Annotated in this window: 88 protein-coding genes and 5 tRNA genes (2 of these 93 only partly in view); 47 read left to right on the top strand and 46 right to left on the bottom strand. The window is 63.4% G+C overall.

From position 1 onward, the window contains the following. Positions 1 to 1425, top strand: partial view of a polyphosphate kinase 1 gene (gene ppk1 / locus D0T11_RS11330; protein ID WP_119655905.1) — the 3' portion only. 897 nt of this gene lie to the left of the window's left edge; the window shows 1425 of its 2322 coding nt (coding positions 898-2322); the start codon falls outside the window, past its left edge; its stop codon occupies positions 1423 to 1425. Positions 1426 to 1529: 104 nt separating this feature from the next. Here ppk1 and D0T11_RS11335 read toward each other — a convergent pair whose 3' ends face one another. The 7 genes from D0T11_RS11335 to D0T11_RS11365 form a co-directional block, all read right to left on the bottom strand. Continuing rightward, complete coding sequence (locus D0T11_RS11335) at positions 1530 to 2525, bottom strand: Ppx/GppA phosphatase family protein (protein ID WP_119655906.1); 996 nt, start codon at positions 2523 to 2525, stop codon at positions 1530 to 1532. A 67-nt stretch (positions 2526 to 2592) separates the two neighbouring features. After that, the gene (locus D0T11_RS11340; RefSeq protein ID WP_119655907.1) at positions 2593 to 3135 is read right to left on the bottom strand and encodes a hypothetical protein; all 543 of its coding nucleotides are present in this window, start codon (positions 3133 to 3135) and stop codon (positions 2593 to 2595) included. A 42-nt stretch (positions 3136 to 3177) separates the two neighbouring features. Next, positions 3178 to 3705 (bottom strand): hypothetical protein, encoded by a 528-nt coding sequence (locus tag D0T11_RS11345; RefSeq protein WP_119655908.1) that lies wholly within the window; start codon positions 3703 to 3705, stop codon positions 3178 to 3180. Between the two features lie 328 nt (positions 3706 to 4033). Beyond that, positions 4034 to 7759: a BamA/TamA family outer membrane protein gene (locus D0T11_RS11350; RefSeq protein ID WP_147374622.1), complete on the bottom strand. Its 3726-nt coding sequence runs from the start codon at positions 7757 to 7759 to the stop codon at positions 4034 to 4036. A gap of 83 nt (positions 7760 to 7842) precedes the next feature. After that, complete coding sequence (locus tag D0T11_RS11355) at positions 7843 to 8382, bottom strand: metal-dependent hydrolase (RefSeq protein WP_119655910.1); 540 nt, start codon at positions 8380 to 8382, stop codon at positions 7843 to 7845. A 207-nt stretch (positions 8383 to 8589) separates the two neighbouring features. Continuing rightward, positions 8590 to 9288 carry an alpha/beta fold hydrolase gene (locus D0T11_RS11360; protein ID WP_119655911.1) on the bottom strand — a complete coding sequence of 233 codons (699 nt, stop codon included), beginning with the start codon at positions 9286 to 9288 and terminating at the stop codon, positions 8590 to 8592. A gap of 8 nt (positions 9289 to 9296) precedes the next feature. Further along, positions 9297 to 10682 (bottom strand): UDP-N-acetylmuramate--L-alanine ligase, encoded by a 1386-nt coding sequence (locus D0T11_RS11365; RefSeq protein ID WP_119655912.1) that lies wholly within the window; start codon positions 10680 to 10682, stop codon positions 9297 to 9299. Between the two features lie 332 nt (positions 10683 to 11014). On the opposite strand from D0T11_RS11365, the gene dnaB reads away from it, so the two are divergent. Next, positions 11015 to 13576: a replicative DNA helicase gene (gene dnaB / locus D0T11_RS11370; protein WP_119655913.1), complete on the top strand. Its 2562-nt coding sequence runs from the start codon at positions 11015 to 11017 to the stop codon at positions 13574 to 13576. A gap of 119 nt (positions 13577 to 13695) precedes the next feature. Here the strand turns inward: dnaB and D0T11_RS11375 are convergent, their stop codons facing one another. Beyond that, entirely contained in the window at positions 13696 to 14673 is a 978-nt protein-coding gene (locus tag D0T11_RS11375) for a tetratricopeptide repeat protein (protein ID WP_119655914.1), read from the bottom strand. Further along, positions 14670 to 15662, bottom strand: a complete 993-nt coding sequence (locus D0T11_RS11380) for a VWA domain-containing protein (RefSeq protein WP_119655915.1) — start codon at positions 15660 to 15662, stop codon at positions 14670 to 14672. Before D0T11_RS11380 ends, D0T11_RS11375 begins: the two co-directional genes overlap by 4 nt. Before the next feature lie 189 nt (positions 15663 to 15851). Between D0T11_RS11380 and D0T11_RS11385 the strand changes: the two genes are divergently transcribed. The 3 genes from D0T11_RS11385 (at position 15852) to D0T11_RS11395 (ending at position 16243) form a co-directional block, all read left to right on the top strand. Further along, positions 15852 to 15939 (top strand) — tRNA-Ser (locus D0T11_RS11385). Between the two features lie 105 nt (positions 15940 to 16044). After that, positions 16045 to 16121, top strand: a tRNA-Pro gene (locus D0T11_RS11390). A 48-nt stretch (positions 16122 to 16169) separates the two neighbouring features. Further along, positions 16170 to 16243 (top strand) — tRNA-Arg (locus tag D0T11_RS11395). 90 nt (positions 16244 to 16333) lie between these two features. Here the strand turns inward: D0T11_RS11395 and D0T11_RS11400 are convergent. Next, positions 16334 to 18382, bottom strand: coding sequence for a HelD family protein (locus D0T11_RS11400; RefSeq protein WP_119655916.1), 2049 nt, complete (start codon positions 18380 to 18382; stop codon positions 16334 to 16336). A gap of 141 nt (positions 18383 to 18523) precedes the next feature. Here D0T11_RS11400 and D0T11_RS11405 point away from each other — a divergent pair, with 141 nt between their 5' ends. The 6 genes from D0T11_RS11405 to D0T11_RS11430 all read left to right on the top strand — a co-directional run bounded on the left by D0T11_RS11405 (position 18524) and on the right by D0T11_RS11430 (position 26459). Then, positions 18524 to 18817: a hypothetical protein gene (locus tag D0T11_RS11405; protein WP_147374623.1), complete on the top strand. Its 294-nt coding sequence runs from the start codon at positions 18524 to 18526 to the stop codon at positions 18815 to 18817. 57 nt (positions 18818 to 18874) lie between these two features. Beyond that, on the top strand, positions 18875 to 21532 hold the full coding sequence (locus tag D0T11_RS11410; RefSeq protein ID WP_220473723.1) for a TonB-dependent receptor: 2658 nt from the start codon (positions 18875 to 18877) through the stop codon (positions 21530 to 21532). A gap of 183 nt (positions 21533 to 21715) precedes the next feature. After that, positions 21716 to 22015: a putative quinol monooxygenase gene (locus D0T11_RS11415; protein ID WP_119655918.1), complete on the top strand. Its 300-nt coding sequence runs from the start codon at positions 21716 to 21718 to the stop codon at positions 22013 to 22015. Between the two features lie 259 nt (positions 22016 to 22274). Beyond that, complete coding sequence (locus tag D0T11_RS11420; RefSeq protein ID WP_182888362.1) at positions 22275 to 22808, top strand: (2Fe-2S)-binding protein; 534 nt, start codon at positions 22275 to 22277, stop codon at positions 22806 to 22808. Between the two features lie 114 nt (positions 22809 to 22922). After that, positions 22923 to 23942: an FAD binding domain-containing protein gene (locus tag D0T11_RS11425; RefSeq protein ID WP_119655919.1), complete on the top strand. Its 1020-nt coding sequence runs from the start codon at positions 22923 to 22925 to the stop codon at positions 23940 to 23942. 285 nt (positions 23943 to 24227) lie between these two features. Next, positions 24228 to 26459, top strand: a complete 2232-nt coding sequence (locus D0T11_RS11430) for a xanthine dehydrogenase family protein molybdopterin-binding subunit (protein ID WP_119655920.1) — start codon at positions 24228 to 24230, stop codon at positions 26457 to 26459. 131 nt (positions 26460 to 26590) lie between these two features. Here the strand turns inward: D0T11_RS11430 and D0T11_RS23560 are convergent, their stop codons facing one another. After that, positions 26591 to 27049, bottom strand: coding sequence for an MBOAT family O-acyltransferase (locus D0T11_RS23560; RefSeq protein WP_119655921.1), 459 nt, complete (start codon positions 27047 to 27049; stop codon positions 26591 to 26593). Positions 27050 to 27061: 12 nt separating this feature from the next. Further along, positions 27062 to 27175, bottom strand: coding sequence for a DUF433 domain-containing protein (locus D0T11_RS11440; protein ID WP_119655922.1), 114 nt, complete (start codon positions 27173 to 27175; stop codon positions 27062 to 27064). 336 nt (positions 27176 to 27511) lie between these two features. Between D0T11_RS11440 and D0T11_RS11445 the strand changes: the two genes are divergently transcribed. After that, positions 27512 to 27853, top strand: a complete 342-nt coding sequence (locus D0T11_RS11445) for a hypothetical protein (RefSeq protein ID WP_147374624.1) — start codon at positions 27512 to 27514, stop codon at positions 27851 to 27853. 230 nt (positions 27854 to 28083) lie between these two features. Here the strand turns inward: D0T11_RS11445 and D0T11_RS11450 are convergent, their stop codons facing one another. The 5 genes from D0T11_RS11450 to D0T11_RS11470 form a co-directional block, all read right to left on the bottom strand. Further along, positions 28084 to 28413, bottom strand: a complete 330-nt coding sequence (locus D0T11_RS11450) for a DUF5615 family PIN-like protein (RefSeq protein ID WP_119655924.1) — start codon at positions 28411 to 28413, stop codon at positions 28084 to 28086. Then, on the bottom strand, positions 28397 to 28636 hold the full coding sequence (locus D0T11_RS11455; RefSeq protein WP_119655925.1) for a DUF433 domain-containing protein: 240 nt from the start codon (positions 28634 to 28636) through the stop codon (positions 28397 to 28399). Before D0T11_RS11455 ends, D0T11_RS11450 begins: the two co-directional genes overlap by 17 nt. 61 nt (positions 28637 to 28697) lie before the next feature. Continuing rightward, positions 28698 to 29849, bottom strand: coding sequence for a hypothetical protein (locus D0T11_RS11460; RefSeq protein ID WP_119655926.1), 1152 nt, complete (start codon positions 29847 to 29849; stop codon positions 28698 to 28700). A 111-nt stretch (positions 29850 to 29960) separates the two neighbouring features. After that, on the bottom strand, positions 29961 to 31160 hold the full coding sequence (locus D0T11_RS11465; RefSeq protein WP_119655927.1) for an MFS transporter: 1200 nt from the start codon (positions 31158 to 31160) through the stop codon (positions 29961 to 29963). A 198-nt stretch (positions 31161 to 31358) separates the two neighbouring features. Then, complete coding sequence (locus D0T11_RS11470) at positions 31359 to 31931, bottom strand: hypothetical protein (RefSeq protein ID WP_147374625.1); 573 nt, start codon at positions 31929 to 31931, stop codon at positions 31359 to 31361. Positions 31932 to 32296: 365 nt separating this feature from the next. Here D0T11_RS11470 and D0T11_RS11475 point away from each other — a divergent pair, with 365 nt between their 5' ends. Further along, a complete protein-coding gene (locus tag D0T11_RS11475) occupies positions 32297 to 33358 on the top strand; it encodes an acetamidase/formamidase family protein (protein ID WP_119655929.1) in 1062 nt (353 codons plus the stop codon). 210 nt (positions 33359 to 33568) lie between these two features. Beyond that, a complete protein-coding gene (locus D0T11_RS11480) occupies positions 33569 to 35011 on the top strand; it encodes a dihydrolipoyl dehydrogenase family protein (protein ID WP_119655930.1) in 1443 nt (480 codons plus the stop codon). 224 nt (positions 35012 to 35235) lie between these two features. Here D0T11_RS11480 and D0T11_RS11485 read toward each other — a convergent pair whose 3' ends face one another. The 3 genes from D0T11_RS11485 to D0T11_RS11495 all read right to left on the bottom strand — a co-directional run bounded on the left by D0T11_RS11485 (position 35236) and on the right by D0T11_RS11495 (position 37825). Further along, positions 35236 to 35913, bottom strand: coding sequence for a haloacid dehalogenase type II (locus D0T11_RS11485; protein ID WP_119655931.1), 678 nt, complete (start codon positions 35911 to 35913; stop codon positions 35236 to 35238). Positions 35914 to 36059: 146 nt separating this feature from the next. After that, complete coding sequence (locus tag D0T11_RS11490; RefSeq protein WP_119655932.1) at positions 36060 to 36656, bottom strand: DUF6134 family protein; 597 nt, start codon at positions 36654 to 36656, stop codon at positions 36060 to 36062. A gap of 173 nt (positions 36657 to 36829) precedes the next feature. Continuing rightward, the gene (locus D0T11_RS11495) at positions 36830 to 37825 is read right to left on the bottom strand and encodes a DUF547 domain-containing protein (protein WP_317127264.1); all 996 of its coding nucleotides are present in this window, start codon (positions 37823 to 37825) and stop codon (positions 36830 to 36832) included. 195 nt (positions 37826 to 38020) lie between these two features. On the opposite strand from D0T11_RS11495, the gene D0T11_RS11500 reads away from it, so the two are divergent. The 12 genes from D0T11_RS11500 (at position 38021) to D0T11_RS11555 (ending at position 51814) form a co-directional block, all read left to right on the top strand. After that, positions 38021 to 38713 carry a TIGR04283 family arsenosugar biosynthesis glycosyltransferase gene (locus D0T11_RS11500; protein WP_119655933.1) on the top strand — a complete coding sequence of 231 codons (693 nt, stop codon included), beginning with the start codon at positions 38021 to 38023 and terminating at the stop codon, positions 38711 to 38713. 111 nt (positions 38714 to 38824) lie between these two features. Further along, a complete protein-coding gene (locus D0T11_RS11505; protein ID WP_245990772.1) occupies positions 38825 to 39850 on the top strand; it encodes an NAD-dependent epimerase/dehydratase family protein in 1026 nt (341 codons plus the stop codon). Positions 39851 to 39900: 50 nt separating this feature from the next. Further along, positions 39901 to 40827, top strand: coding sequence for an SDR family oxidoreductase (locus D0T11_RS11510; protein WP_245990775.1), 927 nt, complete (start codon positions 39901 to 39903; stop codon positions 40825 to 40827). A 294-nt stretch (positions 40828 to 41121) separates the two neighbouring features. Beyond that, entirely contained in the window at positions 41122 to 41817 is a 696-nt protein-coding gene (locus tag D0T11_RS11515; protein ID WP_119655934.1) for a TIGR04282 family arsenosugar biosynthesis glycosyltransferase, read from the top strand. Between the two features lie 103 nt (positions 41818 to 41920). After that, complete coding sequence (locus D0T11_RS11520) at positions 41921 to 44965, top strand: TonB-dependent receptor plug domain-containing protein (protein ID WP_119655935.1); 3045 nt, start codon at positions 41921 to 41923, stop codon at positions 44963 to 44965. A gap of 171 nt (positions 44966 to 45136) precedes the next feature. After that, entirely contained in the window at positions 45137 to 46351 is a 1215-nt protein-coding gene (locus D0T11_RS11525; RefSeq protein WP_119655936.1) for an ABC transporter substrate-binding protein, read from the top strand. Positions 46352 to 46555: 204 nt separating this feature from the next. Next, positions 46556 to 47407: an ABC transporter permease subunit gene (locus D0T11_RS11530; protein ID WP_119655937.1), complete on the top strand. Its 852-nt coding sequence runs from the start codon at positions 46556 to 46558 to the stop codon at positions 47405 to 47407. A 245-nt stretch (positions 47408 to 47652) separates the two neighbouring features. Further along, positions 47653 to 48414 (top strand): ABC transporter permease, encoded by a 762-nt coding sequence (locus D0T11_RS11535; protein ID WP_119655938.1) that lies wholly within the window; start codon positions 47653 to 47655, stop codon positions 48412 to 48414. Positions 48415 to 48528: 114 nt separating this feature from the next. Further along, a complete protein-coding gene (locus D0T11_RS11540; protein WP_182888363.1) occupies positions 48529 to 49149 on the top strand; it encodes a hypothetical protein in 621 nt (206 codons plus the stop codon). Next, positions 49142 to 49795 carry a hypothetical protein gene (locus tag D0T11_RS11545; protein WP_119655940.1) on the top strand — a complete coding sequence of 218 codons (654 nt, stop codon included), beginning with the start codon at positions 49142 to 49144 and terminating at the stop codon, positions 49793 to 49795. The genes D0T11_RS11540 and D0T11_RS11545 overlap by 8 nt, the downstream gene beginning before the upstream one ends. Before the next feature lie 214 nt (positions 49796 to 50009). Then, positions 50010 to 50801 carry an ABC transporter ATP-binding protein gene (locus D0T11_RS11550; RefSeq protein ID WP_119655941.1) on the top strand — a complete coding sequence of 264 codons (792 nt, stop codon included), beginning with the start codon at positions 50010 to 50012 and terminating at the stop codon, positions 50799 to 50801. A 65-nt stretch (positions 50802 to 50866) separates the two neighbouring features. Next, positions 50867 to 51814 carry a radical SAM protein gene (locus D0T11_RS11555; protein WP_119655942.1) on the top strand — a complete coding sequence of 316 codons (948 nt, stop codon included), beginning with the start codon at positions 50867 to 50869 and terminating at the stop codon, positions 51812 to 51814. A gap of 203 nt (positions 51815 to 52017) precedes the next feature. On the opposite strand, the gene D0T11_RS11560 is transcribed toward D0T11_RS11555, so the two are convergent. Continuing rightward, on the bottom strand, positions 52018 to 53562 hold the full coding sequence (locus D0T11_RS11560; RefSeq protein ID WP_119655943.1) for a SulP family inorganic anion transporter: 1545 nt from the start codon (positions 53560 to 53562) through the stop codon (positions 52018 to 52020). A 361-nt stretch (positions 53563 to 53923) separates the two neighbouring features. Here D0T11_RS11560 and D0T11_RS11565 point away from each other — a divergent pair, with 361 nt between their 5' ends. Then, positions 53924 to 54799 carry a sterol desaturase family protein gene (locus D0T11_RS11565; protein WP_119655944.1) on the top strand — a complete coding sequence of 292 codons (876 nt, stop codon included), beginning with the start codon at positions 53924 to 53926 and terminating at the stop codon, positions 54797 to 54799. 181 nt (positions 54800 to 54980) lie between these two features. Further along, the gene (locus D0T11_RS11570) at positions 54981 to 57635 is read left to right on the top strand and encodes an MGH1-like glycoside hydrolase domain-containing protein (protein ID WP_119655945.1); all 2655 of its coding nucleotides are present in this window, start codon (positions 54981 to 54983) and stop codon (positions 57633 to 57635) included. A 128-nt stretch (positions 57636 to 57763) separates the two neighbouring features. Here the strand turns inward: D0T11_RS11570 and D0T11_RS11575 are convergent, their stop codons facing one another. The 7 genes from D0T11_RS11575 to D0T11_RS11605 all read right to left on the bottom strand — a co-directional run bounded on the left by D0T11_RS11575 (position 57764) and on the right by D0T11_RS11605 (position 67046). Further along, complete coding sequence (locus tag D0T11_RS11575; RefSeq protein WP_182888364.1) at positions 57764 to 58216, bottom strand: ankyrin repeat domain-containing protein; 453 nt, start codon at positions 58214 to 58216, stop codon at positions 57764 to 57766. A gap of 129 nt (positions 58217 to 58345) precedes the next feature. Further along, positions 58346 to 59413, bottom strand: a complete 1068-nt coding sequence (locus D0T11_RS11580; RefSeq protein ID WP_119655947.1) for a bile acid:sodium symporter family protein — start codon at positions 59411 to 59413, stop codon at positions 58346 to 58348. A gap of 171 nt (positions 59414 to 59584) precedes the next feature. Continuing rightward, a complete protein-coding gene (locus tag D0T11_RS11585; RefSeq protein ID WP_119655948.1) occupies positions 59585 to 60808 on the bottom strand; it encodes a PepSY-associated TM helix domain-containing protein in 1224 nt (407 codons plus the stop codon). Between the two features lie 116 nt (positions 60809 to 60924). Continuing rightward, complete coding sequence (locus D0T11_RS11590; protein WP_119655949.1) at positions 60925 to 63378, bottom strand: TonB-dependent receptor; 2454 nt, start codon at positions 63376 to 63378, stop codon at positions 60925 to 60927. 238 nt (positions 63379 to 63616) lie between these two features. After that, a complete protein-coding gene (locus D0T11_RS11595; protein ID WP_119655950.1) occupies positions 63617 to 64672 on the bottom strand; it encodes an LLM class flavin-dependent oxidoreductase in 1056 nt (351 codons plus the stop codon). Between the two features lie 97 nt (positions 64673 to 64769). Then, positions 64770 to 65411, bottom strand: coding sequence for a CatB-related O-acetyltransferase (locus D0T11_RS11600; RefSeq protein ID WP_119655951.1), 642 nt, complete (start codon positions 65409 to 65411; stop codon positions 64770 to 64772). A 42-nt stretch (positions 65412 to 65453) separates the two neighbouring features. Further along, on the bottom strand, positions 65454 to 67046 hold the full coding sequence (locus D0T11_RS11605; RefSeq protein ID WP_245990779.1) for an MDR family MFS transporter: 1593 nt from the start codon (positions 67044 to 67046) through the stop codon (positions 65454 to 65456). A gap of 259 nt (positions 67047 to 67305) precedes the next feature. On the opposite strand from D0T11_RS11605, the gene D0T11_RS11610 reads away from it, so the two are divergent. Next, the gene (locus tag D0T11_RS11610) at positions 67306 to 68076 is read left to right on the top strand and encodes a sulfite exporter TauE/SafE family protein (RefSeq protein WP_119655952.1); all 771 of its coding nucleotides are present in this window, start codon (positions 67306 to 67308) and stop codon (positions 68074 to 68076) included. A 52-nt stretch (positions 68077 to 68128) separates the two neighbouring features. Here the strand turns inward: D0T11_RS11610 and D0T11_RS11615 are convergent, their stop codons facing one another. Continuing rightward, a complete protein-coding gene (locus tag D0T11_RS11615; RefSeq protein ID WP_119655953.1) occupies positions 68129 to 68581 on the bottom strand; it encodes a hypothetical protein in 453 nt (150 codons plus the stop codon). Between the two features lie 224 nt (positions 68582 to 68805). On the opposite strand from D0T11_RS11615, the gene D0T11_RS11620 reads away from it, so the two are divergent. After that, positions 68806 to 69831, top strand: a complete 1026-nt coding sequence (locus tag D0T11_RS11620; RefSeq protein WP_119655954.1) for an SDR family NAD(P)-dependent oxidoreductase — start codon at positions 68806 to 68808, stop codon at positions 69829 to 69831. Positions 69832 to 69935: 104 nt separating this feature from the next. On the opposite strand, the gene D0T11_RS11625 is transcribed toward D0T11_RS11620, so the two are convergent. The 4 genes from D0T11_RS11625 to D0T11_RS11640 all read right to left on the bottom strand — a co-directional run bounded on the left by D0T11_RS11625 (position 69936) and on the right by D0T11_RS11640 (position 73717). Then, positions 69936 to 70430, bottom strand: coding sequence for a DUF5004 domain-containing protein (locus D0T11_RS11625; protein WP_119655955.1), 495 nt, complete (start codon positions 70428 to 70430; stop codon positions 69936 to 69938). Positions 70431 to 70743: 313 nt separating this feature from the next. Next, entirely contained in the window at positions 70744 to 71565 is an 822-nt protein-coding gene (mutM, locus tag D0T11_RS11630; protein WP_119655956.1) for a DNA-formamidopyrimidine glycosylase, read from the bottom strand. Between the two features lie 252 nt (positions 71566 to 71817). Further along, positions 71818 to 72717, bottom strand: a complete 900-nt coding sequence (locus D0T11_RS11635; protein ID WP_119655957.1) for a PhzF family phenazine biosynthesis protein — start codon at positions 72715 to 72717, stop codon at positions 71818 to 71820. 166 nt (positions 72718 to 72883) lie between these two features. Next, the gene (locus tag D0T11_RS11640) at positions 72884 to 73717 is read right to left on the bottom strand and encodes a M48 family metalloprotease (RefSeq protein ID WP_119655958.1); all 834 of its coding nucleotides are present in this window, start codon (positions 73715 to 73717) and stop codon (positions 72884 to 72886) included. A 281-nt stretch (positions 73718 to 73998) separates the two neighbouring features. Between D0T11_RS11640 and D0T11_RS11645 the strand changes: the two genes are divergently transcribed. Beyond that, entirely contained in the window at positions 73999 to 76041 is a 2043-nt protein-coding gene (locus D0T11_RS11645; protein ID WP_119655959.1) for a matrixin family metalloprotease, read from the top strand. Between the two features lie 245 nt (positions 76042 to 76286). On the opposite strand, the gene D0T11_RS11650 is transcribed toward D0T11_RS11645, so the two are convergent. From D0T11_RS11650 to D0T11_RS11665, 4 genes are all read right to left on the bottom strand, one after another. Further along, positions 76287 to 78062: an ABC transporter ATP-binding protein gene (locus D0T11_RS11650; RefSeq protein WP_119655960.1), complete on the bottom strand. Its 1776-nt coding sequence runs from the start codon at positions 78060 to 78062 to the stop codon at positions 76287 to 76289. A gap of 232 nt (positions 78063 to 78294) precedes the next feature. Continuing rightward, positions 78295 to 80466: a hypothetical protein gene (locus D0T11_RS11655; protein WP_147374626.1), complete on the bottom strand. Its 2172-nt coding sequence runs from the start codon at positions 80464 to 80466 to the stop codon at positions 78295 to 78297. Positions 80467 to 80836: 370 nt separating this feature from the next. Further along, the gene (locus tag D0T11_RS11660) at positions 80837 to 81337 is read right to left on the bottom strand and encodes a hypothetical protein (protein WP_147374627.1); all 501 of its coding nucleotides are present in this window, start codon (positions 81335 to 81337) and stop codon (positions 80837 to 80839) included. Positions 81338 to 81342: 5 nt separating this feature from the next. Further along, entirely contained in the window at positions 81343 to 82587 is a 1245-nt protein-coding gene (locus D0T11_RS11665; RefSeq protein WP_119655963.1) for an ATP-binding protein, read from the bottom strand. A gap of 419 nt (positions 82588 to 83006) precedes the next feature. Here D0T11_RS11665 and D0T11_RS11670 point away from each other — a divergent pair, with 419 nt between their 5' ends. Both D0T11_RS11670 and D0T11_RS11675 read left to right on the top strand, forming a co-directional pair. Continuing rightward, positions 83007 to 83612: a helix-turn-helix domain-containing protein gene (locus D0T11_RS11670; RefSeq protein ID WP_119655964.1), complete on the top strand. Its 606-nt coding sequence runs from the start codon at positions 83007 to 83009 to the stop codon at positions 83610 to 83612. A 124-nt stretch (positions 83613 to 83736) separates the two neighbouring features. Then, on the top strand, positions 83737 to 84156 hold the full coding sequence (locus D0T11_RS11675; RefSeq protein ID WP_119655965.1) for a hypothetical protein: 420 nt from the start codon (positions 83737 to 83739) through the stop codon (positions 84154 to 84156). 302 nt (positions 84157 to 84458) lie between these two features. Here the strand turns inward: D0T11_RS11675 and D0T11_RS11680 are convergent. Next, positions 84459 to 84530 (bottom strand) — tRNA-Glu (locus D0T11_RS11680). Between the two features lie 334 nt (positions 84531 to 84864). Here D0T11_RS11680 and D0T11_RS11685 point away from each other — a divergent pair. The 3 genes from D0T11_RS11685 (at position 84865) to D0T11_RS11695 (ending at position 91172) form a co-directional block, all read left to right on the top strand. Then, a complete protein-coding gene (locus D0T11_RS11685) occupies positions 84865 to 86649 on the top strand; it encodes a glycoside hydrolase family 15 protein (protein ID WP_119655966.1) in 1785 nt (594 codons plus the stop codon). Positions 86650 to 87390: 741 nt separating this feature from the next. Further along, positions 87391 to 88833 carry an AMP-binding protein gene (locus D0T11_RS11690; protein ID WP_182888365.1) on the top strand — a complete coding sequence of 481 codons (1443 nt, stop codon included), beginning with the start codon at positions 87391 to 87393 and terminating at the stop codon, positions 88831 to 88833. A 2-nt stretch (positions 88834 to 88835) separates the two neighbouring features. Continuing rightward, positions 88836 to 91172: a DUF3419 family protein gene (locus D0T11_RS11695; protein WP_119655968.1), complete on the top strand. Its 2337-nt coding sequence runs from the start codon at positions 88836 to 88838 to the stop codon at positions 91170 to 91172. 59 nt (positions 91173 to 91231) lie between these two features. Here D0T11_RS11695 and D0T11_RS11700 read toward each other — a convergent pair whose 3' ends face one another. The 3 genes from D0T11_RS11700 to D0T11_RS11710 form a co-directional block, all read right to left on the bottom strand. After that, positions 91232 to 92296 carry a hypothetical protein gene (locus tag D0T11_RS11700; protein ID WP_119655969.1) on the bottom strand — a complete coding sequence of 355 codons (1065 nt, stop codon included), beginning with the start codon at positions 92294 to 92296 and terminating at the stop codon, positions 91232 to 91234. A gap of 196 nt (positions 92297 to 92492) precedes the next feature. Continuing rightward, entirely contained in the window at positions 92493 to 95030 is a 2538-nt protein-coding gene (locus D0T11_RS11705) for a PEP/pyruvate-binding domain-containing protein (RefSeq protein WP_119655970.1), read from the bottom strand. A gap of 79 nt (positions 95031 to 95109) precedes the next feature. Continuing rightward, on the bottom strand, positions 95110 to 96009 hold the full coding sequence (locus tag D0T11_RS11710; protein ID WP_119655971.1) for a UbiA prenyltransferase family protein: 900 nt from the start codon (positions 96007 to 96009) through the stop codon (positions 95110 to 95112). A 433-nt stretch (positions 96010 to 96442) separates the two neighbouring features. On the opposite strand from D0T11_RS11710, the gene D0T11_RS11715 reads away from it, so the two are divergent. The 3 genes from D0T11_RS11715 (at position 96443) to D0T11_RS11725 (ending at position 102555) form a co-directional block, all read left to right on the top strand. Continuing rightward, positions 96443 to 97153 carry a spondin domain-containing protein gene (locus tag D0T11_RS11715; protein WP_119655972.1) on the top strand — a complete coding sequence of 237 codons (711 nt, stop codon included), beginning with the start codon at positions 96443 to 96445 and terminating at the stop codon, positions 97151 to 97153. 364 nt (positions 97154 to 97517) lie between these two features. Further along, entirely contained in the window at positions 97518 to 100088 is a 2571-nt protein-coding gene (locus D0T11_RS11720) for a hybrid sensor histidine kinase/response regulator (protein WP_119656009.1), read from the top strand. Positions 100089 to 100326: 238 nt separating this feature from the next. Further along, the gene (locus tag D0T11_RS11725; RefSeq protein WP_182888366.1) at positions 100327 to 102555 is read left to right on the top strand and encodes an efflux RND transporter permease subunit; all 2229 of its coding nucleotides are present in this window, start codon (positions 100327 to 100329) and stop codon (positions 102553 to 102555) included. Positions 102556 to 102769: 214 nt separating this feature from the next. Here the strand turns inward: D0T11_RS11725 and D0T11_RS11730 are convergent, their stop codons facing one another. From D0T11_RS11730 to D0T11_RS11740, 3 genes are all read right to left on the bottom strand, one after another. Then, entirely contained in the window at positions 102770 to 104947 is a 2178-nt protein-coding gene (locus D0T11_RS11730) for a bifunctional alpha,alpha-trehalose-phosphate synthase (UDP-forming)/trehalose-phosphatase (RefSeq protein WP_119655974.1), read from the bottom strand. Positions 104948 to 105026: 79 nt separating this feature from the next. Beyond that, positions 105027 to 105407: a DUF4260 family protein gene (locus D0T11_RS11735; protein ID WP_119655975.1), complete on the bottom strand. Its 381-nt coding sequence runs from the start codon at positions 105405 to 105407 to the stop codon at positions 105027 to 105029. A gap of 71 nt (positions 105408 to 105478) precedes the next feature. After that, complete coding sequence (locus D0T11_RS11740; protein ID WP_119655976.1) at positions 105479 to 106072, bottom strand: Crp/Fnr family transcriptional regulator; 594 nt, start codon at positions 106070 to 106072, stop codon at positions 105479 to 105481. A gap of 614 nt (positions 106073 to 106686) precedes the next feature. On the opposite strand from D0T11_RS11740, the gene D0T11_RS11745 reads away from it, so the two are divergent. Further along, on the top strand, positions 106687 to 108279 hold the full coding sequence (locus tag D0T11_RS11745; protein WP_119655977.1) for an oleate hydratase: 1593 nt from the start codon (positions 106687 to 106689) through the stop codon (positions 108277 to 108279). 554 nt (positions 108280 to 108833) lie between these two features. Here the strand turns inward: D0T11_RS11745 and D0T11_RS11755 are convergent. Continuing rightward, a tRNA-Glu gene (locus tag D0T11_RS11755) sits at positions 108834 to 108905 on the bottom strand. 298 nt (positions 108906 to 109203) lie between these two features. Between D0T11_RS11755 and gap the strand changes: the two genes are divergently transcribed. The 7 genes from gap to D0T11_RS11785 all read left to right on the top strand — a co-directional run bounded on the left by gap (position 109204) and on the right by D0T11_RS11785 (position 115011). Beyond that, positions 109204 to 110205 (top strand): type I glyceraldehyde-3-phosphate dehydrogenase, encoded by a 1002-nt coding sequence (gene gap, locus D0T11_RS11760; protein WP_119655979.1) that lies wholly within the window; start codon positions 109204 to 109206, stop codon positions 110203 to 110205. Between the two features lie 236 nt (positions 110206 to 110441). Then, a complete protein-coding gene (locus D0T11_RS11765) occupies positions 110442 to 111311 on the top strand; it encodes a diacylglycerol/lipid kinase family protein (protein WP_119655980.1) in 870 nt (289 codons plus the stop codon). Between the two features lie 86 nt (positions 111312 to 111397). Beyond that, on the top strand, positions 111398 to 111733 hold the full coding sequence (locus tag D0T11_RS11770; protein ID WP_119655981.1) for a translation initiation factor: 336 nt from the start codon (positions 111398 to 111400) through the stop codon (positions 111731 to 111733). A gap of 46 nt (positions 111734 to 111779) precedes the next feature. Then, positions 111780 to 111947 (top strand): hypothetical protein, encoded by a 168-nt coding sequence (locus D0T11_RS23135; RefSeq protein ID WP_245990787.1) that lies wholly within the window; start codon positions 111780 to 111782, stop codon positions 111945 to 111947. 74 nt (positions 111948 to 112021) lie between these two features. After that, on the top strand, positions 112022 to 112261 hold the full coding sequence (locus D0T11_RS23140) for a hypothetical protein (RefSeq protein ID WP_245990794.1): 240 nt from the start codon (positions 112022 to 112024) through the stop codon (positions 112259 to 112261). Next, complete coding sequence (locus D0T11_RS11780) at positions 112254 to 112697, top strand: DUF1622 domain-containing protein (RefSeq protein ID WP_220473724.1); 444 nt, start codon at positions 112254 to 112256, stop codon at positions 112695 to 112697. The genes D0T11_RS23140 and D0T11_RS11780 overlap by 8 nt, the downstream gene beginning before the upstream one ends. A 178-nt stretch (positions 112698 to 112875) precedes the next feature. After that, positions 112876 to 115011 (top strand): glycoside hydrolase family 97 protein, encoded by a 2136-nt coding sequence (locus tag D0T11_RS11785; RefSeq protein ID WP_119655983.1) that lies wholly within the window; start codon positions 112876 to 112878, stop codon positions 115009 to 115011. 114 nt (positions 115012 to 115125) lie between these two features. Here D0T11_RS11785 and kdsB read toward each other — a convergent pair whose 3' ends face one another. Next, a protein-coding gene (gene kdsB / locus D0T11_RS11790; protein WP_119655984.1) for a 3-deoxy-manno-octulosonate cytidylyltransferase crosses the window boundary here: on the bottom strand, positions 115126 to 115343 show its final stretch. It continues 541 nt past the right edge of the window; only the last 218 of its 759 coding nucleotides appear in the window; its start codon lies off the right edge, out of view — the gene reads right to left on this strand; it ends in the stop codon at positions 115126 to 115128.

Below are 115343 nucleotides of genomic sequence, written 5' to 3' on the forward strand. Positions count from 1 at the left end.
GTGTTCGTCATCAACTCGCTCATCGATATGAAGGGCCTGTTGCAGATTCTCAAGCACCCGAATTTCCGGGGCAAGGGCTTCAAGCAGCCGGCGCCGGTAGCGCCCCTGAGCTTGCCCGAGGAAATGGAAGACGGCAACATGTTCGAGTATCTCAAGCACCACGACGTGCTGTTGCACCACCCCTACAACAGCATCGACCCGGTGGTGCGGCTGCTGGAGCAGGCCGCCGAAGACCCCCACGTGCTGGGCATCAAGCAAACTATTTACCGGCTCGCCGACGACTCACGCGTAACGGCGGCCCTGCTCAAGGCGGCCGAAAACGGCAAGCACGTGTCGGTGCTGTTCGAGGTGAAGGCCCGCTTCGATGAGGAGCGCAACATCCGGGAAGGGGCACGGCTGGAAAAGGCCGGCTGCTTCGTGATTTACGGGGTGAGCAAGTTCAAGACCCACACCAAAATGCTCATGATCATCCGCAAGGAGGGCGAAAAGGTGACGCGCTACGTGCACCTGGGTACCGGCAACTACAACGAGCAGACCTCCCGCATTTACACCGACGTGAGTTTGCTGACCACCAACGACGTGTACGGCCACGACGTGTCGGAATTTTTCAACGTAATTACCGGCCATAGCCAGCCCGACGAGTACGAATACCTCATTACGGCTCCCAAAGACATGCGCCAGCAACTGGTGCACCTGATTCGGGAGGAGGTCCGGAATGCTAAAAAGGGCCTGCCCAGCGGCATCGTGATGAAGATGAACTCGTTGGAAGACAAGGAGATGGTGGACGAGTTCTACAAGGCCAGTAAGGCCGGCGTGCCCATCCGCTTCATTGTGCGGGGTATCTGCTGCCTGCGGCCGGGCCGGGCCGGACTGAGCGAGAACATTGAGGTGCGCAGCATCGTGGGCGACTACCTGGAACACGCCCGCCTGTTCTACTTCCACCAGGCCGGCACGCCCTGCGTGTACGCCGGCTCCGCCGACCTGATGGTGCGCTCCTTCGAGCGGCGGCTGGAGGCGCTGTTCCTGATCGTGAATCCTCAGCTCAAGCGCGAGGCCATCAACATCCTCTACTACAACCTCCAGGACAACCAGAACACCTACGTGATGCGCGAGGACGGGGCCTACGTGCGCCGTACGCCGGCCGAAGACGAGCCCATTTCCAATCTGCACAAGGAGTTCTACAGCAAGAATTTCGTGTTGGTGCCCGAAACGTCGCTCTACGACGACTGGCTGTCAGTGGCCAATATCCGCGCCTCCTCCGAAGACGCCAACGGCCAGCCCACCCACGCCGTGGTGGTCGTAACGTCCGATATTCTGCCCAAAGGCCAGTGCGAGCCCGAAGCTGAACCCGAAAGCTTCCAGCAGGAGGTGCCCATGAGCTCCGGCCCCGGCTTCGACGCCAGCGAGGAAGCCGACCTGGCGTAGCGGTAAGGGGAGGATCTGTCATTCCGACGAAGGAGGAATCTGGAGCAACGACATCGGACTATGTCGTTGACCCAGATTCCTCCTTCGTCGGAATGACAAATAGGCTATTCTACCTCCGGGGAGCGGCTGGGGACGGTGGTTTTGGGGCAGCCGGGGCGGTGGTCGTCGGTGGCGCGGAACTCGTCGAAGTGCTCCTCGAACAGGGTTTGCAGCATGCCGTCCTTGAGGCCGATGTCGGGCACCTGCATCTGGGTGATGTCGGCCCACTCCATGGCCGAAACGTAGATGTGGCCGGCCGGCACGATAACGTCGGCGCGGTCGGGGTTGAGCAGGGCCACGTTCACGCGCTCGTCCATGCTCATGTTGGTGATGCGCTCCAGGATGGCGGCAATGCGCTTACGGGTCACGGGCTGGTCCATGGCCCCGGCCTGGGCCATACTGTAGAGCTTGTTGATGTTGCCGCCCGTACCGATGGCCCGCGACACGTGGTAGCGGCGGGCGTTTTCGGTCACCCAGTCTTCCATCCGCTGCCAGGTGGCGCGCATGGCCTCGGTGCTCAGGCCGGCTTCTTCCTGCTGCATGCGCCGGATGCTGCCCACCTCAAACGACTGGGAAGCCACTTTGCGACGGTTGTGGTAGATGTTGAACTCGGTGCTGCCCCCGCCCACGTCGATGTGCAGGTAGTGTTTCTTGTCTTCGAGCAGGTGCTCAATTACCCGGTTGATGTAGAGGGCCTCGTCCTGGCCATCGATGATGCGGATGCTCATGCCCAGCTCCCGCTGAATGCGCTCGGCTACTTCGGGGCCGTTTTCGGCGGTGCGCATGGCCGAGGTGGCGCACACCAGGTAGTGGTTCGGGGCCACGTCGTGCACCTCCATCAGCAGGCGCAGCGCGTGCATGAACTTGAGGAACTTGTCCTGCTTCTTCTCCGAAATATGGCCGGTGGCAAACACGTCCTCACCCAGGCGCAAGGGGTAGCGCACGTATTCCACTCGCTTGAGCCGGTACCGGTCGTTGTGGTGGAGCACCGCCGAAATCTGGCAGCGCACGGCGTTGGACCCAATATCAATAGCGGCTAGTTTGAGTAAGGGGAAATCCATGCAGTACGGAAACAGGAAAAAAGTTGCGCAAATATAGCCGCTAACCAGCCCAAGTCGCGGGTTTGGGCTAGAAACTCACCCGCCGGATATCGGCCAGCGCCACCGTGTGGCCCTGCTGCCGCAACAAGTCGGCGATACTTTGGATGTTGGTGGTTAGTACATCGGCCGCAACATGCTGGTCGCAGCGGCGCGAGGAGCCCGAGGTGAGGCGCAGGTGCTTGGCGTTTTTCCCGAAGCTGAACTCGACATCGATGATGCCCAACACGGTGGTGGGCGTGGCGGCTACGTAGCGCCAGTTCGCCGGCCGGGGCGAATACGTGAGCTGGTAAGGGCCGAGAACCTCGGGCAGGAGCGGGGCCAGGTGCTGCCCGATGAACCCGGCATCGAAGGCTCGTACGGCGGCCACCGAATCCAGCTGCTCGTGGGCAAAGGCAACTAATCCCAACGGAACAGCCACCAGCAGCGACTCGTCGGGGGGAGTGCCTTCGGGGGGCGTGGCGGGCTCGAAGCCCGTCACGACCACCTGCCCCGCTGGGAGAGCATCGTAGTAGAATACCAACTCGGCCAGCTTACGGCCGCTGGGCTTCCATACTTCGAGAATTCGGTCCATGCGCGCGAAGGTAGGAGGGTTTGGCAGAACAGGCGCGGGGCGTTACGCCGGTGCCCCGGGGGCCAGCAGCCGGCCGGCGGCTTCGGCTTCGGCGGTCAGCCCCGCCAGCTGAATGCGCCGCAGGGCCTGGGTGGTGGTGCCGCTGCGCTGCAACTCGGCCCGGGCCTCCGCCTCGAAGTGCGTCAGCCAGGCGGGGCGGGGTGCGGCGGCTGGGGCCAGCGCCGCCACCAGAATGGGCAGGGCAGCCAGCCGGCGGCGCGCCCAGGCAGCCCGGGCCACTTGGGCGTCCAGCTCGAAGGCCAGCTGGGCGGCCCGGAGCTGGCAGGCCCGCTGATGCGCCCGCAACCGGTCCGCGTCCGGTGGTTCCGGGGCGGGGTTAGCTGGGGTGGTGGTCAGGGCCAGCGTGAGGGCCGCCTGGGGCAGGGCGGCGGGCAGGGGCAGGCTGCGGTGGCCCGTGTGCACCTGCCACATCATGGCCCGGCTCAGCCCCAGGCACTGGCCCAGGCGGGTTTGACTCAGGCCAAACCACTCCATCAGGCGGGTCGTCAGGCGGGGAAGGGGTTCTGGCATGGATCCGTTTGCTATACATTTCCAGGCAAGCTAAAAAATGGATAGCAAACGTGCGCCTGGGTTTGCTAGCCACTTTTTCCGCTCGGTAAAAATGGATAGCAAAGGGAGGAGGGCGTAGCGAAGTGTATCCTCGGCTATGGAGCGTACCGCCAGAACCAATGCTACCGGGTAACAGCCCTCAACGAACATAGAAATTGGTGGTGGCTACCTGGGGAGAGGTAGAGACGCGACACTTCGCGGCTTATCGTCCGTGCTGTTTCAACGATTGCCGTTCAACGGGGAGACGCGAAGTGTGGCGTCTCTACATCGTGCACCCAGGCGTAGCGGCCTATTGGTCAATGCGAAAGCCCAAACCGAACTGAATCAGGTTGTTTTCCACCGATTTCTGGTAGGAAACCGAGAAGGCCAACTGCTCGGAAACCGGGGCGATGTAGAAGCCCGCGCCGTAGCCCTGGTGCCAGCCCCCGGGCGAGTTGCCCTGGAAGTAGACCCGGCCCCGGTCGTAGAAGCCGAATACGCCGTAGGAAAAGGGCAGGAAGGAAGTCTGGACGCGGCCCAGGGCCAGGCGCAGCTCCGAGTTGACGTACAGGCTGGCGTCGCCGCTGAAGCGGTTGCGGTAGAAGCCGCGCAGGCCCTCACGCAGGCCCAGGTTGGCGAATTTGTAGAACGGGATGTCGTCGTCGTTGCCGTAGTTTTTGGCCCCGCCACCTTTGAGCACCAGCGTTACCGGCACCAGCAAACGGGCGGTGCCGTAGTAGGCGGCCGAGCCCTGGGTGAGGCCGAAGAAGCCTTTATTGCCACTGAGCTGCTTATAGGAATCGTGGCGGGCCAGCAGGCGGATGCCGCGGCGAGCGAAGCTCTGCCGGTCGCGCAAGTCCAGGTCGAGCAGGGCGTTCAATCCGACCAAACGCTGGAAATCGGCGTTGGGCCGGATGTCGCCGGGCGCGGGCGTCTGCGTGACGGTTCCCAGGTAGCTGTCGTTGGTGAAATCGGTGTTGTAGTATTCGTAGGTTGGCCCCACGCGCAGGGTGCTGCGCTGGAAAAACGTGCGCTCCAGGAAGGCGTTCAGCAGAATGCCCTTGTAGCGCGCCCGGTAGAACCGGTCGTCGTAGCGGTTCTGGTCGAGGGGGGCGTTGTTGCCCAGGCCGAAGAAGTTGTAGAACGGGAAGTAGCTGCCGTAGCTGAACGAAGCGCCAGCATCGACTTTGCCGATGGCGTAGCGGTGGCGGGTGGTGGCCGTAAACTGGCGCTGGCCGCCGGTGCTGCCTTCGACCAGGAAGCTGTACTGGTTCTTGTAGCCGGGCTTGCGGAAGCCCTGGCGCAGAAACGTGACGCCCGCGCTGGCCGTGAACCCGTCGTTGCGGTTGTAGCCCAGCCCGATAGTAGGCCGGTAGGAGTTGAACTCGAACTGCTCCCGGTCGTAGGCATTCACGCCGGGCCGGCTGGACGTGCGGTTGTCCGACTCGGACCCCAGCGCGAGGTCGGTGCCGGGCACGTCGTACACTTTGGTGAGGGCGCGCAGGCCGCTCACCCGCGAGTCGTCGGCCACGCGGTCCTTGCCGTCGCCGCCAATCACGCGCACCAGCACGCTTTTTTTGGCCGTGCCCGTGATGGTGAACACGTCCTTGCCATCAAGGCCGTAGAGGCTGATTTCCTCGGTTTCCCGGGGCGAAAACGTGCGGTCGAAGATGGCAGGGCCGCCGGGGCCGTTGCCGTCCTTGGCCTTATCGAACATCTGCACCCGTACCTGGCCATCGGGCTGGCGGGTCACCTGAAATACCTCGGCCTTGTTGGAGCCCACCACGTCTACGCGCCGGGCCAGCAGCAGGTAGTAGCGGTCCAGGGCCCGGGGCAGCTCCTGAATCCGGGCCTTGAGCTTGCGGTTGAGCTCGTTGGCCGACAGCGTTTTGAGCTCCGGGGGCAGGGTGGCGGTGGCCTCGTCGATGGCGGCCGGGGTGATCTGGGCCTGGAGGTACCTGGCAATTTGCTGCCACTGCTCCCGGTTCAGGCTTTGCAGCAGGAACCGGTCGAGGTGGCGGGCGGGCCAGTTCAGGCTCTTCATGTCCCGGAACTCGTCCTGGAAGCCCTCAATGCTGGGTAGGGCCCACTCGCGGTTGACCAGGGAGGTCAGCGCCCCGTTCCAGAGCGTAAAGGCCTGGTCCCGGTCGCGGGGAATCGGTTTGTAGAGCGTCTTTTTGCCGTCCTCGTAGGCAGCCCACTTCCAGTTGTCCTCGTGCTTGCCGAAGTCGGCCACCAGCATATCAAAGGCCCGGGCGCGGCCCAGGGCCACGGCGTCGATGCGGTTGTCGTTGTCCTGGTACAGCTGGCGGAAGAAGCTGAACGAGCGGCGGATATTATCGGCCTGCGCGAAGCCGGGCAGGTTGGGCTTGGGGTCCTGGGGCCGGTCTTCGAGGGTGCCGAGCAGGCCGGCATAATCGGCCCGGTAGGGGCCGAGCTGCTGGTTGTCGGGCAGCACGAACAGGCGGGGCCGGGCGTGCAGGATGTCGGTTTTATCGAGCAGGGAGCTGATAACCAGGGCCGAGTAGGGGTGGGACGTGGGCGTGATGTCGCGCAGCACATCGGCGGCGAAGGAGTTGCGCAGCTCGGGCGGCAGAATCTTGGTCACATCCTTGTCTACCGACCGGAACACGTACTCCGAGGAGTCGGCGGCAATGAGCTTGAGCGAAGTCGTCTGGCGTCCGCCGCCCCGTCCGAAGGGGCGCAGGCCCCCCAGCTCAGTCGTCAGGTCCAGGGTGCGCACCGCCACCGGCTGGATCCAGGAAGTGCGGTAGGCCGGCCCCAGCCAGAAGCGCGACGAGCGGGTGCCGCCGTACTGGGCTCCGGCCGGCAGCTGCTGCGTTGCCAGAAACGGTACGTCGGGCTTGATTTCCACCACGCCTTTCGGAGCCGAGGGGCATTCGGGCAGAAAGCTGTTCACGGCCACGCCGGCCAGGCGCGGCTCCTGGCAGGCGCTCTGGAACAGGGTGCCGGAGTAGGCCGGCCGGACCACGCTGGCTGCCGCCCCCTCATCAAACGTGAAAAACGTCGTTTTTACCGTGCCATCGGCGTAGTAGTCCAGCTCCGAAAACCCCTCGGCGGAGGCGTTGAACCGGGATTGGGCGTTCGTCGCCACGTAGCGGGCTTCGGCGAAGGAGCCGGCCACCAGGTGGAAGCTGCCCTGTTGGGGCGTGAGCTGGAGGCTATAGTCGTGGGCGGCGGCGTACACCGCGCCGGGGTGGTCGCGCAGGGTATTGAGCACTTCCTGCCGGAACTGCTGGTAGCGGGGGTTGGCCAGGTCGCGGGGCGTGCCCACGTTCTGGCGATACGCCGCGTCGATGGCCCCAACGACCGGCGGCCAGAGGTGGCGGCCCAGCGGCAAGTGGCCGCCGTACTCGCCATTACTGACCACGGGCTGGTGGCCCACCAGCAGCACATTGCGGCCCTTGGTTTCGTCGAGCACGTCCTGGAGCTGTTCCCGGAATTCCTCCTGAGTCAGGGTTTTGCAGTCGGTATCGGGGGCTTCGGGCTTGTCGTAGGGGTGGGTGAACCAGGGCGAGTTGAGGGCCACCAGGCGCACCAGCGGGGCCACATCAACCACGTAGGGGCCGGGGCAGCCTTTCTCGGGAATGAAGGTGTGCTTGCCGTTGTGCTCCTCGATATACTTTTCGAGTCGCCGCACCCGCTTGAGGCCGTCGGGGCCGGAGTTGGCCCAGTCCTTATCCCCGGGCACGAAGTAGAGCTTGCCGTTGGGCAGCCCCTGCACCAGCGCAATCAGGGCATCGATGCGCTCAGTCTGGCCGGCGCGGCTGGAATCCTGCTGGCTGCCCAGGCCCTCGGGACCAACCACGTCGCCGAGGTGCACGACGGTAAAGGGACCGGTTTGCTGCTCCAGGGTGCGGCGCAGGGCCTGCAAATGGCCGGCGGGCAAGGTGGTGCCGGCGGTGTTACCCAGCAAAAAAACCGTGTGAGCCGGCGGGGTAGTCTGAGCAAAAACGGAAAACGAAGCTGCCAGGCCCAGGCCAGTCAGCAACGCGCGCGGGTATCGAAACGCCATAGAGAGGGAATAATGGAATCCGGTTCTACGGAGACGGCCGGAATCCGATTTAATTCCGTTTTAATTTTTCGCGGAAGCCGATTTCACGCCCTCCCGAAGGCCCGCCGCCGTGCCCACTGGCCCAGTAACAGCAGCCCGCAGGGCAGCAGAATCCAGCGGGCTTCGCTGCGCACCACCCGGGCCGCCCACTCGCCCACAAAATTCTTCACGCCGATGGGCGAAACGGCCAGCGGCCGGAAAGCGAAAAAGTAGCGTTCCGCATCAAACGGGCTGAAAAAAGCGACGCCTAACCCGCCATTGGTGAGGGCATCGAGCAGGCCGTGGGAAACGGTAGCCAGAAACACCAGCGCCCAGAGCCGGCCCGGCGCGGGAGCCCCGGCCCGGCCGCGCACCACCAGCACGGCGGCAGTAGCCACCACGGCCGCCGCCAGCAACGAGTGGCTCAGGCCCCGGTGGCCCCAGAGGCTGCCGTAGGCCACGTGAAACTTGAAGCCGATAACGTCCGCATCGGGCAAAAACGCGGCGGCGGCGGCCAGCAGCCAGTAGGGCCAGTAGCGGGGCTCGGGCAGCAGCAGCTTGCCCAGCGTGAAGCCCAAAGCGCAGTGTCCGATTATCGAGGCCAATCAGGAAAAAAATTGTGGCCCGGACTTCAGTCCGCAGCCCGGATGAGAGAAAAATGGTCGGTCGGGGAAGCGTGGGTCGGCAACCCCCGCCGTGCCCGTCAAGCTACAACAACTGGCCCATCGACAGCCTCAAACGCTCCCCCGACACATACCAGGGGCCAAGGCCCCGCCCCGGTTGCTGGGGGCCGGCTCGTGGGGGCGCACAGGTCAGGGGGCCGTTTCAATGCAGTGGCTGATCCGGCGGGCCAGCAAGTCGGGGTTGACTTTTTCCAGCGGGTGGGACGTGTTCTGGATCACCTCGAAGGTGGCCCGGGGCAGGTAGCCGGCGAAGCGGCGGGAGGCATCCACGCCGGCCGTTGTATCCAGCTCCCCCACCAGCACCTGCGTCGGCACGGGCAGGGTGGCCAGATTTTCGGGCGTCAGGCGCGGGTGGCTGCCCAGGTTGCGCAGCAGGCTGGCCGTAGCCGCGAGCAGGTCGGGCAGGGGCGTGGGGGCGTGCAGCTGCTCCAGATGAGCAGCAAATCCGGGCACTTTGGCGCGCATGGTTTCCGCGTCCAGTAAGCTGGTTTCCGCCGCCACGGTTTCCGGCGCCCAGTCGAACTTGGTACCCAGGGTGGTGATGCTGCGGAAGCGGGCCGGGGCCTGCAAGGCGGCCACCAGCGCCGCGTAGCCGCCCATGCTGTACCCGAACACGTGGGCCGCCGCCAGCTCGCGGGCATCCAGGAACGCCAGCACCTCGGCGGCCAGCTGGTCCATCGAAAAGCCGGCGGCCCCCAGGGGTTGCCCGCCGTGGCCCCCGAAACTGAAGGTGTGCACGGCGTAGTGGGCACCCAGGTCGCGGGCCAGGGGTTTGAGCTGGGCTGCGGAAGCCAGGGCGCCGTGGAGCAGGAGCAGGGGTTGTTTCATGGGAGCGGCTACCGGGTAATTGCGGTCGCCAGCTGGCCCAGGTCGAGCCCGTCGAAGGTGCCCGAGGACATCATCAGCAGGTTGGCCTGCTCCCAGTTCTGCTCGCCCAGGAAGGCGGCCAGCTGCCCGCTGTCGGTGAACACGCGCAGGTCAGGGCGCTGAAAAGCCTGCTGCACGGCCTCGGGGAGCAGGGCCGGCAGGCGCTTGTGGGCCAGCACCTGGGGGTTGAAGTAGACCACCGCCACGTCGGGCGCGTCGAAGGTGTGGGCGTACTGGGGCAGAAACTCGGGGTTGAGGGAGCTGAAGGTGTGCAGCTCCAGGCAGGCCACCAGCCGGCGCTTAGGAAACTGCTTCCGGAAGGCCGTGGCCGTGGCTTTGAGCTTGCTCGGGGCGTGGGCAAAGTCCTTGTACACCACCGACCCGGCTCCTTCGCGCACCAGTTCCAGGCGGCGGGCGGCCCCCTTAAACGTGGCCAGGGCCTCGTAAAACTCCTTGCCCTTGATGCCCAGCTGCTTGCACACCTCCTTGGCCGCCGAAATGTTGCGCAGGTTGTGGTCGCCGAACACCTGCACGGGCACTTCTTCGTCCTTCTTGTTGAGCAGATAGGTTTTGCCGTCCCGGATAACGTGCTCGTGGGGGCCGTAGCCGATGTACTTCACATCGGGCGAACTGGGCACCGTCACCAGCTGCGTCTGCTCGTCGTCGCGGTCGTAGATGAGCACGCCGGCCTTGGGCGTCATATCGGCAAATATTTTGAACTGCTCCCGGTAGATTTCCTCGGTCGGAAACACGTTGATGTGGTCCCAGCTGATGCCCGAAATCACTCCGATGTGGTGCTGGTAGAGGTGAAACTTGGGCCGCCGGTCAATCGGCGACGACAGGTACTCATCGCCCTCAATGATGATGATGGGCGCGTCCTCGGTCAGCTGTACCATCAGCTCGAAGCCCTCCAGCTGCGCCCCCACGGCGTAGTCGAACTGGCGGCCCTGGTGGCGCAGCACGTGCAGGATGAGCGAAGTGATGCTGGTTTTGCCGTGCGAGCCGCCAATTACGATGCGCTGCTTTTCGCGGGAGGCCTCGTAAATGAACTCGGGGAAGGAGTACACCCGCAGGCCCAGCTCCTGGGCCTGCCGCAGCTCGGGGTTGTCGGGCCGGGCGTGCATGCCCACAATCACGGCGTCGAGGTCGGCCGTAATCTTGTCGGCAAACCAGCCTTCGGCGGCCGGCAGCAGCCCGGCTTTGGCCAGGCGGCTTTTGGCGGGCTCGAAAATTTCATCGTCGGAGCCCGTCACCCGGGCTCCGCGCTGGTGCAGGGCCAGCGCCAGGTTGTGCATAATGCTGCCCCCAATGGCAATCAGGTGCAGGCGGTGGAGGGAAGTGAGCGTAGCGGCCATCAGGAATACGGGAATAAGGGGGCGGCAAAGGTAGTGATTTGGGGTTTTGGGCAGGGGGCTGATGGGGGATGGAGTACGGGGGCGGGAAAGAACGTCCTTCCATATAAAAAGAAACCTTTCCGGCCACTCCCGGATTGTAAGGCCCAGCCGTTAGCTTTGCACCCCCTTTGGCTTTCGCGGGAAGGGAGCAGGAGTTATTTCCGCTCGAAACCGGCCCAACCTGCTTACCTTGTAGTGCACCTCTGTTGATGAATGACCGCATGGATGACCGTCTCAAACAAGCTGGCTCACGAGCAAAAGCTGCCTGGAACAGCCGCCCCGCGCAACTGCCCATGGGCGGACCGGCGGGCAAGCTGCCTCCCCAGGCCCTGGAGCTGGAAGCCGCCGTGCTGGGCGCGCTGATGCTGGAAAAAGACGCCCTGACTACGGTTATCGACATTCTTAAGCCCCAGAGCTTCTACAAGGATGGCCACCAGCGCATCTTCAAGGCCATCCTCAATCTGTTCGATAAGTCGGAGCCGATTGACATTCTCACCGTTACGCACGAGCTGCGCGAGATGGGCGAGCTGGAGCCGGCCGGCGGGGCGCACTACGTGGCCAACCTCACGTTCAAGGTCAACTCGGCGGCCAACATCGAGTACCATGCCCGCATCATCACCGAAAACGCCATCAAGCGGGAGCTGATCCGCATTGCCTCCGACATCCAGCGCGACGCCTTCGAGGATACCACCGACGTGTTCAACCTGCTCGATACCACGGAGCAGTCGCTCTTCGAAGTGTCGGAATCCAACATCCGCAAAAACTTCGACGACATGCGCAGCCTGATGGGCAAGGCCATCAAGGAGCTCGAAGAAAAGAAGGACCAGAAGGACGGTCTGACCGGCGTGCCCTCGGGCTTCTCGGCCCTGGATAGAGTTACGAGCGGCTGGCAAAACTCTGATTTAGTGATTATTGCCGCCCGGCCCGGTATGGGCAAGTGTCTCGGCAAGGGTACCAAAGTGCTTATGTTCGATGGCACCCTGCGCAATGTGGAAGACGTGCGCCAGGGTGAGCTGCTGATGGGTGACGACTCCACGCCGCGCCGGGTGCTCAACATTGCCCGGGGCCGCGAAAACATGTACTGGGTGCGCCAGAACAAGGGCGAGGCCTACCGCGTGAACGAGAGCCATATCCTTTCGCTCAAGCGCAGCCGCACCGAGGGCCCGCACCGCCACGGCGACGTGCTCAACATCACGGTGAAGGACTGGCTGGGCAAGTCGGCCAAGTTCCGCTCGAACTACAAGGGCTACAAGGTGCCCGTGGAGTTTGCCGCGCAGCCTCTGCCCGTAGCGCCGTATTTCCTGGGCGTGTGGCTGGGCGATGGTAGCTCCGACAATTGCCGCATCACGGGCCAGGACCCGGAAATCATTGATTACCTGCACGAGTACGCCGAAGCCCTGGATCTGCAGGTGACGGTGGGCGTGGTGGCGGGCCGCTGCAACAGCTACGGCATCACCCGGGGCCGGCAGGGCGGCAGTCTCGCCCAGTATTCGGTGCAGGACGAGCTGCGCCAGTTGGATGTGCTCGGCAACAAGCACATTCCGCAGCAGTACCTGAGCAACAGCACCGACAACCGCCTGCAGCTGCTGGCCGGCCTCATCGATTCCGACGGCCACCTCGACCCGGTGTCCAATGGCTACGAAATCACCCAGAAAAACCAACGCCTGGCCCGGCAGATCAAGTTTCTGGCCGACTCACTGGGCTTCCGCACTTCGCTCAAAAAGAAGCGGGCGGCCATCAGCGCCATCGGCTACGAGAGCGAGGTGTACCGGGTGCGCATCTACGGCGACATTAACCGGGTGCCGGTGCGTGTGGCCCGCAAGCAGGCCCAGCCCTGGCGCAGCGCCGTGGACTGGCGCATGACCGGCATTTCGGTGGAGTTCGACGGCGAGGATGACTACTACGGCTTCAGCATCGACGGCAACCGCCTGTTCCTGCTCCAGGACATGACCGTGACCCACAACACGGCCTTCGTGGTGTCGGCGATGCGCAACGCGGCGGTGGAATTCAAGAAGCCGGTGGCCATTTTCTCGCTGGAAATGTCCTCGCTCCAGCTCGTGAATCGTCTGATTTCGGCCGAGGCGGAGCTGGATTCGGAGAAGATCAAGAAGGGCAACCTGGCCGATTACGAGTGGGCCCAGCTCAACCACAAGATTTCCAACCTGTCGTCGGCCCCGATTTACATCGACGATACGCCCGGCCTCAGCATCCGGGAGCTGCGCACCAAGTGCCGCCGCCTCAAGGCCCACCACGATATTTCGATGATCATCATCGACTATCTGCAATTGATGACGGGCAACACCGATGGCAAGGGGGGCGGCAACCGCGAACAGGAAATTGCTTCCATTTCGCGGGCGCTCAAGGGCATTGCCAAGGAGCTGAACGTGCCGGTGCTGGCCCTCTCGCAGCTCTCGCGCTCGGTGGAAACCCGCGGCGGCGACAAGAAACCCCAGCTCAGTGATCTGCGCGAATCAGGTTCCATCGAGCAGGACGCCGACATGGTAATCTTTCTCTACCGCCCGGAGTACTACAAAATTACGGAGGACGAGATGGGCAATCCCACCCAGGGCACCGGCGAGGTAATTATTGCCAAGCACCGGAACGGCTCCCTGGAAACCGTGCAGCTCAAGTTCATCGGCAAGTTCACCAAGTTCGCCGACCTCGACGGGGCGGGCGGCTTCGGCGACGCGGGCTTCAACCCCGGCGCCTTCCCCACCAGCACCTTCGACGACGACCAGACCGGTTTCGCCCCCAACACCATCCGCCTGGGTTCGCGCATCAACAACGACTCGCCGCCGCCCGCGCCCCAGCCCTTCCCCCGCAGCAACTTCGACGACGGTCCGCCGCCGTTTTAAGACTGCTACACAGGCAAAACGCCCGCTGGAAACAGCGGGCGTTTTGCCTTGGCAGGAAAGTGAAAGCTGCTTGCGCAGGGCAGGTTGCCAGGTATTGCCAGTGCTACCCCCGGGCTGCCTCACCATGCGGGCCGGCCCTTAACGGCGGGTTTGGTGGCTTTGCGGGGGAGCTGCTGAAGATACTGCTGCTCGGCCGTGTGCAGGGCATCGAGTAGCTGGCGGGCCTGACCGGGGCTGAGGTTCATCTGTTGCAGGCGGGCGCGCTGGGTTTGCAGGTTGGCCTCGTTGGGAGCCGCCACCTCGGTACCCCCGCGCCGGCTGCTACCCCCGGGGGCCTCGGGGCCGGTTTCGGCGTTGCTGAGGCCGCGTACCAGGCCGGGCTCCTGGCCCCCGGCTACGCTGCGCTGCTCGCCCGCACCCGGCCGGAAACCACCCTCGGCCGAACTGCCGGGCGTAGCGGAGGGTTGGGTTGGGTCCTGGAGCTGGCCGTTGGCATCGGGCCGACGTTCGGGGGCGCTGTTCGGGTCCGCGAGCCGGCCGGCGTCGGGGCGCTGGCCCGGCGTTTCAGGGCCGGCCTTGGGGCGCGTTTGGGCGCGGGGACCGGCCTGGGTGGCGGCGGGGCGGCCGTCGGAGCCGGGTGGAGCAGGAGTAGGACTATCGGTGCGGCGGGCCAGAAAGTCGCGCAGTACCTCGTAGTTGTAGCGGGCGGCGGCGTTGCTGGAGTTGGCCAGCAGGGCTTGCCGGAGCAGTCCTACGGCCTGGGCGTATTCGCCCCGGTCGGCGGCCAGGGCTGCTAGCTGCTGGAGCGCCACGCTCCGGATGGGCAGCACGGGGCTGGTGAGCAGGCGACTGTAGTAAGCGCGGGCTTCGGCGGGCTGGCCGGCGCGGGCCGTGGCGTGGGCCAGGTTCAGCCACACGGCATCCTCAGTGGCCCCAAATTCGAGCGCCGCTTGCTTATAAGCGGCGGCGGCGGCGGTGTACCGGCCCTGGGCGTAGGCCGTGGCCCCGCGCTGCACGGCCGCATTCCGGTCGTGGATGCGGGTCAGGCCGCTCCCCAGGCTCAGCAGCAGCAAGCCGCCCGTCAGCAGGATTTTCATGGCCGAATAATTTTCACGGTGAGCAGCACGTCGAACATAATCAGGAGCAGAGCCAGGGCCAGGGGGTAGCGGTAGCGGTTATCGGCCACCGACACGGTGCGCACCTGCTGGGCCTGGCCCTCCACCCGGTTAATGGCATTGAGGAGCAAGGGAAACTCGTTGCGTGCGTCGCTGAGTTCAAAATACTGCCCGCCGGTTTGCTCGGCCAGTCGCCGCAGGGGCGCGGGCACGAGCCGCGTTACCACGTCGCGGCCCTTGGCGTCGCGCAGGTAGGCCCGTCCCGCCGGGCCGGGAATGCGGCTGCCCTCGGGGGTACCCACGCCCACCGTGAACACGCGGGCTCCGGAACGGGCCAGCACCCGCACAGTGGGCTCCAGGTTGTCGCCGAAGTCTTCCCCATCGGTTGCCAGCACCAGCACCGTGGCCCGGAGCGGCGTCTGGGGCTGAGCGGTTTCGGTCCCGGGCGGCCCCAGGCGGGTGAGCACCAACTCCAGGGGCGGTACCAGGTCGGTGCCGGTGGGTGGCACCAGGGCCGTTTGTAGGGTGCTGACGAAGAGCTGGAGCGCATCCTGGTCGTAGGTGAGCGGGCATTGCACGTACGCTTCGCCCGAAAACACGATCAGGCCCAGGCGGTCGGCCGGGAAGCGGCGGATGAGGGTACCCAGTTCGGCCTTCACTTTCTGGAGCCGGGAGGGGGCTACGTCGGGGGCATCCATGGAGCGGGAGAGGTCCACGAGCAGCCACACATCTTTGCCGGCGGTGCGCACCGGGTGCCGGGTGAGGCCGTAGGCGGGACCCAGCAAGGCCCCGGCCAGCAGCCCGAAATAAAGCAGGCGCAGGGCCAGCTTCCAGCCCAGCCGCCAGCTGCCCTGCCCCAGCGGAGCCGCCAGCCGGCGGGTCCGGAAGAGGTAACCGAGGTAGAGTAGGAAAAAAAATATGGCGGCCAGCGCCTCCGGCCAGCCCGGCAGGTAAGCCCAGTTCAGCGCCACGATAACGGGTTCATGTTCACAATACAACCAACCAAAAGGCCCAGCGGAAAGTGGCCTCCAGGGAGCCAAAAAGCCCCTCTCAACCCCTCAACGCGGCAGCAAGATGGAAGATATTTTTTTTGAATAGGGTTTGTTTGTCCGTTGGGCTCGTATATTTGCACAGCTTTTAACCGGAAAGCAATGCCACCTGGAGAGGTGGGTGAGTGGCTGAAACCAGTAGTTTGCTAAACTGCCGTAGCTCTAAAGGTTACCGGGGGTTCGAATCCCCCCCTCTCCGCACATTTTTGCAATTAGAAATTGAGAATTAAAAGTTAGAAAGATGCCGTTGTTTCATTCAGCCGCCGATTTTTAACTTTTAATTCTTAATTTTTAATTACCCTTTCGGGGTGTAGCGTAGCCCGGTATCGCGCCTGCTTTGGGAGCAGGAGGCCGCAGGTTCGAATCCTGCCACCCCGACCAACGAATAGCCGTCAGCCCGCCTCTGGGGCGGGCGGCTTTTTGTTTTCTGACCCCGTAGCTCAGCTGGATAGAGCAGCTGCCTTCTAAGCAGCCGGTCATGTGTTCGAATCACATCGGGGCCACACGCATCAAAAGCCACTTAGCTATTCGGCTGAGTGGCTTTTTTGGTAGTTAGGCCACGCGGGCCGGGTCACCCGCGTGGCCCGCGCCACTCAGCCGGCCAGGCAGCCCGTCAGCTCGCCCGAGTAGGTGAGCGTGAGCTCGTGCATGGCCCGGGTGCAGGCCACGTAGAGCATGCTCCGGTCGACGGCCGTGGCGTAGGTGCGGGCAGAGGCGAAGGGCACGATGACCGCATCAAACTCCAGGCCCTTGGCCAGGTGGGCCGTGGTGATAACAATACCTTCTTTAAAGCGCGTCGACTCCTCCGTGAGCAGGTGCACATCCGGCGCTTGCAGGGCCGCGTGGGCCTGCCCGGCCTGGCGCAGGGTTTTGCAGATGATGCCCAGGGAAGTGTAGCCCGACGTTCGGAAAGCCGCTAATAGCTGCCCGATGTGGGCCAGCTCCGCAGCGGGGCCGGCGCAGGCGGCCAGCGTGGGCTCCGGCCCGTGCCGCTCCAGCGGGATGATGTGGGGGTTGGGCGTGATGCGCTGGGCGAAGGCCGTAATCTCGCTCGTGGAGCGGTAGCTGCGGTAGAGGCGCACCACCTCGGCCTGGGGGAAAACCCGCTCGATGGCTTCGGCCGAGGAGGCGCTGTAGGGGTTCACTGTCTGGCTCACGTCGCCGAGAATGGTTTTGCGGCACCGGAACAGGCGCGAAAGCACGGCGTACTGCACCGGGGTGTAGTCCTGCATTTCGTCCACCAGCAAGTGCTTTACGTGGTCGTAGGCCGTGAAACCCTCCAGGCGCAGACGCAGGTAAATCAGGGCAAACACGTCGGCGTACTCCAGCGGCCGGCTGGGGTCGAGCCGGAGCAGCTCGGGCCGCCCCAGCCAGCGGTAGAAGTCGCGGTAGAGGTCGGGCAGGTGGTGGAAGCGGAACATGCGGTTGATGGCCTCGCTGATCTTGCCCTTCTCGCCCCCGCTCAGCTTGCGGCCGGCGGCGTGGCGCACGTAGTCGCGCACATCCTGGGCTACCAGGGCAAAGCGCTTAAGCAGCGGCACCCGGTGGTAGGTCCGGAATTTCTGCCCGATAACGGCCGCCGGTACCACCGTCGTGCCCACCCGCAAATCGGTAAGGGTGAAGTAGGTGTTCTCGATGTGCAGCAGGTACTGGTTGAGCTGGTTCAGGAACTCAAACGACGATTTGAACCGGATGCGCGCAATAAAGGCCGCGTCGTGGTGCTCAAGCAGGGCCGATACCTGCTCGAAAAAGGTCTGGAACCGGTACTGGTTGCCCAGCAGGTCGGCCGCCAGCTCCTCCAGGCCCAGCTCCGGAATGTGCTCCTCGCCCAGCTCGGGCAGCACATTGGAAATGTAGTCGGCAAACACCTTGTTGGGCGAAATGATGAGGATGTCGCGGGCGGCAATGGTTTCGCGGTAGCGATAGAGCAGAAAGGCAATCCGGTGCAGGGCGATGGACGTTTTGCCCGAGCCGGCCACGCCCTGAATCACCATCACCTGCGCCGTTTCGTTGCGGATAACCGCGTTCTGGTCGCGCTGAATGGTGGCCACGATGTTCTTGAGCTTGTCGTCGGACGATTTGGCCAGCTCGCGCTGCAACACGTCGTCGTGGATGTTCACGTCGCTGTCGAGCATGAACTCCAGGCGACCGTCGCGGATTTTGTACTGGCGCTTGCGCTCGATGCGGCCCGCCACGCGGCCCGCGGGCGTGGTGTAGAAGGCCTCGCCCGGCTCGAAATCATAGAACATGGACGAAATTGGAGCCCGCCAGTCGTAGATCAGGTTGGCGCGCCGCTGCTCATCAAAAAACGAATACACGCCGATGTACACCGGCGCGGCCGGTTGGCCCGGGGCCGCGAAATCGAGGCGGCCAAAGTAGGGCGACTGGCCCAGCTTGAGCAGCTTGCGCTTGCGGCTCACGGCCGCCTCGCCCGTGAAGGCCATGCGGTTGATCGACTGGCCGGCGGCCACCATGTCGGCCTCGTCCATGCCCGACTGGTGCTCGTGGATGTACTCCTTTTTCTGCTGGAGCTCGTCGGAAAACTGCTTCACGGCCCCGTCTACCCGCCGGATGGCCAGCGTGAGCTGCTCCTTGATTTCTTCCAGGTACTCTTTTTCGTCGTGCTGGGTGGCGTTTATCATGAGCGGCTCCGGGAAATTGGACCGCAAAGGTCTCCTCAAATTCCGGGTAACAGAAGCCCCGGACGGGTTTTATTAAGTGCGGCGGCTGGTTGTGGCCGGTTGGCGGGCCTGAAACGGAACCCGGCGCGTACCTTTGCGGCCATGAAAGCGCCCCTTTTCCATCCCGGCCAGGAAGTGATCTGCACCAACGACGACTTTACCATGCTGCTGGTGCAGAACCCGAATATCCAGACGCCCAAGCGCGGCCCCATTTACACGGTACGCGACGTGTACGACACCCACAATGGCTTCGGCATCACGCTGCACCAGATCAACAACGCGGCCGTAGCCCCGGGCTTTCCCGAGGCTAATTTCCACGAGTCGCGCTTTTCGCTGGTGCCGCCGCTGGAGGAAGTCGATATTTCGGCCGCTATCGAGGAAAGCGTGCTGGTGTAGCGCGGCCGGGCTTGCGCTTTGGCCGGGGGCAGCGGTATGTTTGCAAAAACAAAACGCATGGCCCCCGCTCCGCTTTTCAAGCCCGCTTACCGGTGCTGGTTGCCCTGGTTTGGGCCGCTGCTGCTGCTGAGTGGCGTGCCCCGGCTGACGGCGGCCCAGCAACCGGCCCAGTCCCCGCTAACGGCCGACACTACCCGCCGGCCGGTGCTGCTGGGCGAGGTGGTGGTGGCCGCTTCCAAGGTGGAGGAAAGCATTCTGCAGTCGCCGGTAACGGTGGAAAAGCTAAACGCCCGGGCGTTGCGACTGGCTCCGGCACCTTCGTTTTTCGATGCCCTGGCGCAGGTAAAGGGCGTGCAGGTGCTCACGCCGAGCCTGGGCTTCAAGGTGCTCAACGCCCGCAGTTTTGCCAACACCACCAACGTGCGCTTCGCCCAGCTCGTGGACGGTATCGACAACCAGGCGCCGCACATTGGCGGGCCAATTGGCAACGTGCTCGGGCCGAGCGACCTGGATATCAGGAGCGTGGAAATTGTGCCCGGTACGGCCGCCGCGCTCTACGGGCTGAATGCCATCAACGGGCTGGCCAATTTCAGCACCCGCAACCCATTTGCGAGCCCGGGGCTGAGCGTGCGCCAGCAGATGGGCATCAACCACGTGAACGATACCAACACGGGGGCGCGGCCTTACGCCGAAACCAGCCTGCGCTACGCCCGGCTGCTGGGGCCGCAGTGGGCGTTTAAGGTGAACGGCACCTACCTGCGGGGCTACGACTGGATGGCCACCGACTCGACCGACCTCAACCCTAACGGCAACGCCAGCACCGGCCTGCTGGGAGCCGACAACCCCGCCCGCGACCCGGTGAGCAGCTACGGCAACGAGTCGTCGGATCGCAGCACGCTCACGCTGGGCGGCAAGAACTACCAGGTGGCCCGCACCGGCTACCAGGAGCGCGATGTGGTGGATTATCATCTGCAGACGCTGAAGTACGACGCGGCCCTGCACTACAAACCGAACGCCCGCACCGAGCTGGCCTACACCTACCGGGGCGCCACTTTCGACAACGTGTACCAGCGTAGCAACCGCTTCCATCTGGCCGACTACCGCCTGCAGCAGCACGCGCTGCAAATGACGACGCCCGTGGTGCAGGCGCGGGCCTATTTCACCCAGGAGAACACCGGCAAAAGCTATAACCTGCGCTCGGCGGCCGAAAACCTGGAGCGCAGCTTCAAGCCCGATAAGCAATGGAACGCCGACTATACCGCCGCCTGGAACGCCGCCCTTGGGCAGGGCCAGACGGTGGCGGCCGCCCACGCCGCCGCCCGCAATGCGGCCGATGCGGGCCGTTTCGAGCCCGGCACGCCCGCGTTCAAGCAGCGGCTCAAAGCCCTGGCCGACATCAATAACTGGGACGAAGGGGCGGCGCTACGGGTACGGGCCAATCTGCTGCACGCCGAAGTGCAGGCTAACGTGGGCGCGGCCCTGCGGGGTGGCAGCAGGGGCGGGGGGCTGCCGGCCTGGGCCGATGTGCTGGTGGGGGCCGACCACCGCACCTACTTCGTGCAGCCCGACGGCAATTACTTCATCAACCCCAACCCCGGCCGCGACCAGTTCAGCACCCTGGCCTACGGCAAAACCGGCGGCTTCGTGCAGGCTGGGGCGCGGCTACTGCCGGGTGAGAAGCTGCGCCTCACGGTCACGCTGCGGGCCGACAAAAACCGCTACTTCGACCTGCGCTTCAACCCCCGGCTCACGGCCGTGTACTCGCCCACGGCCCGCCACAACTTCCGGCTCAGCTACCAGAGCGGCTACCGCTTCCCGAGTTTGTTTGAGGGGTTTTCCAACGTGAACAGCGGGCAGGTTAAGCGCATCGGGGGGCTGCGGGTGATGTCGGACGGCGTGTTTGAGAACAGCTATCTGCGTAGCTCGATTGATGCGTTTAACGCGGCCGTTACCCAGGGCGTGAACACCGGCGGACTCAGCCGCAGCCAGGCTGTGGCCGCCAACCAAAGCCTGCTTGTGCGCAACCCCTACACCTATATCAGGCCCGAGTTCGTGCGCTCCTGGGAGATGGGCTACAAGGCGGCCCTGCTGCCCGGCGGCCGCCTGCTGGCCGATGTGGATTTCTACGCCAATACCTACCGCGACTTCATCGCCCAGGTGGAAGCCTACGTGCCCCTGGCCGCCGCCGCCGGCCCGCCGCTGGCCCCCGATGCGCCCCTGAACACCGTGGCCACCGCCCTCAACGCCCGCGCCACCCAGGCCCGCTACCGCCTCTGGACCAACTCGCGCAGCCGCGTATACAACTACGGCGGCTCGCTGGGCCTGCGCTACGACGTGCCCGGCGGTCTGCTGGCCAGCGCCAGCACCACCTACGCCCGCCTAGCCCGCACCGAGTCGGCCGACGGGCTGGAGGCTGGGTTCAACACGCCGCGCTGGAGCTACAACCTGAGCCTGGGCCACGAAAACGTGTACCAACACCTGGGCTTCGGCCTCAACTACCGCTGGCAAACCAGCTACTTCTCCGAAACCTTCCTCGTCAGCGGCACCGTGCCGGCCTACGGCATGCTCGATGCTCAGCTCAGCTATCATCTGCCCACGCCCCGGCTGCGGTTTAAAATCGGGGCCAGCAACGTGAGCAACCGGTACTACATCAGCTACTTAGGCGGCCCCAGCATCGGCGGGCTGTACTACGCGCAGGTTACCTACGGGCTGTAGAGACGCATTTTTGCGTCTCGTCGTTGAACGGGCCGCACTGAACAGCCGCCCCGAACGGGCAACATCAGCAACGACGAGATGCAAAGATGCGTCTCTACATCGTGCTGCCAGCGTATACAGTCGGGTCGAAACATTCTACTGTCGAGCCGGTCCTGTAAGTCTACCCTTTAACCCCTTCTCATCATGGTAAAAGTAGGATTGTTTGTGCGCCTCGAAGCCAAGCCCGGCAAAGAGCAGGAAGTAGCCGATTTCCTCCGCGGCGGCCTCGCCCTGGTGGAGCAGGAGCCCGATACCGCCACCTGGTACGGGGTGCAGATGGGCCCTTCGACCTTCGGCATCTTCGATACGTTTGCCGATGAATCCGGCCGCAAGGCCCATCTGGGCGGCAAGGTAGCCGAGGCCCTGTTTGCTAAGGCTCCTGAGCTATTCGCTTCGGCCCCGGCCGTAGAAATGCTCGACATTCTGGCCGCTAAGGGCGCGTAACTGCCGTTCCAACCTGCTTCCTGCTTTAACCCGCCCCGCGTTGCCGGGTCCTGCGAGGGACCGGTGGCGGGGGGCAGTCCTGGTTTCTGCGGGTCGTTGCGCCGGTCCTGGAAGTTGTAGCCTGGCCTACGATGACGGCCGGCAGCCGGAAACCCACTTGCGTACATAACGCGGCGGCCGTTGCTGGCGTAAGTAAAAAAGAGTCTGCCCGTTTCGGGAATGGCCTCCCTGCTCCACCACCACTTCTATTCTTTCCTTTATGTCGCAACTACTTACCAGAGCCCCCGCCAGCGGCGGCCTGCCCGCGCCGGTGCCCACCGGCCCGGTGCGCCTACACATCAACGGCGAAACCCAAACCCTGCAGCTCGCGCCCTGGACCAGCCTGCTCGACGCGCTGCGCGAATACGCCCATCTCACGGGTACCAAAAAGGGCTGCGACCATGGCCAGTGTGGGGCCTGCACGGTGCTCGTGAATGGCCGCCGCATCAACAGCTGCCTCACGCTGGCCGTGATGCACGAGGACGACGACATCACGACCATCGAGGGCCTGGGCACCCCCGACAACCTCAGCCCCCTGCAGCAGGCCTTCGTCGACCACGACGCTTTCCAGTGCGGCTACTGCACGCCCGGCCAGATTTGCTCGGCCCAGGGCCTGCTCAACGAGGGCCGCGCCCACTCCGAAGCCGAAATCAAGGAACTGATGAGCGGCAACCTCTGCCGCTGCGGCGCCTACGTGGGCATTCTCGACGCGGTGAGCGAGGTCGCAAACTCTCAAGGTGAAATGGTGAAATAGTAAGATGGTGAGTTGACGTTTCGGCGGCGCGGTTTGCGCTGTTGCCCTGACGTTTCAACTCCCGGTTCGCTCGCCCATCAAACTCACTATTTCACCATCTCACCACCTCACCTTATGTATCCTTTCACCTACTCCCGGGCCACCGATGTGGCCGATGCGGTGCGCGACAAGGCCGGCCACGACGGCTCGGCCTACGTGGGCGGCGGCACCAACCTGATTGACCTGATGAAGATGAACGTGGAGCAGCCCGCGCATCTGGTCAACGTGGCGAAGCTGCCACTCGCCAAAATTGAAGATTTGCCCAACGGCGGCCTGCGCCTCGGGGCCACGGCCACCAACTCCGATACGGCCTGGAACGAGCAGGTGAAGGCGCGGTATCCGTTGCTGAACCAGGCCATTCTGGCGGGCGCCTCGCCCCAGCTGCGCAACGCGGCCACCAACGGCGGCAACCTCATGCAGCGCACCCGTTGCTACTATTTCTACGATTTGGCCACGCCCTGCAACAAGCGCGAGCCCGGTTCGGGCTGCTCGGCTATCGGGGGCTTCAACCGCATTCATGCTATTCTGGGGGCCAGTGAGGCCTGCATTGCCACCCACCCCTCGGATATGTGCGTGGCCCTGGCGGCCCTCGCGCCCACCGTGCGCGTGAGCGGCCCCCAAGGCGAGCGAAGCATTGCCTTCGAGGACTTCCACCGCCTGCCCGGCGACCATCCCGAGTTCGACAACACGCTGGCCGAAGGTGAGCTGATTACCTCGCTCGATTTGCCCGAAAAAGGCTTTGCCAAGCACTTCGCCTACCTCAAGCTCCGGGACCGGCACTCCTACGCCTTTGCCCTGGTGAGCGTGGCCGTGGGCCTGGAAATGGATGGCGACACCATTACGGATGCCCGCCTGGCCCTGGGCGGCGTGGCCCACAAACCCTGGCGCGACCATTCGGCCGAGGCGCTGCTGAAGGGACAGCATGCCACTGCCGAAACCTTTGGCCGTGTGGCTGCCCACGTGGTGGCCAACGCTGTGGGCCAAGGCTCCAATGATTTCAAAATTGAGCTGGCCCGCCGGGCCATCGTGCGCGCCCTTAAGCAGGCCGCCGAAGGGAAGCAGGAAGCCGGCGACGTTTACCTGGGCGGTCAGTAGGGGCGGAGTTCCTCTCGCTGCCGAACGAACCGTACTATTAGACTATCAATCAGCGAGCTAACCTAAGCGGATTAGAAGCTAGGGTTAGCTCCCCTCCTTGGAAAGGAGGGGCTGGGGGTGGTTGATGACGCCAAAGTGGTTACTAGCACTAGTTCTAACGGCTGTTCAACGTGTGTCAACCACCCCCAACCCCTCCTTTCCAAGGAGGGGAGCTAGTTCTAATGCTAGCACTAATTTCTAGCCCTCTGCAACCTGGGTTAGCTGATAACTTAAAAACTCCAACTCATGACCCAGACCAACCATATCGGCAAAGCCCCGAACCGCGTAGACGGGCCGCTGAAAGTAGCGGGCACGGCGCACTACTCGGGCGAGTTCAACGTGCCCCACCTGGCCTACGGCTACGTGGTGAGCAGCCCCATTGCCAAAGGCAAGGTGGTGGCCATCCACGCCGATGAGGTGCGGGCGCTGCCGGGCGTTCTGGAAGTGTTTTCGCACGAGAACGTGCCGTATCTGGCCTGGTTCGATAAGAGCTACAAGGACCAGATTGCGCCCGGTGGCTCGCCCTTCCGGCCCCTGCATTCGCCCGACATCACCTTCAACCAGCAGCCCGTGGCCCTGGTAGTGGCCGATACGTTCGAGCTGGCCCGCTACGCCGCCGCGCTGCTGCGCATCGACTACGAGCAGGAGGACCACGAAACCAACCTGGAAACCAAGCGCACCGAAGGCTACGCGCCGGGCGGGGGCAAAACCGGTTTCCAGGCGCCGCCACCGCCCCGCGGCAACCCCGACAAAGCCCTGAAAAACGCCACCCATAGCATCGAGGCCGAGTACGCCCACGGGGCCCAGCACCACAACCCCATGGAGCTGTTTACCACCACCGTGGAGTGGCGCGGCGACGGCAAAATTACGGCCTACGACAAAACCCAGGGCGTGTACAACGTCAAGAACTACCTGATGGGCGTGTTCGGGCTGGGTAAGGACGAGGTGCGGGTGGTGAACCAGTTTATGGGCGGCGGCTTTGGCGCGGGGCTGCGGCCGCAGTACTCAGTGTTTATGGCTGTGCTGGCCACGCTGGAGCTGAAACGCTCGGTGCGCGTCACGCTCACGCGCCAGCAGATGTTCAGCATTGGCCACCGGCCCAACACGCTGCAGCTGCTGAAGATGGGTACCAACCCCGACGGCACCCTGGCCTCATTGCAGCACCACGCCCTGCACGAAACCTCGCAGTTCGAGGACTACACCGAGAACATCGTCAACTGGTCGGGGATGCTGTATCAGTGCGAGAACGTGAAGCTGGGCTACCAGCTGGCCAAGCTCGACATTTACTCGCCCCAGGATATGCGGGCACCGGGTGCCGCCTCGGGCAACGTGGGCCTGGAGGTGGCCATGGACGAAATGGCCTACGCCGCTGGCCTCGACCCGCTCGAATTCCGGCTGCGCAACTACGCCGACCGCGACCAGAACGTGGACAAGCCCTTTTCGAGCAAGAAGCTGCGCGAGTGCTATAAGCAGGCCGCCGCCAAGTTCGGCTGGGAAACCCGCACCCAGAAGCCCCGCTCGATGCGCGCCAACGGCAAGCTGCGGGGCATGGGCATGGGCGGCGGCGTCTGGGATGCCACCCAAACTAAATCGGCGGCCAAAGCCCTGATTTCGGCCGACGGGAAGCTGACGGTGCGCAGTGCCACCGGCGAAAACGGCACCGGCACCTACACCATCATGACCCAGATTGCGGCCGAAACCCTGGGCCTGCCCCTGGAGGCCGTTACGTTTGAGCTGGGCGACACCGACCAGCCCGAAGCCCCCATCCAGGGCGGCTCCTGGACCGCCGCCTCGGTGGGCACGGCCGTGAAAAACGCCTGCGACGCGCTGGGCGAGAAAATCCTCAAGCTGGCCCAAAAGCCCGCCGACTCGCCCTTGAAGGACGCGAAGTACGACGAAGTGGAGTTCGTGAACGGCCAGCTGCGCCTGCGCCTCGACCACGACCAGGCCGTGGTGCTGCGCGACGTGCTGCAAGCCAGCGGCGAAACCCAGCTAGAAGCCGACAGCTCGGCGCTGCCCAATATGCTCAAGCAGCAGGGGTATTCCATGCACTCGCACAACGTGGCCTTCGCCGAGGTGGAGGTAGACGAGGACCTGGGCACCATTAAGGTGACGCGGGTGGTGAGTGCCGTGGCCGCCGGCCGCATTCTCAACCAGAAAACGGCCCGCTCGCAGGTGCTGGGCTCGGTGGTGTGGGGCCTGGGCATGGCCCTGATGGAGGAAACGGTAATGGACCATAAGTTCGGCCGCTACGTGAACCACAACTTCGCCGAGTACCACATCCCCGTCAACGCCGACATTCCGCACATCGACGTCATTTTCGTGCACGAAGACGACGACATCGTGAACCCGCTGGGCGTGAAGGGCATCGGCGAAGTGGGCATGCTCGGCGTCACGGCCGCCATTGCCAACGCCGTCTTCCACGCCACCGGCAAGCGCGTCCGCGACCTGCCCATCATGCTCGACAAACTGCTGTAACGGCTCCCGCTTCAAGCAACGCAAAACCGCCCCGCAGCCGAGAGGTCGCGGGGCGGTTTTGTGTTACTTGAAGGTTAGCAATGTTGCAATGTGAAAAATCAGTGATTACAGGTGCAATTTTCCTGATTAAATTAATCTAAAAAATTGCGTATTAATAATTTATTGATATAAATAGTTGATAAAAAACAAGCAGTTATTATAGTTGAATTAGCCAAGGCACGAATAATCCATGATTTTTTAGAGTAGTCATTGTTCAAAAATTTAGTTACCAAAACAGCCGTTCCCATTAATGAGAACCAAATTGTGAAGAATAGCGATATGCTTCCCCTAAGCATCATAGTAACAGTATCGTGTAATAGTCCGCAAAAAATAAACGTGAACATTAGTGCAAAGGCAGCTGGAAAAGTGTTCTTGAGTGGTTTGAAAATATATTTACCTAAATAATATCCAAAAATTGGATTCCAATATCTCCAAAACACAGAGAAGTTTCTTGCGCCTAATGAGCGATATAAGTTATTTCTAAGTGATTTTGGACTGCCAATCGATACTCCATTCCTTTTCTTTATGTATTCTTTCAAGGATATTTTCATTCATGATGTTTCTTAATGGTTATACAATTGGTCGAACAGCGAATCTACCGGCACCCGCGTTCCGGCAAATACCGGCTGCCCGCCCAGGATGTCGGGGTCAATGGTAATGATGGCTTTGATATCCATGAGGGGAAGATACAGATTGTTGCTTCAATGCGTCCGCGACCTGCCCATTATGCTCGACAAGCTGCTGTAACTGATACCGCTGACGTAACGCAAAACCGCCCCGTGGCCGTAAGGTCGCGGGGCGGTTTGGTGTGGGACGGGTGTAGCGCGAAGCTCCAGCTTCGCGTATCGTTGAACGGTTGTACGAATGGTACGGCGGTCAACCACGATACGCTACAACTCCAATGCGTAAACCCTCTGTGTTTTGCCCTCAAGGGCGGTGAAGGGCTGATTTAGCCTAACCTTTCCGGGCCGGCAACAGTAAACTCAAGGGTTGTTTCACTAAATCAATCTACTATGTCAAATCCGACTTCCTCCTCCGCAAACCAGTCGCTCGATGATGCTATTAAGGCCGTTAGCGGGGACCTGACCGCCGCGCCGGCTACCCACCAGATTGATACCTGGATTGGAATGCTCGACATAACCGGCCCCGGTAGTCAGGGCGAAATCTCCCTGGAGCTGAAGAACCTGAAAGACTACATCAGCACCAACGACAGCGCCAACATTGCCCACACCCTCGACGCCCTGGGGCAGCTTACCACCAAAGCCGCCGACGAGGATGTGGACGAAGAAGTCAGCGGCAAGCTGCGCCGCCTGGGCGAGGCCCTCACCAAAGCCAGCACCTCACTGCCCAAGTAACCCGGCATGACGCCCGTCATTGCCAACGCCGTCTTCCACGCCACCGGCAAGCGCGTCCGCGACCTGCCCATTATGCTCGACAAGCTGCTGTAACGGCTGCCGCTTCAAGCAACGCAAAACCGCCCCGTGGCCGTAAGGTCGCGGGGCGGTTTTGTGTGGGGATGAACGATATAGAAAAACGTCATGCTGACGAAGGAAGCATCTCTACCGCTTCGTTGTCAAGCTACTTGTCAGCTATTCCGAATCACTATTGGCCCAATTGGCAAGTCAACGCCAGCCAACAGCTCATTTACTTGAGGAGAAAGCAGCGTCAGAACCCGGTACTGATTGATAGCAGCCGTCAGCACGAATACGGTTAGCGTGTACTTAGCAAAGTTCTGTTGGTACTGCAAATTCTTGTCGAACGTGAGCAGCGCATCGAAGCCATCGGCCACCATCAGTTTCAGCAGCTCCCCGTTCTTGATGCCGTTCCAGCCCTTGTCGCGCACGGTGAAAACCTCGTGCTCGGGAAAATCCTGCCGGAGCCGCTTCGGCAGATTCTCGTCAAGCAGCAGCTTCATAGAGTTGCGCTATGTTGCGGGAAGTCAGCAGCCGGTTCGCCACTTCCAGCAGCGCCACCGCCTGCTCCCGGCTCACCGTCGGGAAGTCGTCCAGAAACTCAGCCAACGGTACGCCGGCCTCCAGATGGTCGAACAGCGACTCCACTGGCACCCGTGTTCCGGCAAATACCGGCTGCCCGCCCAGGATGTCGGGGTCGATGGTGATGAGGGCTTTGATATCCATGAAGGGAAGGTACAGATTGTGGCTTCAATGCGTCCGCGACTCAAGAGTTCAAAGTTAACCATCATTGCTTTACTCTTTTACTTAATTCTTCCTCTATCAGATGCAATGAACAATAATACTCTAAATCATCATCAAAGTTTTTTTCCATGTTTTCAATTTCAGATATAACAAGTTTGTTTTCTTTGCATTTTGTTTTTAAAAACGAACTAAAGATTCTGAACTTACCTATACTATCCTTTTCAGACAACTTGCCAATTTCATAATCATATGAAATTGGCAAGTTGTTATCTTTATACTTACCGTCGCCTTCTATGATTATTATCTTAGGAATAACTACCTTGCTTTTTTCTGCTTCTATACTGTGTCTATCAGTGTCATTTATTAAATCATCAATACTATCTTTTGTATCGGCTAAAGATTTTCTTAATTCTATGTAAAATTTTTTAATTGCGCTGTTATACCGCTCATTCGAGTCTTTCAGGGTGTGAATTCTTAATAGCGTTTCAGGTTTATATAAATAATCGGTTCTATAAAAATATTCAAAACTGTTAGACACGGTTTTTAGAATATTTTCAAACGGTGCTGTGGAAAGTGTTAACTCAATATTTTGCAATTGTTTTTTAAATAAAAAAAGTATATTTTTCAGTCTACTAATAATTATGTCAAAGTATTTTTCAGTGAAAACTAGATGTCTGTTTAAAATATCTTCTCTTCTATGATTTATTTCTTCAAATTTGTAATTATTTGCCAATTGATATTTTATGTATGAAATCTGATGTGCATTTGTTGAATTGCTAAATATTGTAGAAGACAATAACTGCCTTGTACCGTTTATGTCTATTTTTCTGATAGGATGTCCAATAAGTTCATTTCTTATTTCTCTATTGATAGAATAATTTTTATCCTTTTTTAAATCACCTTTATTGATATTACACTTGAATATATATAGCAGTTCTTCGATAAAATCTTGTTGTATATATATTGCTTGAAGAAAACTTATTGAAATTTCAATGTTACTAGTAAAGTTTTTAGTCTCTTTCGTACCATATATAAGATTTGATGTGTCAGAAAAATAATTTAAGATATCTCCGAAATAATTGGACTTTACATCAGGAGTAAATTTTATTTTTGAGTTACAGAATTTGTACTCCCAGATGTAGTGATTCCAAATATCTGATATTTTGTCAAGTTTTTTATCTAACATGCTTTTCATTGTTGCTGATTCTGATTGTTTACAGATAAGATTTGTGCCACTACTATACTTGCAAGATAGTCAACAACTTAATCCGTCATAGTAAGCCGCAAAATAGTGGAAATATAGCTATTATGACTCCACTATTCGCCCCCGCCCAAACAACCCCCACAGCCCCAGCAGCGGCCCCAGCGCCAGCGGCAGATACACGTAGGGCGCGGGCAGGTGCGCGGCCAGCCAGCTGGTGAATTGCAGGCTTACGATGGTGAGGGCGAACCCCAGGCAGGTAACCAGCGTGAGGGCCGTGCCCCGGCTTGCGGGCGGGGCGTGCTGGGCCACCAGCGTCGAGAGCAGCGGCGAGTCGGCCACCACCACCAGGCCCCAGAAGCCCAGAAATGCCGGTCCGAGCCACCACGGCCCGCCGCCGCCCAGCACCAGCGGCGAGAGCAGGCAGCAGGTTCCCGAGAGCAGCAGCGCCCCGGCCGCCACCGGCCGGGCCCCGCGCCGCTGGGCCAGCAGCCCCGCGCCCACGCACCCCAGGGCCCCCACCGCAATAATACCGAAGGCCAGCAGCGGCCCGTTGGCGCCGGCCGCCGCCGGGTGCGCCGCCCGCCACACCGCCAGGATCATTGGCACGAAGGCCCAGAAGGTGTACAGCTCCCACATGTGCCCGAAGTAGCCCAGCGCCGCCGCCCGAAACCCGGGCTCGCGGAAGCCGTCGAGCAGCGCGGCGGGGCGCAGGCGCTGGCCGGCGCGGCGGAAAGGGCCATCGGGCACCAGTAACAGCAGGGCCGTGCCGCCCAGGGCCGCCAGCGCCGAGGTGGCGGTAGTTACGGTTTGCCAGGGCAGCGCGCCGCCCGCGCCGCCGGGTGCGGCCAGCAGCCCACGCAGCAGGTGTGGGAAGGCCGTGCCCAGCACCAGCGCGCCCACCAGAAACCCCAGCGAGCGGCCCAGCCCGGCCTCGTAGTAGTCGGCCGCCAGTTTCATGCCCACCGGGTAGATGCCGGCCAGGAAAAACCCGGTGAGCACCCGGGCCGTCAGCAGCCCTTCGGCCCCCAGGCCCGGCAGATTGAGGGCCAGGTTGCAGCCCGCCGCCAGCAGCGCACTCGCAAAAAATACCCGTGAGGGCGAAAACCGGTCGGCCAGCGCCAGCAGCGCAAATACCAGCGTGCCGCCAATAAAGCCTAGCTGCACGGCGCTGGTGAGGGCGGCCACGAAACCGGCCGGCTGGCCCACGCGGGCCGCCAGCTCGGGGGCCACGGCGTTGCCGGCAAACCACAGCGAGGTGCAGCAGAACTGCGCCAGCACAATGGTGGGAAGAATGCGGGACATGAGAACGGGAGCAGGGGAGGAGCCCACAAAGTAACCGTTTTGGGCGGGTTGTAAGGCGTTGTGTCTGGATTGCTATGAACGGTGTAGCGGCGCATCTCTGCGTCTCATCGTTGCTGATGTCGACCGTTTCGCACCGCCGTTCAACGACGAGACGCAAAGATGCGCCGCTACACCGTTCACGCCGGCCGTTTGCTCTCCCTAAAAATCCTGCTTGCCCTCCATCCAGAAATCAACCAGGCTGTCCTGGCCGATGTGGGGGGCAAATTTAGTGACCAGGGCCTCTAGGTCGGGACTAGTTTCCAGGGTAATCCAGCCTTCGAGACCGGGGTACTGGCAGATGCGCTGGACCTGATAGCCGCCGCCCCCGGGCAGCAGCACGAACCGCAGTACCGGCATCAGGTAGGCGAACTTCAGGATTTCCGGGAGCAGCATCTCCATTTCGGCGGGACCGTAGGGGTACTCGTACACCGTCACGGCGTCGGGCTCCACGTCGAAGCCCAGCACCTCGCGGGGTGAGTAGCGGGTGGTCAGCTCACGGACGGTTTCGAGCATGGCTGGTGGTACGCGGGTCGGAACAATTTTGCGGAGCGTCGTTTTGCCATCGTATGGGTACTCGTACCACTCGAAACCTGGGGGCAAGGCATCCAGGATTTCGGTGGCCGGATAGCGGGTGAAATCCTTTATGACGTAGTAGCGGGTGCCGCCCTTGGCGGTGCGGGCCGCCCGGATGTAATAGGTTTCCTGGCGGCGGTTGGTATAAGACAGGGGCATGAGCATAAGCGTTGGTTGAAACCACGAAGTAAGCATCGGGAGTCCGTCCGCCAAGGGCTGGCCGCATCGGGGCGGCTGCTTAGCGCCTACCAGTCACTAGGGCAGGACTTACCAAACCACCCCTAACAACCGCTGACGTTGTGTTCCCTCAACGGTGCGCAGTGCTCAGACAGCACGTTGCGGATGTGCTGGTTGGAATGAGTTTCGGATTGACATTCAACGAAATCAACCACCCCCAGCCCTTCCTCGGAAAAGAGGGGAACTGGTTCTGGCGCTAACTCTCCCATGCCGTGCCGGGTGCAGTTCTCCCGCTCACGCAACCTCCGGGCCCACTCGTGCGCCCTTGGTTAAACCTTCTGCTGCCCATGAAACTACCGTACTTCCTGCTGCCCGCAGTGGCGCTCACCGCAACCCTTACTACCGGGGTCCGGGCCCAAACCGCCCGCCCTGTTACCCACCAGCTCGATGCCTCGCCCACCACCGTGGCCTGGGGCTTTTATGATGCCGCCGCCGCGCCCGTGCTGCGCATCAACTCCGGCGACCGGGTGCGGGTCAGCACACTCATTACCTCCAGTCCCACCAAGCTCGAAGGTGCCGGCGTGGCCCCCGACCAGGTGGAGCCGGCCCTGCGCGCGATTTATCAGGCCGTCAGCAACAAGGGCCCCGGCGGCCACATCCTAACGGGCCCGATTTACGTGGCCGGGGCCGAAGCCGGCGACGTGCTCGAAGTGCGCATTCACAAGGTAGAGCTGGCCATACCCTACGCCTACAACGCCTTCGGGCCCACCAGCGGCTTTCTGCCCGAGGATTTCGGCTACGCCCGCATGCGTATCATCCCGCTTGATAAGCAGAAAATGCTGGCCCACTTCGCGCCGGGCATCGACATTCCGCTGCGGCCCTTCTTTGGGAGCATGGGCGTGGCCCCGCCGCCCGCGGCCGGCCGCATCAACAGCGCCCCGCCCGGCATCCACGCCGGCAACCTCGACAACAAGGAACTGGTAGCCGGCACCACGCTCTTCATTCCGGTACACGTAGCGGGCGCGCTGTTTGAGGTGGGCGACGGGCACGCTGCCCAGGGCAACGGCGAGGTCGATATCACGGCCCTGGAAACGTCGCTGACCGGGGAGCTGGAGTTCATTGTGCGCAAAGACCTGCACCTGACCTGGCCCCGGGCCGAAACGCCCACCCACTACATCACGATGGGCACCGACGAAGACCTGACCAAGGCCACCAAAATCGCCCTGCGCGAGATGCTCGACTTCCTGAAGACCACCAAGCACCTCAGCCACGATGACGCCTACATGCTGGCCAGCGCCGCCGCCGACATGGAAATCACCCAGCTCGTGGACGGCACCAAAGGCGTACATGCCATGATTCCGAAGAACATTTTTACGGGGGAAGCCGGGGCGAAACGCAAGCGGAAGTAAGTTCTGGTAGTCGCCTCACCCCCTGGCCCCCTCTCCGAAAAGGAGAGGGGGACTAGTTTCTAGTTTTAAGCGCTTAGGCAATTAGGATTTTGGCGCTATAAATTAAGCCTAATTCCCCCTCTCCTTTTCGGAGAGGGGGCCAGGGGGTGAGGCGCACCGTTGAACGCCTGCGCCTCACCCCCCAACAACACTTGCCCGTACACGAAACCTATGACGGAAAAAGAAAACGATTTCGACTTGATTGTACTTGGGGCCGGTTCGGCCGGGTTGGGGCTGGCGTTGTTCATGGCCAAGGCCGATATGCGGGTGCTGCTGATTGACAAAACGGCCGAAGACGTGGGCGGCGACTGCCTCAACCACGGCTGCGTGCCCAGCAAGGCCCTCATTCACGCTTCCCGCCAGGTGCACCAGGCCCGGCAGGCCACCCAGTTCGGCCTCCAGGTAAGCGGCGCAGCCGATATGGCCCAGGTAATGGACTACGTAGCCAGCCGCCAGGACATCATCCGCCACCACGAAAATCCCGAATACCTGCGCGAGCAGGGCGTGACGGTGGAAATCGGAAGCCCGAAATTCGTGGGCGAGCACGAGGTCGAAATCAACGGGCATACCTACCGGGGGCGCAAGCTGGCCGTGGCTACCGGCTCGCGGCCGAGGCAGCTGGATGTTCCCGGCGCGGAGCTGGTGCCGCTTTATGACAACCAGCGCGTCTGGGATTTGCGCCAGCTGCCCGCCCGCCTGCTGGTAGTGGGCGGTGGCCCCAACGGCGTGGAGCTGGGCCAGGCCATGCAGCGCCTGGGCTCCCAGGTGACCATCGTGCACCACGGCCCGCGGTTGCTGGAGCACGAAGACGCCACCATCAGCCAGGTGCTGGAGGAGCGGTTGCGGGCCGAGGGCCTTACTATCCATTTTAACGCCGAGGTAACCAGCTTCAGCAGCGCCACCCACGCCCGCGTGCAGCCCAAGGAAGGGACGGAGTTTGGGCTCGATTTCGATATTGGCTACGTGGCTATCGGCCGGCAGGTGAGCTTCGAGGGTTTGCAGCTGGAAAAGGCCGGGATAGAGGTCGATGAGGATGGCCACATCCAGCTCGATGAGCACCTGACCACCACCAACCCCGATATCGTGGTGGCCGGCGACGCGGCCAATTCGCTCAAATTCAGCCACGGGGCCGAGCTGCACATGCGCCTGCTGGTGTTCAACTTCTTCTCGCCTATCAAAAAGAAGCTCGACTACGACCACTTTTCCTGGGTCACGTTCACCGACCCCGAAGTGGCCCACTTCGGCCTCGACGAACCCGAACTCAAAAAGCGCGGCACCAGCTACGAGCGGTGGGAAACCAACTTCGCCGACGACGACCGCGCCGTGGTAGACGAGCACCGCTACGGCCGCCTGCTGCTGTTTATTGAGAAAAACCTGCTTCCGATTCCGGGCCAGAAACGCCGGATTCTGGGTGGCGCCATGGTGGCCCCGGGAGCGGGAGAGCTGATTCAGGAGCTGATTCTGGCCAATACCAGCGGCCTGGGCATCAGCGCCATCTTCGACAAAGTGTATCCCTACCCGGTGGCGGCCCGCATCAACCAGAAGCTCATCGTGGATCACCAGCAAATCACCCCGCTCATGCAGCTGGGGCTGGATGTGGCGTTCAAGCTATAGGGAGCAGTTGATTGTCAGTTGTGAGTTATCGGCTATCGGTTGTCCGGAAACGAACGGGTCATGCTGAGCGCAGCGGAGCGGAGTCGAAGCATCTCTACCGCTTCGTTGTCGTGCCAACCAAGCAATAGGTTTACCACTGCGGTAGAGATGCTTCGACTCCGCTGCGCTGCGCTCAGCATGACCCGTCATTTCCGGACCGACAACTCACAACTGACAACCGATAGCTACCCCAGCTGCCGGGCAATGTCTTCCAGGGTGGGGCCGGTGAGGGTGGGAGTGGGGGCCAACGGATACGTCTGCTGGCCGGGGCGGGCGACGAAAGCGGCCTGCAGGCCGGCCAATTGGGCCCCGGCGGTATCCCAGCCGTGGGCGGCCACCAGCATGGTATCAGCGGGGGCCACGCCCAGCGCCCGGCAGGTGGTCAGGTAGGTGTCGGGGTGGGGCTTGTAGCGCTTAAGCGAGTCGATGGTGCGCAGCTGCTCGAAGTAGTTGGTGAGGCCGGCGTACTGCATCTGTTTCTGCAGGGTAGCGGGCGGCGAGTTGGTGAGCGTGACCAGCCGGAAGCCGGCTTCCCGCAGGGCCGTGAGGCCGGGCACCACGTCGGGGTGCGGGGGCAACTCAGTAATGAGCCGGAGTAGCTCCTTTTTGCGGGCGGCGGGCCGCGCCTCCTGGCCCAGGGCCTGGGCCAGCATATCGAGGGCCGCATCGCCTAGCTGGCCGAAATCGTGGTAGTTGGCCGTGGTGGTGTCTACCAGCGAGTACTGGAGCAGCAGCGCAAACCACTGCTTAAAGGCGAATTTGGAGTCGAATTCCTGATTGACGGCCTGGTGCAGCTTGCTCAGGTCGAGCAGGGTTTCGTTGACGTCGAAGAGCAGCAGCTGGGGGCGGGGAGAGGCGGGCATGGGTGTGGCTGGGTTGGAAAAGAACAGCCCTTCATACGACAATCAGCCGCCGAGGGCCGGGGCCGGGCAGTCGAAGAGCCGCTTCGCCCCCGGCGGAACTCAACCAAAAACGGTTGCCTCAACCGCCGCGAAATGGCTCGCGCGCCCTACAGGAGCCGGATGATGAAGTTTTTGAGCGGGTTCTTCTTGATGAGCGTAACCAGCTGGCCATTCACGTACTGGTACTCGTCTTCGCGGCCGTCGCGGGTAGCTTGGTAGCGGCCCGCCTTGCCGGCCTTCACGACGAAAAAGTCCCCGAAATACTCCGCAAATGCGCGGTTCTGGCCGGTGGGCTCTCCGAAAAACATATCCGTAACGGTGTAGCGGATAGGCTTGGTTTCAGTGGCTTTATACTGGTATTTGTACTGGTTGGCCACGATGTCGTAGTGGTCGCCTTTCCACTCGGTGCGGGAGCTGAAGTTGCCCTGGTTGGTGTGCGCATCCACGGTAGAAAGGCGCAGCTGGCCCCCGCGCACGTAGTTCGTTACCTTGTAGTAGATGACGAGGTGGTAGAACAGGATGTCCACCTTCACGTCGCTGGTGAGCGTACTGATGGTTTCGGGCTGGGKGGGCGKGGGCAGCTGGCGGGTAGCCGTCATGGTACCTACGCGCAGGCCCGCCACCTCAATGGCGTAGCGCCGCGTTTCGGGCGTTTGGGCCTGGCTGAGGAAGGGCAGTAAAAGGAGGAGGAAAAGGTATTTCAATGCGGATGAAGGTGGCGGGTTTTTCGGTAACGGTCCGGGCTGGAAATAAAGAGCGGGTAGGGTGCGGGGCTTGTCCCCGCCCACCGTTGAACGATTCAAATCGAGCCGTTCAACGGCGGGCGGGGRCAAGCCCCGCACCCTACCCGTTCCTCATCGCGCTGATTGAGAAAGGCCTACTGCTCGTTCAGGTTCCAGTTGTAGTCCATGAACCCGATTTTGGTGTTGGCGTCGATTTTGGTTTTCGAGTACTTGTTCACCCACTTCACCACCGACTGGCCGTTCTGGTTCCAGTCGTCCTTGTACCAGTCGAAGTAGCTGGAAAGCTGGGCGCTGGCCGCGCTGATCTTGTTCTTGCCGGGGTTGTTGAGGAAGTCGCGGGCCTGGTCGTCGAGCTGGGTGCTGAGGCGGGCGGCGCTGTAGGCCTCGGGGCGCAGGGGCGGGCAGGAGATGGAAGCACATACCAGGGCAAAATGGATGCGCGGGTCGTTGAATTTCTTGCGCAGGATGCCGTGCTCGATGTTATCGAGGCTCATCTTCTCGCCCCCAATGCTGAAAAACACCTTCTTCCAGGGCTCCCCAATGTCCTTGATACTTTTGAGCGGGTAGTTGTCGAGAATCAGGCGGATGGTGTAGGCGTTGTAGGCGTTGATCCAGAACGCCATCTGCTCGGCCTTGCTGTCGGCGGCGGCGGGCGGGTTCTTGCTGAGCTGGGCCAGGTAGTCGTTGAAGGCCTTTTCTTCGCTTTTGAATCCCTTATAATTCACGCGGCCCTGGCCGTTGACGTACTTTTTCAGGAGCCGGTCGAAGGTGCCGTGGTTGAACGCCGCCGGAGCCGCTGCCACTGCCGCCGTCGGCGATGCGGGAACTGGTGTAGCCGCAGCGGCAGAGGTGGCCGGCGTGGCGCGTTTCGCGGCCCCCGCTACGGCGGGGGCCGGCGCGGCCGGCGCGACGGTTGCCGTTGCGGCGGCCGCGGGCTCAGGAGCAGGGCGGGCGGCAGAATCGGCCGCGTCGGCTACGGGGGTGACAGATGCCGCCGGGGCCATGGCCGCCGCCGCGGTGGCCGATTCTGAAACGGGGGCACTGGTGGAAGACGCCGGGCCGTTGCAGGCCGTGGCGGTGAGCGTGGCGGTGGAAACCAGCGTCAGCAGGAGGGGTTGGAAGAAATTCATGAGCAGGTAAAAAGAAATACAGAACGCCCGGGGGTAGCCGGCGTGGGTGCTAAGTCCTTACGGCATACGGCAAAAACGCCGGTGCCAGCCGGCACTACCGCAATTAACGCGCCGCACGGCCCGCCGGATTCTGCGGGGCGCGCAAACTTCCCGCCCCCTGGTTGTCGTAAGGTAGCTGCCGGGCCGTACTGGCGGGTGGGGCCGGGGCGGCCCCCCCCCACCCATAACGAGGCCCCGCACATTGCCCGGCTGGTGCAGCAGCTGCGTGCCTGCGCGCCCCCCGAAACGGTGGAAATCCTGGTGGTGGATGCCCACAGCCCCGATGGCACCGCCGCCCTGGCCGAAGCCGCCGGGGCCACCGTGCTGCTGGCTCCCCGCCCGGGCCGGGCCGCCCAAATGAACCACGGCGCCGCCCACGCCACCGGCCGCATCCTCTACTTCGTGCACGCTGATGTGGGCATTCACCCCGACTTTGCAGCTACCATCGAACAGGCCGTGACCACGGGCTACGAGGCCGGCTGCTACCGCTTCCGCTTCGATTCGGCCCACCCGCTGCTACGCATCAACAGCTACGGCACCCGGTTTAATGGCATTATGAGCCGGGGCGGCGACCAGACGCTGTTCATCACCCGCGACCTGTTCGGGCGGCTGGGCGGCTTCAACGAGCGGTTCGTGGTGATGGAGGACTTCGAGATTATCCAGCGTATCCGCCGGACGGCCCGCTTCCTGATTGTGCCCCAGAGCGTGCTCGTGTCGGCCCGCAAATACGAAACCAACGGCTGGCTGCGGGTGCAGCTGGCCAACCTCACGGCCTTTGCCCTCTACTTCCTCAAAGTAGAGCCCGCCCGCATCGGCCGCACCTACAAAGCCATGATCAACCATCGGTAGAAGGGACGGTTAACAAAAGGGGGCATCCGGAGCCGAAGTCGAAGGATTTCCACCGCTTCGTTGCAATAATAATGATTAGCCAGAGGTAGAGATGCTTCGGCTTCGCTCAGCATGATGTTCTCTTCCCAACAATCAACAGCTCCAGCGCCCAAAAAAACCGTCCTCGTCACCGGGGCCAACGGGTTTCTGGGCCATCATCTGGTGGCCGAGCTGCACGGCCGGGGCCATGCGGTGCGGGCGCTGGTGCGGCCCGGTACGCCGCCGCTCTTCCCCGCCGACTGGAACGTGGACTATTGGGAAGCCGACCTCACCCAACCCGCCACGCTGGCCGGCGCGGCCGAGGGCTGCGGGACCATCATCCATGCCGCCGCGCTGGCCAGCGTGAACCCGGCCCGCAACCCCGCGCTGTGGGCCGTGAACGTGGAAGGTACCCGCGCCGTGCTGGCCGAGGCCCGCCGGGCCGCCGTGGGGCGGCTGGTGTACGTGGGCACGGCCAACGTTTTCGGCTTCGGAACCCGGGAAAACCCCGGCAACGAAACCCGGCCCTACGCCGGCACCCGCTACGGCCTCGATTACATGGACAGCAAGCGCGCCGCCACCGACCTCGTGCTGGATGCCGTGGCCCGGGAGCAGCTGCCGGCCGTGCTCGTGCACCCCACCTTCATGCTGGGGCCCGAGGATGTGAAACCCACTTCCGGAGCCTTGTTGCTGGAGATTTACCGGGGCAACGTGCCTGGCTACCCGTCCGGTGGCAAAAACTACGTGCACGTCCGCGACGTGGCCACGGCCACCGTGAATGCGCTTAGCCAAGGACGGGTGGGGGAGTCGTATATTTTGGGCAATGAAAACCTGAGCTACCGCGAGGCGTTCGGGCTGATTGCCGGGCTGCTGGGCGTGGCGGCCCCGCGCTGGCCCGTGCCGGCCGGGCTGGCCCAGCTGTATGGCACCTTCAGCAGCTGGCAGGCGCGCCTAACGGGCCGGCCGGGCCGCCTGAACGCCGCTATGACGGCCGTGGCCAACGACGGCCACTATTTCGGGGTCGAGAAAGCGCGCCGCGAACTGGGGATGCCACAAACGCCGATAAACCAGGCTATTACCGAAGCTTTTGCCTGGTTCGAAGCCCAGCGGTACGTTTAAGCCGTATGTTTGCACCGCGTCCGGTCCCGGGCACAGTCGAAACCTAGTTAATGGTCGTTATTCAGAATTCTGAACCCGTTGAAGCCGCTCCCGAAGTGGCGGCCGAAGACCACGCTGCTACTGCGGCTGTGGCCGCGCCCGTGCCACGCCGGGCGTTGCCTACGGTGGGGCCGCTGGCGGGTAAAGTGGCCATCGTAACGGGCTCCGAGTCGGGCATTGGACGCGAAACGGCCCGGGCCTTGTGCGCCGCCGGGGCCGCCGTGGTGCTCAACGGCCGCCGCGCCGACCGCCTCGAAGCCACCCGCCGGCAGCTCGCCGCCGCCGGCGCCACCGTAGCCGCCCGCATGGCCGACATCACCGATTACGCCGCCTGCGAAGCCCTCATCGCCACGGCCATCGGCGAGTTCGGCCGCCTCGACATCCTGGTGGCCAACGCCAGCATCTCGCAGCGCGCCTACTTCCTCGATATGGCCCCCGAGGTGTTCCGGCAGGTGCTCGACAGCAATGTGTACGGGGCCGTGTTCCCGCTGAAAGCCGCGCTGCCGCACCTGCTCGAAAGCCAGGGCAGCGTTACGTTTATTTCCTCAATTTCGGCCCTGAATGGCATGCCCAGCGGCTCGGCTTACTGCGCCGGCAAGGCGGCTCTCACCAACCTGGCCCACACCCTGCGCCTGGAGCTCGATGGCACGGGCGTCCATTTCGGGGTGGTGCACATCGGCTTCACCGAAAACGACGACGACAAGCGCGTGCTCGATGCCGCCGGCCAGCCCGTGCCCATTGCCTACCGCAAGCCCCGCTGGCAGAAAACGCAGGCCGAAGTGGCCGCCATCATTCTGCGCCACATTCGGCGGCGGCGGCAGCGCACCGTTATTTCGGCCCTGGGCTGGCTCATTGCCATCGTCCACGGCAACTTCCCCCGTCTCGGCGACTGGGTGGTGCTGACGACCATGCGCCGGATGCGCAATTTTTACGAGTAAGAATCTGCCCGCCGCCGAACCCAAAGCTCCGCCCGCGTCGTATGTTTGCCCGCTTTGGATGGCAAACCGGGACGTATTCGTGCCGAATGGGTTGCGCTAGAGTCAGGGCTAGAAAACTAGCTCCCCTCCTTGGAAAATGTCGCGCATAGAGCGGGTTGGGGGTGGCTGACTAACGTTGAATAGCCGCTAAAAACCAGCTCCAGTAACCGTTTCCCTATCATCAACCACCCCCAGCCCCTCCTTGCCAAGGAGGGGAACTAGTTTTAGTAAAGTACCTCCAGCCACCTTTCCCTTTTGAACCCGCTCATCACCCGCACTGCCGTTCTGCTTTTCACCCGCCCGGCGGGCGAGGAAGCGGCGTGCAAGTCGTTTGGGGCGGGCGGGCGCGGGGCTGATGCGGCGGTGGCGGCCCAGCTTATTGCCCGGGCTACGGCCATGGCCCGGCAGGCGGGCGTCGATTTTCTGTGCGTGGAATCGGGCGGGCAGGTGGGCCGCACGTTTGGCCAGCGCCTCGCGGCGGCCCTGAGCTACGGTTTCGGGCGCGGCTACGAGCGGCTGGTGGTTATCGGCAACGACTGCCCCGCCCTCACGCCCGCGCTGGTGCGCCAGGCCGTGCGCGCCCTCGAAACCACCGACGCCGTGCTCGGTCCCGCCCTCGACGGCGGCGTGTACCTGCTGGGCATCAACAGGTCGTTTTTTGAGTCGGAGGCCTGGGCCGCGCTGCCCTGGCAGACGGCCGCGCTGGGCCGCGCCTTGCGCCAATGTCTGCGCCAGGCCGGGGCCGCCTGCCTCACTCTGCGCCCCCTGGCCGACGTGGACAACGCCCACGACCTGGCTCGGGCGCTGCGCCAGCTGCCCGCCGGCGCTTTTCGGCGCCGCCTGCACCGGCTACGGGCGGCGGCCCGGCCGGTGGCTCCGGCGTTGCGGCCCCCGCGCCGCCCGGCCGCCGTAGCTGCGCCGCTGCCCCAGCGCGGGCCGCCCATCAGCTGAAAACCTTCGCCAGTTGCCCGGTTGGGGGCGCGGCACTCGTGCGAGTGCCGGCGCCGCCCGGCTGCGTTTGGTTTCGTTTTCAGCTTGTTGACTTTCTTTTTAGATGAGTAATTTTTCCTCTCGCGCGGCGTCTACGCTGGGCTTGCTGGCGCTGCCCGTGTCGGCGGTGCTGGCCCAATCCGTTGACCTGGTAGTATCGGTGGTAGACGTGCGCAACCGCCAGCCCGTGGTGGGCCAGGTGGTGCACCTCGACAACGCCGCCATCGGCTTCAGCACCCAGCAAACCAGTGATAATCAGGGTAAAGTACGGTTTCGGGGGCTGAGCACGGCCGGCTCCTACGCCGTGAGCACCGACCTGTCGGACCAATTCCAGAGCGTGCGCGAGGCCAACATTCTGCTGCGCGCCAACTCCAGCCCGAGCGTGACGCTGGTGCTGCCCCGCGCCAACGGCCAGGCCCTGGGCGAGGTGACGGTGCGGGCCCCCAACGCCACCACCATCAACACCCAGAACGCCGAGGTAGCCTCCCAGCTTTCGGCCAAGGAACTGCGCCAGGTGCCCATCGAGGCCCGCGACATCACCCGCGCCCTCTACCGCCTGCCCAACGTGACGCAGGCTACCGGCTTCTTCACCGAGGCGCCCAACGTGAGCATCAACGGCGCCAACGGCCTGTACACCAACTACCTCATCGACGGACTCGATAACAACGAGAACTTTTTGGGCGGTCAGCGCTTCGCCATCCCGACGGGCTTCGTGCAGAACCTGAACGTACTGACCAACAACTTCTCGACCGAGTACGGCAACTCGGCCAACGGCATCGTGAACGTGACGACCAAGTCGGGCTCGAACGAGCTGACGGGGGAGGCGTTCTATCTCACGCGGCCGGGTCCGGGCATTGATGGCAAGTCGGATTTTGCCCAGCGCGACCTTTCCGGCAACCAGGTGAAAAGCGGCTTCCAGCGCCAGCAGTTCGGTTTTGGCGTGGGCGGGGCGCTGGTGAAGGACAAAACGTTCTTCTACCTCAACGCTGAGCAGACCTTCGACCTCAAGGACAACCTGCTGAACTCGCCCGCGCTGGGCGTAAACGAAACGGTGCGCGGCCAGAACCGCTTCAGCTACCTGAGCACTCGCCTCGACCAGCGCTGGAACGACCGGTTTACCTCGTCGCTGCGGGCCAACGTGGGCATCGTGAACATCGAGCGGCAGGGTGGCGGCCTCGACGGCGGCGTGAACTTCAACTCGGCCGGCAACCAGCAGGACCGCAATTCGGTAAGCATCGCCTCGCAGAACGTGTACGTGGGCGAGCGAATCACCTCGGAAACCAGCCTGCAATACGCCCGCTTCCGCTGGAACTACGCCGCGGCCGACAACCCCAACAGCCCCGACGTGGGCGTGCGCGGCCCCGACGGCCAGACCATTGCCGTGCTCGGCCACCCCGGCTACCTGTTCGATGCCCTCGAAAACACCTGGCAGGGTCAGCAGAAGTTTACCTATTTGGCCGGCCGCAACACCTTTAAGGCGGGTTTCGGGCTGATCAGCTCCCAGCATTCGCTGTTTGGCGGCGGCAACCCCAACGGCAGCTACACCGTGCAGCTGAGCGCGGCCCAGCTGGCGGCGCTACGGGCCCGTAACCTGGGCGGCAACCTGAGCATCAACGATATTCCGGCCGATGTGCAGGTAGTCAACTACGGCGTGGAACTGCGGCCGGCCTCGTTCGGGACCACCCAAAACCTGTACAATATCTACCTCGAAGACCTGGTAGCCGTAACCGACCGCCTGAACCTGACGGTAGGCTTGCGCTACGACTATGACAACCTCTCGAAGGGTGGCTCCGACAAGGGCGACTTCAACAACATCGCGCCCCGGGCCAGCTTCAACTACCAGCTGACCGAGCGCAGCAGCCTGCGCGGCGGCTACGGCCTGTTCTACGACAAAGTGCAGTACGCCATTTACAGCGACGCTTTGCAGCAGAACACCACCTCGGCCGACTACCGCGCCCAGCTGACTGAGCTGGTGCGGGTGGGCGCGCTGCCGGCCGACACCAACCTCGACCGGGTGACGTTTGCCGGCAACGCCGGGGCCTCGTTCAACAACACGACGTACCTCAACGGGCCCTCGGCGGCCAGCTTGCAGGGGCAGCGCGAGGCGTCGTTCAGCAACGAGCGGCGCATCCTCAACCCCAACGGCTACCAGAACCCCTACACCCAGCAGAGCAGCCTGGGCTACCAGTACCAAGTGAGCAGCAAAACGCTGTTTTACGTGGACGCCGTGTACAACCGGTCGTCGAATTTGCTGCGGCTGGCCAGCCTGAACGGGGCGGCCAACTACCCCGTAACCGACCCCGCCAACGTGGTGGTGCGCACCCCAGAGCAGGCCGATGCCAGCCGCCCCGTCCCGATTCTGAGCGATGCCACCGGCCCCTACGCCCTCATTAACGGCCAGAAAGTGCGCGGCGTGGCCCGCGACATTGTGGTGAGCGAAACCGCCGGCCGCTCGCGCTACCTGGCCCTCAACCTGAACCTGAAGAAGGACTTGCTGGCCGACGACCAGTACGGCTACCGCCTCACCTACACGTTGTCCAACCTCAAAAACGACACCGAGGACATCAACTTCCGGGCCCAGAACGCCAACCAATACGGCTCGGAATACGCCAATTCCATCAACGACCGCACCCACGTATTCAACGTGCTGGGCTTCTACCAGCCCATCCGCAACTTCAACCTGAACGTGGCGGCGCTGGTGCAGAGCGGCCAGCCCATCAACCGCGTGGCCGGGGCCTATAAATTTCCGCTGGGGCCAGCTACCACTGGTTCCACCAACGACCTGAACGGCGACGGCAGTTCGTTCAGCACCGCCTATGTGGGCAACGCCGACCGCCAGCCCGGCGAAAGCCGCAACTCCGACCGCCTTCCTTGGTCAAAAACGATTGACGTGGGCGCCCAGTACAACCTGCACTTCGGCGAGAAGCTGAGCCGCCTGGAGTTCCGGGCCGACGTGTTCAACGTCTTCAACACCCAAAACCTGAGCGGCTACTCTAACAACGCCACCCAGAGCAACCAGATTCAGGTGGGACCCGCCGGCTCGGGCATCGTGCGCAAGAACGCCAGCGCCCCCCGCCAGTTCCAGTTCGGGGCCCGATACGCGTTTTAGGTTGAGTTGAACTGATAAGAAAGTGTCATGCTGAGCGTAGGCGCAGCCGGAGTCGAAGCATCTCTACTGCTTCGTTGTAAGGGTGATCTGATGTAAGGGTTACCACTGCGGTAGAGATGCTTCGGCTGCGCTCAGCATGACATCGTTCTTATTGTTACTGTATTCCATTCCATGAAAATCTCCTTCCTCTACCTCCCCGCCCTTGCCCTGCTGGCTGCCTGCAACTCGGGCGAGCAGGCCAAAACGCCCGCGCAGACGCTGGCCCAGACCTGGCCCCAGGTAGAAGCGGCCGGCAAGGGCCAGCCGGTGAGCATGCTGATGTGGATGGGTGACCCGCTCATCAACAAGTACATGAGCACCTACGTGAAGCCCGAGCTGCAACGCCGCTACGGCATCGATTTGCAGCTGGCCGCCAGCCAGGGTGCCCAGCTGGTGCAGACGCTGGCCGCCGAACAGCAGGCCAACCAGCCCAGCGAGGCCGACCTGGTCTGGATTAACGGCGAGACGTTTTACCAGCTCCGGCAGGTAAACGCGCTGCTGGGGCCTTTCGTGGACAAGCTGCCCAACGCCCGCCTGCTCGACCTCGAAAACCCGTTCATCAACACCGATTTCCAGCAGCCCATAGCCGGTATGGAGGCCCCCTGGGGCAACGTGCAGTTCAACTTCATCTACGATTCGGCCCGGGTAGCAGCCCCGCCGAAGTCGTTTGGCGAGCTGCCAGCTTTCGTGAAAGCCCACCCCGGCCAGTTCACCATTCCGAACGAGTTTACGGGCATGACCCTGCTCAAATCGTGGATGATAGCGTTGTCGGGCGACCCGAAGCTGTTCCAGGGCAAGTTCGACGAGGCCGTGTATAAGAAGTGGTCGGGCGAGCTGTGGAAGACCATCAACCAGAGCAAGCCCTACTTCTGGAAGCAGGGCAAAACTTTCCCCGAGCAGCTGGCCCCGTTGCACCAGCTGTTCGCCAACGGCGAGGTGGCCTTCACGTTCTCTAATAATGATGCGGAGGTAGACAATAAGATCAACCAGAAGGTGTTTCCGGCCACGGCCCGCGCCTACGTGCCGCTGCCCGGTACCATCCAGAACTCGCACTACCTGGGCGTGGTGCGCGGGGCCCAACACCCCGAAGCGGCCCTGTTGGTTATCAACTTCCTGCTTTCGCCCGAAGCCCAGCTCAAAAAGATGGACCCCGACGTGTGGGGCGACCACACGGTGCTCAACCTGGCCGCCCTCACCCCGGCGCAGCGCCAGCAGTTTCAGCAGCTGCCCTCGCGCCGCTACGCCCCCAAGCGCGAGAACATCCAGGGCCTGGCCCTCATGGAACCCGACCCCGAGTACATGACCCGGCTGTTCAAGGATTTCCGGACGCAGGTGCTGGAGAAGTAGGTATTTGTGTGGATGGAGTGGAAATAGAGAAACGAATGTGTCATGCTGAGCGAAGGCGGAGCCGTAGTCGAAGCATCTCTACTGCTTCGTTGTGATGCTAATCAAATTTCAGGATTACCATTACGGTAGAGATACTTCGACTCCGCTGCGCTGCGCTCAGTATGACACATTCTTTTGCTATTCTCAAACTAACCTGCTCCCCGAATGAAGCCCCTCAAACCCCTTCTGCCGCTCTACGCCCTGCTCGTCATCGGTTTGCCGCTGGCGGGGCTGGGGTACGCGCTGCTGGGCAGCGTGGGGGTGGTGGGGCCGTTGGCCGAGGGCTTCACGGGGCGCTACTGGCAGGCGCTGGCCCACGATACGGGGCTACTCTACGCGGCGGCGTTCAGCTTGTGGATTGCGGTGGCTTCGGTGGGTATTTCGGTGGTGCTGGCGCTGGCCTTGGTGCTACGGGCGCAGCCCTCGTTGCGGCGGACACCGCTGCCGGGCTTGCTGTATGTGCCGCTCGTGATGCCCGCGCTGGTCATGGCCTTCTACCTTTTTCAGTTGCTGAGCCGGGCCGGGTGGTTGTCGCGCATCAGCTTCCAGCTGGGCCTTACGGGTAGCATTGAGGCCTTTCCGGAGTTGGTGCAGGATGCGGCGGGGGTGGGTATCATTCTGGCCCACGTGCTGCTCACGTTTCCGTTCCTGACGCTGCTGTTCCAGGCCATTTACCAGGAAAGCCGGTTGGCGGAACTAAGCCAGCTCACGAGCACGCTCGGGGCCAGCGCGGGGCAGTTTCGGCGGCGCATAGCCGCGCCGCTGCTGCTGCGCCGGGCCGCGCCCACGGTGCTGCTCAGTTTCATTGCCACCCTCGGGGCCTACGACATCCCGCTGCTGCTGGGCCGCCCATACCCCCAAATGCTGAGTGTGTTCATCGCCACCAAGCTCCAGCGCTTCGACCTGCGCGAGCTGCCCGCCGCCTACCTGGCCGGTTTCCTGGTCGCCGCGGGTTTGCTGGGGCTGATTTTGGTGCTGCTGCGGTTGGTGAACAGGGGCAAAGTAGAGGCCGGATGAAGTTGAAAAGCCCAACCAGAACAGTGTCATGCTGAGCGTAGCCGGAGGCGGAGTCGAAGCATCTCTCCCGCAGTGGTAAACCGGTCGGCTGGCACCCCCTCTCCTTTTTCATTCCGCGCATTGAGCGGCGTAGGGGGCCTGGGGGGGAGGCGCCACGTGTCAACGAAGCGGTAGAGATGCTTCGACTCCACCTCCGGCTGCGCTCAGCATGACGGCCTTTTTCTCTCACTTCTCACCGCTCACAAATGCGCTCCAGACTCCTCATCTTCTTCCTGGTTATCCTCTTCGCTCTGCCGTTTGGGCTGCTGGGGTTGCTGGCGGTGGGGGAGGGGTGGCGGTTTCCGGACGCGCTGCCGCCCGCCTACTCGCTGGAGCCCTTGCGGGGGCTGATAGCGGCCGATAACGGCCTGCTAGCCGGGCTGGGCCAGAGTCTGCTGCTGGCCGGGGCGGTGGCGGTGCTGGCGACGGCCGGCGGTTTTGTGGTGGCGCGGGCCGTGGCCCGCAGCCGCCGGCCGGGGCGCTGGACGGCCCTGAGCTACCTGCCCTACGCGCTGCCGCCGGTGCTGCTGGCCGTACTCATTCAACCCTTCATCATCCGGATGCACCTGTCGGGCTCGGTGGGCGGGGTGCTGCTGGGGCTGCTGCTGGTGGCGCTGCCCTTCGCCACGCTGCTGCTGAGCTCGTTCTGGACCCAGCGCGCCACCGAGTACGAGCAGCTGGCCAGCACCCTGGGCTGCACGCCCCGGCAGGCCCTGCGCTGGGTGTTGCTGCCGCTGGCCGCCCCACTGCTGCGCACTACGCTGGTCCAAACTTTCCTGCTGGGCTGGTTTGATTTCGGCCTGACCAACGTGCTGAGCGTGGGGAAAGTCCGCACCCTTACGGTGCAGGTGTTTACTTATGTGGGTGAGGCCAACGGGCCGCTGGCCGCTGTGGCCTCGTTGCTGCTGCTACTGCCGCCGGCGCTGCTGCTGCTGGCCAATAAATCTGCCCTGCTACGGAAGCCGTAGTTTTAAGCACTTGCCGGGAGCTGGCTGTGGGTTGTTAGTTCGACCGCCTGTTTGTTCATCTGACATCTGACATCTGACAACCAACAACCAGCAACTGGACCACTGACAACTGATATGCTGCAAGCCCTGCTGATTTCCAACGGCCTCCAGGGGCTGGAGAAGTACTACGTTTCCAACGAGTTGGTGCACTACACCACCTGCTTTGTTACCGGCGACTTCAACCCCGACCTCACGCCCTACGACCTGCTGGTGGTGCCCAACGGCTCCGACCACGTGGCCATGCTCAAAATAAAGGACCAGGTAAGCGCCTTCCTCGATGCGGGCAAAGCCCTGGTATGCTGCGACGGGTTTTTCACGGCCTGGGTGCCCGGCAACCAGTGGCTCATGGACAACTCCCGCCGCACCCTCGATGTGCGCTACACGCCCGGCCCCGACGCCCACGGCCTGCTCGAAAATCTGCCTCTCGACGAGCTCAACTTCTCCCACGGCATGAGCGGCTGGTGGTCCTGCGGCTACATTCAGGCCGCACCCGGGGCCGAGGTGCTGCTGGCCGATACCTGGCAGCGGCCCATTGTGGTGCTCGATGAGGTGAGCACGCCCGGCCGGATGCTGCTCACGGCCAGCGGCCCGCTGGCCGACGTGACCTACGCGGGAAAGTCGGAAACCGCGTCGGTGACCTTGTACCGCAATTTTCTCCGTCTTCTTTCCTCCGAAACCGTTCCCGCTCATGGCTAAGATTGGCTTGATTTTCAACGGCGTGTGGTCGCACTACGCCCTGGCTACGGCCCCTAAATACCGCGACCTGTACGAGCTGCTCTACGTGCACGAGCTCACGGCCGAAGCCGTGCAGCACCTCGATGCGCTGGCCATCCCGTTCCAGTCGAACCAACTAGTGCTGACGGAAAAGCAGGCCATTATCTACGACTTCCTGAAGACCGGCAAAAAGGTGTTTCTGGAAGGTGATTCCTCCACGGCCTGGCTCGATGCCCAATGGGAAGACCGTCCCGTGAACAACTACTGGTGGGTAAATGACCCCACGAACCCGCCCGTGTCGGAAACCAACTACGACCACCCCGTCTACCAGGGCCTCACGCCCCGCCAGGCCTGCTGGCACACCCACGGCGTGTACACCCGCGTGCCCGCGTCGGCCGAAATTATCCAGACCAACGCCACCGGCGACGTTATCACTTGGCAGACCAACGAATATGGCGGCACCCTGCTGGCCACCACCCTCGACCCGCTGGTGGAGCACGGCGTCCAGCAAATCACCCACCTCGATAACTACGTCGACCGCCTCACGTATTGGCTCAGCGGCGAGCAGCCCAGCGCCGCCCGCATGACGATTGACGCCGCTGCGTACGGCGCAGGGGCGCTGGTATGAGGAAGATTGCTTGGGTAGGGAACTGAGCGACCAGGTTGCGGTTCTGTCATCCTGAGCGGAGCGAAGGACCATGCCACGTCATAATGATTCGTCCAAACATGATAAGGTCCTTAGCAAGCTTAGGATGACAGGTCCCTAAACCTCTACCAACCTAATCCCTCAGCCTCCCAGTCCCCCATCAACCCTGTTCCCCTAAACCCACAAACCTACCCCCATGCTCCTCGTTTCTCACCTCTCCAAACACTTCCACGACCAACCCGTGCTGCGCGACATTTCGCTCCGGCTGGCTGAGGGCGAAGTGCTGGCGGTGCTGGGGCGCTCGGGCTGCGGTAAAACCACCCTGCTCAAGATCCTGGCCGGCCTCGAAACGCCCGATACCGGCACGCTCACGCTCCACGGCCAGGATTTGCTGCCCGTGCCGCCCAACGAGCGGCAGATGGTGTACCTCTACCAGGAGCCGCTGCTGTTCCCGCACCTGTCGGTGTTTGAGAACGTGGCCTTCGGGCTACGAATTCGCAAGGTGAAAGAAGTGGAAATCAAGCGGCAGGTAACCGATTTGCTGGCTGAGCTGGAACTGAGCGAACACGCCCAGAAGGCCCCGCACCAGCTCTCGGGCGGGCAGCGGCAGCGGGTGTCGTTCGGACGGGCGCTCATCATCCGGCCCCGCCTGCTGCTGCTCGATGAGCCCTTCGGCAACCTCGATGCCCAGACGCGCACGGCCATGCAGGAACTGTTCGGCCGCGTCAGTCGCCAGCACGGCATCACCTCCATCTTCGTCACCCACGACAGCCGCGAGGCCCTCACCGTGGGCTCGCGCCTCGGTTATCTGGAGCGGGGCGTGCTCACCAGCTTCGCCACGGTGGCCGAGTTTATCCAGGACCCGCGCACCAATATTGCCGCCGAGCTGTCTTTCTGGGAGAATATCCAGCGCACGGCTAACCCCACCCCAACCCCTCCCCAAAAGGGAGGGGCTCTCGTTCTGGAATCTAAAAATCTAGAAAACTAAGGTTAGAGCCCCTCCCTTTTGGGGAGGGGTTGGGGTGGGGTTTCACGATTGAACAATCAAACTGAATGAAAACCGATTTCACGCACTGCGAATCCATTTACTGGGTTTTTACCCAGGTCTGCAACGATAAGTGCGACCATTGCTACAACAGCTCCGGGCCCCAGGGCACGCGCATCAGCGTTCAGGATTGCTTTCGCATTATTGATAACCTGCCCGAGAAGGTCGACCGCCTGATTTTGTCGGGGGGCGAGCCGCTGGCCGATAAGGTGAAGCTGTACTCGATTCTGGAGGCCCTGCAGCGCAAGTACCAGGGCCGCACCCAGATCATGCTGCAAACCAACGGCGACCTGCTGACCGAGAAAATCCTCGATCTGCTCATCGAGAAGGGCGTGACCCGCTTCGATATTGCCAGCATCGACCGCTACCACAAGGCCGCCGGAGCCCGGCTGATGACGCTGGCCGATCTGTTCGAAAGCCGCGGCGTAAACGGCGACGACCACGACCCGCTCATCGACAAGGAGCACCTGACCACCATCGAGGAGCACCGCCTGAGCTGGGGCTACTGGGGCGCGAGCGAGGATATGTGGCTGGGCGGCAACTGGGCCCGCGGCCGGGCTCTGGAAAAGGATATCTGGCTCAAAGACCCCAGCCATAACTTCTGCGCCATTCTCTCGGGCGCCAAGGGTTTTCTGGGCGGCACCGAGCTGCCCCAGGAAATCAGCATCCAGCTCTGGAAAATCAACCCCTGCTGCCCTGGCACCAAGTTCCCGCTCGGCGACGCCCGCAAAGAGAAAGTGGCCGATGTACTGCTGCGCGCTTCCAAATCGGAAATCATGCAGCGCCTCAACGAAGGCGCACCCTGGAAGATGGGCGAGTCCATCGGTGTTTCGGAAACCCACGCCCTGGCCCGCACCGAGGACCTCCAGAACGTGTGCAAGTGGTGCGACGAGTTCTTCGAGCAGCACTTCGAAGGCCCGCTGGTAGCCTCGGAAGAGCCGAAAGTAGCGGTGTAGTTGGCCGCAGATAACAGAACAGCCCGGAAAAAACAGAACGTCATTCTGAGCATGTGGCGCATCAAGCCAGAGTGCGCAGCCGCAGTCGAAGAATCTCTACCGCAATGGTGACCCTAGCATTAGGATTACTACTGCGGTAGAGATTCTTCGACTACGCCTCCGGCTGCGCTCAGAATGACGTTCTGTTATTCCTTAGTCCCTGATTAATACATCAAATCGGCCCCGGCTACGTGGTAGGTGGGGTCTTCCAGGATGTTCACGTCGATGAGGGAGTCGGCGCGCTGGAGCAGGTGGCGGCAGTCGGGGCTGAGGTGGCGCAGGTGCACGGTTTTGCCCAGGCGGTGGTAGCGTTCGGTGAGCTTGTTGAGCGCTTCGATGGCCGACATGTCGGTTACCCGGCTCTCGGCGAAGTCGATGATAACTTCGGTGGGGTCGTCGGCCACGTCGAACTTCTCGGCGAAGGCCTGCACCGAGCCGAAGAACAGGGGCCCGAAGATTTCGTAGTGCTTCACGCCGGCCTCGTCGAGGTGCTTGCGGGCCCGGATGCGGCGGGCGTTTTCCCAGGCAAATACCAGCGCCGCGATAACCACCCCAATGAGCACGGCCAGGGCCAGGTTGTGCAGCACCACCGTAATCAGGGTCACCAGAATCATCACTATAAGGTCGGAAACCGGCATTTTGCCGAACGTTTTCAGCGAAGCCCACTCGAACGTGCCCACCGACACCATAATCATGAGGCCGGTGAGGGCGGCCATGGGCACCTGCTCAATCAGCGAAGCGCCGAACATGATGAACACCAGCAGCATGATGGAGGCCACCACGCCCGAGAGGCGGGCCCGGGCGCCGGAGGAAATGTTGATGAGGCTCTGCCCGATCATGGCGCAGCCGCCCATGCCCGAAAACAGGCCCGAGAGGATGTTGGCCGTGCCCTGGGCCACGCACTCCTTGTTGCTGCGGCCCCGGGTTTCCGTTATTTCATCAATCAGGTTCAGCGTCAGCAAACTCTCAATCAAACCCACCCCGGCTACAATGGCGGCGTAGGGAAATATCAGGCCCAGGGTGCCCAGCGTGAACGGCACACTCGGGATGTGGAAAGGCGGGAAGCCGCCCTGAATGGAGGCAATGTCGCCCACCGTTTTGGTGTTGATGCCCAGCCCGATAACCAGCGCCGACACCACCAGAATGGCCGTGAGGGAGGCCGGAACCACTTTGGTGAGGCGCGGCAGCAGCACGATGATGGCAATGGTCAGGCCCACCAGCCCCGCCATCGTCAGCAGGGCCGTTCCCGTCAGCCAGTGCAGGGCCCCATCGGCCCCCACGGCCTGGAATTGCACCAGCTGCGACAGGAAGATGATGATGGCCAGGCCATTGACGAAGCCGAACATCACGGAGTGGGGCACCAGCCGGATGAACTTGCCCAGCCGCAGCACGCCCGCCAGCACTTGTAGCAGGCCCGCCAGAATAACCGTAGCGAAAATGTACTCGACGCCATGGGTTTTGGCCAGCGCCACCAGCACCACGGCTACGGCCCCGGTGGCACCCGAAATCATGCCCGGCCGGCCGCCCAGTACCGACGTTACGAGGCCCATCATGAAGGCGGCGTACAGGCCCACCAGCGGGGGCACACCGGCAATGATGGAAAAGGCCACGGCCTCCGGAATCAGGGCCAGGGCCACCGTCAGGCCCGAAAGAATTTCGTTTTTGTAGTTGACTTTATACTGCGTGAAGTAGTGTAGAACCTGTTGCATGGGCGAAGAGTAGGAGCGAAGCGGGGTCAAAAGAAACGCCGCCCGCCCAACGTTGGGCAGCGCGGCAGGAATGGTAGGAGCCCGGCCAAAAAAGAAAATCCGGCGGAAGGCCCGCACCAGGCAAAGGTAGGGCTTCGGGGATTGGTTATGAAGGCGGAAACGCAGGGGCTAACCAGAAATTAAGGTTAGAACCTAGCTTCCCTCCTTGGAAAGGAGGGGCTGCGGGTGGTTGATTCGTCTGAACAACCCATGAATTTCTAGCTTTACAGATTGTTCAAATAGCGTCAACCACCCCCAGTCCCTCCTTCCCAAGGAGGGAAGCTAGCCTTAAGCGCTAGCATTAGCCACCTCCCCAATCACCATGAACCTACTCCCCGTATCTCACCCCCTGCTCAAGCGTTTCGATAAGTGGGGAACCCCCATCCTGGCCGTGGTGGGCCTGGGCCTGCTGTTGTTCGAAACCCGCAAGCCCCTGCGCAAGCGCACCCGGCCCCGTACCGAGCGGTGGATGCGCAATGTGCTGGTGGCCGCGCCCTCGCTGCCGGCCATGCGCCTCACGCTGCTGCCCGCCATGGTGGGCCTGGGCAACCTCATGGCCCCGTACCGCACGCCCCTCTCGCGCCTGCCCGAGCCAGCCCGGATGCTGGCCGAAGTGCTGCTGCTCGACTACCTGGGCTACTCCTGGCATCGGCTGCTGCACTCGCCGCTGCTCTGGCGCTTCCACCGCGTGCACCACTGCGACCTCGACATGGACCTGACCACGGCTTGGCGGTTTCATTTCGGTGAGATGCTGGCCAGCATTCCATACCGGGCCGGCATTGCGGCCCTGCTGGGCGTGCGCGGCTCCACGGCGCTGGGCTTCGAGGTGGTATTTGAAGCCTGTACGGCCTTTCACCATACCAACCTGGAGCTGCCCTACGAAGTGGAGCGCCGCCTGGCCCCGTTCATGGTCACGCCCCGGGCCCACGGCATCCATCACTCCATGGTCGACCGCGAAACGCAGAGCAACTTCGGCGTCGTGCTCACCCTCTGGGACCGGCTCCACCGCACGCTGCGCCTCAACGTGCCCCAGCAGGATATCACCATCGGCGTGCCCGCCTTCTCCGACCCGGCCGGCCAGACCGTGGCCCGCCTGATAGCCCTGCCCCTGGAGCCGCTCGACGAGTGGGCCTTGCCCAACGGCGAGGCGCCCGAGCATCCCGAGTATGCCGGGCCGGTTACGAAACTGGCGGAGTAGGGCAGGTTTTCGTTTCTCATTGTTTGTTTTTCGTTTTTCGGCAGCTCCTACCGTACAGTATGCCCTGCCGAAAAACGAAAAACAAACAACGAGAAACGAACAGTCGGTATCTTTGCCGGCTTAACAGGGTCCGATTTTTGGTTTCCTGAACCGGCGGCCATTGGCCGGCCCGATTCTTTTTATGACGCACGAACAACTGCGGCTGGCCGAAGCCAACGCCCTGACCACTCCCTGGAAGAAATTTGGCCCCTACCTGACTGAGCGGCAGTGGGGCACGGTCCGCGAGGATTACAGCCCCGATGGGCAGGCCTGGAGCTTCCTCACCCACGACATGGCCCGTAGCACCGCCTACCGTTGGGGCGAGGACGGCATCGGCGGTATCAGCGACGACGAGCAGCGCTTGTGCCTGGCCGTAGGCCTCTGGAACGGCCAGGACGAGTTGCTCAAGGAGCGCCTGTTCGGCCTGACCAACCCCGAGGGCAACCACGGCGAGGACGTGAAGGAGCTGTATTACTACCTCGACAGCACGCCCACGCACTCTTACATGCGGATGCTTTATAAGTATCCGCAGGCTGAGTTTCCTTATAAGCGGCTGGTGCACGAAAATGCCGCCCGCACCCGCCAGGAGCCAGAATTTGAGCTGCTTGACACCGGCATCTTCCATGAGAGCCGCTACTTCGACGTGTTCGTGGAATACGCCAAGGCGGAAGCCGACGACATTCTGCTCCGCATCACGGCCCACAACCGCGGACCCGAGGCGGCCGAGCTGCATTTGCTGCCCCACCTCTGGTTTCGCAACACCTGGAGCTGGGGTTATCCTGGCCAGGAAATCCGGCCCGTGCTGGCCGCCAACGGTCCCGGGGCCGTGCTAGTGGAGCATCCTACCCTGGGCCAGTACCACTTCTACTGCGACCAGCCCGAGGCTGAGTTGCTGTTCTGCGACAACGACACCAACGCGTACCGCACTGGCAGCACTGCCAACTACCACAATCCAAGCCGCTACTTCAAGGATGGTATCAACGATTACGTAGTAGAAGGAGACGTTACGGCTGTTAACCCCGCCCGCCGGGGTACCAAAATGGCCGTGCACTGCCACCTGCCCAGCATACCGGCCGGCGAATCGGTGACCGTGCAGGTGCGCCTGAGCCAGCATGCCCATGACGCGCCGTTTGGCAACTTCGAGGCCTTGTTTGATGACCGGCAACGGGAGGGCGACGAGTTTTACGAGTGCGTGCAGGAAGACCTGCCCGAAAGCGCCGATGCCCGCAACGTGCAGCGCCAGGCCTTCGCGGGCATGCTCTGGAGCAAGCAGTTTTATTACTATGACGTGGCCCAATGGCTCGACGGCGACCCCGCCCTGCCCCGGCCCGCTGCCAGCCGCCGCCGTAAGGGGCGCAACCACAACTGGCGCCACCTGCACAACCACGACATCATCTCGATGCCCGATACCTGGGAGTACCCCTGGTACGCGGCCTGGGACCTGGCTTTCCATTGCATTCCGCTGGCGATGGTGGACGCCGAGTTCGCCAAAAACCAGCTCCGGCTGCTCTGTCGCGACTGGTATATGCACCCCAACGGCCAGCTGCCGGCCTACGAGTGGCACCTGTCCGACGTGAACCCGCCGGTGCACGCCTGGGCCACCTGGCGGGTGTACCAGATGGACAAGAAGCTCACCGGCCACGGCGACCCGGCCTTTCTGGAGGCCGTGTTCCATAAGCTGGCCCTCAACTTTACCTGGTGGGTGAACCGCAAGGATAAAAGCGACCGGAACGTGTTCGAAGGCGGCTTCCTGGGCCTCGACAACATTGGTGTGTTCGATCGGAGCGCCCCGCTGCCCACCGGCGGCCACATCGAGCAGTCGGACGGCACGAGCTGGATGGCCATGTTCGCCCTCAACATGATGCGCATTGCCATGGAGCTGGCCCGCCACAACTCGGTGTACCAGGAAATGGCGGGCAAGTTCTTCGAGCATTTTCTCTACATCGCCGACGCCATGACCCGGGGCGGCGACGGCCAGTTCAACCTCTGGGACGAGGAAGACCAGTTCTACTACGACGTGCTACACACCCCCGACGACGCCCGCACTATGCTCAAGGTGCGCTCCATCGTGGGCCTGATTCCGCTGTTTGCCGTCGAAGTAATTGATGAGGAACTGCTCAATTCGCTGCCCGATTTCACGGAGCGGGCCCGTTGGCTGCTCGAAAACCGGCCCCATTTGGCCCAGCTGGTAGCCCGCTGGCGCGAGAAGGGCAAGAGCGCCCGCCACCTGCTGAGCCTGCTACGCCGCTCCCGCCTGCGGGCCCTGCTCAAGCGCATGCTCGACGAAAGCGAGTTCCTCTCCGACTACGGCATCCGGTCCATGTCGCGCGACCACCTGGAAAACCCGTACGTGTTCAGCACGCCCGAAACCGATTTCACGGTGCAGTACGTGCCGGGCGAAGCCGAAAGTAGCATGTTCGGGGGCAACAGTAACTGGCGCGGCCCCATCTGGTTTCCCATCAACTACCTCATCATCGAGTCGTTGCAGCGCTTCTACGCCTACTACGGCGACGCCTTCCAGGTGGAATACCCGACCGGATCGGGCCAGATGCACACGCTCAACCAGATTGCCGAGGCCCTCTCGGCCCGCCTCACGCGGCTGTTTCTCAAGGATGAAAACGGCCGCCGTGCTGCCTTCAACGGCGACGAGCTGCTGCAAACCGACCCCCACTTCAAAGACCACCTGCTCTTCCACGAGTACTTCCACGGCGACACCGGCCGGGGCCTCGGCGCGAGCCACCAAACCGGCTGGACCGGCCTGGTGGTGCGGCTACTGCGCTACCAGGGCTACGAGTAGGGAATCAATAAAACGACTGTCATCCTGACGAAGGAAGGACCTGGTAAGAGGCAGATCTACACGTTAGATTCGCTTCTCACCAAGTCCTTTCTTCGTCAGGATGACAGTCGTTTTGGCATCTGTGCAAATTACAGCTTACTTTTTATCAGCTTGATGACGGCCTCGTTTTCGCCTTCTTTGGCGGCGGCCAGTACGTCTTTACCGTCCTTGTCCCGGGCCTTGGGGTTGGCCCCGCTGGCGAGCAGAAACTCCACTACGTCGAGGCTGCCGTTGGCGGCGGCGGCCATCAGGGGCGTCATGGCGAACGAGTCGGTTTTGTCTATCTGGGCTTTGTTTTTGAGCAGAGCCTTCACTACGTCGAGGTGGCCGTTGCTGGCGGCGATGATCAGGAAGGTGGTCGGGAAGCCGGGCATCATCTCGACGGGGGCGTTGGCGTCGGCCCCGGCGGCGAGCAGGGTGGCTACTTCGGCCGGCTGATTTTTGGCCACGGCCGCGTACACTTTCTGGGTGGGCGTCGTCTGGGCCCGGGCGATGGAGCCGGCGGCCAGAAATAGCGCAAAAGCAAGAAGAAGTTTTTTCATGCCGGGAAACTGGAGTAAAAGGAAGGCAAAGTGGCCGTAAGGTAGCATTTTGGCCGCTAACTGCTCCGGACTGCGCCCTGAAAGCCTGCCTGCGGCCCGGCCAGTCATCTGCCCAAAAGCCAATTCAGCCTACCCGGGCGCAACGGTTTCCGCCCCCGCCTGCCGCCCGAACCGCTGGGCCATCACGCTGGCCAGAATAATCTGGAGGGCGTGGTAGAGCATGAGCGGCAGCAGCAGCGCCCCGGTGGCGGCGGTGGCCGGAAACAGCAGGCTCGCCATCACGCTGCCGTGCACCAGCGACTTCTTGGAGCCGCAGAAAATGGCCGTCGTGCGGTCGGCCGCCGCGAAGCCCAGCAGCCGGCTGAGGCCCGCCACCAGCCCGAATACCAGGAAGTACAGCCCCACCATGCCGGCCGCCAGCAGCGCCACGCTCGCCGGCGCGTAGCTGCCAAACACGCCTTCGGCAAACGACTCGCAGAAGGAGGTAAAGACGATGCTCAGGATAATCACCTGATCGAGGATGCGCAAACGGCCCTTATGGCGCTCCGTCCACTCGCCGAAGCGGGGGTTGAGCAGCATGCCCGCCGCTACCGGCAACACCACCTGCCAGACCAGACTCAGGGCCAGCCCGCTCAGGTCGGAGCCCTCGGCGCCGGGCGGGTGCAGCACGGCCCGCACCCACAGCGGCGTGAGCACGATGCCGGCCAGCGAGCTGATGCTGGCGTTGAAAATGGCCGCCGGCACGTTGCCCCGCCCCAGACTCACCATCACGACCGAGGTGGAAACCGTGCTCGGCAGCGTGCACAGAAAGAAAATGCTCTGCCACAACAGCCGGCCCTGGTCACTACCAAACAGCGGGCGGGCCGCCAGTGCCAGCAGCGGAAACAGCACGAACGTGGTGCCCTGCACCACTAGGTGCAGCCGCCAGTTGCGGGTGCCGGTGCGCAGCTTGTCGAGACTCAGCCGCAGGCCGTAAAAGAAAAACACCAGCGCTACCCCACCCGTCGTGATGATGTTCCAGGGCAGCGGACTGGCCTTGCTGCCCACCTGCGGCACCAGGTAGGCCAGCCCCACCACACCCACCAGCGCGGGCAGAAACCAGTCGAGCAAGCCGAGGCGGCGTAACAGGGCCAGCAGGCGGTTTTCGGGAGCGGGCAGTGGGGCGGAAGCTTGGGGGCGGGCAGCGGGTGTGGGCATAGTGGCCGCAAAAGTAAACGCGCCGGCCCAAACCGGGTCGGCGCGTTTACTCTTCATGGGATTCTTGCGCGTAATCAGGCAGCACCGTTAAACCGGCCAGGGGGCCTGAGCAAGCGGGGTGCGGAGCCTGCGCCGAGTGGCCGGCCGCGCATGGGGCGGGGGCGTAATATCTCAGGCGACCAACTGCCGTGCCGATTTTTTGCGGGCTTTCTTCAGGCGGTTCAGCCACAGAATAGTCCCGGTAATGGGAAAGGTGAAGCCCAGCAGGCACATGAGCAGGCTAATGATTTTGGAAGGCCACCCAAAAATGGCCCCGGTATGCACGGGCTTGAACAGGCCGCGCACCCGCTGGCCCAGGCTGCGCTGCTCGTAGGTTTGGGTCTGGAGGAGCCGGCCGCTGTACTGGTCGAGGTAGATTTCGTCGGTAGCGTTGTCGTAGGCGGCCCCGGGGCGGAGCGTGGCGACCCGGATGCTACCCGCCGCATCCTTGGGCAGTTGCAGGGAGTAGAAGCGGGCGGCCGGAGCCAGCTGCCGGGCCAGGGTCAGGGCCGCATCGGGCGTGAAAGCCGCCGCCGCCGTAGGGGCCGCCGATACGGGTGGCACGGGTCGTTCCAGCGGCGAGTTGGTTAGGGCGTAGATGCCGTTGTTGAACCACTCGAACGACCAGGCCAGGCCCGTGAAGGCAAACACGAACAGGAACAGGGCCGCGTAGAAGCCCAGCACGATATGCAAATCGTGGTTGAGCCGCTTCCAGCCCCCGCTCCACTTCACGTTCAGCCGCTGCTTTACGGCCTTGCGCGTAGCCGGCCACCACAGTACGAGGCCCGTTCCGAGGATGAACAGGAACAGCACCGTACTCACGCCCACCACCAGCTTGCCCACGGTCCCACCCACCATACCGCGGTGCACGGCCATCAGGGTAAAGAAAACGGTTTCGCGGTAGTTGAGCTCTCCGGTGATGGCCGCCGTGCCGGGGTTCACGAATACCGTGGGACCCCGGCCTCCTTCGCCGCCTGCTTTGCCTGCCTCACCGCTTTTCCCGTCTCGGGCGTTCTCACTACCCGCAGCCTGGTCGTTGCCGCGCCCGGCCCGCGCGCCGGCTTTGGGCACCTCCGCCGGCACGTCGGCCAGCGTGAATTCCACGGTCCGGCCGGGGTCGGCGTACACTTTCAGGCCCGTAATCCGGCTTCCTGGTTTGTAGGCCCGTACGGCGGTAGTCAGCTCACTGAGCGGGCGCTGGGTAGCCGCAGGCGCTACAAAGTAGCGCTCCGGGTGCCAGGTTTGCTCCAGCTCTTTCTCAAAGACGAGGCCTGCCCCCGTGAGGCACACGACGGCAATAACCAGCCCCGACACGAGGCTGAGGTAGAGGTGAATGTTGCGGAAAAACGTTTTCATAGGTCAAGGTCTCAGGTGCGGGTTCTCAGGCAGCGGGTACAAAAAGCGGGAGGTGCTCAGCAGGGGGGGGGGCAGACCCGGAGCCTGTGTGGCCGGCGTGTTGGGTGCCGGCCGGGTTAGAACGAGTAAGTGAGGGTGGCGGCGTAGTTGCGCGGCGCGATGGGGTTCACGCTGTTGTCGTCGTGCACGTTGTAGCTCAGCTCATTAAGCAGGTTGGCTGCTTTCAGGCGCAAGGTCAGCACCTGCCAGGAGTAGCCAATGGTGGCGTCGAGTTGGGCATAGGCGGACAGGGCGATGAGCTGGCGGTTGTCGGGCGTGAGATGGCCGTTTTTGTCGTAGAGGGTGCGGTAGTTGCGGCCCGCCTGCCGCTCACCCACGTAATAGGCCAGCAGCCCGCCCTGCAAGCCCTTGAGAGGGCTGTTTTGCACGGTGTAATAGGCGCTCAGGTTTGCTGTGTGGCTGGGGTTGTAGCGCAGCAGGTCGCCCTCCTTATATAGGGTGCTCCTGGTGTAGGCCGTGTGATTGTAGCTGTAGCCCGCGATAAAGCTCCAGCCCTGGTAGGGCTTGCTCATCACGTCCAGCTCTAGGCCCTTGCTGGTCACTTCGCCCGCCAGCTCTCGGGCGTCGCTGCGGTCGGGGTTGAAGGCCGGGTTCCTCAGGCCGGGAGCCAGAAACTCCTGAATGGTCTGGGCCTGGTTGCTGTTCACGATGCGGTAGGCTGTCAGGTTGGCCGAGAGCAGCCCGTGGAACAGGTCGTTCTTCACGCCCACTTCGTACTGATTGAACAGGCTGGGCGCCAGCGCGCCCCCATGCACGTCCTGCCCCGAGTTGAGGGTAAATGAGTTGGCGTAGGAGGCGAAAACCGATGTTGTGCTGATGGGCTGGTACACTACCCCGAAGCGCGGCGAGAAGGCGTCGTCGTAGCTGGGGGTCGCCTGGCTCAGTTGGTTGTCCTTGTAAGTCAGCTTCTTCGTGCCCGATTCCTGGTAGCTGTAGCGCACGCCGGCCAGCAGTTTCAGGTGCTCCCCGAGGCCCACCAGGTCCTGCGCGTAAGCGCCCGCCCGCCGGATGGGCGCATGGCTGCGGCTGGCCAGCGCGGGTGTGGGCGTATCGGTGCGGCGCTGGGGCGAGTTCTCGGGGCGCAGGATGTTGATGACGTCGTAGGCCTGGGAGGAGTAGCTTAGGTTGGTCGTGTTGTACTTATCGGCATCGGCCCCCACCAGCACGGCGTGGGTCAGCGGGCCGGTCTCAAACTTACCGGTCAGATCTATCTGGCCCAAAAAGTAGTCCTGCATCGTGCCGCCGCGTTGGGCGCTGCGGGCAAAGTCGCCGTTATCCTGCACGTTGGTCGGGCGCGAAATCCGCAGCTGGTCGTTGTCGTAGCCTTGGTAGGAGGCCAGGCCGCGCAGCTGCCAGGCGGCGTTCAGGCGGTGACTGAAAGTGGTGCTGAGGCTACGCTGAGTGGTTTGATTGTTGACCCAGCCGGCCCCCAAAAAGCGGCCGCGCGGCCCGTTCACGAGGCGGTAGTTAATGGCCCCCACGCCGTAATCGGGCGTCCGGTCGTCGCGCAGGTAGTCGCCTTCCACCAGCACCTCGGTTTTGCCACCCAGCTTGAACAGCAGTGAAGGGTTGGCGTACACCCGCTCCGACGATACCCCATCGCGGAACGAGCGGGCCGTTTCGTAGGTGGCGTTCAGGCGGTAGGCCACGTGCTCGGAGGAGCCCACGGCCCCGTACATGTCCAGCATCGGCTTGTAGAAATCGAACGAGCCCACCCGCAGCCCAAGGGAGCCGCCCGGCGCAAAGCGTGGCTTTTTGGTCACCAGGTTCACTATCCCACCTGCAGCCACGTTGCCGAACAGGATGGCCGCGCTGCCCTTCAGCACTTCAAACGACTCCAGGGAGCTGACCTCAGGCAGGATGCCGTTGTTGAAGCGCGCACCGTTTTTAAAGGTATTGTTCGAGCCCATCGCGAAGCCCCGGCTGGCTAGCTCCTCTTGGGTACCGCCGGTGGTGCCCATCACATACACCCCGCTCACATTGGCCAGCACGTCGCTCAGGCGCAGCGTTTGCTGCTGTTCCAGCACCGGTTGGGGAATCGTGGCGATGCTCTGGGGCAAGTCCAGGGGCCGCACCGGCAGCTTGCCGATGGCCACGGGCTGGTCGTTGAGGGTGCGTGAGCCCGTTACGGTTACCCCGTGGAGCTGCTGCTGGCTGGCAGGGGCTACAATGGTGGGCAGAACCGTGGTTTCGCCGCCGGTTACTGCCACGGCCAACTCCTGGGTGGCGTAGCCCAGGCCGCTGACAACCAACTGATACGTGCCTGCCGGGGCCGATAGCCGGAACTGCCCGTCGGAACCCGTCATCGTGCCAAAAGAAGTGCCTTTCAGCGCCACCGACAGTCCTTCCACCGGCTCGCGCCGGGCACTCAGCACCTGGCCCGTCAGACGGCCCCGCTGTGCGGCCTCGCCGTCGGAATGCGTGGAAAAGAGCACCGTAGTGGCCGGGGCCGGCGTTGCGTACGCTATGGGCAGAGTCAGCAGGGACAGGAAAGGGAGAAGTTGTTTCATACAGAGGAAGGAATGCTTGTTTGGGTGGATGTAAAACAATGCAAAGCTCTTCGCTATTTAGATTAATTACAAATAACTATTTAGATAAATTCTATTTAGAATACAGATCGTTGAATATCAGCGGTACTAGCAGTATGGTCTGGCTTCTTCCATACCCATTGTCAAGCAAAGAGCCCAACCGATAGGGTTGGGCTCTTTGCGAGAAGGGTGAAACCGGGCGTAGTTGCGGCCGGCCTTACTAACCGGTCGTAGCGGCCATCGCCGGTTGGGTGGGTGTCCTATTCAGGGCAAAGGCGTCGGCCAGCAGCTCGTAGGAGCGGAGCCGGTCGTCGTAGTCGTGGGTGATGGTGACGGCCACCACTTCATTCACGCCGTAGCTGGCGGCCAGGGCCTCAATTTCGGCCTTCACCTTATCGGGCGTGCCGCTGATGATACGCTGGTGATGGTAGGCGAGGCGGGCCTGGAGGTCGGGCGAGAGGGCGGCTACGTTGACCATTTCGGCCGCTTCGATGGGCGTGAACTGGCCGGTTTCGAGCTTGAGCATTTGCAGGGCCAAGTTGTCGGCCAGCAGCTGGGCACGGCCGGCCGTGTCGGCGCAGACCACGAAAATGGCCACGTTGGCCTGGGGCGCGGCCAGCTCGGGCGAGGGCCGGAACCGCTCCCGGTACAGGTCCACCATCTTCGGGCCGCCGTTGGGGTTGATGAAATGGGCGAAGCTGAAGGCCGCGCCCACGTGGGCCGCAAACAGGCCGCTTTGCCCGCTGGAGCTCAGCAGCCACATTTCGGGTACCGTATCGGCGAAAGGCGCGGCTTTCACCCGGGCGTGGGTAGTATCGGCCACCGGCTCGTCGCGCAGGTAGGCGCGCAGGTCCAGGAGCTGTTCCACGAAATCCTGGTCGTTGAACTGGTTGTGGGGGTTGAGGGCGTGGGCCGTCACGCGGTCGGTGCCGGGGGCGCGGCCGATGCCCAGATCGATGCGGCCGGGGTAGAGCGTTTCGAGCAGGCGGAAGTTCTCGGCCACTTTCAGGGCCGAATAATGGGGCAGCATCACCCCACCCGAGCCCAGCCGGATGCGGCTGGTTTCGGCTCCCAGCCGGCCCAGCAGCACCTCCGGCGACGAGCCGGCCAGCGTGCGGGTGTTGTGGTGCTCGCTCACCCAGAAGCGGGTGTAGCCCAGGCAGTCGGTGAGGCGGGCCAGGTCCACGGTGTGCAGCAACGCCTCGCGGGGCGTGCGCCCCAACGGCACCGGCGACTGGTCGAGGACGCTGAGCTGGATTTTATTTTCAGTAGTCATCAAGTAGCACTCAAGGGAAGGGCCGCCCGACTCCGGGCGGCAACAGGTGGCATAACAGCGGCCGGCCGGAAGTAGTTTGCGGCCCCGGGTGGTAGGCTTACACCGCCTGCTCCAGGGCCGCCACATCGGCCGCGCTGAGCAGGGCCAGGTGGCGGGTGATTTTCTCGGCCGGCCAGAACCACCACGCCAGCTTTTCGAGGCGGGCAATGGTGTCCTCCTCGAACCGGTAGCGCACCACCGTGGCGGGGTTGCCGGCCACTATGGCGTAGGCCGGCACGTGGCGCGTCACTACCGCTTTAGTGGCTACCACCGCTCCGTTGCCGATGTGGATGCCGGGCATAATGGTGGCCTCGTGCCCAATCCAGACGTCGTGGCCCACTACCGTGTCGCCCTTCGAGGGGTATTTCTCCGCTACCGACTGCCCGTTCATGGCCGTTTCCCAGCCGTGGCCGAAAATGGCGAAGGGAAAGGTGGAAACGGGCGCGGTTTCGTGGTTGCCCCCGTTCATGATGAACTTCACTCCGGAAGCCAGGGCGCAGAAGTTACCGATGATGAGCCGGTCGCCAATGAAATCGAAGTGGTAGAGAACGTTGCGCTCAAAGTTGGCGGGGTCCTCGAAGTCATCGTAATAGGTATAGTCGCCCACCTCAATGTTGGGCCGGGTGATGAGGTTGCGCAGGAAAACCAGCCGGCGGTGGTGCGGCAGCGGGTGGAGCGTGGCAGGATCAGGACCAGTCATAGAAGCAGGAAAGAGAGTCGCGAAAATAGCGCGCCGGCGCGGTTACTCCAGCCCCGGCTGCGCTTGGCCGACCTCATTGGTTTTGCGCAGCGGCAGCTCGGGCACGAACAGCGTCATCACGAAGCCCCCCGCCACCAGCAGCAGCGTAACGAGGTACACCCGCGAAATCGACTGCGAAAAGGCCGCTTTGAGCGCCGGCGAAGAAGGGATGCCCGCGGATACTACGGCCGGGCCTTCGCCCACCGGTGCCGCCTGAGCCGTGGGGGCTGAAGGAGCCACGCCGCCAGCCGGGCCAGCGGCGGGCAGGGCGCTGCTCAGGCCCAGCGTGAGGATGACCCCCAGCAGGGAGGCCGAAATGGCCCCGCCAATCTGCCGGAAAAACTGGCTGGCGGAGGTGGCCTGCCCGATAAACCGGGGCTCCACGGCGTTCTGAATGGCCAGCGTGTAAAGCGGCATGCTCGGACCCAGGCCCACCCCGCAAATCAGCAGATACGTGAGCACCTGCCCGTAACTGACGGTGGCCGGCATGGTGGCCAGCAGCAGCAGGCCCACCATGAGCACTACGAGGCCGGCCAGCATCCAGCGCTTGTAGTGGCCGTAGCGCGACACCATCTGGCCGGCCAGCAGCGAGCCCGTCACGACGCCCATCGAGAGCGGAATCAGGCTCACGCCGGCCCGGGTGGCGGTTTCGCCCAGCACGTTCACCATGAACAAAGGCTCGAAAATGATGAGGCCCAGAAACGCGCCGCCCAGCAGAAACAGCGCCGCGTTGGCCGTCCGAAACACCGGGTTTTTGAACAGACTAAAGGCCAGAATGGGGTTGGGGTGGCGCAGGCTGCGGCGCACAAACAGCGTGAGCAGCAAGGCCGCGCCGCCCAGCAGCCCCAGCGTGAGCGGGTGGCCCCAGCCGTAGTCGTTCTTGTTGAGCTGCAAGCCGATAACGAGCTGGCCCAGCCCCAGAATGAGCAGCAGCATCGAGAGGTAGTCGAGGCGGCGGCGCTCGGTGCGGGGGCGCAGGGGCGGCATTTGGGTGAGGATGAACCACAAGGCCAACGCGCCCAGCGGCAGGTTCACGTAGAATACCAGCCGCCAGCCCGCCACGCCCGGAATCAGTCCCGAGCCGTTATCGGTCAGGAACCCACCCAGAAACGGCCCCAGCACCGACGAGGTGCCGAACACGGCCCCCACGAAGCCCTGGTAGCGTCCGCGCTCGGCCGGCGGAAACAGGTCGGCAATGACAATGAAGGCCATGGCAAACAGGCCGGCCCCGCCCAACCCCTGCACGGCCCGGAACACGATGAGCTGGCTCATGCCGTCGCCGAGCAAGGGCAGGGTGCCGAATTCGCCGGCCAGCCCGCAAAGCATTGAGCCCAGTAAAAACACGCTCACGGCCACGATTTCGATGGTGCGCCGCGAGTACGTGTCAGCCAGCTTGCCATAAATAGGCACCAGCGCCGTGCTGGCCACCAGGTAGGCCGTGGCCACCCAGGTAAAGCGCTCCAGCCCGTGCAAATCGGCCACAATGCGCGGCAGCGCCGTGCTGACGATGGTCTGGTCGAGGGCTCCCAGGAACATGGCCAGCAGCACGCCGCCGAACGTGAGCATTCGCTGGCGATGGGTCAGGTCTTCCGTCATAGGCAACGCTCTACGGCTTTATCAGTTGCCAGTTGCCAGGAGTGAGTTGCCGGGCGAACGTCATTCAGCGCGTAGCGAAGAGTCTCGCGTGCTGATATTGCCTTACTGGCTGACGCTGTGACAAGGGATTTTCAACGGGTTCGGGCGAACGTCATTCTTCGCTGTGCGCTGAATGACGTTCGCCCGGCAACTCACTCCTGGCAACTGGCAACTCATCCATCCCTGGCAACTGACAACTGATAATTACCTTCGCGGGCCTATGCTGACTGCCACTACCATTGCCCTGCTGTGTTTATTTGCCTTTCTGGCTGGTCTGGTTGATGCCGTGGTGGGCGGGGGCGGGCTGATTCAGCTGCCGGCCATGCTGCTGCTGCTCAAGGGTACGCCGGTGCCCACCATTCTGGGCACGGGCAAGGTGTCGTCGTTGCTCGGGACGCTGGCGGCGTTGCGGCGCTACGCCGGGCAGGTGCCGCTACGGTGGCGGGCGGTGGGCACGGCGGCGGCCGTGGCGGGCGTGTTCTCGTTTCTGGGGGCGCGGGTAGTCAGCCACCTGCCCCAGGAGCTGCTGCCGCCGCTGGTGCTGGGCTTGTTGGTGGCCATTGCCCTCTACACCTTCTGGCGCAAGGATTTCGGTAGTATTCATGCGCCCCGGCTGCCGGCCGGCCGCGAGCCCTACTACGGGGCGGCCATGGGCGTGGTGCTGGGCTTCTACGACGGTTTTTTCGGCCCCGGCATGGGCTCGTTTCTGCTCTTCGCCTTTGTGGGCCTGTTTGGCTACGACTTCCTCTCGGCCTCGGCCTCGGCCAAGCTGGTGAATGCCGTCACCAACCTAACGGCCCTGGCCTATTTCGCCTACACCGGCCAGATTCTGTGGGCCGCCGCCCTGCCCATGGCCGCCAGCAACGTTGTCGGCTCCACCATCGGGGCCCACCTGGCCCTGCGCCACGGCACGGGCTTCGTGCGGGTGCTGTTTCTGGTGGTCGTCAGCGCCTTTATTCTGAAGCTGGGCTGGCAGGTATTCAGTGAATGAGTGATGCTTATCGTGGTACGCGAGCACCACGATAAGCATCACTCATTCACTGCTAATAGCCTGGCAGGCCCGGGGCGGGGTTGCCCTGGCTGGCGGGGGCGCTGGGCACGCCCATTTTTTCTTCGCGCTTGCGCTGGTACTTATCGAACTGGGCGGGACTGAGCACTTCCTTCATCATTTCCAGGCGCGACTGGCCGATGGTTTCTATCACGCCCGCCATCTTGCGCACGTCCTGGCGGTATTTGTGGCGGGCGGTTTCCACGTTGCGCACGCTCACGAGGTTGATCTGGCCCACGCGCTCCGCCTGTTGGGGGTTCAGGCCCAGGGCCTTCTGCATGTTGGTGGTGAGGCCGTTGGCGCGGGTAGCAATCTGCTCTTCGTTGAGGACGGGCGCGGGCGGCGCAGTGGCGGGGCGGGCGGCGGGCTTGGGCCGGGCCGGGGTTTGGGCCAGCAGGCCCGGTGCGGTGGCCAGCGTGAGGCCGGCAAGGAGCAGAAACGTTTTCATAACAAGCAGGAAGAAAAGCAAAACAACAAAATCGGCCGCGAACGGCCGCGGGTGGAGCAGGCTAGGAAAGATGGTGCCAGTTTTCGGCGACCGCCCACTACAACGGTCCGGCGGCAGTTAGATTGCCCGCCGGGGCAAAAATACTGCCTGCTGCCAATGGCTCCGCAACCTTTCCCCGCTAAATTCCTTACAGCGTATAATCTGCTCCTTCCTTTCCGACCGTTATGAAATCTGATACCCGTAATTCCTGGTTGGTGGCCGCCGCCAGCGCCGTTGGGCTGCTGGCCGCCACGCTTTATGCCAACCGCCGCGGCCGCTACGAGCTGGCCGGCCGCGTGGTACTCATCACGGGCGGCTCGCGTGGGCTGGGCCTGATTCTGGCCCGGCAGGCCGTGGCCGAAGGGGCCCGCGTAGCCATCTGCGCCCGCGACGCCGAAGAGCTGGCCCGCGCCCGCCAGGAGCTGACTGCCCACGGAGCCCAGGTGCTGACCCTGGCCCACGACCTGACCAACCCCGACGAAGTCCGGGCCATGGTGCAGCAGGTGCAGCAGCGCCTGGGCAGCATCGATGTGCTGCTCAACAACGCCGGCGTCATCAGCGTGGGCGCCCTCAACCACATGGAAGTGCGCGACTACGAAGATTCGCTGAACGTGCATTTCTGGGCCCCGCTGCACGCTATGCACGCCGTGCTACCCGATATGCGCCGGCGGGGCGAGGGCCGCATCGTGAATATTGCTTCCGTGGGCGGCAAGGTGGCCGTGCCCCATCTGGTACCCTACAGCGCCGGCAAATTCGCGCTGGTGGGGTTGTCCGAGGGCTTCCGGGCCGAGCTGCTGCAATATGGTATCCGGGTAACCACCGTGTGCCCCGGCCTGATGCGCACCGGCAGCCCGCGCAACGCCACCCTCAAAGGGCAGCACCAGCTGGAGTACGCCTGGTTCAGCCTGGCCGACTCGTTGCCGGCCCTGTCGATGGATGCGGAGAGGGCGGGCCGCGAAATCTGGAATGCCTGCCGCCGGGGCGAAGCCGAGGTGGTGCTGGGGCTGCCCGCCAAGCTGCTGGCGGCTTTTCACGGCCTGCTGCCCGGCACCACGGCCAACGTGCTCAGCTGGCTCAACCGGGCCCTGCCCGGCCCCACCGACCTGATGGGCAACGAGCGCCGCTTCGGTTACGAGAGCGAATCGGCGGCCAGCCCCTCCTGGCTGACTACCCTCACCCAACAGGCCGCCGCCGATAATAATGAATGCTAAGGCCGCTTAGCCCGGCATCCGCCACCCAGCGTCATAAGCCAGAATAGCCCGCCCAAATTGGACGGGCTATTCTGGCTTATGACGCTGGGTGGCGGATGCCGGATTTAGCGGGCGTACACCGAGGTGTAGGTGGTCGTGCCCTGCTCACCGGTCTGGGTGAGCTTCACGCGCAGGGTGGTGGCGCTGAGCTCTTCCACGAAGAAATGGCGGGTTACGTCGGGCTGCGCTACGGTCAGCGAGTCGCCGGTGAGCTTCCAGGAGCCGGTGAGCTGCTGGGGGGCCTCGGGGTGAGCTTTGAGGGCCGCCTCATCCAGCACGAACGTGCCATCGGCCTTAAACGTGTGCAGGTTGTCGCGCTGGGCAGCCTTCAGGCGGGGCAGAATGTCGACGGTGGTGGGGGTGGTAACGGCCGGGGTGGCGGTGGCCAGCGTGAGGCTGGTCAGGTGCCAGGCGCCGGCGGCCAGCATCTGCGGTTTCGACTGCGTAGCAGCCACTGCAACGTCCTGGGCGGGGGCCTTCAACTCTTCAATCTCTTTCTCACAGGAGGCTAGCACCAGGGGGCTTGCCAACAGGCTCAGGATTACGGGCAGTTTCTTCATGAAAACGAATTTGGGTAAATGTTCAACCTTGGGCTGGCAGGGGTAGTCTCTCTGCGATTCGCACCTTCCTGCCAACGTCCAACTTCACTACTACGTCAACAGCTTGGTGTCTGTCGCTGTGCAAATCTAAGTAATTATAAATCGTAGTTGTTCAGGCCTTTAAGTAAAAAGGTGGATTTTTACTACATGGTATCTGATGGGTGCAATAATTAGTGTATTTTCTTGATAACGTGGCGATTAATTCTAGGAAAAATAAAAAAGCCCACTACCGGGCTGGCAACGGGCTCTTGAATGTCGTAATTGTACTATACTGTTAATTAGTTTCCGGCTGACACCGGGAGCAGGTGTAAGTGGCCCTGCCCCCGACATAGCTTTTTACAATTGGCGTACTGGGGTGGCGGGGGCAGTACTGGTGCTGGTCGGTGCCGGGCGTAGCGGAATCATCCCATTCGCGGGCATGAATGAGGAAGCTGGCCGGGAAGTCGCGGTAGTTGGCCTCGTGGGCAATGGCCGTGCGCAGCACCAGCTGAATGGCCGCGTGCACCCGCTTGCTTTCGGCCGCCGTGAGGCTGCTGGCCACCCGCCCGGGATGAATTTTGGCCTGAAACAGCACCTCGTCCACGATCCAGTTGCCCAGCCCGGCCGTGAGGCGCTGGTCGAGCAGCAGGGGTTTGAGCAGGGTGTTGCGCTTGGCCAGCTTGTCGGTCAGTTCGGCTCCGGTGAGGTCCAGGGCGTCGGGGCCGAGCTTTTTGGCCAGGCGGTAGGCGGCCACGCTCTCGGCCAGCCGAATGCGGCCAAACTTGCGCGGATCAACGAAGGCCGCGCGCAAGCCCGAGTCGAGGTGCAGGGCCACGCGGGTGAAGCGGGGTGCGTCGGCTTCGTCGCGGTAGGCCCCCACGTCGCCACTCATGCCAAAGTGCAGCACCAGCACGCGGCTGTCGTCGAGCAGCAGAAAGCAGTTCTTGCCCAGCCGGCTGGTGCCCGTGATGGTGCGGCCCACCAGCGCCCGGCGCAGGGTATCTTCTTCGGTGCCCAGCACATGGGCATCTTTCACCTCGAAGGTGGTAATGGTCTGGCCAACTACCAGGTCATCGAGAAAGCGGCGGTAGGTTTCGACCTCGGGTAGTTCGGGCATTCGGCGGAGTTTCGGAGAGGAGAGGTTTGCGAGCAGGAAAGTGAGCCGTTCAGGCTCGCTCAGGCCATAACAAACCGCTGCGCCGATTGTGAGCTGTGGCTGAAAATAGGCTGCTGATGAGGCCGCCACCGCATCGGTTTTCACCTTCTCAGGCAAGTACGGCCGCTGTTGCCAGTTGGCTTTCTCGCAGAGGTGAGCAGAAGTATTCGCGCAGGTAAAAGGCGGTCTGTTAGATTGTTCGCTGCGCTCTTTTCAAAGCCGCAGCTCCCCCTGCACCACCACCACGCCCTGCCCGCCGATGTGGACGGCCTCCATGGCCCCGGGCGGCCCCTGCACCCGTACCCGCACCGTGCCGGGGCGGCCCATCCAATGGCCCTGCTCGGCCACGAACTCGGGCTGCGGCAATAGGCCGTAGTGCCAGAGGTAGGCGGCCATGCCACCGGTGGCCGAGCCCGTTACGGGGTCTTCGGGCAGGTCGGGCGGGGTGCAGAAGTGGCGGGCGAAGGTGGTGCCGGCCGGCGTGGCCCCTGCCAGGCAGAACAGGTGGGAGCTGAAGAAGCCGCTGGCGCGGCGGTAGGCATCGAGCGCGGCCGGGTCGGGCAGATGCGCCCGGCGCAGAGTGTCCGCGTCGCGCAGCAGCACCATAAGCTGGGGCGTACCGGTGCTCACCGTCTGAACAACGGAGCCGGGCCGCAGGTCGGCCGGGGTGAGGCCGAACAGGGGCAGCACGTCGGCCGGCGCGTGCAGCGGCCCGAACTCGGGGCGGCGCTGGGTCATGCGGATGAGGTGGGGCTGGCCGGCTTCGGCGGGGGAAACCCGGATGGCTACCGGGCCGTGGAGCAGCTCCAGGTGCAAATCGAGGGGGCCGCTGCCGGGGCGGGCCAGGCGGCCGGTATGCAGCAGGGCTGTGAGCGTGGCAATGGTCGGGTGGCCGGCCAGCGGGATTTCCTCGCCCGGCGTGAAGTAGCGCACCCCGAACTCGGCCACCGCCGAGCGGCGCACAAAGGCCGTTTCCGACTGGTTGAACTCCCGGGCCAGGCGTTGCATCTGGTCGTCGGTCAGGTCGTCGGCATCGAGCACCACGGCGCAGGGGTTGCCGCCCAGGGCCGTATCGGTAAAGGCATCCACCAGCAGAAACGGATAAACCGGCATAGCTGTAAAAGTTAGGAGTGAGCCCCAAAGATAAACGGCCGGATAGATGGGCTGGCAGGGGCAAAAACAGAACGTCATTCCGCACACTGGCTTGATGCGCCACATGCTCAGAATGACGTTCCTTTTCTCACTTCTCACTTCTCACTTCTCACTTCTCACTTCTCGGCTACGACGGGTCCGTCAGCCGGGCTACTTGCCGGCCCTGGGTGTCAAAAATGTCGCCCGAACGGCTGATGTAGAGGCGGCGCTGCTGCCCGTCCACCAGCACATAGGGGTAGGTCAGGCTCTCGGAGCGAGTGAGGCGGCCGACTACCTGCGTCGTCTGCTCGTCGCGGTCGAGGTGCACCACGCTCAGGCGGCTGGTCACGTAGAAATCCTCGTCGGGTTTGTCGCGGAACGTGATTTTGCCCAGCACGGTGGCCGGCGCGGCCGGCCGCGCCGCKACCTGGCGCMCGGGGGGCGGCGGGGGCGGGGCCAGGAGGGCCGGGGCGGCCGACGGTGCGCCGGCGCGGGTGCTGGCCGCAATCTGCTGGCTGGCGCGCTGCCAGCCCTGCCCGATGGCCCTGAGGCGCGCCTGACGGCCGGGGKGGGKGGGGGAGGCCTGCTCGTCGGACACCACGGCCATGCCGGCCTGGGCCTGGGCCAGCCCGGCTCCCATTTTCCGGAGCACGAAGCCCGAAAACTCGTCGGCTTCCAGCTCATCGGCGGGGTTGGAGCCGCCCCCGCGCAGGGTGTGCCCGTTGAGATGATGCCCCATTTCGTGGGCCAGAATGCTGATGCCCGCCCAGTCGGTGCGGCCGGCCTGGTTCACGGCGGCCACGAACCGGGGGTTGTAGAGCAGGTAGCGCTGCCCCCCGTACACGACGGCCGCCGCATTCTGCACCTCCGTGGTGGCACGGAGCTGGAAACGGGGCTTCAGGCCCACTACGTCCGTGATTTCGCGCAACACGTCGGGCTGGGCGTTGGCCGTTTGAGCCGAGGCCAGGGAAGCGGTCAGCAAAAGCCACCCGGCAAGGACCAGACCTGCGAAACGGCGGAAAAAGCGAGTGGTTCTCATGAAAAAATCCAGTTAAGTATCCGAAGGTTTACGCAACTATCCTGCCGAAAAAGCGGCTGATTGGCCCAGCCCGTGAACGGACGGGAATCCTGCAAATAAGGAATTTCTATATTTGACGCGGGGTTGGGTAGAAGCAGCAGACAGTGGGGGTCAAATAAGAAGAACGGGTAAGCTACAGGATCTGTATGAAAAAAACACAATTGACTCGGAATGTTAGCCGGCTCGTGGCAACCGGAACCCTGGCCTTATGGGGTGGGCTGGCTACGCTGGCCCAGGCCCAGGAAGCCTGCCTGCTCGAACCGCTGCCCCTGGCCCGGCGCGTGGCCGCCGCCCCACTCATCGTGGAAGCCCGGGTGCAGGTCGTGCGCAGCCAGGATGAGGGTCCGCGCATCGTTACGCACCACGAGCTGGAGGTGTTTAAAGTGTTCCGGGGTACGTTACCCGGGGGCGCGCTGGTGCTCACGACCGAGGGCGGTACGGTAGGCCTGCGCCGGGAGGAAGTCTCGAACTCGCCCGCGCTGGCCGTGGGGCAGCAGGCGGTTTTTCTGCTGGAACCCGACCCCGCCCACCCCAGCCACTACCGCCTGAGCGCGGGTCCGCAGGGCTTGTTGCTTTACGACCTGAACCTGGCCATTGCCGCCGACCCGTTTCACCGCTACGCGAGTATCGGGGGCGAGCTGTACGGGGCGCTGACGCAGCTGACGGGGCAGCCCGTGCGGGTCGTGCAACCCAATGCGGCGCTCACGGCCCGCCTGAACCGGGTAGCCCGGCCCGGGGCCACGCCCGTTATCAGCAGCTTCAGCCCGACTACCGTTACGGCGGGCACGTTCACGGTGCTCACCATCAACGGCTCGGGCTTTGGCGCGACCCAGGGCAGCGGCTCGGTGGGGTTCAGCAACGCCAACAACGGCGGCACCTCGTTCGTGTCGCCCCTGGGTCCCGATTACTTGGCCTGGTCGGATACCCAGATCCGGGTGCGGGTGCCCTCGGCCACCATCGGCGGCTCCGGGGCGGCCGGCACGGGGCGGCTGCTCATCACCAACGGTACCGCCGAAACCAGCCTCAGCGCCGACAACCTGCAAGTAGACTACGCGCTGGCGAACGTGAACTCCGGCAACCAACCCTACCGGGTGGCCATGGTGGGCCGCGACGGGGCGGGCGGCTACACGCTCCAGTACAACACGAATTTTGCCGCCAATACCGCCGCCAAAGCCTCCTTTGAGCGGTCCATTGCCACCTGGCGGAACGGGGTGGGGGCGAACCGCAAGTCGGCCCCCACCACCACGGCCATTAACCTCAACGCCAGCGACGGGGTGAACGTGGTGAGCTTCGATGACGCCACCGATCTGCCCGCCGGCGTGCTGGGCACCACCTATTCCTACTACTCGGGCTGCTCCACCGGCGGCGGACCGCTCAACTGGGTGCTCACCGAAACCGATTACATCTACGACGGGCAGCGCAACTGGCAGTTTGGCCCGGCCGCGCCCACGGGCGGACAGTTCGATTTCGAAACCGTATCCCTGCACGAGCTCGGCCACGGCATCCAGCTGGGCCACATCATCAAGCCCGGGGCCGTGATGCACTACGCCATTGGGGCCAATAGCCGCAACCGGGTACTGAACGCCACCAACGACGTGGCCGGGGCTAATGCCGAAATCGACTTCAGCCTGACCGCTCCCCGCTGTGGCAATATGGTGTACGCCCGCCTCGCCCCCGTGCCGCTGCCCGTTACGCTGGTCCGGTTCGGGGCCGTCCGCCAGGGCCGGCAGGTGGTGCTGAGTTGGGAAACGGCCACTGAGCTGAACAGCGACTTTTTTGCGGTGGAAACCTCCGCCACGGGCACCGACGACTGGCAGGAACTTGCCCGGCAGCCCGCTGCGGGCACCACCAGCTCCGCGCGCACCTACCGCTACCTCGACCCGCGCCCGCCCCTGGCCGCCCGGCAGTACTACCGCCTGCGCCAGCAGGACATCGATGGCAGCGTGCACTACTCCTCGGTCGTAGTAGTGGCCCGCCCCAACGAAATGGCGGGGCTGAGCGCCTACCCCAACCCGTTCACCCACGAGCTGACGTTGCGCGTGCCGGCCCCGGTAGCGGCCACGGTGCGCCTGCTCAGCCTCACGGGGCAGGTGGTGCATACGCAGGTGCTGCCGGCCGGCCAGCTGGCCCCGACACTCAGCACCCCTGCGCTGCGCCCCGGCGTGTACCTGCTGGAATGGCGCGCCCCCGACGGCCAAACGGCCCGCACGCGGGTAGAGAAGCGGTGATTCGGTGGGGCGGTGAGTAAGTGACTCGGTGAATGAGTGCGCTCGTTACGGGCGGCGCGAAGCACCCGAAGCACAGCGCAGCTAAGTTGCCCCTTTCAGCCCGCGAAACCTTTATTTCAGCGCAAAGCCCCTGACGTGATTACGTCAGGGGCTTTGTATTTGGCAGGGGGGTGGACTGCGGCAAGCACGGATCAGCTGCGCGCCGCTCCCAACGACCGACCAAACTCACCGACTCACTCACTCACTCACCGCCCCACCGCCGCCAGGGGGCGTTCGCCGATTTGCTGGCGCCACATGGCGTAGTAGAGGCCGCGCTGTTCGAGCAGCTCGGCGTGGCGGCCGGCTTCGGCCACGTGGCCGCGTTCGAGTACGAAGATGCGGTCGGCGTGCAGGATGGTGCTCAGGCGGTGGGCGATGAGGATGGTGATGTGCTGGCGCGAACCCGACAGCTCCCGCACCGTCTGGCTGATTTCCTCCTCCGTGAGCGAGTCGAGGGCCGAGGTGGCCTCATCGAACACGAGCAGCGTGGGGCGGCGCAGCAAAGCCCGCGCGATGCTCAGGCGCTGCTTTTCGCCCCCCGAGACCTTCACGCCGCCCTCGCCGATGACCGTGTCGAGGCCCAGCGGGGCGCGGGCGAGCAGCGACTCGGCCGCGGCCTGGCGCAGGGCTTCGAGGCACTGCGCGTCGGTGGCGTTGGGGGCCACGAAGCGCAGGTTTTCGCGGATGGTGCCGGCGAACAGTTGGGTGTCCTGGGTCACGAAGCCGATTTGCTCGCGCAGCGTGTCCAGGTCGAGCTCGGGGCCGGGGATGCCGTTGTAGAGAATCCGGCCGGCGGCGGGCGGGTAGAGGCCCACCAGCAGCTTGACCAGGGTGGTTTTGCCCGAGCCCGAAGGCCCCACAAAGGCAATGGTTTCGCCCAGCTTAGTCTGGAAACTGATGCCGGCCAAAGCCGGGGTGCTGGCCGTGAGGTGCTGGAAATGCACGTCGTCGAATTCCAGCGTTTCGATCTGGTCGATGACTTTGGGGTGGGCCGGCTTGAGCTCCTTGGGCGTGTCGAGAATCTGCTGGTAGTTGGCCAGCGAGGCTTCGGTTTCGCGGTACACGTTGATGATGGTGCCCATCTCCTGGAGCGGCCCAAAAATGGCGAACGAGTAGATGAAGAACGAGAAGAACTCGCCCACCGAAATGGTCTGCCTTACCACCAGATACAGCAGCATGAGCAGAATCACGTTGCGCATCAGGTTCACGAACGTGCCCTGAATGAACGACAAGGAGCGCAGGTACCGCACCTTGCGCAGCTCCAGCTTCAGGATTTTCTCGGTGGTGGCGTTCAGGCGCAACGTTTCCTGCTGGGCCAGCCCGAGGCTCTTAATCAGTTCGATGTTGCGCAGGCTTTCAGTAGTGGAGCCCGCCAAAGCCGTGGTTTCGGCCACAATGGTCTTCTGAATCACCTTGATGCGCTTGCTCAGATACAGGCTTAGGGAGCCCAGCAGCGGAATGGTAAGGAAGTAAACCGCCGCAATGGGCCAGTACACGCTCAAGGCGTACCAGGTCACGAACACAATGCCCACCAGCGAAATGAACAGGATGTTGACGAAGCTCTGGATGAGCTTCTCCACGTCGGTGCGCACCTTCTGGAGCTTGCCCAGGGTTTCGCCCGAGCGCTGGTCCTCGAACACCTGGTAGGGTAGCTCCAGGGAGTGGCGCAACCCGTCGGAGTATAATTCGGCCCCGAGGCGCTGGGTGATGACGTTGGTGTAGTAGTCCTGGAAATTCTTGGCGATGCGGCTGACCATGGCCACGCCCATGGCCTGCAAAATGAGCAGGCCCGCCCCGCCCATCAGGAAGGTCCAGAACCCGTTTTCGAGCACGTTGGTCCCGGCTTTCACCACGTGCCGGTCAATAATCTGGCGGAAAATATAGGGGTCGAGCAGGGAAAAAACCTGGTTGACGGCGGCCAGCAGCAGGGCCAGCACCAGCAGCCCGCGGTAGTGCCGCAGGTAAGTGAAAAGGATTTTCATTCAGCAGAAAGAGGGGAATCAATAGGAAAGCGCCTGGCCCACCGGAAAGTTTCGGGAGGCCGATGCGTTGCGCCTCACCCCCTAGCCCCCTCTCCGAAAAAGGAAAGGGGGAACTAGATTCTAGACTATAGTTTAGTGGCTGCTTTAATTCTGGGAAACTAATGTTTAGTCCCCCTCTCCTTTTTCGGAGAGGGGGCTAGGGGGTGAGGCGCAACGTCAGATGGGGTTGCTCCTACAGCCGTACTCCAATGCCCGGCCCGAACAGGAAGAACAGCTTGCCCTTGTTCACGAGGTAGCCCGCCCCCAGGTAGAGCGGGAAGGTGAGCTTGGCGTCGGAGCGGGTGGGGTACACGGAGCCCAGCACCACCAGGCCCAGGTCGCGGACGGCGTTGGCGTTCTGGCTCAGGTTGAACGCGTTGAGGGCCACGAAGCCCGCGCCCACCTTGTAGGGCCGCAGCTTGTTGATTTTGTTGGGGTTGTAGAAGCTGAACTGGGCCAGCGTAGCCAGGCTGATGCCGCTGAAGGCCGTGTAGTTATTTACGCCCTCGCCGCCGAATTGCTTGGTGAGCAAACCCGCCGGGAAGCTCACGTCGATATCGAACTTGACGCGGCGCTGCAACACCAGCTCCAGCCGCTGCGTGAAGCCCGGCTCCTGGTACTGGGCCTGGGTGTGCCGGATGGTGATGATGATTTTGCTCCAGTCGTCGAGGTCGTAGGTTTTGCGGGCGCTCAGCAGGTTGTTCAGGCTCAGGTTGCCCACCTGGCAGTGCTTGTCCTGGTAGAAGGCGGCCCGCACCGAGTTGCCGTCGGGGCAGATGACCACGTTCTCAATCGTGCGCAGCTCAATCAGGTCGCCTTTGGCGTTCTGGGTCCGGATTTCAAAGGTCAGGTGCTGCTTGCCGTAGAGCTGCTGCTCGCTGTCGATGGCCCCCGCGTTGAAGCTGAACACGACGTCGCGGATGGTGCGGTCGTAGAGGATGGGGCCGTTGAGGCGGGTGACGGGCCGGGGCACTTCGCCGAACGTTACGCCCACGAAATCGAGGGGGTGGGGGCGCTGAAACTCCCGCAGCGCCAGCGTCTGGCCAATGGGCTGGCCGGCGTTGAAAATGCTGATGCGCTTTTTATCGAACGTAGCGGGCACCTGAATCCGGTAGACCACCGCCGCGTCGGAGCGGATGCTGGAATCGGAGGGCACCATGCGCACATCCTCGAAGTGGAAGCGCCCCCGCAGCAGCGACTCGCCCTCCAGGCGCACGTCCAGGGTTTCGCCGGGGTTCACGGTGGCGTTGCTGGTCCAGTCGCCGCCCCGGTGGCGCACGCTCAGGGCCGTCACGGTTGTTTTGGGCGAGATGTTGAAGTTGGTGATGTATTTGGCCTGGTCGTTTTCCTTGATATACAGGTAGCTGTCGGTCTGGCGGTGGGTGTTGTACACGCGCAGCCAGCACAGCACCCGGTCGTTGGTCAGGTACTGGCGCGTAAACAGCTCGGCAATCAACGCCCCGCCGGCCTCCTCCTGGTCCTCAATGCGGTAGGTGCGCTTGAGGTTGAAGGTGCGGCCGTTGTCGAGGATCAGCTCCACGCCCTGGCGGCGGGCGTCTTCTTCCAGCGTAATCTCCTTTTTATCGACGCTCAGAAACCGCAGCCGGCTCGCTTTCACGGTGAACTCTTGGCGCAGCGACGGCAGCGCGTAGGTCACGCGGCGGTTGTTGTCGGTGAGGAAGGGGCGCTCCGTCTGGGGCCGCAGCACCAGGGCGCGCGCGCCCAGGGCGTTGGGCAGCACGTGCAGGCGCAGGGTGCCTTTCTCCTGCTCCAGCCGGTAGTCGATGTCCTGGCCCCGGGTCCACTCGGGGCTCACCCGAATGTTTTTGGCGTTGTTGCTGCTCAGCTCGAACACCTTTTCCTCCCCCACGAACAGCTCCGTATCGGCGGGCCGGAATTCGAGGGTAGTACGCGTGAGGGGCAGCAGCTTCACCGTCTGGGTGCGGGGCGTGAAGCTATTCGAATCGGAAGGTTGCTGGAACGTGAGGCTCAGGAAGCGGTTGCCGCCCAAGTCCTTAAACCGCAGCTTGGCCCGGTAGTACTGGCCCCCGTCGATGGGCGTGAGTGAGTCGAGGAGGGCGAAATCGGCGGAGCGTTGCAGGCGCAGCGGCCGCCCGGTGCGGGCCGTGGGCTGCACCAGCAGCTCGGCCGTTTCGTCTTCCTGGTGGTAATAGAAGTAGAGGTGGGGCTCGTCCTGGACCGGCACCGTATTCCGGCTCAGGCGGTAGGTGGTGGTGTCGGTGCGCAAACTCAGCTCCCGCAGCAAAGGCGCAGCTTGTTGGGCTTGGGCCTCGCCGGCCCGGCCCACTAGCACAGTCAGGACCAGCAGCCCCCATAGCCCCCGGATTCCGGATAAATTAAACACGGCAAAAACAGAAAAAACGGCTCCCGACCCACCGGCAGCCGCGCAAAGGTAGGATTCGCGGGCGGGCCGTTGCACGGTGCCGGGAGGTTTTTGCGGTGCGCTTCTGTTGCGGGGCACCCTGCTAGGCAAATTTCAAAAAGGCCCAAACGCCCGCATCATCTCCTTCAGCGTTTTGTTCGCGGCCCCCGCGTTGCACGGAATCAAGCGGTTGTACCAGGGCTTGCCGTCGGTGGATCTGGTTGAAGACCATAGCGTGGGCGAAGCAGGCTTCGGTGATTTCGGTAAAATAGTTGGGCTGGTTCCTCGACCATTTTGCCGCCTGAATAGCAGGCTGGTACAGAACCGGATTACAGACGTGCTACGAGTAGTATCAAAGCACGATGGTATTCTCTACCAATGGCGTGATGCCGGTGCGGTCCCGAAACTGCTGCGCCCGGGTGTTGCGGCCCGCCGCAAAACGGGGATGACGGCTGTTGGCCAGGTAGGCTTTGCGGGTGAGGTAAGTACGCTCGGGATGGGCCGCGGCAAACAGCAGGATGGTGGTTTCCAACTGGCCCAATCCTTCTTCCAGAAAGCTGCGGTTTTTTTCTTTCAGCTCCACGAAGATGATGGAGCCAGCATACGTCAGCATTCCGTCGCAACGGCTTTCCATGTTGCCATCGGACCGCCGGATTTCCAGGCAATTATCGATGCTGGTGAACGTGACCTCGTGCTCGGAGCGGTTATCAACTACTGCCACCCACTGGGCCGGGGTGGCATGGTCGAGGTAGGCGCGGGCGCGGGGCCGGTCGTCGCAGAGGCCGAAAGTGGCCGCCGTAGTCACGTCCTGCGCGGAATCGCCATTCTGGCAGACCCCGGAAAAGAAATCCACGGCCATCAGAAAGTAGCTTCCAGGCCGAGTAAATCCGCAAACAGGTTGTTGGCTTCCTCCAACTGCTGGTTCAGGTAGTTGTCGTCCGATGGCAGGCCGTGGTAAGTAGCCAGCCGCTGAATCTGGCCGGCTTCGGTCAGCTCGTACACCACGGTATCGGCGGCGGCTACTGCGGCGGTTGCCGGCACGATGCTATGCAGCTGTTGCAGCGCCTCAGTGGGGGCCGCCTGGGTTGTTGCTTTCTGCAAAACCTCCTGCGCCTTGATGGCCAGCGTCAGGTAATTGACGATGTACGGGCTATGCGTAGTCAACACCAACTCATTGCCGACGTTGGTATTGGCATATTCCAACAACTGGTACAACATGGCCCGTTGCGAAGTCGGGAACAGGTTTTGTTCGGGCTCTTCCACGATGCTGAGCAGCGTTTCGGTGCGGAACCGCTGGGACAAGGCCGCCAGCGCCACGCCCCGCACTTCGGGGGTAAGTTGCTGGTTATTCAGTATTTCGTTTACCCGCACAGTCAGCTTGCGGCGCTCTTCGGCGCTCAGTGCACTACGCGAATCGTCGTGCTCATGCCGGGCCGTCAGGTGGCGCAACACCAACAGCAGCGGCACCAGCGACTGAAAGCCGCTGGAAGCTTCCGACAGCCGCAGGTCGAACGCCACCTTTCCCGCCGTGGTACCGCTGATGCGGGGGATATTCCGGCGCTTATCGTAGGCAAAGCGCACCTGCCCTACTGCCAACGCTAAGTTGTCCGGCGCTTCACGCTGCGCCCGCCGCAACTCCTCCCAAAAAGTCAGCAGCGACTGCGGCAGCCCTTTCAGCTTGTCGGGCTCGTCGACGGCGCTGAGAAAATTGCGCTCCGCCGGTACGTACATAATCTGCGGCACCCGGTAGCCGCTGGCTGCGGCCACAGGTGCCACCAGGAGCTTTTCATTGCGGTACGTCAGGTGGTAGGCACTGCCCTGGTATTCCACGACCGTTCCGGGACGGAAGTAATTCTTCAGATTCTGGTAGGCGCAGTACTGCTTCACAAACCGATTATACCCCATCACATATTTCGGGGTGAGCCGCCCCTGAAACAGGGCCTTTTCCAGCCAGCAGCACGTGGAAAACAGTTTGGCGATGCTGCTCTTCCCCGTGCCCTGATTGCCAATGAGCACCGTCACCTTCCGGAAATCCATAAACCCGTTGTCTTCGGCGCAGCCGGTGGTAATGGGGCCGAAATGCTCAACTCTTAGCTTGCTCATGGAAGGGGGCGTAGTTCGGCCAAATATAACAGAACGACCGGGACCACGGCCCGGCAAAACGCCCGCCCGAACGCCCGCATTAGCCCCCTGAGCGTCTTGTTCCCAGCCCCCGCGTCGTCCGGAATCAGGCCGTCGTGTCAGGGCTTGCCGCCGGTGGTTTGGGCGAAAGCCGTGCATAGGTACCTCCGGTTGTGCCGGACCGCGTAGCGGCTTCCGAGGGGTAGAAAACGCGGTTGCGCCGCGTCGCGGTGCCCGAGACGGTAGCCGTTTTTGAGCACTGCCCCCGGCCGCCCGGCGGATATCAGCCCGGCCGACCACCACGTAAGTTGTAGCGTTGGTCGAAAAAAAACGGAGGCACGCTACAATCTTTGTAGCGTGCCTCCGTTTTTTTTCGACCAACGCTACAACCCGCCCTGCTTATGTCACGCCCCCTTCCCTCCGGAACACTTGAAGCGGCCGTCCGCGCCCATTTTGGCCTCAGCCAGGAGGAACTGGGCCGCTACCTGGGCCTGACGCGGGCGCAGGTGGCCCACCTCGAAGCCGGGCGGCGGCGCGCCACCCCACAGGCCGATGCCCGCCTGCGGTTGCTGGCCCGGCTGCTGCCCCCGCCCGAGGGCACCGGGCCGGTGGCGCCCGCCTTCGCCGCGCGGCCGCCCGCCGAGGCTCCCGCGCTGCTGCTGCCCGATTTTGGCCCGCTGCCGGCTGCGCCCCTGCGCCGGCGGCAGCGGCAGGTGCTGGCCCAGGCGGCGCGGCTGCGCTGGACGCTGCACCGGGGCAGCAAGGGCCTGGCGTTGCAGCAGCGGCGGGCCTGGGGGCTGGCCGAACTGCGCGCCGCCCTGCCGCCGCCCACCGCCGACGCGGCCGAGCAGGCCCACTGCGCCCGCTGGCTGGCCACGCTGGCCGCCGACGTAGCGGCCCTCGCGCCCACGCCGGCCGCCGCCGCCGCCCGGGCGCTGGCGGTGCTGCGCCTGCTGGCCCTCGATGGGGAATCGGCGGCCCTGGCCCGGCTGCTGGAGAAAGGGTAGGGGGCGGCCACCCGAAGACCGGGCTTCCCTCAAAAAATAAACTCCGGGCCACAGCGCAATAAGGCCGTAAGGGCCGCGTTGGAAGGGTATCATTTTTCCTTCATCCTCTATCCCCCTTACCCTTATGGCATTTCCCGTAGAGTTGCTCACCGACCGGGCCATGTGCGACACCGCCCTGGCTGACCTCCAGACCGAGCTGGACGACCTCACGTTCCGTCAGACCAGCTACGACCACCGCGACGACAAGGCCACCGCCCGCGCTACCGACATCAGCGCGGAAATCATCATCCTCGACCAGGATATCAGCAGCCTCACGGCCCAACTCGCCACCCTGGCCTCCGACAGCAAGTACCGCCTGCGCCGCGAGGCCGAGCTGCGGGCCGCCGTGAAGCGGCGCGGCGACCTGGGCGCGGCCCAAACCACCCGCGGCCCGGTGGTGGCCTTCCGCCTGGCCGTCGATCTGCGCCAGGTGGTGGCGCAGGTGACCGAGCTGACCCAGGCCAAAACCGAAGTAACCGCCCACCGCGCCACCCTGCCGGCCTAGCCCGCTGCCGCTTTCCTCAAAGAAAAACCCCACCCGGACTCACCGGGCGGGGTTTTTCTTTGAGCACTGGCGCTGGGCTGCTGTTCTTATGGCGCGGTAGGGTGCGGGGCTGGCCCCCGCCCGCCGTTGGAACGGACCGATTAAAGCCCGTTGAACGGCTCTGTTCAACGGCGGGCGGGGACCAGCCCCGCACCTTACCGCATACGCCGCAACGTGGGGTTGCTAACCGGTTTCTACTGCTGCAAAACAATAAAAAAGGCTTTCCGCGCAGTGCGAAAAGCCTTTTTTATTGTTTTGTGTTGTAGTCCGTAGGGGAATCGAACCCCTGTTGGTAGAATGAAAATCTACTGTCCTAACCCCTAGACGAACGGACCAGTTAAAAGCGGAAGCATTTTTCCGTTTTGGTGGTGCAAAGATACGGGCCGCCTGATTACAGGCAAGGCTGAGGGCTAAAAAAAGTGAATAAAAGGGGGTAAGTAGAACAGAATCAGGCGTATTGTTTTCCCCGCAGCGCGGTATTCGGCCGGGGCTAACCAGTCAAATCGGGCGGCCGGATAACTTACGGCGGCCGGAAACGGTAAACACAAGCACTGCCCTGCCCGCTAAAACCAGTGAACCGGCCGCCGGGCCGGCCCGGAAAAACACGCGGCTGCCGCAACCCGGTTCGTCGGGCGGCGGGCATTCCTTCGTTTTAACTTCTCCCCGCTTATGATGAAACACACCTATGATATGGGCCTGATTGGCAACTGCGCCTTTCTGGGCCTGATTGGCACCGATACGGCCGTGCGCTGGCTCTGCTGGCCCCGCTTCGACAGCAGCTTCGTGTTCGGGGCCTTGCTCGATGAGGACAAGGGCGGCGAATACAGCATCCGGCCAGCCACCGAGGGCGGCTTCCAGAGCCAGCAGTACTACCTGCCCAATACCAACGTGCTGGCCACCGAAATTACCACCGCCGAGGGCCGCTACCGCGTCACCGACTTCGCCCCGCGCTTCTCCCAGTACGAGCGCTACTACAAGCCCCTGATGTTTATCCGGAAGGTGGAGCCCCTCGATGGCACACCCCGCGTGAAGGTGGCCTGCCGCCCCGTGGCCGACTACGGCCGCCAGCAGCTGAGCCGCCGCCGCAGCTCCAACCACATTGCCTTTCTGGGCATGGAGGAGGAAATCCGCCTCACCACCAACATCCCGCTCACCTACGTGCTCGAGGAGGAGGCCTTCGTGCTCAACGAAACCAAGTACCTCGTGCTCACCTACGGCGCGCCCCTGGAAGCCCCGCTGGAAAGCACCGTGGAGCAGTTCCTGCGCGCCACCATCGACTACTGGCGCAAGTGGGTGAAAAGCACCAGCATCAGCAATTTCCACCAGGACGCCGTTATCCGGTCGGCGCTGGCCCTCAAGGTGCACCAGTACGAGGATACCGGGGCCATTATCGCGGCCAGTACCACCAGTCTGCCCGAAGCGCCCGGCAGCACCCGCAACTGGGACTACCGCTACTGCTGGATGCGCGACACGTTCTACACGCTCACGGCCTTCAACAACATTGGGCACTTTGAGGAGCTGGAGCGGTATTTCCACTACATCGCCAACATTTCGAGCAGCATCCAGGGCAAGTACCAGCCCTTGTACGGCATCAGCGGCACCTCGCAGCTGGTGGAGGAAGAGCTGCCCCTGGCCGGCTACCTGGGCAACCAGCCCGTGCGCATTGGCAACGACGCCTACACCCACGTGCAGAACGACGTGTACGGGCAGGTGCTGGTGGCCCTGCTGCCGCTCTACGTGGATGCGCGCTTCGTGAACCCGGAACAGCGCCACCCCGAAAAGCTGGTGCTGGAGGCCCTGCGCCTGATTGAAGCCACCATGGACCAGCCCGACGCCGGCCTCTGGGAGTTCCGCAACCTGGCCCAGTACCATTGCTACACCTACCTGTTTCACTGGGCCGGCAGCCACGCCGCCCGCCAGATGGCCCGGGCCCTCGGCAACGCCGAAATGGAAGCCCTGGCCACCCGCCTCAACGAAGCCGCCACCGAGCGCATTGAGCAGTGTTTCAGCGAGGAGCGGCAGGCCTACACCAACGCCATCGGCTCGCCCCACCTCGATGCCAGCACCATCCAGCTCATCATGATGGGCTACCTCGACCCGGCTTCCGAACGCGCCCGCCAGCACCTGGTGGCCCTGGAAAAGGAGCTGAAAACGCCCGAGGGCCTGTTCTACCGCTACCGCCACGCCGACGACTTCGGCACGCCCGAAACCACCTTCCTCATCTGCTCCTTCTGGTACGTGGAGGCCCTGGCCTGCGTGGGCCGGGTGGAGGAAGCCATTGCGGAGTTCGAAAAGCTGCTCACCTACACCAATCACCTGGGCCTGCTCAGCGAGGATGTGGACGCCAAAACCGGCTCCCAGTGGGGCAACTTCCCCCAGGCCTACAGCCACGTGGGCCTGGTAAACGCCGCCTACCGCATCGCCAAAAAGATCGACCGCCCGAACTTCGTTTGAGTGACTGAGTGACTGAGTGACTGAGTGACTGAGGAGCTGTTTGAGTTATCAAAACGGTCATGCTTCATCTGGCGTCCGCGCAGCGGAGCAGAGTCGAAGCATCTCTACCGCTTCGTCTGGGTTGCTGCAACGAAGCGGTAGAGATGCTTCGACTCCGCTCCGCATGACCGTTTTGATAACTCAAACAGCTCCGCAGTCGGCGCAGCCGGCAGGACTTCCCGCCGTTAGAGGGGGCAAGTCTGTGACTTGCGGGTCTGCGCCGCTCAGGCGGTAGTATGGTGTCGGAGACGGCTACAACGCAAGCGGGTGCTTCCAATATATAGTGGGGCCACCCGCTTGTTCGTTGTGGGGGCCTTGCCATCTGGGGCCGTTACGGTTTGGGCGGCGCGGGGCCGCATGGCCGTTGCGCGGCCGCAAGTCGCAGACTTGCCCCATCTGCTGGCGGGAAGTCCCGCCGGCTGCGCCGGCTTCCGCCAGCAGGCGTCGAATGAGCATGCGGTACGGGGGGCTTGCAACCAATGCCGGCCGTTTAGTATCCCTCTGGCCCGAACTGTTAAGTCCGCAGAAATGCCCGTTGAATTGGGCTGAAAGCGTACCTGGGTAACTTGCAGGCACTTGTCAGAAGTCTGATAGCTGGCAGTATTCGTTGGGGGCTGCCAACTATTGGCGGCACTTTTAGCCCTGGATCGGTCGGCCCCACCTCGGCCGGCCCGCCCGCCCCAACTCCTTACCAACCGAACTGTGGACGCTAACTTCTTCGCAACGATTCACCAGACGCTGAGCCGGCACCCGGAGCAGGTTCTGGTGGTGTGGCCCGCTGCACCGGCGCAGGGGCCGGCCGCGGTTTCCTACACCGGCCGCGCCATTCTGGAACGGGTTCAAACCATCCGGCAGGCGCTGGCCGACGCGCGGGTACGGCCCGCCCAAGCCGTGCTGCTGGCCCTGCCTGTGAGCCTGGACCTGATTGCCGGGGTGCTGGCCTGCATGGCCCTGGGGGCGGTGCCCGTGCTGCTGCCCGCCGCCGCTTCGGCCGGGGCCGTGCCGGGGCTGATGCGGCGCGGCCACGTGCGGGCCGTGCTGGTGCCGCGCCCGCTGCGGTGGCCCGCCCGCCTGCTAGCCCGGACCTGCGGGGTGCAACTGGTGGCGCTTTCCGAGCTGCCGGAAGTGGCGGCGGCGGTAGCCGAAGCCGGGCCGGTGCCCGGCGGGCAGGCCGCGCTGGTGTCGCATAGTTCCGGCTCCACGGGCCAGCCCAAAGCCATCCGGCGCAGCCACGCGGTGCTGCTGGCCCAGCACCAGGCCATCAAGCGCGTGTTTCCGCCCTGGGCCGGGCAGCGCGACTTCCCGCTGTTTCCCAACGTGCTGCTCCACAACCTGGCGGCCGGCGTGGTGAGCATCCTGCCCGACGTGCCCTGGTGCCACGATGGGCAGTTCGACCCCGCCCGCGTGGTGGCCCAGCTGGTGCGGGAACGGGTGCAGACGCTGACCGGCAACGTGGCCTACTTCCGGCAGCTGCTGACCTACCTGGCGCACTATCCTACCCCGCTGCCCGAGGTGCTGGCCGTGGGCATCGGGGGCTCGCCGGTGCCCGAGCCCCTGGCCCAGGAGCTGCGCCGGGCGTTTCCGGGGGCGGCGGTGCACATTATTTACGGGGCTTCGGAAGCCGAGCCCATTGCCGTGCGCGAGGTAACGTCGGCCCTTGTTTCGCCGCTGGCCGGCTACTGCGTGGGGCCGGTGCACCCGGGGCTGCACTGGCGTATTCGGCCGCTGGGTACGTTGCGGCGCGGGGCCGGGCCGGGGCCGCTGGTGGGCGAGATTCAGGTGAGCGGCCCGCACGTGGCCACCCCGCAGCCGGGCCAGTGGCTGAGTACCGGCGACTTCGGCTACGTGGCCCATGGCCTGCTTTACCTGACCGGGCGGCTGGGCAACGAGCAACTCCACGAGGGCGTTCAGCACTACCAGATTGAGCACCTGCTCTACCACCTGCCCGGCGTGGAGCGCGTGGCTGCCCGCGCCGAAGCCGCCGGCTTCACTGTGTTCGTGCAGGGGTCCGTGAGCCGGGCCGCGGTGGCTGAGCTGCTGGCCCAGCACTTTTCGCCCACCCTGTGCCGGGCTATCCATTTCCGCCCCAGTCTGCCCGTGGATGCGCGTCATCATTCCAAAATCCTCTACGCCCAACTCCGTTAGCTATGGATTCCGAATTCAACCGCGTGGCCCTGGACCAGATTCGCTACTCCCTGGTGTGGGAAGACAGCCGTACCCTGGCCGCCGCCCTGCGCCCTGAGCCCGCCGACCACCTGCTCATTATCACCTCGGCCGGCTGCAACGTGCTCAACGCCCTGCTGCTGAACCCGGCCACCGTCACGGCCATCGACCTGAACCCGGTGCAGAATCAGCTCCTGGAATTCAAATGCCACCTCATCCGGCACTATGGTCCGGGCATTCTGCGCGGATTGCTGGGCCTGAACGGCCCCCGGGGCGTGGCGCGGGCCTGGCGGGAAATCGAGGCGGTGCTGCCGGCTGATTTGCGCGACTACTGGCAGCCGTTCTTCGCGGCGAATCCGGCGGGCCTGCTCCCGGCGGGCCGGCTGGAACGCTACGTGACGGGCTTTCTGCCCACGCTGCCGCCGACCCTGCGGGAGAAGGTGCGCCAGCTGCTGCGGTTTGATACTGTGGCGGCCCAGGCAGCGTTCTTCGCGGCCGAGCTGGCCAGCTCCACCTTCCCCGAGCACTTCATTGCCTATTTCGACGACGCCAATCTGAGCCAGGGCCGTGACCCGGCGCTGTTCAAGTACGCGGCCGAATCGGGCGGAGCGGCGTTTTACGCGCGGCTGCGGGCGCAGCTGGCTACTCAGCTGGTGCGCGACAATTTCTTTTTCCGGTTCTTCTTTTTCGGCCCCGAAGGGCTGCCCGAAGCCGTGCTGCCGCCCTGCTACCAGCGCCGCCACCACGCCCGGCTGCGGGAGCTGCTGCCCCGCCTGACGCTGGTTACCGGCGAGGCCACCCAGTACCTGCGTACCCCGGCCGGCCGCCACATCAGCAAAGCCAGCCTATCCAATATTTTCGAGTACACCAGTCCCGCCGAATTTGGGGCCGTGGTGGGCCAGCTGTTCCCTAACGCCGCCCGCCCGCTACGGCTGGTGTACTGGAACCTACTGCAAAATCAGGGTGCAACCCCGGCCGAAACCCCGCTGCTCGACCAGCCGCAGTCGGCACGCCTTTCAGCGGCCGATGCCTGCTTCTACTTCCGCAACGTGCGGGTGCTGGATTCCCGCCGCGCGGGGGAGCCGACCCTTCCGCTTCCTTCCGCTTCCCCAACTACGCTGCCCATGATGACGCCCGATTATTGCAGTGCCGCCTTCTTGCAGGCCATGATGCAGGCCCACGCGCCTGGCCAAACCATCCGGGTGCGGGCCGTGGAGCCGCTGCCCCTCGATAATTCGGCCAGCATTCTGGTGGCCCTCACGGCCGGTACGAGCAGCAAAACCATCGGCCATTTCGGGCTGGCCATCTCTCTGGACGTGGATGGCGAGCCCCAGACCCGGCGGGCGGTGCTGAAGGTGAAGCCGCCCGGCCGCGAAATTTCGGCCATGCTGGGCACGCTGGCCCAGGCCTGCGGCGGTCCGCTGGCGGCCGTGTACCCGCGCTTCCAAGCCCGCACCGGCTTCGAGCACACCCACCGCCGCGAGCTGGACGTGTACCAGAACCACGCCTCTTCCGGGCTGCTGCCCCGCATCTGGGGCACCTACGCCGACGAGCAGGCCGACTGCTACTGCATCCTGATGGAGTACCTCGACGGCGACGACGTGACCCTGCTCAACTCCGTGCTCGCCCCCGAAACCTGGACCGACGCCCACCTGCGAGCGGCCCTGGAGCAGCTGGCCGGCTGGCACGCCCGCCACCTGACCGCCGAGCCGCCCCGCCCGGAAGGCCGCTGGAACGATATGCCCACGGCCGCCTACATGGGCGAGCTGACTCCCCTCTGGGAAGCGTTGCTGCTGAACGCGGCCACTCATTTCCCCGCCCTGTACACGCCCGCCCGGGTGCGGGCACTGTACGCCGCCCTTGAGGAGCTGCCGGCCAGCTGCGAGGTGCTGGAGCCGCAACCCAAAACCCTGATTCATAACGACCTCAATCCGCGCAATACCTGCTTCAAAGGGGCCGGCGAAACGCTGCGCCTGTGCGCCTACGACTGGGAGCTGGCCACCTACCACGTGCCGCACTACGACGTGGTGGAGCTGCTCTGCTTCGTGCTCGGCCCCGACCGCTACCACCAGCGCCGGGAGTACCTGGAGCACTACCGCCAGGCCCTGCACCAGCGCACCGGCCACTACCCCGACGCCGCCAAATTTCAGGCCGTGGCTGGGCATGCCGCCGTGGATTTTGGTCTGCACCGCCTGGGCATGTACCTAATGGCCCACACCGTGAGCCCGTACGCCTTTCTACCCCGCGTAGTAGACAGTTATTTCGACACCCTGGCCCAGCTCCGGCCCCTGGAAGCCGTGGCGGTTAGCAGAACGGCTTAGTATCGGGGGAGGGAGAATAGTGGTACCACGAAACGGACTTTCGCGGTACCGTTTTCTGCCTACAGCACCTGTTCAAACAGGGCGTAATGCGCGGTTTCGGCAGGCAGGCCGTCGGTGAAGTGGCGGGAGAAGTTGTCGGCGCGCATCAGGCAGAAAATGGCGTCGTCGTACAGCTCCCGGAAGCGCAGCATTCCGTAGGCCCCCAGGTAACTCATGAGCTGCTGCTGGCGAAAATCGGGGTGGACGCCCACGGTTTTCGCCAGCATCGTTTTATGGGGCAGGCGGGGGTAATCCCGTTCGAAATCAGGCGGCGTGGGGTCCAGGCGCAGGGGTGCGTAATTGGGCTGGCAGAAGCTCAGGGCCACCAGCTGACCGGCGGCCCGGTCGCGGAACAGCACGGAGGTGTGGGGGCAGAGCTTGGCCGCGAAAGATGGGTTGTAGAGTTGCTCGAACTGGGCCCGGGAAATGCTGCGGTAGGCCGGGTTGGCGCTGAAAATCCGGTCCACCAGCGCGAATAGCTCCGTTTCGTGGGTGCGCCAGGTGTCGGGGTTGAGGGGGATGAAGTCGAAGGGAATCTGTTGGAGGGCGCCTAGTAAATCGGCCTTGTTCAGATAAGCGGCCGGCACCGCGTCGGCCCTAATCAGGCGACTCTCGAAGGTGAGCCCGGGGGCCAGGCCCAGCCGCTGAAGCAGGGTGGGGTAGTAGGCCGGGTTGGCGGGCTCCTGATCGAACTGACCCCAGGACGGGGGCGCGCCCAGCCGCAGCCGGTAGGCATAAAACGTGTTGAAGTTCAGCGGCCCCATCAGCCGCACCCGGCCCCGCCGCCGCGCTTCGGCCCGCAGCAACCCGAATGCCGCCTCATTCAGTGGAAGGTCATCGGTGGTTTCCCAGTAGCCGAAGTGCGCGTCCGAACCGTCGTGGGGGAAAATGCCGACCAGCCGCAGGTGGCGGTGGTCGGTGTAGAGAACGAGGTCGTTGCGCGCCGCTTCGGCCCGAAAAAGCTGCTCCACGGCGGCCGGCTTCTCCTGGGGGCGAAACGCGGCATCAGCATACACGCGGTCTGCAATAGTGAAGAAGGAAGCCGGCAGGCTGCCCTGAAAAGGAAGTTGTTCAATAGCGGACATGAGAGTAGAAAGTAAGTGGGAGGATAATCGACTAATAGAACGTCATTCCGAGCTTGCCGAGGAATATCGCGTGCTGACGTTGGATTACCGTTACAACATCAGCACGCGATATTCCTCGGCAAGCTCGGAATGACGTTCTTTTCTGCTGCTGCTGCTGCTGCTGACCAACAACCCACTCGTTTTGGCCGGGGCGAAGCTAGAGGTGGATTTCGCCGGTTTCGCCGTTGAGGCGGACGTGCTGGCCGGTTTGGAGGCGCTTGGTGAGGCCGGGCACGTTGATGATGGTGGGAATGCCCAGTTCGCGCAGCAGAATAACGGAGTGGGAGAGGGAGGAGCCTTTCTCGATGATGACGCCCCGGCACATGGGAAACAGCGCCGCCCAGCCCGGGTCGGTGCGCAGGGCGCACACGATTTTGCCGCTCACATTCAGGTCGTCGGCGGGGTCGGTGATGACGATGATTTCGCCCTCCGCCGCGCCGGGGTAGCAGCCAGTGCCCCGCAGCAGGTGGGGGTCATCGGGGGCGGCGGCGGCCTCGGGGGCGAGGGGCGGGCTGGGCACGCTCACGCGGGAAGGCACGTCGGCGAGGGCGTAGCCGGCGAATTCCTGGCGGCGCTGCCGCACCCGGTCCCGGAAATCGGTGGTGGAGGGGCCGCCAAGACTGGTCAGGGCGGCGGTGATTTCCGGTTCGGTGAGCCAGAATACGTCCCGCGCTTCGGCCAGCGGCCCGGCGGCCCGCAGTTGCTCGCCCGAGGCCAGGTACAAGGCCCGGTACATGCCAAACAGGCGGGTGCGTTCCAGGCGCAGCGCCTCCCGGTAGCGGATGGCCTGGCGCAGCTGCCGCAACTGCCGTTCCAGGCGGCGGCGGGTCCAGAACGGGCGGCGGGCCAGTAACTCTGTGAGCTGCCGGCGGGCCTGCTCGTGCAGGGGCGCGCCGGGGGAGGCGGCCGTTGCCGGGCCGGGTTCGGTCAGCAGGAAATTGCGCAGGTACTTGTAGAACACGGCCGGTTCTACCCGCATAGTGAGGGTTTCGAGCTTGAGTTCCCCCACCGTCCGGTCGCCGTACTGGCCGATGAAACCGACAACGGCCGCGTGAAACTCCGGGGCCAGCTGCTCCACTTGCTGGTGCACGTTGGGGGGCAGCTCCAGCAGCAACTGGCGCAGCACCGGGTGCGGAGCCGCTAGCCGGGCCAGGGCCTGGAGCTGGTGGGTGGGCTGGGTGCTGGCCAGTTGGTCGTCGCCGGCCAGGAAGCGGCTCAGAAACTCGTCGGGCGCGGCAATGCCGGCCCGTTGCAGGCCCCGGCCCACCCGGCCGTTGGTCATCATTACAAAGAAGTCGTTGATAATGGGCGTAGTCCAGCTGCCGAGCAGGTGCTCATCGAGCCGGGCGCGCTCATTCAGCAACTCCGCCGGGCTCAGTTCGGCCAGCGGCAGCGCGTAGAAGCGGCGGTAGTGCTCCTCAAAGTGTTGATGAAAGGCCGGAACCTGGGTATTGAGCCGGGCAAAGGCGCGCAGCAGCCGCAGCAGGTTCAGGGCCAGACCGGGCAGCAGGCGCAGCTTCGCGCCCAGCGTTTTGTGCTGGTCTGTCACGAAATCCACGGGTTCCTCCAGGCCCATCATGCGCTCCATGTCGGCCTTGTTCTGGCGGAAGGAGGGCAGCAGCTGGAGGCCCCGGTACCAGTGGTTGATGTGGTAGTAAATGCGCCCTTTCACCAACCCCAGCAGCTGGGCAACTACCGGCTCGTGGGCCGCAATTTCGGCGGCTGGCAGGCCCAGCACCCGCATCGTCTGGCGGTACACGGTGGCGTAGGCGCGCTGGGCGAAACTAAAGGTGAGGGGCGTGGTCACGCCGCAGTAGCTTTCCTGGATGTTGGAGTTGTCGTAGACCACCACTTCCGGAATGGGCTGGGTGATGGGCCGGGCCTGCACCACCCACAACTGCTGGTGCTCATCCACCACAAACTCCACGTCCTGGGGGCCGCCGAAAGCCTGTTCCAGCCGCTGGCCCACCGCGAACAGCTCCGCGAGCTGGGCGGGCGCGAGGCAGGGCTGCGCCTGCTGAGCGGCCGGCACTGGTTGCAGGCCCAGGCCGCCGGCCGGCCGGGCTACCAGCTGCTCCTGCTGGGGGGCTAGCTGCTGACGCTGCACCCGCCCGGTTTGCTTGCTGAAATAGAACTCATCGGGCTGCAAGGCCCCGCCCACCAGCCCCTCCCCGAAACCCCACACGGCGTGCACGGCCAGCTCCTGCGGATACTCGGGAAACGTGCTGAACAGCACCCCCGACGCCGTGGCCGCCACCTGCCGCTGCACGATAACGGCCGGCCGCGCCCGCAGCGGCAGGCCCTTCTGGCGGCGGTAGGCCAGGGCCCGGTCGGAGTAGGCGCTGGCGGCGCAGCGGGCAATGGCCGCTTCCACGGCTTCCAGCGTGGTCAGGTTCAGAAACGAATCCATCAGGCCCGCGAAGGCCGCGTGCTGCCCGTCCTCATCGGCCCCCGAGGAGCGTACCACCACCGGCTCCTGCGGGAAATTCCACTGTTCCAGTAAGGCTACCAGCGCGGTTCGGTCAGTATCGGAGAGGCGGAATTGCAGGAGTTGGTCGGCTGGGGTGAATGTGTCGGCTGGTAGCACTGCGAAATCGGGGACGCGCACGCCGACGGCGTGCAGGCGGTAGAGGCCGGCGGCTTTGCCACCGATGCTGGCGGGCAGTCGGGCGGGGTTGGGTGGGGCGAGGAGCATGCGGGGACAGGTGCGGTGAGCGGGCAAAGTAGCGGCAGCCTCGGGCGGGGGGCAAACCAGGCTTGGTAAAAATCAGACTTTACAGGCCCTGCCGCCCCACCTCCACAAGGAGGGCCAGGTAGCTCGTGAGCATGAACAGGGACACCAGCAGCTCGGCCACTTTCAGGATTTTTGGGCCGGGGTGGGTGAGGCTGCGCAGGTAGGCCAGCAGGGTGGCGGCGTAGAGGCCGCCCAGCAGCCAGAACGGCCAGGCGCTGGTGTGCAGCAGGCGCAGTAAATAGCTCTGCACGCCCACGCCCGCCAGCAGCACCGCCAGCACGGCCGCCACGGCCCCGCCGTAGCCGAGGGTGCGTGAATACGAATCGACGCCGGGCCGCTCAGCGGCGGGTAGCTTGATTTTGCGGGCTATTTCGAAGGCCAGGCCGCCCAGCAGCGCCAGCAGGGCCAGCAGCACCAGGGGCCGCGTGAGCAGGGGCGGGGCCGCGTAGGCCGACCAGAGCCAGCCAATAATCAGGGGCATAATGAGCAGGTGCAACCCCGCGTAGAGCACCAGCCGGGGCCGCAGCCAGGCCGGCCGGAAAAACTCGTAGCGCATCAGCAGGCTGTAGCCCACGGCCAGGCCCCAGGCCAGCAGCACCGTCCCCCCCATCAGCCCCGACCACAGGGCTTCCAGTCCCAGGCCCGCGCCGGCTAGTACCCGCAGCTGGCCCAGCGTCACGCGGCCCGTTTGCAGCACGCGCTGCGGGAAATGCTCGGTGTCGGCGGCGTAGTCCTTGATTTCATCGAAAACCCGGAGGCGGAAAAAGAACGAGATGGTGGCCCCCATGCCCAGTGCCTCCCGCCAGCCCACGGCCAGGGCGGCGGCTGGCTGGGTAGCGCGCGCCACGGCATACACCGTCAGGAACAGAATGGCGAACAGGGCCATATTGACGACCGGAAACCGTTCGTGCAGGTAGGCCAGCAGGTTTTTAAGGCGCATAGTAAGCAGGGTAGCAACTGGTAATAAGGAAGGATAGCAGCCGGAAACCACGCCGGCCGCGGGCGGGCGGGTTGATGGCAACAAAGTAACCGCCCGGGACGCAGTAACCATCTGCCAAAAGACAACTCCCGCAGACATTGTGAATGCCCGGTGCGTGGTGGCCCGCCCGCCCACTGTGGATGGCGCACCTCGCTAATCAGGAAAATGCGGAGAACAAACCGGCCAAAACCAGGGCCGGATTGTTCGTCGTACGTTACCTGGGGAGTGCCGTAGCCGTAGCCGAAGCCTGCCACCTGATTTTCGCCGGAGCCCCGGCAAGGATACTCAGCTACCGGGGCTCCGGGGTTGGTCTGACTACTTCGCCCCCCACCCCCTCAACTGCCGCCGTAGGCCCGTGCGTAGCGGGCGGCGCGGGTGCAGTAGTCCGCAGTTCATGTTAGTCCCCCCCCCCGCCATGCGCCAACTCTTCCGCTCCCTGTTGCTTTTTCCGTTGCTGGCCGGTCTGGCAGCCTGTTCCGAAAAGGCCGGCCCCACGCCCGAAACGCCCGCCCCGGTGGTGGGCGCGGCCCTGTACCGCGTCACGTTCGAGGCGACCTGGAGCGCGGGTACGCATGCCGATTTTCCGGCCGGGGCACACTTTTCCGCCATCATCGGGGCCTCGCACCGCGCCGATGGGTTCCTGTTCCGGCCGGGCCAGCTGGCCAGCCTTGGTATTAAGGACATGGCCGAACGGGGCAACAACACCCGGCTGCGCGCCGAAATCAATGCCCTGCAAAGTAGCGGGGCCGCTTTCCGGCTGCTGGAGGGGCGCGGCTTCGACTCGCCCGGTACGGTGGCCGATACCATTCGACTCGATGCGGCCCACCCGCGCCTGAGCCTGGTGACCATGATTGCACCGAGTCCGGATTGGTTTGTGGCGCTCGAAGACGAAAACCTGCTCGGACCCGACGGGCAGTGGCTGGCCGAGCGCCGGGTGCCCGCCCGCGCCTACGATGCCGGCACCGACAGCGGGGCCACCTTCACGGCTGCCGATCAGGCCATGCGGCCGGCCGAGGTCATCGCCCCGCTGCTGCTGCCGCCCGCCGCCGCCACGGCCCCCAACAGCCCTGCGCTGGGTACCTGGCACCTGGAGCGCATCAGATAAGTCAAGCCGCCACCCAGGGCCTGCACTCTGCCGGCTGCCGGGCAAACACGCGGTTTTACCCCGCCCGTCGGCTTGCGCTCTGGAGCTGGGTTTGCCGCGTAAGCAGCCTAGAGCTTGAGCCAAAAGTCGGGCTGCTCAGAATATTACTATTCCTAACAACGAAAAGGTGGCACCTTACGTCATAGGCCGAGGAAGGCAGGACATATGCTTACGCTATGTCATGTATTAGCTACAGTACAAAGCACTTCCTGTTACAATTACAAATCCTCAAGCGCTTGCCTTTCCGGCCGGTGAACCAGCCCCAATGAAGGAAAGCGAAAAGAAGTCTCGGCGCGTAGTGAAAACCAGCCCCGAATCCGGAATTATGGCTGATGTTGCGGGCAACACGCTCACTACCAACGAGGCGGCCGCCATGCCGGTGGGCGGCGGGTCAGGCGAGAAGGACTGGGCGACCGAGCTCAGCATTGCCAACAAAGAGCTGGCCTTCCAGAACGACGAGAAAGAAAAACGGGCCCAGGAGCTGCTCATTGCCAACACCGAACTCGCGTTCCAAAACGACGAGAAAGAGAAGCGGGCCCAGGAACTGGGCGTGGCTAACAAGGAGCTGGCGTTCCAGAATGACGAAAAAGAAAAGCGCGCGGCCGAACTTCTCATTGCCAACAAAGAGCTGGCCTTCCAGAATGACGAGAAGGAAAAGCGGGCCCAGGAATTGATTGTTGCCAATGCGGAGCTAGCCTTTCAGAACGACGAAAAAGAGAAGCGGGCCCAGGAGTTGAGCGTGGCCAATATTGAGCTCGCGTTTCAGAATGACGAGAAGGAGAAACGGGCCGCCGAGCTGGTGGTGGCCAACAAAGAACTGGCCTTCCAGAACGATGAGAAGGTGAAGCGGGCGGCCGAGCTGCGCGTGGCTAACTACGCCCGCGGCCTGATTGAGGCCAGCCGCGACCCTCTCATGACCATCAGTCCGGAGGGCAAGATTACGGACATGAACCGGGCCACGGTGCACATTACCGGCCGCGACCGGGACCAGCTGCTCGGGTCTGATTTCTTCGTGTATTTCACCGACCCGCAGATGGCGCGCGAGGTGTACCAGGAAGTGTTTGCCAAGGGCACCGTGGCCGATTCGCCCCTCACGCTGCGCCACAAAGACGGCAAGCTGACGGATGTGCTCTTCAACGGCTCGGTGTATAAGAACGACGAGGGCAAGGTGTTGGGCGTGGTGATTGTAGCCCGCGACGTGACCGAGCAGAAGCGCATTGCCACCGAGCTGATTGAGGCCCGGTTTGCGGCTGAGCGCGCCACCGTGCGGGCCGAAGAAGCCCAGGCCAAAGCCGAGAGCGCCACCGGCATTGCCGAAAACGCGGTGAAGGCCAAGCAGCAGTTTCTCAGCAACATGAGCCACGAGATTCGCACGCCCATGAACGCCATCATCGGCTTCACGAAGGTGGTGCTCAAAACCGAACTCACCGACAAGCAGAAGCAGTACCTGACGGCCATCAAGCTCAGCGGCGACACGCTCATCGTACTCATCAACGACATTCTGGACCTGGCCAAAGTCGACGCGGGCAAGATGACGTTTGAACAGATTCCATTCAAGCTCGCGGCCTCGGTGGCGGCCATGGTACACCTGTTCGAAACCAAGATTCAGGAGAAAAACCTGGCCCTGGTGCTGGACTACGACGCCAAAATCCCGGAAGTGCTGCTCGGCGACCCCGTGCGGCTGCACCAGATTATCCTCAACCTGGTGAGCAACGCCGTGAAGTTCACGAGCGAGGGCACCATTACGGTGGGCGTGCGGATGCTGGTGCAGGACAAGGAAAAAGTTATTCTGGAGTTTGCTGTTACCGACACCGGCATTGGCATTGAGGAAGACAAGCTGGACACCGTGTTCGACGATTTCCAGCAGGCCACCAGCGGCACGAGCCGCCTGTACGGCGGCACGGGCCTGGGCCTGGCCATCGTCAAAAACCTGGTGGAGCCCCAGGGCGGCACCATCAGCGTGAAAAGCCGGGTGGGCGTGGGCTCCACCTTCAGCTTCATCCTGAGCTTCGGCAAAACCACCGAAAAAGCCGACGCCGAGTCGGGCCTGAGCGTGGAGCGGGAAGCCGGCTTCCAGGACGTGAAGATTCTGGTCGTTGAGGATATTGCCCTCAACCAGCTGCTGATGAAAACGCTGCTCGAGGACTTCGGCTTTGCGATGGAGGTGGCGGGCAACGGCCGCATTGCCCTCGAAAAGCTGCGCACCACCCGCTACGACATCGTGCTCATGGACCTGCAAATGCCGGTCATGAACGGCTTTGAGGCCACCGAGTACATCCGCAATGAGCTGCGCCTGACCGTGCCCATTATTGCCCTCACGGCCGACGTAACGACGGTGGACGTGGAGAAATGCCGGGCCGTGGGCATGAACGACTACATCTCCAAACCCATCGACGATAAGCTGCTCTACAGCAAAATTATCAAGTACCTCAAGCAGCCCGGCAGCGACCTGCCCGCGCAGGTGCCCACCGCCGCCCCGCCCGTTCCGGCCCCAACCTGCGTCAACTTCGACTACTTGAAGCGCATCACCAAAAGCGACGCCCGGATGGCCGAAATGATTGGTCTTTACCTGCAAGAGATTCCGCAGCTGGTGCAAATCATGAAAAAGGCCATTGCCGAAAAGGACTGGATTGCCCTCAAGCGGGCCACGCATTCCATCATTCCCACCTTTGCCACGATGGGCATGGACCAGGAGTTTGAGGACATTGCCAAAGCCATCCAGACCCTGGCCGTGAGCCTGATATCGGTGGGCGATGGGGCCAGCCGCAAAACCATGATCGGCCTGCTGGCCTTGTTTTCGCAGATAGAAACCGCCTGTGCCCAGGCCGCCCGGGAACTGGAAGAAAAGCTGCTCGCCCTCTCCCAAAGCCTCGCCCAGGCCCAAATTACCAAGTAGCAGGCCCGCGCGGGCAAGCTTGGCGCAGTGGCCAGCTGTATCGACCCGGTGGAAGGAGGGGGTGAGGCTTTAGAAAAGACAGCCGGGCGACCAGGTGCTGAACCCGGCCACAGCAGTGGGCTCAATACCTGCGGCATTTGCTCCGGAATCCAGTTGTTCAGGTCCTTGCCGGGCAGAGTGGGTACGTTCTGGGATGAGGCGCGGAAGCGCTACATTGGGCCGCTTATCCGCTGGTGCTATGAACTTCCTCTACCGAATCCGCTATCTGCTACTGGTGCTGATTGCCGCCGCCTGCGTGGCGCTCTGGCCCGGCGCGAAGGCCGCCGCCGTGGTCGATAACGACCTATCGGCCTGGTTCCTGGAAGACGACCCGGCCCTGACCGCCTACCACGAATTCCAGGACCGTTTCGGCAACGACGAGGTGGTGATTGTGGTGGTGCACGACGCGCGTTCGGTGCTCAATCCGTTTTACTTTCGGCGGCTGCGCGCCCTCACGGCGGAGCTGGAAGCACTGCCGGAAGTAGCCAGCGTGTTCGGGGCCGGCAACGCCCAGCTGCCCGCCCGGGCCGGGCCGCTGGAAGCGGCCCCGCAGCCGGTGCTGCCCCCCGGCGCCACCGGTGCCCAGGTGCGAACTGCCCTCCAGGGCCTGCCCACCCTGCGCCGGGAGCTGTTCAGCCCCGATTACCGGGCCGCCCGCCTGCTGGTGGTGCTGCGCCGCCTGCCCGATTTCGACAACCGCCGGGGGCCGATTCTGGCGCGGGTGCAGGCGGCGGTGTACCGGCACTTCACGCCCGGGCAGGCCGCAGTGGGCGGGGTGGGCATCATCTACGCCGGCCTGAACGCGTTGTCGCAGCAGGATTTTGGGCTCTTTCTGGGGCTGGGCTACCTGCTGATGTTCGGTATTTTCCTGGCTATTTACCGCAACTTTTACCTGCTGCTCTACACGCTGGGCATCGTGGGGCTGGCCACCTACCTCACGTTTGGCGTGTACGGGGCGCTGGGCCACCGCATCAACCTGCTCACGGTGCTGCTGCCCATTATCATTATTCTGCTCGGGTTCATGGACTCCATGCACGTGGTGAACGAGCGGAACCTGCTGCCCACGGCCGCCACCGACCCGCCCCGTGACAGTGCCTTGCAGGCCCTGCGCAATATCTTCCAGCCCTGCCTGTTCACCATGTTCATCACGGTGGCCGGTTTTCTGGCCCTGCTGACCAGTCCGATGGCCATTCTGAAAAACTTCGGCCTGTTCGCGGCCCTGGGCATTGCCCTGTGCCTGGTGCTCACCTTCGTGCTGGGCGTGCTTATTCTGCCCCTCACGCGCCCCGCGCCCCGGGCCACGCGGGCGGCCGGCACCGGGCTGGTGCGGTTCTACGGGTTCGTGCTTAAAAGGCGGCGGATTTTCGCGGCCGGCTCGGTGCTGCTCACGGCTTTGCTGCTGGCCGGCACGCCCCGCCTGCGCAACGACACCTACACGCTGGGCTACCTGCCCGATAACCACCGCGTGGTAACCGACCACCAACGCATGGAGGCCAGCTGGGGGCCGTATATGCCCCTGGAGCTGCTGGTGCAGCCCCGCCCCGGCCTGGCCCTCGACAGTGGCCGGGTGATTCGGGCGGCGGTGGCCTTCGCCGATTCGGTGCAGACGCTGCCGGGGGKGGGGGCGGTGTTTGGGTTCGAGTCCTTGTACGAGGCGGGGCTGGAGGCGCAGTTCGGGGCCAAGGCCCGCCGGGCGCTGGGCAGCCAGAGCATGCTGGGGGCCGTGCACCGGCAGCTCACCACCAACTATCCGGCCCTGCTCGGGCAGTTCGAGCATGCGCCCAGCGGCACGGGCCGCATCACGGTATCGGGCCGGATGCTCTCGGCCCGGCAGCTCACGGCCAAAATGGATACCGTGCTGGGCATTGCCGCCGCCACCCTAGGGCCGGTGGCCCGCGTGACGCCGGCCGGCTACCAGCCCCTCTACGCCCGCATCACCGACTACGTAACCACCTCCCAGACCAACAGCCTGCTCACGTCCTGCGGGCTGGTGTTTCTGCTCACCTGGGGCTTCATCCGCAGCTTCCGGCTGGCCCTGATGGCGGTGGTGCCCAACCTGTTTCCGGTGCTGGTGCTGCTGGGCGTGATGGGCTGGTGGGGCATCCCGCTCGATACGGCCACGGCCAGCATCGCGGCCATCGTGCTCAGCTTCTGCACCGACGACAGCATCCACTTCATTCACGCCTACCAGCAGAGCCGCCAGAGCGGGGCCACCCCGGCCCAGGCCCGCCTGAGCACCATCGCCCACATCGGCCCCACCATCGTCCTGACCAGCATCATCCTGTTTCTGGGCTACTCCGTGATGCTGCTGGCCTCGCTCAAAACCGTGCAGCTCTTCGGCCTGCTCACCGCCATTTCCATCGTCGGAGCCCTGTTCGGGGAGCTGGTTATCTTCCCCATCGTCCTCGAACGGTTCGACCGGAAGTGAGGGCGACTTGCGGCCGTGCGGCACCGCGCCGCTCGGCTACACCGTGGCTGATGTGACAAAAAGGGGAGTGACAATTTAAATTGTCACACCCCTTTTTGTCACATGGTCCTCTCGCTGGTGGCTCAGGCTTGACGTGACCAACTGGTGCGGTGCGGCATGGCCGCTGCGCGGCCGCAAGTCAGGCGACTTGCCCAATCCGCCAGACATCTAACCCCTACGACAACATGCCGCGCAGGATGTGGCGCACGTCGGTGGGGCCGGCTACGTGGTAGCGGGCCAGGGAGCGGGGGGCGGGGCCGACTTTGACGGTGTAGGCTTCGGGCGGCATGACCCGGAACGTGTCTTCGTCGGTGCGGTCGTCGCCGATGGCGAAGATGAAATCGGTGGGGTAGGTGGCCAGCCAGCGGGCGGCGGCCGTGCCCTTGTTGATGCCGGCCGTCTTGATTTCAATCACCTTGTTGCCTTCCATCACCTGCAAATCGGCGTTGGAGGTGATGAAGGTGAGGTGGTTCATCAGCTCGCGGGCCCGCATGGCGCCCAGCTCGGCATCGGCCCGGCGGAAGTGCCAGACCAATGAGAAGTCCTTTTCCTCAACAAACGAGCCGGCCGTGCGGGCCACGTACAGGTCGAGAATGGTGCGAATTTCGTCGCGCCAGTCGTTGTTGAGGGCCTGAAACAGGCGCCACTCCTCGCCCTGGGGCCGCAGCCAGACGCCGTGCTCCAGAATAAAATCGACGGGCAGATGGCCCAGCCAGGCTTCCAGCGTCGTCCGGTCGCGGCCGCTGATGATGACTACCCGGTTCTCGGGAATATCGGTGAGCGCACGCAGCAGCAGCAGCAGCTCCTCGTCGGGTCCCGCCTGCTGGGGGTCGTCGTGGAAGGGGCTCAGGGTGCCGTCGTAGTCGAGCAGCAGCAGGCGGCGGTCGGCGGCGCGGTAATCGGTGAGCAGCTGCTCGGTGAGGGCGGGGGTGAGCATTTCGGTATCGAGGGTGTGTTGGCGGTGCTTGCTGAAGGCCAGGCGGTCCATGAACAGCTTGGTCCAGGCGAATACGTTGTACTGGCCCACCAGCTTCTGCATGGCCGTCATGCGCCGGATCTGCTCTGGTTCGGGCATTACCAGCGCGTCGTGCATGGCCTCGGTGAGCTGGTGCATGTCGGTGGGGTTGATAATGAGCGCATCCGACAGTTCCCGGGCCGCGCCGGCCCGCTCACTCAGAATAAGCACGCCCCGGTGGTCGGCCTTGCTGGCCACAAATTCCTTGGCCACCAGGTTCATCCCGTCGCGCATGGGCGTCACGAGGGCCACTTCGGCCAGTCGGTAGAGGGAGGCCAGCTCGTCGAGGGGGAAGGAGCGGTAGAAGTAGTGGATGGGCGTCCAGCGCATGGTGCGGTAGGCCGAGTTGATGCGGCCCACCAGCTCGTCGATTTCCTCCTTGAGGGCGGCGTACTGGGCCACCTGGTCGCGGGAGGGCACCACCACCATAATCAGGCTCACCTGCTCGCGCCACTCGGGGTAGCGCAGCAGCAGCAGCTCGAAGGCCCGCAGGCGCTGGGCAATGCCCTTGGAGTAGTCGAGCCGGTCGATGGAGAGGATGGCGCGGGTGTTGCCGAGCACCTGGCGGTAGGTGGCCTCGTGCTCCCGGGCCGTGTCGGAAGCGGCGGCTTCCACGTAGCGGTCGTAGTCGATGCCCATCGGGAAGGTATCTACCAGAATGCTGCGGTCGCCGGCTTCGAGGCGGCCGTTCTGGGCCGTGAAGCCCAGCAGGTGCGACACGGCGCTCAGGAAGTGGCGCATGAAGCCGAAGGTGTGGAAGCCAATCAAATCGGCCCCCAGCACGCCGGCCATCAGCTCTTTGGCCCAGGGCAGCACCCGAATCAGCTCGTAGGACGGAAACGGAATGTGCAGGAAGAAGCCGATGGTGGCCTCGGGACGGGCCTTGCGCAGCATTTCCGGCAGCAGCAGCAGCTGGTAATCATGCACCCAGATGGTGTCGTCGGGGCCGGCCTGGGCCAGCACGGCCTGGCAGAATTTCTCGTTCACGGCCACGTAGGCCGCCCAGTGGGCCGGCTCGTAGGTGGCGTACTGGGGGAAGTAGTGGAAGGTGGGCCAGAGCGTGGAGTTGCTGAATCCCTCGTAGAAGTCATGGATTTCGGCCTCCGTCAGAAATACCGGCACCATGCTGTCCTGGCGCAGCTGCTCGCGCACGTACTCCTCCTCGGCGGTGTCTTCCACGAACAGGCCCGGCCAGCCCACCCACACGTTGCCTTCCTGCCGGTAAATGGAGCCCAGCCCGGTAGCCAGGCCGCCTTCGCTGGACTGAAAGGTGAGCACGTCCTCGGTGCGTTGTACTTTGGTGGGGAGCCGGTTGGAGACGATGATAGTGCGTGACATGCGTTGCGTAAAGGATGTTTCAACTACCAAACTACGGCGGAACCAGCCCCGGGTACATTAGTTTGTTCTAATGTTTTTGTTACCGGGCGGGCGTCGCGGCGGCGGTTTTCGCCCCGCCCACTACCCCCAGGTGGGTGTGCCGGAAGCCCGTGCCATACTTGAGGCCGTAGCCCAGCAGCCGGTCGAAGGCCGAGTGGAACAGCAGCACCGTGCCGGCCAGCAGCAGCAGGGGCTGGCCCAGCGCCCAGCCCGCCGCGCCCACCGCCAGGGCCAGGGCTTTGTGGTGGGCCACGTTATAAGTGAAGGCGCCCAGGCGCGGGCCGGCCAGGTAACCGAGCATGCTCAGGTCGGGGAGCAGCAGCAGGGCCGGCAGGTACCACCAGGCGTAGGGGAGGTGGGCGAAAACCAGGGTGGCCACCAGCAGTTCGGCCAGTTCTTCGAGTTGGAGCAGCGTTTTCATGGGCAAGGAGCGTGAGGTGAAACAACTCCTCAAAGGTCCGGCCCCCGAGGCCCCCAAATCCTTAACAAACGCTAAGAAACAGCCCCGTCCTGGTCCTGCACCCGGGCCCGGATGCGGCTCAGTGAAACGGGCGTGACGCCCAGGTAGGAGGCAATGTACTGCTGCGGAATGCGTTCCAGAATCTTGGTTTTGTGGCTGGCCAGCAACGCCTGGTACCGCTGCTCGGGGCTGAGCAGCAGCAGCTCGGCCAGGCGGGCATCGGTGCCGAGCAGGTGGTATTCGGCCAGCCGCCGCCCAAACCGCTCGTAGGCCGGAAACCGGTCGAACAGCTCGCGCAGCACGGCATAGGGAAACGAAACCAGCTCGGTGGGGGCCAGGGCCTGAATGCTGAACTGGCTGGGCCGGCCCGTCAGGCAGCTCTGGTAGTTGCCCATCAGGTGGTTGTCGAAAAAGAAGTAGGTGGTGCGCTCCTCCCCGTCGGGACGGGTGTAGAACAGGCGGCAGCTGCCCGATAGCACCAGGGCCAGCTCCGGGGCCGGCACATCCGGCCGCACGAAGAACTGTTTGCGGGCCAGTTGGCGCCCGGTGAGGGCGGCCGCCAGCGGGACCCACTCGGCGTCGGTGAGCGGCACGAAGCGCTGGATGTAGGTACGAAGCGGGTGCATGGGGGCAAGGTACGCGGCCGGGGCGGAAGAGGAACTGCTCCGCCGCTCGTCTGTATACTTCCCCTCTAATCACGCTTTGCCGCGCGCTGCTGCCGTCTGCTCCGCGCCAGTCCGGAGCAGGGGAGAGAATCAGCCGGCAGAACGCGCTCCGGTCCCGGATTAATAAACGAAGCTGCCGGCGCCACGAAGACAGCGAAACCGGGATGGACGCCCGCGGTACCATAACCGCTTCCGACCGGTCCCGTCCGGACTTCGTTGCCACGTAAGAAAGCCGGCGCTTCCAACCCGTCGGCTTCCAGCCAGGCGCGCTGCCGTCAGCATAGCCGGCCGGCCACTGCTGGCGCATACCGGTCCAGTCGAGCAGCCTTTTGGCATTGCTGCCTGCCGACTGAGTACCTTACCAGCCTTGTCCAGCAGGTCAGCCCCGTTTGCCGGTTTGCTCCTGGACAACCGCACCGGGTTAGCCGGTGCGGTATAGGCGTGTAGCGCGGAGCGTAAGCCCCTGGTGCCGGTTCGGACTGTACCGGTTTTTGCCGATGCGGTGAGGATAGTAGCCGACCAGCCATCATAGCCGGGAGCGGCCAAGGCTTCCTTTTTTTCTTTCCCCCTTTTTTATGACCACCCCTACCCCGAATCCCACCGTTCACGCCTATCTGGTGGGCGGCGGCATTGCCTCCTTTGCCGCCGCGGTTTTTCTGATCCGCGATGGCGGGGTACCGGGCCGTAACATTCATATTTTCGAGGAAGCGGGGCTGGTGGGGGGCAGCCTCGATGCGGCCGGGCAGGCCGAGCAGGGCTACGTGCTACGCGGCGGCCGTATGATGAACGCCACCTATTTCTGCACCTATGACGTGTTGGCGTCTATTCCCTCGCTGGAGCACTACGGCCAGTCGGCCTACGACGACATCGTGGCTTTCGACCAGCGGGTGATAACCTCGGCCCAGGCCCGGCTGGTGAATGGCCGGGGTGAGATTATGGACGTGACGTCGCTGGGGCTGAACGCGGCCGGCCAGCTGGCCCTGCACGAGTTGATGGCTGCGCTCGAATCAAGCCTGGGTACCCGGCGCGTGGACGACTGGTTTGCGCCCGACTTTTTTACCACCAATTTCTGGCTGCTCTGGTCCACTATGTTTTCGTTTCAGCCCTGGCATAGCCTGGTGGAGTTTCGGCGCTACCTGCTGCGCTTCCTGCACGAGCTCCCGAACCTGGGTACCCTGGCCGGGGCCGAGCGCACGCCCTACAATCAGTTCGATTCGGTCGTGCTGCCCATCATGACCTGGCTGCGCGGGCAGGGCGTGGCCTTCCGGCTGGGCAGCCAGGTTACAGACCTGGATTTTGCGCCGGATGCGGACACGAAAACGGTGGTGGCCATCCGGTACCGGCAGGGCCAGCAACTGCAAACGCAGGCCGTGCAGCCCCACGATATCGTGCTGATGACCAATGGGTCGATGGCCGCCAACTCGGTGCTGGGCTCGATGACCACGGCTCCGACGCCGCGCCCCGACGCCGACGACCGTGCCTGGGCCCTGTGGAAAACCGTGGCGCGCAAGTACCCGGATTTTGGCCGGCCGGAGGTGTTTGCCAATCGGCCCGCCGAGGCTACCTGGGAGTCGTTCACCGTGACGAGCCAGGGCCCGCAGTTCTTCGATCTGATGGCCCGGTTCACCGGCAACCAGGCCGGCACCGGGGCGCTGGTATCACTCGTCGATTCGAGCTGGCTGCTGTCAGTGGCCCTGCCTCACCAGCCGCACTTCCTCAATCAGCCCGCCAACGTTACCGTATTCTGGGGCAATGCCCTGTTCCCGGACCGGGTGGGCGATTTCGTGCCGAAGAAAATGCGTGACTGTACGGGCGCGGAAGTACTGACCGAATTGCTTCACCACCTGCGCTTCAGCGCGGAGCTGCCGGCCCTGCTGGCGGCGGCCAACTGCATTCCCTGCCTGCTGCCGGCCATCAGCAGTCCGTTGCTGACCCGCGCGCCCGGCGACCGGCCGGCCGTGGTGCCGGTCGGCTCTACCAACTTCGGCTTCCTCGGTCAGTTCGCCGAAATCCCCGACGACGTAGTGTTCACCATTGAGTACTCCGTGCGCTCGGCCCAGATGGCGGTGTACGAGCTGCTCCACCTTGACCGCCGGCCGCCGGCCGTGTACCAGGGCCAGCACGATGCACAGGTACTGGCCAATGCCCGGCTGGCCATGCAGCACTGAGGCTGTTGCCGGCCACGTTCAGGTAGCCCAGCCCCCTGGCCCCAGCTCACCGGGTCCCATTATTTGTGAGCCTGGTCCAACGCCGAGCAGCTGCGCGTCTGGTGCCAGTACTTCCTCGGCATCCGGCCCCCCGGCGGCCGGCCGCTATTCGTAGCCTGGAGTGTCATTTCGCGGTGGGGGTGGGGCTGATTACGGCCACCTTGCATTTGCCTCCCGAACCCACGGCAACCCGGCTCTGGTGGACCTGGCCGCGTTCGGGCCGGTGGCGGTACCCATGACGCCCGGCGCGGTGCTGACCGTTACAGCCTCGTCCGGCAACTGGGGGTGGAAGTGCGGGATGCGCGGGGCCGCCGCCAGTTTCGCCGGACCTACGCACCCAACGCCACCCGTCTGGCCCGGCAACAGCAGAACGATGCCTACTTCGCCGGGGTACATTTTGCCAGGCCCCTGGGTTTGGATAAACCATCCGGTCGTAACCGTCCATCGAAACAGGCCGGCCCGGAAAAGCAAAAAAGGCTTTCCGCGCAGTGCGAAAAGCCTTTTTTGTTGTGTTGTAGTCCGTAGGGGAATCGAACCCCTGTTGGTAGAATGAAAATCTACTGTCCTAACCCCTAGACGAACGGACCAGTTAAAAGCGGAAGCGTTTTTCCGTTTTGGTGATGCAAAGATAGGCAACCGAACTTTCGGCGCAATACCCGGTTTTGAAAAAAACGGGCGTTTCAGGCAAGTGGACTGATTTTCAGTCGGAAAATTTTCCGTTTCGGCCCTCCCGGCGCGGGTTAGGGCCGTACACCCGGGGCGGACCGGCCCCTAAAACGGCCGGAGTTGGGGTTTGATTTGGCGAAGTACCCCCAGCCCGTTACCTTCGCTCCGTGTTTTCACCCGGCCCCTCGGGACCGATAAACCTCCCTTCCCCCTACTACTATGGCTAAAATCAAAGTTGCCATCAACGGCTTCGGGCGCATTGGCCGCCTGACGTTCAAGGCGCTGCTCTCGCGCGACAACGTGGAAGTCGTGGCAATCAACGACCTGACCGACAACAAAACCCTGGCTCACCTGCTCAAGTACGACTCCGTACACGGCCGCTTTCAGGGCACCGTGGAGCACGACGCCGACAGCCTGACCGTGAACGGCAAGCGCATTGTGGCCCTGGCCGAGCGTGACCCCAAGCAGCTGCCCTGGAAAGATATGGGCGTAGACATCGTCCTGGAATCGACTGGTCGCTTCGTAGACGAAGCCGGTGCCGGCCAGCACATCACCGCCGGAGCCAAGAAGGTAGTTATTTCGGCCCCCGCCAAAGGCAATATCCCCACCGTCGTGCTCGGCGTGAACGAGGATATCCTGACCGGCGACGAGACGATTATCTCCAACGCCAGCTGCACCACCAACTGCCTGGCCCCCATGGCCAAGGTGCTCAACGACACGTTCGGCATCGAGAAGGGCTTCATCACCACAGTGCACGCCTACACCTCTGACCAGAGCCTCCAGGATTCGCCCCACTCGGACCTGCGCCGCGCCCGCGCCGCCGCCCTGAGCATTATCCCGACCAGCACCGGCGCTGCCAAGGCCGTGGGCCTGGTGCTGCCCGAGCTGAAAGGTAAGCTCGACGGCATTGCCATGCGCGTGCCCGTTCCGGATGGCTCGACCACCGACCTGACCGTAATTCTGAAGAAGGAAGCCACGGTGGAGGAAATCAACGCGGCCCTGAAAAAGGCGGCTGACGGCGAGATGAAAGGCATCCTCGAATTCAGCACCGACCCGTTGGTAAGCGCCGACATCGTGGGCAACCCCCACAGCTGCATCTTCGACTCGGACCTGACGGCCGTGAACGGTACGCTGGTGAAAGTGGTGGGCTGGTACGACAACGAAACCGGCTACAGCACCCGCACCGCCGACCTGATCCAGAAGCTGGGCGATAAAATGTAAAATTTAAGCTGTTAGCTGAGAGCTGTTAGCTGTTAGCTTAACGTGCAAATTGAACCGTTCACAGAACGTCATTCAGAGCGAAGCGAAGAATCTCGCGTGTTAATCGGCAGGGTAATTTCCGCCGGTTTCACGCGAGATTCTTCGCTTTGCTCTGAATGACGTTCTTTTGTTGTCAGTTCTAACCTCTTTAACGAAAAGCGAACAGCCAGAAGCTCTCAGCGAACAGCTTAAAAAAAATGCGCATCTGCTTTATCCTCAACCCCACCTCCGGCACCAACCGCCGCCAGGATGTGCCGGCCCTGCTGACCCGGCATGCCACGGAAGCCGGGGCGGAGTTTGAAATTCGCCTTACCGAGCACGCCGGCCATGCCGAAACGCTGGCCCGCGAAGCTGCTGCCGCCGGTTGCCGGGTGGTGGTGGCCGTGGGCGGCGACGGGACGGTGAACGAAGTGGCCCGGGGGCTGCTGGGCACCGGGGCCGCGCTGGGCATTGTGCCCCGGGGCTCGGGCAACGGGTTGGCCCGCCACCTGCACCTGCCCCTCGATTTGCCGGGGGCCGTGCGCCGGGCCTGCCAGCCCGAGTTCCAGCGCATCGACGCGGGCCGCATCAACGGGCACTGGTTTTTCTGCACCGCCGGGCTCGGGTTCGATGCCCACGTGAGCCGCATGTTTGCCCGGGCCGGCACCCGCGGGCTGGCTACCTACGTGAAAGTGGCCCTGCGCGAGTACGGCCGCTACCAGCCCACTGCCGTGCAGGTGCAGCTGGAAAATCAGGACCTGCTCGATACCCACTGCTACGTGCTGGCCTTCGCCAACGCCACCCAGTACGGCAACAACGCCTACATCGCGCCCCGCGCCAACATCCAGGACGGTCTGCTCGATTTGTGCCTGATTGACGCGCTGCCCCTGTGGCGGGCTCTGCGGGTAGGGGTGGGGCTGGCCCTGGGCACGCTGCCCACTTCGGGGGGGGCTCAGTATCACCGCAGCCGACACATCCGCGTGCGGGCCGCCGCTCCCCTGGGCTTCCACGTTGATGGCGACTACGTAGCCGAAGCCACCGAATTCGACGTGGAGCTGGAGCCGCTGGCCCTGGAGGTGGCGGTGTAGAGGCGTCAAATGGTCGGACTGCTGAATGGTTGAATGACGTTCGTATTTTTACTCACCACTCACCACTCACTACTCACTTCCAGCACATGAAAAACCAACGCCAGGGGGTGGTGTATTCCACCAACCCCGAATTCAGCTACGACGAACCCGGTACCGAAACCACCGCCACCCTGCCGCCCCAGCAGCAGAACCTGCGCGTGCAGCTCGATAAGAAGTCGCGCGGGGGCAAGCAGGTAACGCTCATCACCGGTTTCGTGGGCCAGGATGCCGATTTGCAGGAGTTGGGCAAGCTGCTCAAAACCCGCTGCGGCGTGGGCGGCAACAGCAAGGACGGCGAAATCATCATCCAGGGCGACTTCCGCGACAAAGTGCTGGCGCTGCTGCTCGAAAAGGGCTACAAAGCCAAGAAAGCTGGTGGATGATTTTTAATTCACCTATGAGAACCCAGCTTTCCTACGTAAAGCGGAGTTGTTGCCTACCCTGCTGCCAACGCTGACGGTGCTCGTGATGCTATGGCTGCTGGAGTTGCTCAGTAACCAGCGGCGGCTGTTCGCTTCACTGGCTTCCAGCGCCTTCCTGATCTACCTCGACCCGGCCCACTATACCAACAGCACCCGCACGCTGGTTATCAGCTAAATGAGCGTCGTCGCCGCTGCGTAGCCGGACTCCGCGCGCTGCTGGGGGCCGGCTACGCGGCGGCGGCCCTGGCGATGGTCGTCACGATTGGGGTGATGGTGAGTCTGAACGTAATGCACCCGCCGGCCGTGGGTACGGCCCTGAGTTTCGCGTTCCGGGCCGGCCAGGGCGAAGGGAATCTGCTGCTGTTTGGCCTGGCGGTGAGCTTGGTGGTAGTTTTGGTGCTGCTGCAACGCGGCTCCGGCTACCTGCTGGCCCGCCTGACGCCGCCGCCACCCACTGCTTCTCCCACCTCGCCCGCTACCGATGCCTGACGTTATGCTGCCGCCCGTTTCTGATGCCTACACCCAGGTCGAGGAGGCCGTGGTGCACGTGGTGCTCTGGCTGAAGCTGGGGGCCGAGGCCGTGGGGGCGAGCATTATTGTGCTGGGTATTCTGGCCGGGGGCTACCTGTTTGTGAAGGCCCTGCTGGCCCGCCGCACGGCCGACTTCACGGCCATCCGCCTCACGCTGGCCCGTTACCTGGCCCTGGCCCTGGAGTTTCAGCTCGGGGCCGACATTCTTTCCACCACCATTGCGCCCAGTTGGGAGCAGATTGGCAAACTCGGGGCCATTGCCGTCATCCGGACGGCCCTCAACTTCTTCCTCTCCCGCGAGATGAAGGACGAGCACCGCGCCGCCGCCGAGCACCACGTGCAGCGTCAGGCCCGCAACGAAGACGCGCCCCCGGTATCGGAGAGCGAGGCCTAGCGCCAAAAGGGGAAAAGTAACTGGCTAAATCTGCTGCAAACCGCCGAAAACCGGTGAATTGGTCAACAGCGTGCAGGAAACGGGTAACGGGAAGGTAGCCCAAGTGGGTGGAAGGCGGGAACTTGCCGCCGCTGCCGACCCGGTAGCATTGTTGCCGTTTTCTTTCCACCTTCCTGCCATGAACCTACCCCGTATTTGCCGGCGGTCCGTCCGTCGTCCGTTGCTGCTGCTGCTGCTATGCCTGAGCTGGGGCGCCGCCCGCGCCGAGGAGCAGCTCCAGTCGCCCAACAAGCAGCTCACGCTGCGCGTGGACCTGGCCGCCGACGGCGTGCCCACTTACCGCCTCAGCTACAAGGGCAAGCCCGTGCTCAACGCCAGCCGCCTGGGCCTGGAGCTCCAGGGCACGCCCAGCCTGACCAACGGTTTCGTGCAGACCAGCGCCGAGCGCAAGTCCATCGACGAAAGCTGGAACCCGGTGTTGGGGGAGGTGAAAACCATCCGCAACCACTACAACGAGCTGGCCCTCACGCTCACCCAACCCGCCACCAAGCGCGTGCTGCGGGTGCGCTTCCGGCTCTTTGATGACGGGCTGGGCTTCCGCTACGAGTTTCCGCGCCAGCCCGAGCTGGCCTATTTCGTAGTGAAGGAGGAGAAAACCCAGTTCGCCCTCAACGGCGACCACAAAGCATTCTGGCTGCCCGGCGACTACGATACCCAGGAGTACGAAACTGTGACCTCCAACCTCTCGCAGGTGCGCGGGCTGATGAAGGCCGCCATTACCGGCAACGCCTCCCAGCACCCGTTTTCGCCCACCGGCCTCCAGACCCCGCTCATGCTCAAGCGCCCCGACGGCGTGTACCTCAACATTCACGAGGCCGCGCTGGTAGACTATTCCTGCCTGTCGCTGGAGCTCGACGATAAGACCTTCGCCCTCAACGCCCACCTCACCCCCGACGCCCAGGGCAACAAGGGCAACTTGCAGACGCCCTGCCAGTCGCCCTGGCGCACGGTTATCGTGAGCGACAAGGCGGCCGATATTCTGGAATCCAAGCTGGTGCTCAACCTCAATGAGCCCTCCAAAATCAAGGATACCAGCTGGATCAAGCCCACCAAGTACGTGGGCGTGTGGTGGGAAATGATTACGGGCAAAAGCTCGTGGTCGTACACCAATCAGGAGAATATCAAGCTCGACTCCATTGACTACGCGAAGGTGAAACCCAACGGCACCCACGGCGCCACCACGGCCCACGTGAAGGAGTACATCGACTTCGCGGCCCTGCACAAGCTGGACGCCGTGCTGGTGGAAGGCTGGAATACCGGCTGGGAAGACTGGTTCGGCAAGCACAAGGAGTACGTGTTCGACTTCGTGACGCCCTACCCCGATTTCGATATTGAGGAGCTCAACCGCTACGCCCACGGCAAGGGCATCAAGCTCATCATGCACCACGAAACCAGCGGCTCGACCCGCAACTACGAGCGCCACCTGGAAGCCGCCTTCCAGCTCATGAACAAGCACGGCTACGACGCCGTGAAAACCGGCTACGTGGGCGACGTGCTGCCGCTGGGCGAGTACCACTACAGCCAGTGGCTCATCAACCACTACAACTACGTGCTGGAAAAGGCCGCCGAGCACCACATCATGGTCAACGGCCACGAAGCCGTGCGGCCCACCGGCCTCTCGCGCACCTACCCCAACCTGATTGGCAATGAGGCGGCCCGGGGCACCGAGTTTCAGGCCTTCGGGGGCAGCAACCCCGACCACTGCACCATCCTGCCCTTCACCCGCCTCATCGGAGGCCCGATGGACTACACGCCCGGCATCTTCGAGATGGACGTGAGCAAGTACAACCCCAACAATAAGTCGCACGTGAACAGTACGCTGGCCCAGCAGCTGAGCCTGTACGTGACCATGTACTCGCCCCTGCAAATGGCGGCCGATCTGCCCGAAACCTACAACAAGTTCCTCGACGCCTTCCAGTTCATCGAAGACGTGCCCGTGGACTGGGACGACACCCACGTGCTGGAAGCCGAACCCGGCGACTACCTCACCATCGCCCGCAAAGGCAAGGGCAGCGCCAACTGGTTCATCGGCAGTACCTGCGACGAAAACGGCCGTACCAGCAGCATCAAGCTCGATTTTCTGAAGCCCGGCAAAAAGTACGAAGCCACCATTTACGCCGACGGGCCGGGCGCGCACTACGCCAAAAACCCGCAAGCCTACGCCATCCGCAAGCTCACCGTGACCAGCAAAACCAAACTCAGCCAACTCTGCGCCCCCGGCGGCGGCTACGCCATCAGCGTAGTGGCTAAATGAGTTAAGAAAATTAAAAATGTCGGGTTGTCATCCTGAGCGGAGCGAAGGATCCTGTCACGTTAGAACAACTCATTATTACGGCCGTTTTTGCGTGATTAAGATCCTTCGCTCCGCTCAGGATGACAACCCGACATTTTTCATCAACCGCAGCGCCCGCTCCACGTCTTCCGGGGTGTCGATGCCAATGGTTTCCAGCTCCGTCTCGGCTGTTTGGATGGGGTAGCCGGCTTCGAGCCAGCGGAGCTGTTCGAGACTTTCGGCCAGCTCCAGGGGCGAGGGCGGCAGTTGGGTGATGGCGCGCAGCACGTCGGGGCGGTAGGCGTAGAGGCCGA

Source organism: Hymenobacter rubripertinctus (genome assembly GCF_003583925.1).
Taxonomy (GTDB): Bacteria; Bacteroidota; Bacteroidia; order Cytophagales; family Hymenobacteraceae; genus Hymenobacter; species Hymenobacter rubripertinctus.

Coding starts and splice junctions, on each gene's coding strand:
- D0T11_RS11620 (WP_119655954.1), top strand. CDS start 68,806: ATGAAATCTGATACCCGTAATTCCTGGTTGGTGGCCGCCGCCAGCGCC.
- D0T11_RS11345 (WP_119655908.1), bottom strand. CDS start 3,705: ATGCCAGAACCCCTTCCCCGCCTGACGACCCGCCTGATGGAGTGGTTT.
- D0T11_RS11550 (WP_119655941.1), top strand. CDS start 50,010: ATGCTCCTCGTTTCTCACCTCTCCAAACACTTCCACGACCAACCCGTG.
- D0T11_RS11445 (WP_147374624.1), top strand. CDS start 27,512: ATGTCAAATCCGACTTCCTCCTCCGCAAACCAGTCGCTCGATGATGCT.
- D0T11_RS11505 (WP_245990772.1), top strand. CDS start 38,825: ATGATGTTCTCTTCCCAACAATCAACAGCTCCAGCGCCCAAAAAAACC.
- D0T11_RS11585 (WP_119655948.1), bottom strand. CDS start 60,808: ATGAAAACGTTTTTCCGCAACATTCACCTCTACCTCAGCCTCGTGTCG.
- D0T11_RS11720 (WP_119656009.1), top strand. CDS start 97,518: ATGGCTGATGTTGCGGGCAACACGCTCACTACCAACGAGGCGGCCGCC.
- D0T11_RS11440 (WP_119655922.1), bottom strand. CDS start 27,175: ATGGATATCAAAGCCATCATTACCATTGACCCCGACATCCTGGGCGGG.
- gap (WP_119655979.1), top strand. CDS start 109,204: ATGGCTAAAATCAAAGTTGCCATCAACGGCTTCGGGCGCATTGGCCGC.
- D0T11_RS11670 (WP_119655964.1), top strand. CDS start 83,007: ATGTCACGCCCCCTTCCCTCCGGAACACTTGAAGCGGCCGTCCGCGCC.
- D0T11_RS11410 (WP_220473723.1), top strand. CDS start 18,875: ATGGCCCCCGCTCCGCTTTTCAAGCCCGCTTACCGGTGCTGGTTGCCC.
- D0T11_RS11710 (WP_119655971.1), bottom strand. CDS start 96,009: ATGCGCCTTAAAAACCTGCTGGCCTACCTGCACGAACGGTTTCCGGTC.
- D0T11_RS11375 (WP_119655914.1), bottom strand. CDS start 14,673: ATGAAAATCCTGCTGACGGGCGGCTTGCTGCTGCTGAGCCTGGGGAGC.
- D0T11_RS11425 (WP_119655919.1), top strand. CDS start 22,923: ATGTATCCTTTCACCTACTCCCGGGCCACCGATGTGGCCGATGCGGTG.
- D0T11_RS11785 (WP_119655983.1), top strand. CDS start 112,876: ATGAACCTACCCCGTATTTGCCGGCGGTCCGTCCGTCGTCCGTTGCTG.
- D0T11_RS11605 (WP_245990779.1), bottom strand. CDS start 67,046: ATGACGGAAGACCTGACCCATCGCCAGCGAATGCTCACGTTCGGCGGC.
- D0T11_RS11540 (WP_182888363.1), top strand. CDS start 48,529: ATGCTGCAAGCCCTGCTGATTTCCAACGGCCTCCAGGGGCTGGAGAAG.
- D0T11_RS11685 (WP_119655966.1), top strand. CDS start 84,865: ATGATGAAACACACCTATGATATGGGCCTGATTGGCAACTGCGCCTTT.
- D0T11_RS11350 (WP_147374622.1), bottom strand. CDS start 7,759: ATGGCGTTTCGATACCCGCGCGCGTTGCTGACTGGCCTGGGCCTGGCA.
- D0T11_RS11455 (WP_119655925.1), bottom strand. CDS start 28,636: ATGGATATCAAAGCCCTCATCACCATCGACCCCGACATCCTGGGCGGG.
- D0T11_RS11770 (WP_119655981.1), top strand. CDS start 111,398: ATGAAAAACCAACGCCAGGGGGTGGTGTATTCCACCAACCCCGAATTC.
- D0T11_RS11480 (WP_119655930.1), top strand. CDS start 33,569: ATGACGGAAAAAGAAAACGATTTCGACTTGATTGTACTTGGGGCCGGT.
- D0T11_RS11740 (WP_119655976.1), bottom strand. CDS start 106,072: ATGCACCCGCTTCGTACCTACATCCAGCGCTTCGTGCCGCTCACCGAC.
- D0T11_RS11360 (WP_119655911.1), bottom strand. CDS start 9,288: ATGAAACAACCCCTGCTCCTGCTCCACGGCGCCCTGGCTTCCGCAGCC.
- D0T11_RS11400 (WP_119655916.1), bottom strand. CDS start 18,382: ATGATAAACGCCACCCAGCACGACGAAAAAGAGTACCTGGAAGAAATC.
- D0T11_RS11510 (WP_245990775.1), top strand. CDS start 39,901: ATGGTCGTTATTCAGAATTCTGAACCCGTTGAAGCCGCTCCCGAAGTG.
- D0T11_RS11405 (WP_147374623.1), top strand. CDS start 18,524: ATGAAAGCGCCCCTTTTCCATCCCGGCCAGGAAGTGATCTGCACCAAC.
- D0T11_RS11780 (WP_220473724.1), top strand. CDS start 112,254: ATGCCTGACGTTATGCTGCCGCCCGTTTCTGATGCCTACACCCAGGTC.
- D0T11_RS11590 (WP_119655949.1), bottom strand. CDS start 63,378: ATGAAACAACTTCTCCCTTTCCTGTCCCTGCTGACTCTGCCCATAGCG.
- D0T11_RS11735 (WP_119655975.1), bottom strand. CDS start 105,407: ATGAAAACGCTGCTCCAACTCGAAGAACTGGCCGAACTGCTGGTGGCC.
- D0T11_RS11565 (WP_119655944.1), top strand. CDS start 53,924: ATGAACCTACTCCCCGTATCTCACCCCCTGCTCAAGCGTTTCGATAAG.
- mutM (WP_119655956.1), bottom strand. CDS start 71,565: ATGCCCGAACTACCCGAGGTCGAAACCTACCGCCGCTTTCTCGATGAC.
- D0T11_RS11575 (WP_182888364.1), bottom strand. CDS start 58,216: ATGAAAAAACTTCTTCTTGCTTTTGCGCTATTTCTGGCCGCCGGCTCC.
- D0T11_RS11695 (WP_119655968.1), top strand. CDS start 88,836: ATGGATTCCGAATTCAACCGCGTGGCCCTGGACCAGATTCGCTACTCC.
- D0T11_RS11465 (WP_119655927.1), bottom strand. CDS start 31,160: ATGTCCCGCATTCTTCCCACCATTGTGCTGGCGCAGTTCTGCTGCACC.
- D0T11_RS11650 (WP_119655960.1), bottom strand. CDS start 78,062: ATGAAAATCCTTTTCACTTACCTGCGGCACTACCGCGGGCTGCTGGTG.
- D0T11_RS11495 (WP_317127264.1), bottom strand. CDS start 37,825: ATGAATTTCTTCCAACCCCTCCTGCTGACGCTGGTTTCCACCGCCACG.
- D0T11_RS11485 (WP_119655931.1), bottom strand. CDS start 35,913: ATGCCCGCCTCTCCCCGCCCCCAGCTGCTGCTCTTCGACGTCAACGAA.
- D0T11_RS23560 (WP_119655921.1), bottom strand. CDS start 27,049: ATGAAAATATCCTTGAAAGAATACATAAAGAAAAGGAATGGAGTATCG.
- D0T11_RS11475 (WP_119655929.1), top strand. CDS start 32,297: ATGAAACTACCGTACTTCCTGCTGCCCGCAGTGGCGCTCACCGCAACC.
- D0T11_RS11700 (WP_119655969.1), bottom strand. CDS start 92,296: ATGTCCGCTATTGAACAACTTCCTTTTCAGGGCAGCCTGCCGGCTTCC.
- D0T11_RS23140 (WP_245990794.1), top strand. CDS start 112,022: ATGGTCGTCACGATTGGGGTGATGGTGAGTCTGAACGTAATGCACCCG.
- D0T11_RS11595 (WP_119655950.1), bottom strand. CDS start 64,672: ATGACTACTGAAAATAAAATCCAGCTCAGCGTCCTCGACCAGTCGCCG.
- D0T11_RS11530 (WP_119655937.1), top strand. CDS start 46,556: ATGAAGCCCCTCAAACCCCTTCTGCCGCTCTACGCCCTGCTCGTCATC.
- D0T11_RS11600 (WP_119655951.1), bottom strand. CDS start 65,411: ATGACTGGTCCTGATCCTGCCACGCTCCACCCGCTGCCGCACCACCGC.
- D0T11_RS11665 (WP_119655963.1), bottom strand. CDS start 82,587: ATGAGCAAGCTAAGAGTTGAGCATTTCGGCCCCATTACCACCGGCTGC.
- D0T11_RS11675 (WP_119655965.1), top strand. CDS start 83,737: ATGGCATTTCCCGTAGAGTTGCTCACCGACCGGGCCATGTGCGACACC.
- D0T11_RS11570 (WP_119655945.1), top strand. CDS start 54,981: ATGACGCACGAACAACTGCGGCTGGCCGAAGCCAACGCCCTGACCACT.
- D0T11_RS11335 (WP_119655906.1), bottom strand. CDS start 2,525: ATGGATTTCCCCTTACTCAAACTAGCCGCTATTGATATTGGGTCCAAC.
- D0T11_RS11635 (WP_119655957.1), bottom strand. CDS start 72,717: ATGCCGGTTTATCCGTTTCTGCTGGTGGATGCCTTTACCGATACGGCC.
- D0T11_RS11535 (WP_119655938.1), top strand. CDS start 47,653: ATGCGCTCCAGACTCCTCATCTTCTTCCTGGTTATCCTCTTCGCTCTG.
- D0T11_RS11610 (WP_119655952.1), top strand. CDS start 67,306: ATGCTGACTGCCACTACCATTGCCCTGCTGTGTTTATTTGCCTTTCTG.
- D0T11_RS11560 (WP_119655943.1), bottom strand. CDS start 53,562: ATGCAACAGGTTCTACACTACTTCACGCAGTATAAAGTCAACTACAAA.
- D0T11_RS11420 (WP_182888362.1), top strand. CDS start 22,275: ATGTCGCAACTACTTACCAGAGCCCCCGCCAGCGGCGGCCTGCCCGCG.
- D0T11_RS11520 (WP_119655935.1), top strand. CDS start 41,921: ATGAGTAATTTTTCCTCTCGCGCGGCGTCTACGCTGGGCTTGCTGGCG.
- dnaB (WP_119655913.1), top strand. CDS start 11,015: ATGGGCGGACCGGCGGGCAAGCTGCCTCCCCAGGCCCTGGAGCTGGAA.
- D0T11_RS11745 (WP_119655977.1), top strand. CDS start 106,687: ATGACCACCCCTACCCCGAATCCCACCGTTCACGCCTATCTGGTGGGC.
- D0T11_RS11555 (WP_119655942.1), top strand. CDS start 50,867: ATGAAAACCGATTTCACGCACTGCGAATCCATTTACTGGGTTTTTACC.
- D0T11_RS11730 (WP_119655974.1), bottom strand. CDS start 104,947: ATGTCACGCACTATCATCGTCTCCAACCGGCTCCCCACCAAAGTACAA.
- D0T11_RS11545 (WP_119655940.1), top strand. CDS start 49,142: ATGGCTAAGATTGGCTTGATTTTCAACGGCGTGTGGTCGCACTACGCC.
- D0T11_RS11450 (WP_119655924.1), bottom strand. CDS start 28,413: ATGAAGCTGCTGCTTGACGAGAATCTGCCGAAGCGGCTCCGGCAGGAT.
- D0T11_RS11365 (WP_119655912.1), bottom strand. CDS start 10,682: ATGGCCGCTACGCTCACTTCCCTCCACCGCCTGCACCTGATTGCCATT.
- D0T11_RS11340 (WP_119655907.1), bottom strand. CDS start 3,135: ATGGACCGAATTCTCGAAGTATGGAAGCCCAGCGGCCGTAAGCTGGCC.
- D0T11_RS11415 (WP_119655918.1), top strand. CDS start 21,716: ATGGTAAAAGTAGGATTGTTTGTGCGCCTCGAAGCCAAGCCCGGCAAA.
- D0T11_RS11715 (WP_119655972.1), top strand. CDS start 96,443: ATGTTAGTCCCCCCCCCCGCCATGCGCCAACTCTTCCGCTCCCTGTTG.
- D0T11_RS11705 (WP_119655970.1), bottom strand. CDS start 95,030: ATGCTCCTCGCCCCACCCAACCCCGCCCGACTGCCCGCCAGCATCGGT.
- D0T11_RS11525 (WP_119655936.1), top strand. CDS start 45,137: ATGAAAATCTCCTTCCTCTACCTCCCCGCCCTTGCCCTGCTGGCTGCC.
- D0T11_RS11580 (WP_119655947.1), bottom strand. CDS start 59,413: ATGCCCACACCCGCTGCCCGCCCCCAAGCTTCCGCCCCACTGCCCGCT.
- D0T11_RS11615 (WP_119655953.1), bottom strand. CDS start 68,581: ATGAAAACGTTTCTGCTCCTTGCCGGCCTCACGCTGGCCACCGCACCG.
- D0T11_RS11470 (WP_147374625.1), bottom strand. CDS start 31,931: ATGCCCCTGTCTTATACCAACCGCCGCCAGGAAACCTATTACATCCGG.
- D0T11_RS11430 (WP_119655920.1), top strand. CDS start 24,228: ATGACCCAGACCAACCATATCGGCAAAGCCCCGAACCGCGTAGACGGG.
- D0T11_RS11625 (WP_119655955.1), bottom strand. CDS start 70,430: ATGAAGAAACTGCCCGTAATCCTGAGCCTGTTGGCAAGCCCCCTGGTG.
- D0T11_RS11765 (WP_119655980.1), top strand. CDS start 110,442: ATGCGCATCTGCTTTATCCTCAACCCCACCTCCGGCACCAACCGCCGC.
- D0T11_RS11460 (WP_119655926.1), bottom strand. CDS start 29,849: ATGAAAAGCATGTTAGATAAAAAACTTGACAAAATATCAGATATTTGG.